Source organism: Desulfosporosinus meridiei DSM 13257, from assembly GCF_000231385.2.
Taxonomy (GTDB): domain Bacteria; phylum Bacillota; class Desulfitobacteriia; order Desulfitobacteriales; family Desulfitobacteriaceae; genus Desulfosporosinus; species Desulfosporosinus meridiei.
In genome coordinates, this window is record NC_018515.1 from 776,886 (window position 1) to 892,228 (window position 115,343).

A 115,343-nucleotide genomic window follows, 5' to 3' on the forward strand; every position below is an offset into this window, starting at 1 on the left:
CCCAACCAGGAAAGTAGGCAAACTTCGCTGGAAGTTAGCTACTAAGAGCCAAGAAAAAATTAGCGATCTTAATCAGATTATTCAAGAGGCTTTCAGTATTAGTGGGGCACTACTCACAAAGCTTTTTACCAACGAAAAGGATGAATTGGAAAGATTTACAAAAATAAATAGTGAGGTTATTAGTTTACAAATCAAAGAGTCCGTTGTAGGACGCTGGTTTAGAATGACAATTACAACTTTTATTGCTGTCGGGCCGATGCTGATTTATTTTTATGGCGGATACCTGTTTATTAAAGGGGAGATATCCATTGGAAGTATTATTGCTTTTGTAGCCTTGCTGGGGAGGCTTTATGCACCTGTTTCGCAACTATCGAATATACACATCGATATCACAAGATCGTTAGCCTTATTCCAGAGAATTTTTGAGTATCTAGATCTTGAACAAGAAATTGAAAATAAGCTCGGAGCCTATGAACTGAAGGTGATTAGCGGTAAAGTACAATTCAAGAATGTATATTTTTCCTATAACAGTAAGGTTAAGGTCCTCGAGGACATTAGTTTTTCTGTAAAGCCAGGTACAATGGTAGCCTTAGTTGGTTCAAGTGGAGTTGGGAAAACCACCATTACAAATCTTATACCAAGGTTGTACGATGTGAATAAAGGAAGTATAGAAATTGACGGACATGATATCAGAGTTGTCACATTAGAGTCGCTTAGGAAGCAGATTGGGATAGTGATCCAGGAACCTTACTTATTCAATGATACTATCGAGGAAAATTTAAGGTATGGTAAGAAAGATGCCACCGAAGTGGAAATAGTCGAGGCTTGTAAAGCAGCATATATTCATGACTTCATTATGACTCTGCCTAATCGTTATAAAACAATCGTCGGAAATAGAGGGGTTAAGTTATCCGGTGGAGAAAAGCAAAGGGTATCTATTGCAAGGGTTATATTAAGAGACCCGAGAATTATTATTCTTGATGAAGCTACATCCTCACTAGATTCCATATCGGAAATGTACATTCAAAAGGCTATGATTCCTTTGCTGAAAGATAGGACAAGCTTTGTCATAGCCCACAGATTATCAACTGTTTTAGCAGCGGATCAGATCTTTGTTATTGAAAATGGAGCTATTGCTGAAAGCGGGAACCATGAAGAATTAATTCGCAAAGAGGGTCTCTATCAACAGATTTATAAGACACAATTCAAAGGGGATAGTTATAACTAACTTCTGCCCAAGTTCGACTCCTTTAGAAGTTAGAAAAGGCTAAACGAGGTGGGTAAAGAAATGATAAATCAACGATTTAATATGGAATTTGAAGTTCACTATCATGAAGTAAATCCAAAGGAGCAGGCCACACCCTTAGCAATACTGCATTATTTAGAAAATGCCGCAATTTCCCATTCGGAATCAATTGGACAGGGAATAAAACAGTTACAGGCTAAAAAGCAAGCCTGGATTTTAAATCAATGGATTCTTCAGATGAACCGTTATCCAGTTTTAGGTGAAAAGGTTATGATTGAAACATGGTCTTCAGGATTTGAAAGGTTTTATGCAAATAGAGATTTTTTAATAAAGGATAACAATCAAGAAATCATTGGGAAGGCAACATCCTTGTGGATTTTCTATAATACTGAAAGTAAGCGCCCGTCCAGAATACCCCAAGAATTTCAAGAAGCCTATGGAATCGATCCAATTCGAGTAATTGAAGACGCTACAAATCAGTTTCAGATTCATGAAGTAGGTGATCAAACTAAGGCTGTCGGTAATGAACAGATATTTACTGTCCGAAGGAGTGACATCGATACCAATGGTCATGTCAATAATGCAAATTATCTTCAGTGGATGCTAGAGGTTGTTCCAGAAGATGTTTATCAAAATGCATATCTTGCTGCTATGAAGATAACTTATCGGAAAGCAGCAACTTATGGTTCGAGTATTCGCTCCAAATGCCATGAAACGGAATCAAAAGCTAATAATCCTATCTATCAGCATATTATCCTTGAGAATGATGGCCTTCAAGAACTTGCTACAGCACTAACAGTCTGGAAAAGTGTATAATATTTTGAAAAGAGGTAAAGAAATGCGGAGAAGTGATAAAGAAATAACTGATCAAAATTCGATGGACGAAATCATAAAGAAGGCACAAGTTTGTAGATTAGCTATATCCTATAAGGACATGCCCTATATTATTCCGATAAACTTCGGTTATCTAGACAAGGTATTGTATTTTCATTCTGCAAAAGATGGACTAAAGCTTTCAATTCTACGTGAAAATCCTCAGGCTTGTTTTGAAGTTGAGATTGACACCCAAATAATTCCCAGTGAAATGGGGTGTGAATGGACTATGCGATATCAAAGTGTCATTGGTTTCGGAGAGGTAGAGTTCATTGATGATATAACCAGTAAGCGAGAAAGTATGAAAATCATTATGGAGCATTATGCAAATGATAAGCCCTTTCCCTCAGATACAATGTTGGAAGGAATCACTCTTTATAAATTAAAGGTAAATACTATGACGGGTAAACAATCAGGATACTAGAAATTAATTAGATCTTATCTTGAAATATTATTTGAATAGATTAAAAAGAAGGAAAATAGGGGATATTTGTCGAACAAAGACGTAACGACAAGTGTGAATTTGCTAAAACAGTTTCCATGGGCTGACCATCAATCTAAATTTAGAAGAGTGGTATGAATAATGTCAAATGACCAAATCATGGAATTGAAACAAAGAGTAGCCCTTTTAGAAGCCTCTTTAACTGATGTTCAACAGGAAAATGAGATATGGAATCGTCTTTTTCTAGAAGTTAATTGGGGAATGGTTGTTGTTGATGCCAAAAGTGGGAAGGCTCTGAAAGTGAATAGAAGTTATGCAGAAATGCATGGATATAGCCCATTGGAGTTAATTGGCAAATCTGTGTATGGATTGGTTTGTGCACCGGGGCATAAGAATGATCTCTTAGAAGTTGACGCCAAGATACATAATGAAGATCGATATTACTACAATTCAGTGCATGTTAAGAAAGACGGAAGTCCTTTTCCGGTACGAATTAATAATCAAGAAGTTACAGTGAAATCTGGGCGTTTTCGGATTATCTCTACCTGGGATATTACAGATAGTGAGCTAAAACAAAGAGAGTTAAGTCAGTATCGTGAAAGTTTAGAGGAATTAGTTAAATTTCGTGCCGATGAATTGGAAAGGATCAATGAGCAACTTCGAAGCGAGATTAGACAGAAGGAAAATGCTGAACACGAATTAGCTAGAGCAAATCAAGAAATGTTTAACATTTTAGAGAGTATCGGCGATTGTTTTAAAGCAGTAAATCGCGATTGGGTTATAACCTATGCTAATCAGGCTATGGTTAAAGCTCGGGAGGACAATGGCCTTGATGGCAATCTTGTCGGTGCTGATTACTGGGAAGTTCATAAAGACTCCAATCCAAGAATTAATGAAGCTTGTTTAAAAGTGATGAATGATGGTGTTCCAACTAGGTTTGAGACTTATGCTTACACAATAGGAAAATGGACAGAAGTCAGTATTTATCCAACAGCAAGCGGAATCTCAATCTTTCTTCGGAATATTGAGGCAAGACGAAAGATGGAAAAGGCTATCGAGGACGAACATCGCCGCCTTTATTCACTATTTAACAGTTTTCCGGGGCTAATCTATCTTCAAGAAGAAAATCATAAAATACGCTATGCTAACCATAGCTTTCAAGCAAAGTTTGGTTCATGTATCGACAAGCATTGCTATGAAGTAATAGTAGGATTGCCGGGTCCCTGCCATGACTGCATTTCTGAGGTGATTTTAAACAATCTTACCCCAATGTGGAGGGAAATGGTCTCTGATAGTCGCATATATGAGGTTTATTCTCAACCTTTTATTGATGCTGATGGATCGAGGTTAGTTTTTAAAGTGCTAATTGATGTTACAGACAGAAGGAGTGCTGATCGAGAGTTAGCACGTTTGGAAAGGCTTAATATGGTCGGTGAAATGGCTGCCGGCATTGCTCATGAGGTTAGAAATCCCCTTACGACTGTGCGCGGGTTTTTACAGTTGCTCCAATCTAAAGAGGAAACCTCAGCTTATCACGATTACTTTCAGCTGATGACCGATGAACTAGATCGGGCAAATTTGATCCTAACTGATTTTTTAAGTTTGGCCAGAGATAAGTCGGTGGAATTCGAGCCTATTAATATTTCCAATATCGTGAGAACCCTGGCACCTCTTTTAAACTCAGATGCATTTAATCAAGATAAAACAATAGTCCTTGAATTAGAAGAGGTTCCCGATCTTCTTGGAAATGGGAACGAACTGAGGCAGTTGATTTTGAACTTGGCCAGAAATGGATTGGAAGCTACTCCGGCAGGCACGACTTTGACCATAAGTTCTTCGGTTCAAGAAAAGTGCATTGTGCTTAAAGTCAGAGATCAGGGTCGTGGAGTTGATCCGGAAATCCTTGATAGATTAGGCACCCCATTCTTAACTACTAAAGAAAGTGGCACCGGACTAGGCCTTGCAATATGCCAAAGCATAGCTGTTCGTCATAAAGCCTCCATTAATTTTGATTCACAGGGTACAGGTACAACTGTTATTGTGAAATTCCCCATAAACTAAGAAAAGCCACCCCAGACGGGGTGGCTTTCAATATAGGCGCGAGGGTTCTGGCATCTGTCCCTACATAATCAGAACAAACATTAAAATGCTGGAACAATAGAACCTTTGTATTTGTCTTCGATGAACTTTTTAACCTCGGGGGAGGTCAGAGCTTTAGCAAGTTTCTGTAAAGCAGGGTCGTCTTTGCGGCTGTCTTTGACAACAAGGATATTTGCATAAGGAGATTCTTTGTCTTCCATAATGATGGAATCATTAAGAGGGTTGAGCCCGCCTTCTAAAGCGTAATTGGTATTAATTACTGCAGCAATAATCTTAGGATCTTGGAGTACTCTAGGAAGCTGTGGGGCATCAAGAGGAGTGACTTTCAGTTGTTTTGGGTTGTCTTGAATATCATTGACGGTTCCCTTAATTCCCACGCCGTCTTTTAGTTTGATAATACCTGCTTTGGAAAGGAGAGCAAGAGCGCGGCCGCCGTTTGAGGGGTCATTAGGAATGGCAATGGTATCTCCGTTTTTCAGCTCATCAAGCTTGGATATTTTTTTAGAGTAGACGCCCATTGGTTCAATGTGAACGTTGGCAATTGAGACATTCTTTAAGGAATGATCGGCATTAAAAGAGTCTAGATAGGGAGTATGTTGAAAGAAGTTTGCGTCGATATCTCCAGAATCTAAATCTAAGTTAGGGCGGACATAATCGGTGTAACTAACAATCTCCAGTTCGACACCTTCTTTGAGCAGTGCGGGCTTAATAAATTCTAGGATTTCAGCATGAGGAATTGGGGTTGCACCAACTTTAAGTACTTTGGCAGAAGGTGTATCAGATCCGGTTTTGGGAGCTTCGGTTTTACTGCCGCAGCCTGAGAGTATGAGAGAAAAGGTGACTAAAACAGTGGCTAAAAGGGTCAAATAGCGGTGGTTCTTAATTCTTGACATTTTTTTCTCCTCCAATTTGTTTAGTTTTTGCCATAGCTGGGAATGACAGATCTTGTTGCTTGAATCCGGATAACTTGGGTAGTCACGAACCTAATTAGTAAGCTTGCGTGCCAGGGTTGTTCCTAGGGATTGTATAATCTGAACAATCACGACGAGAATGATGACAGTGACAATCATGACATCGGTTCGAAAACGGTTATAGCCATATTGAATGGCTAAGTCCCCTAATCCGCCTCCGCCAACGGTACCGGCCATAGCGGTGTAACCGATGACACTAATCGTCGTGATGGCGACGCCTAGAATCAGTGAAGCTTTCGCTTCAGGAAGAAGAACCTTTTGAATAATTTGTTTAGGAGAGGCCCCCATTGACAGTGCTGCCTCGATCACACCGTAGGGAACTTCTTTAAGAGAGGTTTCCACTACACGGGCGACAAATGGAGCGGTGGAGATCACAAGCGGAACGATAGCTGCTGTTGTGCCAACAGAAGTTCCGATTATTGAGCGGGTAAAGGGGATTAAAGCTACCAATAGAATAATGAATGGAGCAGAACGGAGTATGTTGATGACGGTTCCTAAAGTTCGCTCTACCCATGGGTTGGGTAAAATATGGCCTGGCGATGAGACGACCAAAATAATCCCTAAAGGTAGTCCAATCAGGTAAGCGAGTACAGTCGAGGCGAAAACCATATAAAGGGTTTCCCCTGTAGCAGGTATAATCAGCTGTAATAGAAGATCCCCTACTGAACCAGGGAAAAGACTTCCCACATTAAAGCTCACGTTTAATCACCTCCACTTTTAAATCTCTGGATGTCAAATAGTGATGAGCTTCCTTGAGTTGTTCAGGACTTCCTTGAAGCTCAAGGGTTAATGTGCCAAAAAGTGTGGATCTTAAATGATCGATGCTTCCATAGAGGATGTTAGCTCGAACTTCACAGGTTCTAAGCAAATCAGTGATAATTGGATCAGAAGCACGTGTGCCAAGGAATTGAATGCGAACAATTTCTGAGTCTGGGTGAGTTGCCAGTTCCTTCAATAGGTCCGCGGGAAGTTCATTTGGAAAAACTGTCGAGACAAATTGACGAGCGATGTCCGACTGAGGTTTTATAAACACAGACTCGACAGGGCCATTTTCCACGATGTGGGCTGCGTGAATAACTGCTACATGGGTACAGATTTCTTTGACAACTTTCATTTCGTGAGTAATCATAACGATCGTTAAACCAAGTTTTTGATTAATATCACGAAGTAGGTTCAAGATGGAAAGGGTGGTTTGTGGGTCTAAGGCAGAAGTTGCCTCGTCGCACAAAAGAACTTGTGGCTTTGTGGCGAGAGCACGAGCAATACCGACTCGTTGTTTTTGACCACCGCTTAACTGCCCGGGGTAAGCCGTTGCTTTATCTTCCAGACCTACCAGATGAAGAAGCTCTTTAACCCGTATTGAGATCTCAGTTTTAGGTACTCCGGCAATTTCTAAAGGGAAGGCAATATTTTCAGATACTGTTCGAGATTGAAGAAGATAGAAGTGTTGAAAAATCATACCGATATTCTGGCGCGCTTTCCTAAGTTCTTTACTTGAAAGAGCGGTCAATTCTTGCCCGGCAACAATGATTTTGCCGCTTGAAGGTTTCTCAAGTAGATTTAAGCAACGGACAAGGGTGCTTTTTCCGGCGCCGCTCAATCCGATTATGCCATAAATTGTTCCGGGTAATATGTTTAAAGATACATTATCAAGAGCCATGACTTGTCCCTGAGGGGACGAGTATTTCTTAACTAGTTGTTTAATCTGAATCACATGTGCACCTCCTACAATCTTTCTGGACGCTTATTCCCTGGTATTTATACATAACAAAACTCCGCGAAGAAAACCCGCGGAGTACCATTCGGTTTTCCTCTTATCTCCCAGATTTCTCTGCAGGAGTTAGCACCGTGCATCTAAGCCGGTTGCCGGGTTTCATCGGGCCAGTCCCTCCACCTACTCTGAATAAGAGTCTTTTATGAGGTTTTATTACATTAGTGTACTATGGAATGTCTATATATTAGCATAGAGAAGATGAGGTTTGCAATAGGGATATTGGAGGAAATTATTGAAAAGAACTTGACAATATGGCAACGCTTTAATAGATTAAAGGAGAACAGTGATTACTGTTTTACTGAGGAGGGGTATGCCGTGTCAAGTGATGAGCGTTTACAGAATCCCTTAAACGATGCTCTAGTTGAAGCAGTTCTGCTATTAAAAAACAAAGAAGAGTGTTATCGGTTCTTTGAAGATATTGCAACAGTTGCAGAGATTAAAGCCCTGGCCCAACGCCTTGAAGTTGCTAAGATGTTGCAAAAGAACGAGACCTATACTGCAATTACGGAAGTGACGGGAGCAAGTACCGCGACAATAAGCCGGGTAAAACGTTGCTTGAATTTTGGAGCAGACGGATATCAACTTATATTACGACGTTTAAAGGAACAAAGTGAAAAATAGGTGCAGGTGAAGGAGAGTCATAATGCTTAGAACAAATTTAGGTTTACGTATTCCAAAAGGGATGCGGGATTTGCTTCCTGAAGAAATCTCAGTCCAAGAGGGTTTAGAGGAAAGAATTCTAGAGCTATTTAAGCAATGGTCGTATCAAAAGGTATTAACCCCTACCCTAGAGTATTCTGCTTGTGTTCAACCAGATGTTGAACAAGAGGATTCATTATATAAATTCTTTGACCGGGAAGGGCATATACTGACTCTTCGACCAGAGCTAACGATACCTATTGCGCGACTTGTAAGCACACGCATGCGTGGCGGCGAATTTCCATTACGCTTATGTTATGGTGCAGATGTTTATCGGAACTCCAACGTCAGACACAGGGAATTTCGACAAGTAGGAGTTGAACTTGTGGGGTCTGACCAAGAGCTTGCCGATGCAGAAGTGATTGCTCTGGCAGTTGAGGCGATGGCTGGCTTAGGTTTGAAAAATTACCAGTTTAACCTGGGACATATGGGTATCTTTGCTGGGCTTATGCTGGAAACGGGAATTGAAAAAGAGCTGCAAGCTAAGCTGGAAGAGGTGTTAGCTCGTAAAGATATGGTTGGTGTGGAAAGCTGTGTCAGACAAAGTGGTTTACCAGAACGTGTCCAGGAGCTATTACTTCGCCTGCCCCATTTTCGTGGAGGGGAGGAGATTCTCGATGAAGTCCTGGGTTGGAGTGAGCAACCCGCAATTCAGCACGCTGTAGAAAGCTTAAGAAAGATCTACCAATACTTAGAGGATTTTGGAGTTCAAGCAAATGTATCCTTAGATTTAGGTATATTACGAGGCTTCTCATATTACACCGGAGCCGTTTTTGAAGGGTATGTACCAGGAATAGGTTTTCCCGTGGTAGAAGGGGGACGTTACGATGATTTATACGCGGACTTTGGCGTTCCACAACCGGCAACTGGTTTTGCTATACACCTGGGTAATTTGTTAGAACAATTTCCAATTCCGGTGGTAGAGGGTGCAGATATTTTAGTTTATGGATCAGATGCTAAGGAAATCATTCGTAGGTGCCGGGAACTTAGAGCTCAGGGCAAACGAGTGGAGATGTCTCTTGGAGTCTTGGGGGACGAGAAGGCAAAGTCAATGGCTCTCCAAAAGAGTATCAAAGAGATTTTGCGCGTTTAATATTTGTATAAGGCAATTTACCCCAGGCTCTAGAGGGGAATGTCCACCTGACCAAAGAATACTATTATGTAGGTAATGATATATAATAGTTTAATAGGAATACACTAGAAAATGGGGTGTAACAGTGCGAAAACTTGCGGTCCTTACAGGTGGAGGAGACTGCCCTGGACTTAATGCGGTGATTCGGGCAATTGCTAAAAGCGCTCAGGGATACGGAATAGAAGTATTAGGAATTAGAGATGGCTTTCGAGGTGCGGTAGAAGGGGATTTTGTACCCCTTGCGTTGAAGGATGTTTCAGGAATTTTACCTCGAGGAGGTACGATTCTGGGTACTACGAATAGAGACAATCCTTTTGCTTATCAAACCAAACTAAATGGAGTCAATCAAGCTGTAGATCGTTCAGATAATGTGATTCGTAATTTTAAGAAACAAGGGATTGACGCATTGTTAGCCATCGGTGGGGATGGGAGTTTGAATATCGCTTTGAAATTTGTGCATAAGGGCCTTAAAGTGATCGGGATTCCTAAAACCATTGACAACGATTTAATGGCTACTGATCAGACTTTCGGTTTTCAAACAGCGGTGGATACAGCCCAAGAAGCCTTAGATCGCTTACATACTACTGCTGAATCTCATCATAGGGTCATGGTACTCGAAGTAATGGGACGTTACGCCGGCTGGATTGCTCTGTATGCTGGGGTCGCCGGAGGTGCAGATGTGATCCTCATTCCGGAGATCCCCTATAACCTTAATCGAGTTGCCTTAAGCATTCAGAAAAGGGCCAAGCAAGGTAAAAAATTTAGCATTATCGTCGCAGCGGAAGGTGCTAAGCCCTTGGGGGGCGAAATGGTAGTCGAACGCCTGATGGAGGGACGAGTTGACCCGATTAAACTAGGAGGAATTGGTGCCAAAATAGGTCATGATCTTGAAGAACATTATGGAATGGAAACCCGAGTTACCGTTCTTGGACACCTCCAACGTGGAGGCTCCCCCAATGCCTATGACAGAGTTCTTTCGACTCGCTATGGAGCGGCTGCTGTAGACGCCGCCCTGGAAGGGGAATTTGGAATTATGGTTGCGCTTCAAGGAAGGGAGATTGTGCGAGTTCCACTTCAGGAGGCTGTTAACCAAATTAAACTTGTCCCACTTAACGATCCATTATTGTTAGCGGCACGCACTCTTGGAATGGAACTGGGAGATTAACCTTTTCGAAGGGGGAAATGAATATGAGTGATAAATTATCTTTAGATCAGCTTGAAAAGTTCATTGATGAAACCTGCGACTTTTTAAGAGGGGATAAGGATGCTGAGGAATTCGAAGAATATGTACTGGCAATTCTTTTTTTGAAGCGCTTAAATGATCGATTTAATTTAGACCGAGAAATAAGGCGTGAAAAACTTGTGCTAAAAGGATTGTCAGAGAGTCAAATAAGTAAAGATTTAGAGCAACGAGAATCCTATCGTTTATTTGTACCGACTATGGCGCGTTGGGATGTAGTAAAACAAGAAAAGCAGGATTTAGGTTCGTATTTGATGAAAGCTTTTGCCGAGATTGATGATAAGAATCGTGGCTGCCTTGGTCTGTTGAACACTATTGATTTTATGAAGACCACAGAAACAGGTGAAAGATATATGACTAATGCGATTCTAGCTGAACTGATGAGGCGTTTTGAGGAAATTAACTTAGCGGATGATCACTTGGCCTTCTAAATTATTCAGTAAAAATGTAAATTGTCCAGAGGACAGGGGCTCTGTTTTTGAACAGAGCTTCTGTCCTCGTGTTTTCTTAATTGATCTCCAAGATATCTGAGGATTTAAACTATTTTTATTTATGCTGAAGGGGTTGCCAGAGCAAACAGAGATTGATATAATTAATATATTAATACTTTAACTAACTAAAGCGTTAAAACAATACAACGTTTCTTATGCTACAGGATTTTGAGAGGGGATACCTTGGTGGATAAAGATTTTTTAACGATCGCTTTACCAAAAGGAAAGTTGTTAATTGATTCGACTCAATTGTTGAGTAAGGTTGGGATAGAGTGTGGTCATGTTAACGAGGATTCACGAAAGCTCTTCTATGATTTGCCAGACAATAAAGTTAAGATAATAATCTGCCGGCCAACAGATATTCCTACTTATGTTGAATATGGGGCTGCAGACCTTGGATTCGTGGGCAAGGATACTTTACTTGAGGAAAACAAGGACGTAGCGGAATTATTAGACCTAAGATTTGGTTACTGTCGTTTTGTAGTAGCAATGTTGGAGACAAGTGTCCCTCCAAAACTCCCCAGCGGAGAGTATGATTTAAGTCTTTTGAATCATCAAAGGGTAGCAACAAAGTTTCCCCGGGTAACAGAGTCATTTTTTAGTAGTATTGGTATGCAGGTAACTCCAATTAAACTGCATGGCAATATGGAACTAGCGCCTTGTGTCGATTTGTCAGAAATGATTGTTGATATCGTTTCCACCGGAAAAACTCTTCGGGAAAACCACTTGGTTGAAGTAGCTCCGATTCTTGAAGCAACAACTCGCTTAATTGCTAATCGTGTGGCCTATCGAATGAAATACGAGCGAATTAGAGATTTAGTAGAAGCTTTAAGAGGATATCTTCAAGCTGAAGTTTCCGCAAAATAGGGCCATGGTCCATTGATTAAGGGAGGTATAAATATTTAATGAGGATTGAGAATCTAAATGAACTTGATTTAAACCGACTTACCCGAAAATCCTATGGAGATGATGAAACACTTGAGCAACGTGTTGCAGAAATAATCAAGTTGGTTCAGAAGGATGGGGAAGAGGCAATCTATAAACTGACCGAGGAATTTGATCATGTGAACTTGCGTCAAAGTGGTTTGCAGGTCACAGCTGAGGAGATTCAAGAGGCCTATAATAACGTAAGTGAGAATTATTTACGGGCCCTTCGAACTGCTAAAGCAAATATTCTGAGCTATCATGAAAAGCAAAAAAGAACCTCCTGGCTGGAGCCGAATTTAGATGGAAGCGTGCTTGGACAGCTCTTACTCCCGCTCAAGCGAGTGGGTATTTATGTTCCTGGAGGTACAGCTTCCTATCCATCGTCGGTTTTGATGAATGCACTCCCCGCTGTCGTAGCCGGAGTTGAAGAAATCGTGATGGTAAGTCCTCCAAGGACAGACGGAACTCTTCTGCCGGAGGTTTTGGTCGCTGCGGCTGAAGCAGGGGTAACTGAAGTATACAAAGTCGGTGGAGCTCAAGGGATTGCTGCTTTAGCCTATGGTACAGAGACTATCTTTCCGGTTGATAAGATAACAGGACCAGGGAATATCTACGTGACTTTGGCCAAAAAGCAAGTCTTCGGAACAGTGGATATAGACATGCTGGCGGGGCCGAGTGAGATCTTAATTCTAGTGGATGAGACCGGACGTCCGGAAGAATTAGCGGCGGATTTACTCTCGCAGGCGGAGCACGATAGGCTCGCCTCAGCAATCTTAGTTTCATCCAATCAAGAAATACTGGAAAAAACTATCGCTGCTGTGGAGAGGCAGCTCGAAGACCTACCTCGTGCGGAGATTGCCCGAGCGTCTTGGGAGACATACGGAGCCGCGGTTCTGGTCTCCAGTCTCCAAGAGGGAATGGATTTGGCCAATAAAATTGCTCCAGAGCATTTTGAGCTTGTAGTAGAGGAGCCATTTTCTTGGTTAGGCCAGGTTCGTAATGTCGGTGCTGTCTTTCTGGGGAGGTATTCTCCGGAACCTGTCGGAGATTACTTTGCAGGCCCAAACCATGTCCTACCGACTGGAGGTTCGGCGCGTTTTTATTCTCCTTTAAATGTAGATATGTTTATGAAGAAAGTAAGTGTCATTGGCTATTCTGAAACGGCCTTAAAGAGAGATGCTCAGCAGATCGCCTTACTCGCTCGCAGCGAAGGGCTGGAAGCCCACGCCCGTGCTGTAGAAGCTAGGTTTAAGGACTAAGAACCTGAAGGAGATGTTTTCAATGGAATCTCGGTTAAACAACCTTGACATATATGTTCGGCCAGCAGTCCTAGAGCTCGTTCCCTATGAAACGAAATACCTACCGGAGTGTATAAAGCTAGATGCTAATGAAAACCCATTTCCGTGGCCGGCCAAAATGAAGGAAGCACTGCTCTCTGAGAAATTTGATTTTAACCGTTATCCGGATGGAATGGGTCAGGAGCTTAAGACGCATATTGCTCAGTATACGTCATCTGCTCCGGAAAGTATAATGATTGGCAATGGCTCGGATGAGTTAATTCAAATGATACTACTTACATTTGGTGGCGCAGGCAAATCTTTGATTATCCATCCTCCGACCTTTGGCATGTATCAAATATATGCTCGCTTAACAGAGACCGCTGTTGTGCCTGTGCCTTTGTTAAACGGCCTTGATTTAGATACTGAGCAAATGTTAAAAGCAGCAGAGGCTCCGGATGCTCAGGTTATCATTGTTTGCAATCCTAATAACCCAACAGGCTCGCTTTTTCCGAGGGAAGAGATTCTCAGACTGGTCAAAGAAAGCGGTAAAATTGTTGTGGTCGATGAGGCTTACGCAGAGTTTTCTGAGCAAACTCTGATTCCAGAGATTGAAAACTATCCTAACTTAGTAATCATGCGGACATTTTCGAAGGCATTTGGAATGGCTGGTCTGCGTCTAGGATATTTACTTGGGCAACCCAAAACCATTGCTTTAATTGAGAAAGTGAGACCGCCGTTTAATGTTAATTTGTTCAGTCAGAGAGCGGGTATTTTAGCGCTGGATTATTTAAGGGAATATAAACTTCAAATTCAACAGATTAAAGAAGAAACTAAAAAATTGTATGAAGCCTTGGATCAGCTTCCGGGCCTAACGGTTTATCCAACCCTGGCGAATTTTATTCTTTTTAAACCAGGAGATCCCGATAGATGGGCAACAGAATTGCTTAAAAGTGGTTTTCTAATTCGAAATATGGGCTCCCTCCCTATTCTAGGTAAATGTCTGCGGATCAGTGCAGGGCTGCCGGAGGAGAATGAGAGGTTTATACGAGTAATTCGAGAGATTAGCGAGAATCTGAAATAGAATATTATTTGCGAAAGTTGTCGTTGCGGAAAGGAGAGAAAAATGCGAGAAGCTTGTGTTGAACGTAAAACTAAGGAAACAGAAATCCGTGTACGGCTGAATTTAGATGGGACTGGAGAGTCCCATATTAAGACAGGGATTGGGTTTTTCGATCATATGCTGACGGCGTTTGCCAGATTTGCCTATCTAAATTTAAGCATAGAAGCCAAGGGGGATTTAGAGGTGGATGCTCACCATACTATCGAGGATTGCGGGATCGTAATGGGGCAAGCACTCAGAGAGGCCTGCGGCGAAAAAGTGGGGATTGAACGCCTTGGTGAAGCTCTGCTACCTATGGATGAAGCCCTCGTTCAAGTAGCCTTAGACCTCTCCAATCGACCTTTCTTAGTTTGGGAGGTGGATTGTTCCGATGGTATGGTAGGAGAGTTTCCCGTCGAGATGGCAGAAGAGTTTTTCAGAGCACTAGCGGTACATAGCGGCCTTACACTCCATGTCATTAAACTATCAGGGAAAAACCGGCATCATATTCTTGAGGCAGCTTTTAAAGGGGTGGGGAGAGCACTGGGACTAGCTTTGCGTCAGAACAATCGATATAGCGGAATCCTTTCAACCAAAGGAGTTTTATAAATGATTGGAATTGTGGATTATGGTCGGGGAAATTTAAGAAGTGTGGAAAAGGCTTTAGAAAAAGTTGGTTTCGAAGCAGTTATTATGGCTTCGTCAAACGAGCTAAGCAAAGTAAAAGGACTTATCCTGCCGGGAGTCGGAGCATTTGCCGATGCCATGGAGGCATTAAAACATGGTGGGTGGATTGAGCCATTGATCGAGTTCGCTCGCTCTGGGCGTCCGTTCTTAGGGATCTGTTTAGGGATGCAGATTCTGTTTGAGGTTGGGGAGGAGCACGGAGAGTACGCAGGACTTGGACTTTTAGCTGGCCGAGTGGTCAGATTTCCAGCGGGAAGGAAGGTTCCTCACATGGGCTGGAATAGTTTAGAACTGGAACAATCCTCCCGTTTACTAGCTGGGATTCCTAATGAATCCTACTTTTATTTTGTACATTCCTACTATGCTGAGCCTGCCGAAAAGGGGGATATTATTGCCACAAGTGATTATGGAGTTGTTTTTCCGGCAGTTGTGGGTAAGGCTAATGTCTGGGGAGCCCAATTCCACCCGGAAAAATCAAGTCCTTGGGGACTTCAGCTCCTTACGAATTTCGGAGAGTGGGTGAATGAAGATGATACTCTTTCCAGCTATTGATTTGAAAGAGGGCAAAGCGGTGCGCCTCTTACAAGGGAGGATGGAAGATTCAACGGTTTATGCAGATAACCCTGTTGACGTCGCTAAGGAATTTGAACGTCAAGGTGCCGAGTATTTACATATGGTGGATTTGAATGGGGCCTTTTCTGGAAAACCAATGAATGACGAAACTATACGGAACATTGTCAGAAGTGTTTCGATGAGAATACAGGTAGGCGGTGGAATCCGCACTATGGAGCGGATCACAGAACTGTTAGAGCTGGGGGTTGAGCGGGTTATTCTAGGAACCATTGCAGTCAAAAATCCAGAGTTGGTAGCGGAAGCAGCAAAACGCTATGGTAAGAGAGTCATTGTAGGGATCGATGCTAAAGATGGTTTAGTCGCGGTTCAAGGCTGGGCTGAAACAACCGAAATGCGAGCTGTAGATTTAGGAAAGGCTATGAAAGCAGTAGGAATTCAGAGTGTCGTTTTTACAGATATCTCACGAGATGGAATGCTCCAGGGTCCGAATATTGAGAGTACAGTACAAATGGCCATAGAGACCGGATTGTCAGTGATTGCCTCCGGTGGAATTTCTACATTAGCTGATCTGAGCAACTTACAGGTCCAGGTGCTCAAGGGAGTTTCCATCGAGGGGGCCATTACTGGAAAAGCTCTCTACAGTGGTTCTTTTACCTTAAAGGAAGCTTTGGCGGCTGCCGCCGGAAATGCTAATGATGAGAAGATTAAGGATATAGCACAAACTATTGTTGCTAAAGATAGCTAAGGAGGGGAATGGCATGTTAAGTAAGCGTATCATTCCTTGCTTAGATGTCCATGATGGGCGTGTGGTCAAGGGAACAAATTTTGTACAATTGCGTGACGCAGGAGATCCCGTAGAACTAGCAGCTTTGTATGATCGAGAAGGTGCCGATGAGCTAATATTTTTAGATATAACCGCATCTTCAGATAATCGAGAAACCATGGTAGATGTAGTACGTCGTACAGCCGAGGAAGTTTTTATACCCTTTACCATCGGAGGAGGCTTGCGCACTCTTGAGGATATTAGTCGTATGCTCAGGGCAGGAGCAGATAAAATAGCTTTAAACACATCCGCAGTAAAAACTCCCAGACTCATTCAGGAAGGTGCTCATGCTTTCGGAAGTCAGTGTATTGTTGTAGCTATTGACGCACGAAAAAAAGCACAGGGTCAATGGGAGGTGTACATACACGGAGGTAGAACAGCGACAGGTAAGGATGTTTTAGAGTGGGCTGCTGAGGTAGAGGCTCTAGGAGCAGGTGAAATCCTCTTAACCTCCATGGATCGTGACGGGACTAAGATTGGTTACGAATTAGAATTAACTCGTGCTGTTAGCAGAGCCGTATCCCTGCCCGTTATTGCCAGCGGTGGGGTTGGAACCTTAGAACATTTAGCAGAAGGCTTGACTCTAGGGGAAGCTGATGCAGTCTTAGCCGCTTCTATCTTCCATTATAAGGAGTACAGTATTCAGGAGGCTAAACAATATTTGGCGGAACAGGGGATCCTTGTTCGTGGACTTGCCTGACATAGAACTCGATCTTCGAAGACTTGTGTTAATTCTAAAACCCTTAAATACTTCCGTTAAGAAAAGAAGATTAGGCGATCATGATTAAGGAATAAATGATATAATTTGATACTTAGTCAAAACTAACTAACAAGCTTAAGTGGTTAATGGTATGGAGAAAGGAAGATCCCTATGGATAGAAATATAATTCAAGCTTTAGACTTATCGACGATCCGCTGGGATGCTCAGGGCCTTGTGCCTGCGATTGTTCAGGATGTAGAGACTAAAGGAGTCTTAATGCTGGCATATATGAATGAAGAGTCCTTACGGCGAACCCTGCTTGAGAGGAAGGCTTGCTATTATAGTAGAAGCCGACAATCCTTGTGGCTGAAAGGGGAAACCTCTGGGCATTTTCAGGAGATCGTCGACATTAAATTTGACTGTGACAAGGACACATTACTCTTGACTGTGAAGCAGATAGGTATGGCTTGCCATGAAAATTACTTTTCGTGTTTCCACTATGATTTAACTAACGAAGGGTTTAAAGAGATCGGGGAACCGGAGGTAAGACCTGAGCTAACACTGGGCAGGACTCTAGAACTTTTAACGGAAGTTATTCACTCTAGGAACTTAGAACGTCCTGAGGGGGCTTATACCACTTATTTGTTTGAAAAGGGAATTGACAAAATCCTCAAAAAGGTTGGAGAAGAAAGTGCAGAAGTGATTATTGCTGCTAAAAATTCTGATCCGGATGAGATAAGGTGTGAAGTTTCGGATTTGTTCTATCATGTCTTAGTGATGTTGGAAGAGCGAGGGGTCAGCGTAGAAGAAGTTAGCAGAGAACTTCTTAAAAGGCGAAGTAAGGATTAGATATGTCCCAAAAGGGTCTGGAGAGTAATTGCATTAAAGTCTGCAAAATTAGATACAGATGATTCCTTATTCTAAAAGGAGTCATCTGTGTTTGATCGTTGGTATCGGATCCAGAAAGGATATGGGGTTGGACATTAAAGCTCTTGACAATATTCATGTAGCTGGAATATTATAAAACAATATTAGGTTTAATCACATGGATATTGGGAAAAATATTAACAACAATGATGAAAAGGACAGTAACAAAAAAACTGGGCTTTAGAGACATAATCCTAGGCTGAAAGATTATGACGAAGGTTTTTTGTGAAGATCACCTTGGAGTTGGGCGGCTGAAGGAATCTAAGTTGCTCCGTAGGCATGCGTTACATGTTTTAAGCGATTAATGGGTAGGTAACTATTTCTATTAATAAAAAGGGTGGTACCGCGGATAATCCGTCCCTAAGTCATAGACTTAGGGATTTCTTGATGTTATTTATCCAACATGACTAGGTCAACACATTGCTCAAATAAGAAGGGAAGATGATGATGTCTAATTTTAAACCTCTTTCGGATCTGACGGTGGCTAAAAGGGAAAGCGAAATAGCAAATTCTTGGGATGAACAGGAGATACTAAAAAAAAGTATTCAAATTAGGGAAGGAAAAACACCTTTCGTTTTTTACGAAGGTCCTCCTACGGCCAATGGCAAACCAGGGATACACCACGTTATCGCCAGAACGTTAAAGGATTCCGTTTGTAGGTACAAGACCATGCAGGGGTATCAAGTCAAGCGTAAAGCTGGCTGGGATACTCATGGTCTTCCTGTGGAAATAGAGGTTGAAAAGCAGCTCAAGCTTTCTAACAAGCAGGAAATTGAAGATTATGGAATTGCCGATTTCAATCAAAAGTGTCGAGAATCTGTGTTTAGCTATGAGAAGCAATGGCGAGAGATGACCAAGCGCATGGGATATTCCATTGATTTAGATCATCCCTATGTAACCTTGGATAATAATTATATTGAGAGTGTGTGGTGGATCTTAGATCAATTTTTTAAAGCAGGTTTAATTTATGAAGGACATAAGATTTTGCCCTATTGCTCCCGCTGCGGAACGGGATTAGCTTCTCATGAAGTAGCCCAAGGCTATAAAGTAATTAAGAGTAACACAGTTGTGGTTAAATTTAAGCGCAAAGATGTTCAGGAGTATTTTCTGGTCTGGACAACAACGCCCTGGACTCTTCCTTCCAATGTGGCACTAACCGTAAATCCTGAAGAAGTATACCTAAAGGTTAGACAGAATGAGGAAATCTATTATGTTTCTAAGACCCTGTCCCATAAGGTCTTGGGTGAAGAGTTTGAGGTAATAGAAGAGATCAAAGGAAAAGACCTGGAGCATGTGGAATATGAGCAATTGATGCCTTTTGTCAAGGCCGATAAGAAAGCATTTTTTGTCACCGTAGGGGACTATGTAACAACTGAAGACGGTACAGGAATTGTTCATACTGCTCCAGCCTTTGGGGAGGATGATTATAATACCGGACGTCGATATAATTTGCCGGTGCTTCAGCCTGTCGATGAAACTGGAAAGTTTGTGACCACACCTTGGGCAGGGAACTTTGTTATGGAGGCAGATTTAGAAATTATCAAGTGGCTGCATGCTGAAGGAAAACTATTTAAAAAAGAAAAGATGGAGCATAATTATCCACACTGCTGGAGATGTCAGACCCCACTCCTATATTATGCTAAACCCAGCTGGTACATTGAAGTGACTAAATTCAAAGACAAATTGGTAGAAAACAATAACAGTGTTGAGTGGTATCCGGATTACGTCGGTGAAAAAAGATTTGGCAACTGGTTAGAAAACGCTAATGACTGGGCTTTGTCCAGAAGCCGATATTGGGGAACACCCCTTAATATTTGGAGATGTGATTGTGGACACACGACATCAATTGGCTCAAGAAGAGAATTAGTTGATAATGCCGTCGAGGCACTGGATGAAACGACCATCGAATTACATCGGCCCTTTGTAGATGATATTCACCTTAAATGTACAAAATGTGGCGGGACAATGACTAGAGTAACGGATGTTATTGACTGCTGGTTTGACAGTGGCTCAATGCCTTTTGCTCAGCACCATTATCCCTTTGAAAACAGTCAAAACTTTGATCAACTTTTCCCGGCAGATTTTATTTGTGAAGGAATTGATCAGACGAGAGGATGGTTCTATTCTCTGCTCGTTATCTCTACCTTTATTAAGGGAGTAGCTCCCTATAAACGAGTATTGGTCAACGACTTGATTCTAGATAAAGACGGACACAAAATGTCTAAGTCCAAAGGAAATACAGTAAATCCCTTTGAGCTCTTTGATCAATACGGAGCAGATGCTTTAAGGTGGTATCTACTCCATGTTTCCCCAGCTTGGATTCCGACTAAATTTGATATTGAAGGGCTTAAGGAAGTACAAAGTAAATTTTTTGGCACTTTGAGAAACGTTTATGCGTTCTTTTCCTTATACGCTTCGACGGATAAGCTGGATCCCCGGGATTTCTTTATTGCCCACCCAGACAGACCAGAGCTAGACCGCTGGATATTGTCAAAGTATAACAGCCTTCTCCAAGGGGTAGAGTCAGATCTTAGTGTTTTTGATCTGACCAAAGCGGTGAGAAAGATTCAGGAGTTTGTTAATGAAGATCTTTCCAATTGGTACATTAGACGTTCGCGCAGACGTTTCTGGGAGTCAGAGTTAACTGACGATAAGAAAGCTGTCAACAATACAACCTATGAAATACTTGTGGGACTATCTAAATTAGTAGCTCCCTTTGCACCATATATTGCGGAAGAACTCTATCGAACTTTGACAGATGAGCTATCAGTTCATCTAGCAGATTACCCCGTTGCCGATTTAGGGCTAATCGACGAGGAATTGGAATATAGAATGGATTTGGTGAGGAATCTAGTTGGTTTAGGCCGGGCGGCAAGGGAACAGGTGAAAATCAAGGTGCGACAACCTGTCCAAAAGATATTGATTGACGGTAAATATGAACAACTAATAGCCTACATGCTTCCCTTAATTCAAGAGGAATTAAATGTCAAGGAGGTTGTGTTTGCCAAGGATTTGAACCAGTATTTAAACTTTAGCTTAAAGCCTAATTTTAAAGTGGCAGGTTCCATCTTTGGGGCTAAAGTAAAATCATTAGGTAAGGTGCTGGCGTCCCTAGACGCTTCGGCAGTTGTGCCCAAGCTAGAGGCTGGGGAAACAATCTCAGTAGAGGTAGAGGGTGAGCTTCTAGACTTAATTAAGGATTATGTAATCACCACTATCTCGGCTAAAGAAGGCTTTACAATGACAGTAGAGGACAATTTATTTGTAATACTAGACACTACTTTGACCAAGGAACTGATTAATGAAGGCTATGCCAGGGAGTATATCTCCAAGGTACAGCAGATGAGAAAGAACAATGGTTATGAGATGATGGACAGAATTAAGATATACTTTGATGGTGATGAGGAAATAGCTGAGGCAGTCAAATTATTCGAAGACTATATTAAGCAAGAGACGCTGGCCGACAATATTGAGCGAATCGAGGATATGGGCTTAGAAAGGCAGAGTCTTAACGGTCATGAGACAGGTTTGAAGCTGGTCAAATTATAGAATCAACATGAGGATAGGGAATTACAAAAGGGAAGGCTGGAAGCTAATGCTTCCAGCCTTTCCAGTGAAGTGCTCTCTTGATGATATTATGTTTTAAGTTGAAATCTTCAACTATAGTCTTTTTCCCATGAGGGTCAACCAACCACTCTTCCATAACCACACAATAAAAACCTTCAATCCCCATCTCCTCAGGAGTGAGTACTATCGCGCCGGGAATCGGTCTATTAGGGGAATAAACCACTTCCAAAGCTTGATGCCATGTCCAGCCAAGTTTATCTCCAGATAAGTATTCCCACAGCTTGGCCTTTTGCCATGCTCCCGGAGCAGCGGGAGGCTCGCCCTGAATCATGGGATCAAAGCGCTTGTCCCATTTTCGCTCAATAAAAATAACATCTTTTGCTTTCCAATCCACAGGAGTGGGGGGGGCTCCCCTCATAAAAGCTTCCCAATTGTCTAAAGTTCCTTTAAAAGACCGTGCTTGAGGATTGTAACCGTAATCATCGGTTTTAGCAGAGGCAACACTAGGAAAAGAAAACAACATTATTAGAAGCAAGACCAGGAAAACAGATCTTTGTCGGACTTTCATACTCACCCTCCTCTTATAAATTAATTGTAAGAATATTATATAATTATTCCTGGACAACGTCCTAAGTAATAAAGAGAATTCTGTCGATTTAGCTAAAGACAAAACCTAAATAATCTATTAGTGACAAAATTTATTTTAAGCGAGATGGTTATGTGCAGTAAAAGCGGGTTAAAGGTCATCAGAAAATACCCGTGGTTAGATACAAATATCTAACCACGGGTATTATTAAACAATTAGCATAAATAAATTCTGTTACGAAAAACTTGGCGTTCATCTCTAGTAGAACGAGTTCGCTGACAGTTAATCATAAAGATCGACGAAATAAATAAAGGTCACGAAATAAATGGCTACCTAAATAGTTTTACCAACCAAATCCTTAAATCCCTGATAAATAAGGTCATAAAGATCTTTAAGTTCCTCTTCTTCAACACAAGAAAAAGCTACTCGAATATCAGTTTCCCCAAGGGAGATGATCCCAACACCATAGTTCTCCAGTAAATGGAGGCGCAGAGTTTCGGGATCGACTCCTTTAAGTTTTAGGCACATGAAATAACCTGAATTAAAAGGATAGGAGTCCCAAGCGTCCTTATAATCCCCTTGATCCAGTATTTGTTTGACCTTAATGGCACGTTGTCTTAAGACTTCGTATTTTTCTTTTTTCTGAGCTTGAAACTCTGCCGACCGGATGGTCTTTAACACAAAGGTTTGGGCAGGGTGTGAAGCACTGGAAATCGTACCTCGTAGAATTCCCTGAGTCTTTTTTTCCAGGCTGTCTAATACCGCGGGATACTCTGAACCAAAGGTTATAAACCCTACCCGAAAGCCCCACATGTAATCCTCTTTTGTAGCTCCGTCAACTTTGATTGGCAATATTCTAGGATGAATATTGGTGACTCTCCCAAACAGGGATTCCTTAATAGAATCTTCGTAGAATAATCCGAAATAGGCATCATCACTAATTACGACTAAATTCATTCCTTGATCTGCAACTTCTTTTAGAGCAGCAACGATATCTGCTGCTTCTTGTTCTGTAGGGGTATAACCAGTTGGGTTATTCGGGAAGTTAAGTAACAAAATAGCTTTTCCATGCTCTTTCTTGGAAAGCAGTGCTTCCTTCATGCCTTGGGTATTAAACGCCCCTTCCTCTGTAAAGAAAGGAAAAGTAATATTCTTCGCTCCTCTGCGGACTCCGAAAATGAAGTTGTAATTACCCCATAGTTTATCAGGTAATACCAGAGGATCATTTTCATCGATAAATAAATCTGCGATAATACTTAAGCCATGAGTTAAGGCATTCGTTACTATGGGATTACTGAATGATTTATTGATCAAAGAAGGGTTTTCCTGTAACATTTTATCGCGCCAAAGCTGCCTCAGTTCCGGTTTCCCTGCAGGAGGAGCATAAGGATAGAGATCTTTGGGATCATAGTTCGAAAGTGTTTCCTGAATTAATGGTAAGAACATCGGATGATCTTGCTCCGTTGCAATTCCAATAGTAGCATTAAAGCGATGGGCTTTTTGTTTCGCCTCAGCTGTCTGTGTCAGGATGCCCTTAGGATAGTAGAGCTCTTTTCCAAGTGTTGACAATAACTCGTAAACATGGGGATTTTCGCGTTGAATTTTAATATTTAAGTCTTGGGCAATTTCATTCATATTATTACTCCCTTGCTCAATCTAGGTGTCAATTTATAGTGAAATTTGTTATCAATCCTAAGCAACTAAATTGTACACTAAAATGGTTTTTTCCTCTAGTATTTATCCTAAAATGAAAGGATTTTTTGAATTAATGGAGAAAACTAATTACTACATTTTGTGAAAGCGTAAACACTGTTTTACAGGGGTAAGAAGCATTAACTTTCGAAATAGCCTTTTGTGAGAGGATAAGTGTATTTGATCGATGAATAAATCAAACTTAGATGGTTTAATCAAAAGGTGGCCGGCATTACCCGGAATAAATGGCAAAGAAGAATTTTTTAATTCTGCTGTTTTAGCGCTGCTATTGCCTGTCAAAGGAGAGTATCATTTTGTCTTCCAAAAAAGATCAGCATCGATTCGACAAGGTGGGGAGATTTGTTTCCCTGGCGGAAAATTTGATCCCACTAAGGACGCAGATTTTAAGGAGACAGCTTTAAGGGAGACTGTTGAAGAGTTAGGTGTTTCCCCAGATAAAATCAGGGTTATAGGCCCCCTTGACACTATTATATCAGTAATGGGTACTACTGTTGACGCATTTCTAGGGGTGCTTGATATAAGTAGCCTGGATGAGTTGAACATAAATTCTGATGAAGTAGAGAGAATTTTTTCAGTGCCCGTTTCGCATTTTGAAAACAATGAACCCGAGCTTTATCAGGTAAGTATTACTGCCCATCCGTCCTACATTAACCAAGCGGGAGAAGAGATTGTTCTTTTTCCAACCAAAGAATTGGGGTTGCCTGAGCGGTATACAAGGCCATGGGGAAATATAATGAACAATATTTTTGTCTATAGAGTTGCGGGAGAGGTAATATGGGGCATAACTGCCAGACTAATTAGAGATGTCATAGGAAAAATTAAGGCGTAAAGATTAACTCTTATCTATCATCACCGCATATCAGGGGTCGATATTCAGTTGTTATTCTACATAAGTTATCCGCTTCTCCTCTGAGATTTTTACTATTATCAAAAATATCCTTAGAAGTAAATTATTCTAGAACAGTTGCATGCCAAAAACAGACTCTTGAAATCCCCTTGATAGAGTGCTATGATTATATAAACTGTTGAAGGGGAAGTAAAACCGCATGGCCAACCTCAAAGAGAGTCGAGAAGGGTGGGAGCTCGGCAGGTAATGGAGCGGATAAATGGGCCCCAGAGGGTGGAGCGAAAAGGCTTAGGTCTTAGTAGCTGCCAACGCTAAGCCAGCGTTACTGGGCTAAGGGTGTGTTGGCACTCTGCAGGAGAGGATGCATTTTTGCATCAACTAAGGTGGTACCGCAGATTAACGTCTGTCCTTATTTAGGGATAGGCGTTTTGTTTTGTGTCCACACTTCTTATCATTCGGAACCGCGACTCGAATGATACGTGCAGAGAAGGAACCCTCAAATAAATTATATAATTAAAAATGGGGAGGTATCTTCTATGAAAAAACCATTAGCGGTAGTGATCTCAGCCTTTATGACCCTAGCTCTCGTGTTATCCTTAACAGCTTGTGCCCCCAGTAAAACTGAAAATACTGGCAGCACCGATACGAAAAAGAAAATTGGTATTATACAAATTGTTGAACATCCATCCCTCAACACTATCAGAGATTCATTAATTGAAGAATTAAAGGCTCAAGGCTATAAAGATGGTGAATCGATTACTATTGACTATCAAAATGCCCAAGGTGACCAAACAAATTTGAAAACTATCTCTCAAAAATTTGTAAGCAACAAATATGACCTGATTGTTGCTATTGCTACACCCTCAGCGCAAGCAGTCGTTAGTGAGACGAAAGATATACCTATTCTTTTCTCAGCTTGTACGGATCCGCTGGGATCTGGGTTGGTCACCAATATGGAACAACCAGGCGGAAATGTTACTGGCACATCAGATGCTGTATCAGCAGAAAAAATTATGGAGTTAAGTAAGCGCATTACTCCTGATTTTAAAACCATTGGGGCATTATATAATTCAAGTGAAACAAACTCGGTTTCTGTGGTTAATGAGTTAAAAGAATATGCTAAGAAGAACAATATGACGGTTATTGATGCCACTGTGACGAACTCTTCGGAGGTACAGCAAGCAGTCACATCCTTAGTTGATAAGGTTGATGTTCTCTTTTCTCCTATTGATAACACCGTGGCTTCCGCTATGCCTCTAGTTACTCAAATTGCTAACAAGGCTAAAAAACCAGTTTATGTTGGTGCGGATTCTATGGTTAAAGACGGAGGGCTTGCGACCTATGGAATAAACTATCAAGTGTTGGGTAAAGAAACCGGAGCTATGGCTGTTGAGATTTTGAAAGGGAAAAAAGCCGGGGATATTCCGGTAAAAACCATGAAGGATATGGACATTTATCTCAATAATTCAACAGCAAAGGCTATCGGAATTAATCTGCCTGAAGATGTGCTGAAATCTGCCGCTCAGGTATTTGAAAACTAAGAAACAAGGGGATAAAAGAAATGAGTGTCATGGTGTTAATGGGTTCTCTGGAATTAGGATTAATTTATGCAGTAATGGCATTAGGCGTTTTTATATCCTTTAGAACCCTTAATATGCCTGACTTAAGTGTTGACGGAAGTTTTGTCCTTGGGGCGGCAGTGTCTGTGGTCTTGAGTCTAAATGGGCATCCTTTTTTAGGCTTAGGGGCTGCATTTATTGCCGGGTGTGGAGCAGGAGCTATCACAGCTTTGCTTCATACCAAACTAAAGATTCAGCCGCTTTTGGCGGGTATTCTGACCATGTTGGCTCTATACTCCTTGAACCTGAAGGTCATGGGCGGCAGGGCAAATATTCCGTTGATTAATAAGATAACCGTCTTTAGTCCCTTTGAAGAAATTCTTAGGGACTATAATAAATTGGGGTTTTCTTTAGCGGTTTTATTATTAATTCTCTTTTTACTGTTTCTCTTTCTAAAGACCAGGCTGGGGTTTGTTTTAAGAGCGACAGGGGATAATGACGCAATGGTAAGAGCCCTGGGAGTGAATACTGACTCCATAATTTTGGTGGGATTAGCTCTTTCCAATGGATTAGTTGGGGTAGCCGGTGCCCTGATTGCCCAGTCACAATCCTTTGTGGATGTGGGCATGGGGATTGGTATGGTTGTTATTGGTTTGGCTTCAGTAATCATTGGAGAAGTTGTTTTTGGCGTAAGTTCACTCTTAAGAAGGCTCATGGCGGTTATTCTAGGTTCAATTCTCTATCGTTTAATTATCGCCTTTGCTCTAGAACTTGGTATGCCACCTACTGACCTTAAGCTTGTTTCTGCCGTGATTGTGGCAATAGCAATGGCTATGCCAGTTTTTAAAAAGCGCCTTTCAGTTGTGAAACGGAAGATGTCGAAAACACCGCACGAAAGGAGCAAATAACCTCATGCTTAGAGTCGAGTCGTTAAGCAAGACATTTAGCAAAGGAAGCACTAATGAGAAACTTGCTCTTAGGGATGTGAATCTATCCTTGGGGGAAGGAGAATTTGTAACCATTATCGGTGGAAATGGAGCGGGAAAATCAACCCTTATGAATTGTATTTCTGGCGTCTATGAGATTGATAATGGCAGGATCACTCTGGACTCAACAGATATAACATTTGATCCGGAGTATAAACGGTCAAGGCATATTGGCAGAGTATTTCAAGATCCCTTGAGGGGAACTGCCCATGACATGACCATTGAAGAGAACTTATCTATTGCCTTTGCTAAAGGGAAATCTGTAGGACTACAGGCGGGAGTGTCTAAAAAGGATATTAACCTTTTCAAGGAGCGACTACAACTATTGGACCTGGGTCTGGAAAATAGGCTCAAGCACAAAGTGGGGCTTCTATCAGGGGGACAGAGACAAGCCCTTACCCTACTGATGGCCACAATTATTAAACCCCGTCTGCTGCTTCTTGATGAACACACTGCAGCCTTGGATCCAACCATAGCTCGCAAGGTCTTGAGTTTGACCCGTAAAATTGTCTCGGAGGAAAAACTTTGTACTCTGATGATTACCCATAATATGAAAGCTTCCTTAGAATATGGAACAAGGACCATCATGATGCATGAAGGTCAGATTATGATGGATCTTCAAGGACAAGAAAGAAAAGATATGACTGTGGATCGCCTAATTGAACAATTTGAAAAGCGCAGCGGAGCTGAGCTGGATAACGACAGAATGCTTTTAGGTTGAGCCTAGAGCAGAATAAGGAGCATTGAACTATATTAATATTATAAGGACTGTCTTACAATGTGTCCTTAGACATATGTAAGACAGTCCTTTACTGTTCATTACCAAGTGGTGATTATTTACAGTGCCAGAGTCTTGGCTTTTTCTAACATTTTGGCCTGATGAAATCTGAATGTCCTGGGGTAAAGTGGATGTCGACAACCAATATGCCTTTAAATGAATAGATTCTGTAATCAAGAGAAAAAGGAAAAATTGTAGGATTATAATGGCACTAACTTCATCTTAAGCATGTCCCAAATACGAGACCAGTGTCGTATTTGGGACATGCTTAAATGTCAGATGGCTTTTAAATTGCATTTGATATTTAACTATCGCTTCATAGGACATATAATTGAGTTATACAAGAAGAGAAATAAATCCTTGAGATAAATTAAGCAGAATATTTGTCTCAGAGACGTTTAAACAGTCTGGAGTGATGTTGCTTGAAGAAACGAGTAAAACAGCTTTTGATTTCCCTAGTCTTGCTTACCATACTTGGTGGCTCAACAGCTTTAATCATCAATTATTATGTCCAATCTGTAGGTGAAGGCTACATCTTAAGTACTGACGATGTCCCTAGTGCAGACGCTGTTTTGGTTTTAGGTGCCTATGTTTTTCCAAGCGGAACTGTATCCACAATGCTCAAGGATCGTTTGACCGTAGGTTATGAACTTTATGAGCTGGGAAAAGCACCTAAACTATTAGTGAGCGGAGATCATGGTCGAAAAGACTATGACGAAGTAAATTCCATGAAGACGTTCTTAAAAGAAAAGGGTGTTCCGGGGCAAGATGTATTCATGGACCACGCAGGTTTTAGTACATATGAGAGTATGTATAGGGCCAGAGACATCTTTGGCGTCCAAAAGGTAATTATAGTTACTCAGGAATATCATCTGAAACGAGCAGTATTTGTTGCCAGAGCTATGGGATTGGAAGCCTATGGTGTTTCTTCGGACAGACATGATTATGGAGAAGCAATGATTATGTATAATCTGAGAGAAATTGCTGCGCGTAATAAGGACTTTTTATGGGCTAAGGTTATTAAACCAGACCCGACATTTCTAGGAGATTCTATTCCTGTAATCGGTGATGGTAAGGTTACAGATGATAGGTAGGCTAATCTTACGGCTGTCCTTGCCTCAGAAATATTTTGTGTCCAAATAGAGGATTATTGTAAGTTTCGGCGAATTTTGATTTATCAGAATATGAATAGCCATTCATATTCTGAATGTTAGGTCAATCAGAAATTAGCTTTAAGAGGGGTGGAAAGAAGATATGGAGTGGAAGACGGTTAAGCTGGATATAATGGAGACCGGAGTAGCGATTCTCACATTAAATCGACCTGAAACAATGAATTCGGTTAATGACCAGCTTTGTTCAGATGTTCAGGCTGCCTGCAAAGAAGCAGCAGACAATGAGCTGATTAGAGTACTAATAATAACAGGAGCGGGCAAAGGGTGGTCTAGTGGAGGGGATATTACCAAATTGGCCTCTATGAAAGATCCTATCAGCGCTAAGGAGACTTATGACGGGTCAGGTGCCCTAGTAACTGCTATTTATGAACTAAAAAAACCGGTCATAGCTGCACTCAATGGGGTTGTAGCTGGAGCTTCCGTAGCTGCCTGTATGGCCTGCGATTTAATTATTGCTTCCGATCAAGCCCGTATGGGTTTTACATTTATGCAAATAGCATTTTGTCCGGATAGTGGAGCCTCACACTTTTTATTTCAAAAAGTGGGCTATCATAAAGCTTTAGAATTATTGTGGTATGGAAAAATCATTAATGCTGAGGAAGCAGAAAAGTTGGGTCTAATTAATAAGGTTGTTCCCCACGAGGAGTGTCTGCCCGAAGCAATCAGGTGGGCAGAAAGGCTAGCCTTGCAACCACTAATGGCAGTTGGGCTCGATAAAAAGCTCATGCGCGAAGCAGCCAAAAATGACTATTATCAGCAGGCAGAGTTAGAGGCCCTGTATCAAGTCTTGGCCTGGTCGTCTGAAGACTTTAGAGAGGGCTGTACAGCCTTTGCAGAGAAAAGAAAACCTGTTTTTAAGAATCGATAGTGAAATAGTAGTTATAAAAAGTTGGAATCGCTGAACAGTGTTTCCAGCTTTTTTAGATCAAAACTTATTTATAAAAAAATTCTCTTATAATTTTATAATAAGGTTAGGGGATTTACTTTGGGGGAAGGTAAGGGTATATTAGTTCATGAGTTTTTAACCATAAGGACAAGGAGGAAATCATGAAAGTCACTGATTTATCTCATCTTATTCATTCAAGTATGCCTGTTTTCCCCGGGACAGAACAACCAATTTTTCAGAGGGCAAATACTTTAGAAAATGATGGTTTCTTAGAAGCCAAGATCACGATGTACTCACATACCGGTACCCATATAGATGCACCTGCTCACATGCATCTGAATGGGCCGTATTTAGATGAATTTGCAATTGATAAGTTTATAGGAACTGCGATCATTCTTGATTTTTCGAGGTCAAACACCCAGGTACTAGACATTGAAAGTATTATTTCTCATGAGGAAACCATTCAAACGATAGATTTTCTGATCTTAAAAACAGGTTGGAGTAAATATTGGGGGAATCCTAAATACTACAAGGGTTTCCCCTATTTAACAGAGAAATCGGCCAAATGGTTATCCCAATTTGCTTTAAAAGGCATAGGGATTGATGCTATATCTATTGATGATATAGAAAGCAGCTCATTTCCAGTTCACAAAATTCTCTTGGAAAAGAACATCATAATCATAGAAAATCTTACAAATTTAGATTCAATTGATACTAAAGGATCTTTTCTGTTAAGTGTTATGCCACTAAAGACTAAACTAGCAGATGGATCTCCGGTTCGGGCAATTGCAATCGAACTTTAAGACATATTTTAACATAAATACCCATTGAAGGAATGGAAGCACTATTTTACAAGTTGATAATTGAGATAACAAGACTCTTTTCTGGAGATTTTATAGTTAAATTTAACTGTAAGTCAAAGGGGGGAGTTTCATGTTAAACCGTTTTCTGCCTTACCTCATTATTTTAGTTTTGCTGTTTGGTTATTCTGGTCAGGTTCAAGCGACCAAGACCTTTGGATATTCACTTAGCCAAGAAAATAAGTCTAAGTTCGTCGAAGTCCAACAGATCGTTCCGAGTGTGGTATTAGACATCAGGTATGCAACAGCAAATAATTTTACGCACAGCAAACTTTACGAAAGTCCAGCGGCAAAGCTGCGTCTGGGTACCGCTGAAAAACTTAAAAAAGTTGCTGAAGAGATCGAGAAGAAGGGCTACCGTTTGAAGATATGGGATGCCTACAGGAGTCCTGAAGTACAATTTGCTTTGTGGAATTTGATTCCGGATTCTCGTTTTATTGCAAACCCATATAAGGGTTATTCTAGTCATTCGCGGGGTTCAGCAGTGGATTTAACCTTAATAGATAATCAGGGGAATGAGCTAGTTATGCCCACAGGCTTTGACGATTTCACTGAGCATGCAGCTAGGGTCAATGATAACGAAAATGCAAAATATTTAAAAGAAGTAATGACTAAGAACGGGTTTAAGGCCTTAGCAAGTGAATGGTGGCATTTTGATGATCTTGATACTTATGAACCTGTTGCCATTGTACAAAAGTCTTCACAGAAAACTATTAATTATAAGGTTAGAATTTCAGTTAGTGCCATCGGAGATGTAACATTAGGGCAAGATGAACGCTTTTTATATGAAGGCAGTTTTAATCAATACTATACTCTGAAAGGTTCAGAATATTTTTTCTCAGGGGTAAAAAATATTCTTGCTGGGGATGATTTAACCATCGCTAATCTTGAGGGTCCTTTGACTGAAGCTACTGACAAACCAAATAAGAGTTCACAAGGAACCCGGGCCTTTTTCTTTAAGGGGAATCCGCATTACACAGCTATTTTGAAAGATGGAAGTATCGAAGCAGTTAACCTAGCTAATAATCATAGCATGGATTTTTTGAACAAAGGTTATGAGGACACGGTAGCAACATTAGATCATGCAAAAATTTCAAGTTTTGGTGATGAAAAAGTGACAGTTTATGAAAAAGAAGGCGTAAAAGTTGGGTTAATAGGCTTAAATACTTTAGGGCCAATCGAAGAGGGGGTTAATTTAGATAACCTAATTTTACAATTAAAAACTCAAATTGAAACTCTAAAAGAAGAAAAAACTTCAATGATAATTGTTAGTTTTCACTGGGGTCAAGAAAACAAGTATTTTCCAACCCAAGTTCAGCGTAAGCTTGGCCAACTGGCTATTGACCAAGGTGCAGATTTAGTACTCGGACATCACCCTCATGTGATTCAAAAATACGAGAATTATAAAGGAAGATGTATAGTCTATAGTCTTGGAAATTTTGTGTTTGGAGGTAATCCCAATCCATGGTATAAATATACTGAAATTTTTCGACAACAATATGACTTTGTAGATGGCAAACTGGTTGAGTTAAGTTCACCACAAATTATTCCCTGTCAATTATCAGCCAGTTATAGGCCAGAACCGTCAAAATGAATTTGCAGATTAAAATGGGTTGCTGCAAGATTGCTAGTAACTATTGTTGCAGCGCAAAAAACAAAGACCGGTGCCAAATGATTTGGCCCGGACTTTGTTTTCTTTAAGGATAGATTTTAGATTATGCAGATAAACGTGAGTTGGGTAAATTCTTAAGTCTGCCATTATTGGTTGCAATGATATAAATCGCAGCAGCCCAGATTAATCCAACAATAATTGTACCGATATTGAAGAACCCTTTTTGCGCAGTATACAGAAGAGAATATCCAAGTGCTCCTGGGAGTAAAGCATAGTAGGTAAATACTACTAATGTTTTACGGATAACATAGCCTTCTTTTCCGAGCAAACCTACGACGGCTGAAGCTGCAACGACATTGTGTACGCAGATGACGTTTCCTGCAGCACCACCAATAGCTTGAAGAGCAACAATCCAGGTTGGATCAACTCCAATTCGCTCGCCTACACCGAATTGGAACAGGGAAAACATCATGTTAGAAACCGTGTTACTACCAGCAACGAAGGCTCCAAGTCCACCAATCAGAGGTGCGAAGATTGGCCATGCTGAACCAGCTAAGCCTGCAACAGCTTCAGCGAGGACAATAGGCATCTTTTCGAAGCCAGCTGCACCGCCTGCCGAATTCATGAATACTTGAACCATAGGCACGGTGAAAATAAGAGCTGAACCCGCACCAAGCATAGTCTTTGCTGAGCCTTTCCAAGCTCTAGCATAAGCAGCACCACTCATTTTGTGAAGGAAGAAGGTAATAATTGTGACAAAGATAAATGCAGAACCTGGTGAAAAGAGGATTTCCCAACTTGCAGTTATATTTGTTCCAAAAATTGAAGGCCAAACGAATTTTGCTTTTTTCAGAGCAGCAGTAAGAGGAACTATAGTTCTGGTAAGAACAAGGGTTAATCCAATAAGAACATAAGGCATCCAAGCCATTACACTGCTCATTGTGGTCTTAGCAGAAATGTCTTTAATTTCGACTGAGCCTGACCAAGAGGGATCCCAATTTTCTTTCTTCTCAAAATCCCAAGCTTCCCCTTTGGGCATGAGGAAACCTTTTTTAGCGGCAGGAACAACAATTGCAAGACCGATTAATCCACCTATCATTGAAGGGAATTCAGGTCCGAGTAAATTGGCAACGATAAGATAAGGAACTGTCATTGCAAACGCAGCAAACAGAGCAAATTTCCAAACTCTAAGACCTTCACTAAAGGATTTGTTTTTACCGAAGTAGCGGGTCATGAAAGCTACAACGAAGAGAGGAATAAATGCACCGGCAACAAAGTGGAGGAAGGCAACTTTTGTTGCGATGGCAAATCCAATGAATGTATTCCAATCTGTATAGCCAAGTGATTGGGCATACGCCTGTAATTCAGGAGTTTTGAGTCCAGTAGCAACACCGGTGAGCATAGGGGTTCCTACAGCTCCGAAAGATACAGGGGTGCTTTGAATCATCATTCCGGCAACGACGGCAGCCATTGCAGGGAAGCCAAGTCCGACCATCAAAGGAACAGCTACTGCTGCGGGTGTACCGAAGCCTGAGGAGCCTTCTATGAAGGAACCAAAAAGCCAAGCAACGATGATAACCTGAATACGTCGGTCTGTAGTAATTCCGGTAAATCCTCGACGAATGGCTTGAAGTCCACCGCCTTCTTGCAAGGTGTTTAAAAGAAGAATCGAACCAAAAATAATGTACATAAGAGTAACTGCGGTAACAACACCATTAGCTGAAGCGGCGGCCACTTGTGCACCGGGGACTTTCCAAACAAAAAGTGCGAGTATAACTGCTGTAATAAATGAGAGCGGCATAGCTTTACTTGCTGGCCATCGTAATCCTACGAGAAAAATTGCAACAACTGCGATGGGGAGCAAGGAAAGAATGGCTAATATTCCAGTACTCATCTTGAAACCTCCTCATAAATTTTTTTAGATAAGATAATAAGAATAATTCCTTTTTTCACTATCTTTCTAATAATCACCACCTTTCAAGATAGAACCCCTCAGTTCATCAGAACAGTAGAATGGTTTACCTATCATACCACCTGGCCAAAACAAAACTTTGTGAAAGAACGTAGTCTTATATTATACTAAATCAAAAATATTTTCAATAAATTGAGTTTATTTTCACTAATGAATAACTAACAAAAAGTATAAGTGTTTTGAAAATACAATCATATTATGAGTTATAAAACAATTACAAAAAATTCTGATTTGTGTTTTAAATTAAGGCCGATTTCTAAGAGTCAATTATGTTAGTTTGATGTAGATTGAAGTAGATAAAAGGATTTTAGACGGATGGATAAAAATTATAGAGGTGTAAATAGTTTATTCATAACTTAGTGTTTTAAACTTAAGTAATAATAGCATAAATGTGTAAAAAATAACAAATATTGTAAAATATAACATTAAAAACTTGATGTTTCTTGAGAAATTTAAAATTCTAACAAATTAATTAGAATTTATATTTGGGTATAATTAGTCTATCAGGACTGCTCTCATTAAAATATTAGGTTGAAGAGGTATACCTAACATACCTAGATAAAAGAGGGTTAAAACTTTGAGCTAGTAATATAGGTTTTGAGAAGGAGTAAATAAGGGAGGTAATTAATTGAACCGATTAATATTAGTGTTATTTGGAATTGCGCTAGCTTGTATAGGACTAACATTCCTTTTAGCAAAGCTATCATTTAAAAACAAAATTACTAAATACTTGCCAGCTCTGCTATGTCTATTAGCAGGACTCTATTATTTATATATCGCAAATAACGCTAATAACGTAAATGGATTTGAAGATTTGGCAAATTTGATGCTATCGCTGATGCTTTTTGCGGGCTCAGTTGGAGGGGCAGTTACAGGACTAATCTTTGATTTACTCAAGAAGAAATCATAGTTTTTTGAAATTCCACAAAAGGATTTGATTTTGCCTATTTACATTGTCGTTACGTAAAGGTATATAGTGCATTCATCGGGAGGTGATGACATGGAATATACGGTGCAAAAATTAAGTCATCTGGCAGGTGTCAGTACTCGTACTCTGAGATATTATGACGAAATAGGAATTCTTAAGCCGGCAAGAATTAATTCATCAGGGTATCGCATTTATGGATCTGCTGAAGTGAATCGCTTACAACAAATTCTTTTTTATCGAGAGCTGGGTGTGGGTCTGGACAATATTAAAACCATTTTAACAGAACCTGATTTTGACGGACTAAGAGCACTGCAAGTACATCGTGAGAAACTGCTCGAAAAAAAAGAGCAATTAGATGTGTTGATTGCCAATGTTGAAAAAACAATCGCCTTAAACGAAGGGAGAATTATTATGTCGGATAAAGAAAAGTTTGAAGGCTTTAAGCAAAAGTTAGTGGATGATAATGAAGGGAAGTATGGACAGGAAATCCGTGAGAAATATGGAGACGACACAGTTAATAAGTCTAACCAAAAATTCAAAGGGATGACTCAAGAACAATATGATGTAATGACAAAGCTTGCTAAAGAGGTCAATGAAACGCTGTATGCTGCATTCAGAACAGGTGATCCGGCGGGAGAACTTGCCCAAAAAACCGCTGATCTACATCGACAGTGGCTCTGCTATACATGGGATATTTATTCAAAAGAAGCCCATGCGGGACTTGCCCAGATGTATGTAGATGATCCCAGATTTACAGCATACTATGATGAGAAGCAACCAGGCGCGGCGGAGTTCCTTAGAGATGCTATCTTTATCTACACCGGTCAAAAAGTATAGAGTACTGTTCGTTTAAGGCAGCGACATTCTCAATATCAATTATGGGAAGAATGTTTTAGTGATGATCTTGACTAAGTTTCACAAATGTTATAGCCTTAAGTTGGGTTCGTCAAGAAAGGGTGAAGAAAAACATAATGCGCTACTAATTCTTATTTCCAAAAATGAAATTCTTGTTAATATGACGAGTGTTTTTCTAGGATAGGATTAGTATGAGCATTTTTAATTGACAAATGATCGCATCGCTAAAAGGATGTATACCTTGGTGTATATGCGACGTATGTTTTTTTATTGAAATGACTTACCTCCTGTCCAAGAATAATGGGCAGGAGGTTTTTATGCTAGATTTAATTGGCAATCGACTAGTGCGAGCAATCTTAGGGTCTGCGCTATTCTTACAAATTGGAATATGGGTTCGGAATTTTGCAGTTTTACTTTTCGTAATGGAACAGACAAATGGGAATGCACTTGCTATTTCAATGATTTCCGTAGCTGAATATACGCCGATTTTTATTTTCTCTTTTATCGGCGGAACCTTTGCAGACCGTTGGCGTCCAAAGCGAACAATGATCTGGTGTGATATTCTAAGTGCTATTTCAGTATTTGGGGTTTTGGGTACATTGGTATTTGGTACCTGGAAAGCTGTCTTTTTCACAACTATTATATCCGCCATCTTATCCCAATTTTCGCAACCCTCAGGTATGAAGCTGATCAAGGAACATTTACCTCCTGAGAGAATTCAAGCTGTAATGTCAATTTATCAAACGATCTTTACAATCTTTATGATCCTCGGGCCGATTCTGGGCACGTTTGTTTATCATAAGTTTGGGATTATGGTTTCGATTTCTATTATGGGACTGGCGTTTTTGCTCTCAGCAGGTTCCTTAACATTCCTTCCTGTAGACAGTGTAAGCGCTATTCAAAAACCCGTCACAACTCTTGGTCAAGAAATGAAAGCCGGTATTCATTATGTGCTGGCGAAGAAAACTCTTACTCTTTTAGGTTTATGCTTCTTGGCAGCTGGCTTAGGAGGGGGACTTGTTCAACCATTAGGAATTTTTTTGATCACTGAACGGTTGGGTTTACCAAAAGAGAGCTTGCAATGGCTCATGACCTTCAATGGATTAGGGATGCTGGCCGGTGGAATCATAGTAATGATTTTTGCAAAAGCAATTTCACCACAAAAACTATTGGCCTTTGGGATGTTTATCTCGGCAATTGGTTTAGCGATTTGCGGTTTTTCTACCTTTCCGTGGCTAACCTATCTGGTTCATCTATTAATGGGATTAGTCCTTCCTTGTATTATGATCGGCATCAATATGATGATGCTTCAAAACTCAGACAACGAGTTTATTGGAAGAGTCAACGGAATTTTGATGCCTTTGTATACTGGGGCTATGGTTTTAACTATGAGCATGGCAGGAGTACTTAAAGAAATGTTTACATTGGTTGCTATGTATGAAGCGGCGGGAGTTTTGTATATTGTAGGGTTGCTGTTTTTAGTGCCCTTGTTCAATGCTCAAAGTGCTAAGGGAACAATTTTCATAGACTAAATAATTTTGGGCATTCTCAAAGGAATATAAGAGTTTTCAGAGAACTTTAGATATTAACTGCAGTTGTAATTTTTGCTGATCCTATATTCCCTAGACAAATTATTGGAGGTGGCTAGATTGGATTTGAAGGATTTTCCTGTCCAAGTAAAAATACCGATAGCTTGGGGGGAAATGGATTCTTACGGGCATGTTAATAACATTTATTATTTGAGGTACTTTGAAAGCTCACGTATTCAATATTTTCAAGAGATCGGAATGAATGAGCTGAAATCACAGACGGGAATCGGTCCGATCTTGGCCCAAACGACGTGTAAATATCTCAAGCCGTTGAGCTACCCAGATCTAATAACTGTGGGGGCTAAGGTTAAGTCAATAGGTAAATCGAGTTTTGTTATGGAGTATGTAATTGTTAGTGATAAAATGGGAGTAGTAGTGGCCGCAGGAGAAGGCGTTATTGTCATTTACGATTATAATGCTTCAGTAAAAGCGGATATTCCTATGGAGATTAAAGAATCTATTGCAAGAATAGAAAAGATGAATTTGAACTGATAATACCTAACAAATAAGACTCGCAGAATATGCCTAATACTAGCCCATATTCTGCGAGTCTTATTTGTTAATTAGAGAAAGTCTTGTGGCATTACGTGGAAGGGCTATGTAAATATGGTTCATCAGGAAGGTTATGAAGTATACCTTGGTCAACAGTTACATTGATAGTTAAACGAGGTATAATGGATAAAGACAGTTAGGATTTAGATGTCAAGTAGTTTACTAGATCTGGAGGCTTTACAATGGTAAATGAAGTTTACCCCAACATATTTTTGAACGAAATACCTCTCCCTAAAAACCCTTTGAAATCAATTAATAGTTATATCGTAAAATCGGAAAGCAGAAATTTAGTCATTGACACAGGTTTCAATACACCAGAGTGCCAGAATGAGTTGATGAGAGGGCTAGAGGAACTAAACCTTGACTTAAAGAAGACAGAGCTGCTCATAACTCATATGCATACAGATCATTCAGGTTTGGCACATGTTCTTAAAGGGCTGGGAGTGCCAACGGTGTATTTTAGTAAAATCGATGGAGAAATCTCCAATCAAACATCCCAGAGGGATAGTTTTTTTAAATCACTCAATCGACTTCTAGGATTTGAAGGGGAAAATCCCATAAAATTTGGCAAGGAGTTCGGAACTAAAAGGACTGAGCCTCTTGAATACAACCCGTTAAACGAAGGGAATCAACTGATTATTGGAGATTATTGTTTGGAAGTCGTAGAAATACCGGGGCATACGCCTGGACACATTGGCTTATATGAGAAAAAGCATAAGCTGTTTTTCGGTGGGGATCATATACTTGATGAAATAACTCCAAATATAACCTTTTGGGGATTCGAGCAAGATATTTTAGGGACTTATTTCAAGAGTCTTGAAAAAGTACATGAGTATGAAATTGCTTATCTATTCACCGCTCATAGAAAGATCATTAGTGATCACAGAAGAAGAATAAGTGAGCTTTTGCTTCATCACGAAGAACGTCTCAAGGAGATTGGGGCTATATTAAGAGATGGCCGGAAGACACCTGTTGAAATGGCAGCATCTATGCACTGGGATTTAAGTCATAAGAAATGGGCGGACTTTCCTTCTTCTCAAAAGTGGTTTGCTTCCGGAGAGGCTTTATCACATTTAGAGCATTTAGTACATACTGGGGTTGTAGAAAGGTCAATAGAGGGAGAAGTCCTGCTTTATGGGCTTAAATAAAGGAGGCATTTTAGTTTGAGACCGGAGACTATTCAGAGACTAAGTGAAATTGTGGGGAAAGATAATATATACACTGCTCTAGAAGATCTATACTGTTATACCTATGATGCTTCATTTGTGAAGGCAGATCTTAATACAGACTTGGCTGGAGTAGCTGTTTATCCGGGAAGCACTGAAGAAATAGCCCGGATTATTAAGATTGCCAATCAGGAAAAGATTCCGATTGTACCACGAGGTGCAGGAACAAACGTCAGTGGAGGATCCGTTTCTTTAGGAGATTGCATAATCTTGGTTCTTAAGAGAATGAACAAGATATTGGAAATTGATCGCAAAAATTTAATTGCGGTAGTTGAACCGGGTGTAATTACCGCTCAATTACAGGGTGAAGCTGAGAAAATGGGACTTTTTTATCCACCTGACCCGGCCAGTCAAGCTTTCTCAACCATGGGGGGTAATGTAGCGGAATGTGCAGGAGGGCCGCGTGGTGTGAAGTATGGAGTAACTAGAGACTATGTTATTGGTCTAGAGGTAGTGCTTCCCTCGGGAGAAGTTATTAACACTGGCGGAAGAACCATGAAAAATGTAACCGGATATGATATGACGAAATTATTCATAGGTTCAGAAGGAACCTTATGTGTAATAACAAAAATTATTGTTAAACTCATTCCTTTACCGGAAGCCAAGAACACTATGATGGCAGTTTTTCCTGAGATTGCCCAAGCCTGTGAGACGGTCTCTGAAATCATTGCTGCAGGGTTAATTCCTTGTTCCTTGGAATTGTTGGACAACATCTACATCAAGAATATCGAGGAGTATGCGAAGGTCGGGCTGCCTATAGATGCCGGTGCAGTCCTCTTAATAGAAGTAGATGGAGATTCAGAAATATTAGGGAAGCAAATTAGAAAAATAGAGCAAATCTGCAAAGGACTAGGAGCAGTTCAAATACGTATAGCAAGCACACAAATGGAAGCTGAGGAATTATGGCGGGCTCGGCGCTCCGCCTTCGCTGCTGTATCCAGGCTTAGACCTACCATCATTGGAGAAGATGCTACAGTCCCCAGAAGCAGTATTCCTGCCGCTGTGAACCGTATTCAAGCAATCGCCGCTAAATATGACCTTATAATTGCAATCCTGGGACATGCTGGAGATGGAAACTTGCATGCCACAATCCTAACTGATGAGACAAATGTTGAGGAGATGGCAAGGGTCGAAAAGGCGATTAATGAGATCTTTATTGTCACCGTAGAATTGGGAGGATCCTTAAGTGGTGAGCATGGTATTGGCCGGGCAAAATCTAAATTTATAACTATACAAACTGGGGAAGCAGGACTAGCGGTGCAACGTCAAATTAAACAGGCCCTTGATCCACATAATCTTTTGAACCCAGGTGTAATGTTTGGAGCGTGATAGAATGAACCGTTCATTAGAATCTTGGCAGAATGAAGCTATCCGGTGCATTCGGTGCGGTGCTTGCCAAAATGTTTGCCCTGTTTTTAAGGAGTTACAGGTGGAATCTACGGTTGCCAGAGGACGAGTTAAGCTTATACGGGGAGTTATTAATAAAGACTTAGATCTATCTGAAGGTTTAATTGATAAAATGTCTTTATGCCTAATGTGCAAGGCCTGTGTGGCAAACTGTCCTAGTGGGGTGAAAGTGGACAAGCTTGTAGAGGCAGCTCGCAAAGAAATTACCGAAAAGAAAGGACTCTCTCCCCTTAAGAATCTAGTCTTTCGCTTAGTATTAAAAAACCGGTGGTTATTCGATATGGGAATGCGAACGGGTAGATTTTTTCAAGGCCTTGTTTTTCGAAAAGGGCCTGAAGGGCAAGGAATGTTGCCCAGAATGTCCCTGGGACTAGATAAGAGGAGACTTCTTTCTCCTCTGGCTCAGAGAACTTTTAAAAGTTTGTATCCAGAAGTTGTGAATGTCCCTGAAGCAAAAATGAAGGTGGCCTTTTTTACCGGATGCATGATTAACTATATTTACCCAGATACTGGCCGTGCAGTAATCAATGTCCTTAAAAGAAATGGAGTAGAAGTCAGAATTCCGTCCCTTCAAAACTGCTGCGGTACTCCTGTTCGCATTAATGGGGACTATGAAACTGCAAAAACAATGGCTAAGGCCAATATCGATGTTCTTCTGAAAGAAAACTATGACTCGGTAGTCGTGGCCTGTGGAACATGTGGTTTAAGCTTAAAGGAAGAGTATGCTGAATTATTGCAAGATGATCCGATTTATATAGAAAAGGCCAAGAAACTTGGCTCTATGGTCAAGGATTTTACAGAATTAGTAGTAGCTCTAGAGGGATTCCAAGATAAAATGGGACATTTACCGTTAAAGGTGACTTACCATGATCCATGTCACCTTGCTCGAGGGCTAAGAGTAAAAGCTCAACCTAGGAAAATTATTAGAAGTATCCCAGGAGTGGTTTTTCAGGAAATGGACAAAGCGGATACCTGCTGCGGAAGTGGGGGGTCCTTTAGCTTATATCACTACGAACTTTCGACTAAAATCAATGACCATAAAGTCAACACAATCAAACAGACAGGGGCAGAATTATTAGTAACGGGGTGTTCTGCCTGTCGGATGCATATCGCTGACGGTCTTAACCGACAGGGGATTTCGGTACAAGTGATGCATACGGCACAACTAATCGAGATGGCTTATGAATCTAAGTAGCGTAGGATAACGAAAAATTTGGGGGTATAGGGGGAAGGGCCTTGGGTAGTTTTAAACTTAGCTATGGAAAAGAAATACTGTCTTTTGAGTTGCCGGATTCAGTTCAGGTTCGGGAGATTGAAGCTAAAGCTAGTCAGCCAATAGTAGATATTGAAAAAGCTGTTCGGCAGGCGTTAGCGCATCCTGTTGGCACGGCTCCACTGATTGAGGTGGTAAATCCCGGTGACAGAGTAGTAATCATCGTTAGTGATATTACTCGGCTTTGGGTTAGGACAGATGTGCTTTTACCTATTTTGCTTGATGTGCTTAATGAGGCTGGTGTACCAGATGAGGATATTTCCATTGTTACGGCAACAGGAGATCACCGTTTGCAAACACTGGAGGAACACACAGCTATTTGCGGGAAAAAGGTTTTAGAGCGAGTGTCAATACATGATCATGAGTGTAATGCACCTGACTTAGTTGATTTAGGAGTTTCAACGGCAGGTACTCCCATAAAAGTAAATCGACGGGTCTGGGAGGCCGACAAAGTAATTCTGACCGGAGGAATTGCCTATCATTTGTTGGCAGGATTTGGCGGGGGACGTAAGTCAATTGCCCCCGGTGTTTGCGGCTATGAAATGATTCAAAAAAACCATTCTCTGGCACTGAAAGATGCAGGGCCATCAGGACTTAGTCCCAACATTCAGACCGGAAAAATGGAAGGAAATCCGGTTGCCGAAGACATGTTAGAAATTGCTCGCCTCGTTGGTGCAGATTTTATCCTAAATGTTGTCGTTAACGAAAAGAAAGAGTTTGTTTATATTGCGGCGGGTGAGTTACAGCAGGCACATTTAGCAGGCTGTCGTGTAACCGAAGAAATCTTTGGTATAGAAATCGAAGAAAAAGCAGATCTAGTTTTTGTTTCAAGCGGGGGATACCCGAAAGATACCCAACTTTACCAATCTATCAAAGCCTTAGATAATGCTACCTATGCAGTTAAAGAGGGCGGAATCATTATCCTGGTGAGTGAATGCTCAGATGGGATCGGTTCTCGGCCATTTGAGGAGTTTTTTAATCATGGTGACGTTGAGGATATGAGTGCCAGGCTTCATGCTGATTTTACAATGCCTGGTTTTGTAAGCTTGAGAACGGCAAGCATTTGCCGAAAGACCCCGGTCATCTTAGTGAGTTCTCTGACAGATGATGTGGTGAGACGGATGAAGATGCTTCCAGCCTCTTCAATAGAAGAAGCTTGGCAATTAGCGAGGCAAATCCTTGGGAATCAGCCTCAATTCGTTTACATAATGCCTCACGGTGGAAGTACATTTCCGATTATCTCATAGAAAGAAATGAATGCAGGTATGAGAATATTTTTGGCGAGGTATTGAATTATTGGCATATGGGTGTTATTATCATATAAACCGTGGATGGGGAAGTAAAACCGCATGACCAACCTCAAAGAGAGTCGAGTAGGGTGGAAGCTTGACAGGTAACGGAGCGGGTAAATGGGCCTCAGAGGGTGGAACGAAAAAGCGCCTTGCTTTAGTAGTTACCAACGCAAAGCCAGCGTTATCGGGCTGAGGGTGTGTTGGCACTCTGCATGAGAGGATGCATGTATATTTATGCATCAATTAAGGTGGTACCGCAGATTAACGTCTGTCCTTATTTTAGGATAGGCGTTTTATTTTTTCTGTTTCACCGTTTAATTCTTTAAAAAGAATTGAACATGCAGTTGCCGGAGAGTTATCTATTTTGAAGGGGGTATTTTTATGCAAAGAAAATTGGCCAGAATGATGATCTCAGTGTTAATGACCATGACCTTAGTGTTATCCCTAACAGCCTGTTCACCTAGTAAAACAGAAACTCCTGACAAGTCTGCAGCTAAGAAGAATATTGGTATCGTGCAAATTGTTGAACATCCATCCCTGAATACCATTAAGGAGTCAATCGTTACCCAGTTAAGTGAAAAAGGGTTTAAAGATGGGGAAAATATTGCCATTGATTATCAAAATGCCCAAGGGGATCAGTCTACGTTAAAGACAATTGTCAGTAAATTTGTTAACAATAAGTATGATCTGATTATTGCTATTGCCACGCCCTCGGTACAGGCAGCTGTAAGTCAAACAAAGGATATTCCCCTCCTCTTTGCAGCTTGTGCAGACCCCTTAGGGTCTGGAGTAGTTACTAATCTGGAAAAGCCGGGAGGAAACGTGACTGGTACTTCAAATGCCGTTTCAGCTGAAAAGATAATGGAGCTGGCCAAGCGCATTACCCCGAATTTTAAAACAATCGGTGCTTTATATAATTCCAGTGAAACGAACTCCTTGATCGTGATTAAGGGCCTGAAAGAATATGCTAACAAAAATAACCTAACAATTGTTGAGTCCACCGTAACCAGTTCTGCAGATGTTCAACAGGCAGCTACATCTCTAGTTGAAAAAGTTGATATCATTTTCTTGCCCATTGACAATACAGTAGCTACGGCGATGCCACTGGTAGCCCAGATAGCTAATAATGCCAAGATACCAGTTTATGTTGGAGCTGATTCATTGGTGAAAGATGGAGGATTGGCAACATACGGCATAGATTACAGTGTCCTGGGTAAAGAGACCGCCGATATGGGCGTAGAGATATTAAATGGGAAGAATCCTGGGGAGATACCTGTCAGAACCATGTCAGACATGAAGATTTATCTCAATAAAGACACTGCAGCAACTATCGGAGTCAATTTCCCTGAAGATGTTGTGAAGGAAGCTGCTCAAGTATTTAGCAAATAATATCTAAGATAGTATCAGATCAACAAGATCCTTCCAGTACCTCAAAGAGGTGCAGGAAGGATCTTTACTTTCTCGAAATTTTTTTAATGTTAAGCATGTGTTAACAAGTACCTTTTGTTTTCTGTTAGATTTTTAGTTTGATGAATATCGAATTTCAGTAGAGATTCTCTCGACGCTGCTTTAAAATCGGGATTGCCTCTCTGACTTCTTCAATTTCATTAAAATCAAGATCTGCTATGAGAGTCCCCGGTCTTTCATCCAATTTAGCAATTACTTGTCCCCATGGATTAACAGCTATTGAATGACCATAGGCGATATAGGATGCTTGAGGATTACGGGCTGGAGATGTGCCCAGCATGAAGATCTGGTTATCGAGGGCACGGCTGCGGAATAATAATTCCCAGTGAGCCGGACCGGTAGTCAGGTTGAAGGCGGCAGGGACAATGACAAGAAGTGCCCCTTCTTTAGCCATTTTCCTAGTCAATTCCGGAAAACGAATATCATAGCAAATTTCCAGGCCGAATTTGCCCCAAGGAGTTTCAAACAGAGTCACAGAGTCTCCCGGGGAAAGAACCTCGGATTCCATAAATTTGATCCCATTTTTGACGCATACATCAAATAGATGTGCCTTGCGATGCTTGGCAATAATCTCTCCTTGGGGATTAAAGACGATGCTTGTATTATAGAGAAGTTCGTCAACAAGTTCAGGAATTGAACCCCCAACAAGAAAAAGGCCATTGGAACGCGCTAATTTTGAGAGAGCCTTTGTTGTTTCCCCCGCGGGAATGACTTCCGCATAGTCACGGAAACAATGTATGTCATATGGACAATTAAACATTTCAGGCAAAACTGCAAGCTGGGCCCCGGCAGCAGAAGCCTCTTCAAGCATTATAGCGGCTTGTTTTAGATTGTCTTGTTTATTGGGGTTAACGGGAAGTTGACACAAAGCGATCTTTAACACTTATTTGTAAGCCTCCTTTGTCTTTGGTTCAAGACGAAGCATCTACCCATATGACGTTTATATGAGTATTATAACTCTATGACTTAAAAAAATTATAGAGAATGAAAACTTAAATTAATGCAATACTAAACATTAAAAATAAGGAGGGTTAAGACAATGAAAAATGTCACTATGTTTTCTAACAATACCTGACCCTACTGTTCAGTAGCGAAGAAGTTTCTATCGCAAAACAATATCCCCTTTGAAGAGAAGAATATTAGTAATGACGAAGCAGCTTTATTAGAGTTGCAGAAGCGGAACATCAATAGTGTCCCTACATTCTTAGTAGGGGAAGAAGTTGTTGTGGGCTTCAATAAGGACAAGATTCTCGCTCTTGTACATTAAGTAGAATACAGAAAGAAGCCGCTGGGTTGATATTGCCCAGCGGTTTCTTATGAGACTAAGAGCTTACTTACTAGCGGATTTTGCCTAAAGATGTTTCGATGCGCTCCAAAGCTTTTTCGATGTTAGCTACTGAATTTGCGTAGGAAAAACGCAGATACCCCTCACCATAGGAACCAAAGGCAGTACCGCCTAGGCAAGCGACCCCCCCATCATTTAAGAGGTAATCTGCTATTTCCTTTGTATCTTTTCCGAAAGATTTGAGATTTGGGAATACATAGAAAGAACCTTCGGGTAGAAGACAGCTTACTCCAGAAATAGAGTTTAAGCCATTTACCATGATATCACGGCGTTTCTTAAACTCCGCGACCATTTTTTCAACCTCACCTTGGGGCCCTGTGAGTGCCTCTTTACCAGCCATTTGAGTGAAAGCAGAAGTGCAGGAGTTAGAATTAACCATCAGTTGAGCAATTCGAGCGGCTATTTCGGGGTGCATAACCCCATAACCTAATCGCCAGCCAGTCATGGCGTAGGTTTTAGAGAACCCGTCCAATATAATGGTCCAGTCCTTCATACCTGGTAAAGATGCTATAGAAAGCAGAGGAGTATCAGTGTACACAATTCGATCGTAAATTTCATCAGCCAGAACCAGGATATCTTTTCCTCTTACTAAATCGGCGATGGCTTTAATATCATCACTCGTGAGAACTCCACCAGTAGGGTTTCCGGGAGAATTTATGATGAGCATTTTTGTCTTGGGGGTAATTAATTGGGCTAGCTCATTAACATCTAATCTAAATTGATTTTCTTCACGCAAAGGGATAGGGACGGGTGTTCCACCCACAAAGCGAATAACGGATTCATAGATGGGAAAGCCGGGATTGGGATAAATAACTTCATCTCCGGGGTTTACCGTTGCCATAATAGAGAAAAACATAATTGGCTTTCCACCGGGTACGATTACTACATCTTCAGCGGAGGCATCAACTTTTTTTTGCTTCTTGATATATTGGGCAATTGTTTCTCTGACTTCAGGGATGCCGGGAGCAGGTGTATAGTGAGTATATCCACTGGTAAGAGCCTGGCAGGCAGCATCAATAATATTCTGAGGAGTATCAAAATCTGGTTCGCCAATTTCCAGATGAACCACGTCTTTGCCCTGCGTTTCTAATTTTTTGGCTTTTGCCAAAACCTCGAAAGCAGTTTCTGTGCCCAGTAAAGACATTCTATCTGCAAATACATTTTTCATTTCAAACACCTCTTTCGCGGGAAGTTTATTTTAGTTTACTTTACTAATTATTCTTGAATACTTCGGGATTTAAACAAGTCGGTGGAAGTTCTCCCCTCATGGCCGCTAAGATGTTAGTTACGGCAATAATACCCATCTTTGTACGGGTTTCAAACGTAGCACTGGCGATATGGGGGCATACTATAGCATTGTCCAGTTCCAAGAGACCCGGAGCAAATTCCGGCTCAAACTCATAAACGTCAAGTCCTGCGCCCCATATTTCACCAGTTTGCAGAGCTTTGACCAGCTCTGCTTCATTCACTACCGGGCCGCGGGAGGTGTTAATCAGAATTGCAGTGTTCTTCATAAGTTTAAACTCCCGTTCGCCTAACAAATGATGGGTCTCGGGGAGAAGTGGAGTGTGAACTGAAACGAAATCGGATTCTTGGAGAAGAGTCTCCAGACTAACGTATTGACCGTCTGTTTCTTTTTCGAATTCAGGATTAGCCGCAACATCAGAATAGAGTACTTTCATATCAAAGGCCTTTGCTCTTTTGGCAAAGGACAATCCGATTCTGCCGGCACCAATGACGCCAACAGTTTTGTTCATTACTTGTTGCCCTAGAAAAAGCATCGGGCCCCAACCTTCATATTTCCCCATTCTCGAGTATTTATCAGATTCAACGACTCTTCGAGCCGTAGAAAACAATAACGCCCAGGCCATTTCTGCAGTAGTATCAGTAAGCACTCCAGGAGTGTTAGAGACCATAATCCCTCGTTCGGTAGCGGCGGGAATATCTATGTTATTAAAGCCTACCGCATAGTTAGCAAAGATCTTAGCTCCCTTAGCTGCATCCATGACTTCAGCATCTATAGGATCAGTAAGTAAACTTAAAACAGCATCTCTTCCCTTGACCTTTTCTAATAGAACAGATTTTTCTAGAACCTTGCCAGTACGATTGACCTCCATGTCGCAAAATTCTTCTAGCATGTCAAGTGCAGGTTTAGGTATTTCGTTTGTAACATAAACATTCCACCTACTCATGTTTAACCTCCAATTGTTTAATTTAGTAGATTCTATACGAGTATTAATCCCAAATGCAAGAGGTATTATGAGTTTATCCCTAAATATATCCTCGTTATTCAATGTTATTTATCAATATTAGATAAGACTATTTAATTTTCAAGAAGAAGTTAATCTTGATACAAGAAACATCTGTAAGCTAATTGAACCGAATAAATAATTAAATGTTAACCTGAAATAATGTATAATTACTGTATTATGGTTTTGAGGAGAGAGATACTTGGACAAAAATAGCTACTGGTTATTTGCGACATTAGTTTCTATATGTATGTATGTGTTTACTCGTTTGATATTTAATCTGCGTAATAAAAACGAAGAACTTCAGGCCTATATTCAGCAAGTTACAGCGGCTCAAGAAGAATTAAGATATCAATACTATCAAAACCTTGCAAGTGAAAAAAAGTTGAGTATCAGTGAGGAAAAATTCAGGATAATGTATGAACAAGCACCTTTAGGTATTGCTTTAAGCGATACGTTGACAGGGAAGCTTTACGATGTAAATCCAAAGTTTGCAGAAATAGTTGGCAGAAAGGTTGAAGAAATCATTGGTATTGACTGGATGTCCCTAACTCATCCGGAGGATATCAAGGAAAACCTCCATAAATCGGGTCTAATGAATGATAAGACCTTAGAAAACTTTAATATAATTAAACGTTATATTAAGCCTGATGGTTCAAGTGTTTGGGCCAAGATAACAGTTGCTACTTTAAATTTTGAAGATAAGGATAAGCCCAGTGAAATATGTATGGTAGAAGATATTACTGAACAAAAGTTAAATGAGGACGTAATAAAATCCAGTGAATATACCTTTAGAAAATTATTTGAAGGTTCCTCGGATGCAATAATTTTATTAAAAGATTTTCGAATTATTGATTGCAATCTGGCTGCAATTGAGTTATTAGGCTATGACTCAAAGACAAAAATTATTGGCAAAACCGCGTGGGACATTTCTCCTGAAAAACAACCAGATGGAGTTTCCTCTATGGAAAAGGCCTGGGAAATTAGTATGTTAGCCCTAAAACAGGGCAAATATAGATTTGAATGGTGGCACAAAAAAGAAAATGGTACAGTATTTCCCGTTGAAATAATGTTAACGTCTATATTGCTTAGGGGTAAACAAGTTTTACATGCTGTGTGGCGAGATGTCAGTGAACGAAAAATTTTGGAGCAAAAGCTGGAGTATTTGAGCTATAAGGATGTTTTAACAGGCTTATATAATAGAAGATTCTTTGAGGAAGAACTAATGCGTCTGAATGTTCCAAGGAATTTGCCATTAACCATTGTAATGGCAGACGTAAATGGCCTAAAGCTTATTAACGATTCCTTTGGTCATGCCATGGGAGATGAACTCTTGAAAAAAGTTGGCGAGGTGATCGTTAGAGGTTGTCGAGCAGATGATATAATTGCCAGACTTGGTGGAGATGAATTTGTCATACTCCTGCCTAGAACCGCCAGTGCAGAAATTGAACAAATTGTCAAACGTATTAAAAATCAAGCCTTGAATGAAACAGTTGGCTCAATTGAAATTTCTATTTCTTTCGGGTGGGAAACTAAGCTAGATAAAGATGAAGACATTCGAGAAGTGCTTAAGAAAGCTGAAGACTTTATGTATAAGAAAAAGCTTTTTGAAAGTCCAAGTATGAGAGGTAAAACAATTAAGGCGATCATTAATACCCTACATGAAAAAAACAAGCGCGAGGAACAGCATTCTCATAGAGTATCAGCTTTATGCGAAAGTATGGGGAAAGCATTAGGTTTACCAGAGGGAGAGGTTGAAGAACTCAAAACTGTTGGACTTCTTCATGATATTGGTAAGATTGCCATAGAAGAAACAACTCTTAATAAGCCGGGTGCGCTGGCGGAGGAAGAATGGCAAGAAATAAAGCGGCACCCGGAAATCGGCTATAGAATATTAAGCACTGTCAATGACATGTCGGAAATAGCAGATTACGTCTTATGTCACCACGAAAAGTGGAATGGAACCGGTTATCCCAAAGGGCTTAAAGGAGAAGAAATACCTTTTCAATCAAGAATCATTGCTATCATAGATGCTTATGATGCTATGACTAGTGAAAGAAGTTATCGCAAGGCATTATCGGAAGAAGTAGTAATTAAGGAAATTCAGACCAACTCCGGGACTCAATTTGATCCTGAGGTGGTAAATGTATTCCTTGAAAAGGTTCTAAGAGTTAAAGCTTCGTAATTAGGAAACCCTTTGGAGTAATAGGGTTGGAATAAGGAGAGCGACATGGAGAGAATCGCAATTATATCAGATATTCATGGGAATTTGCCTGCTTTAGAAGCTGTATTGGAAGATATTAAATCGAAAAATATTCAGCGTATTTTTTGCTTGGGGGATGTAGCGGGAAAAGGGCCTAGTCCTGCTGAAACAGTCGATCTAATTAAAGCGCGGACTGAAATAGTTATTAAAGGCAATTGGGACTGCTATCTAACAGAACAAAGCGGGCCTGCAGTGCTTAAGTGGCATCAGGATAGATTGGGTATTGAGAGACTGAATTATTTAAGGAGTCTTCCAATCTATAAAGAATTTTATATTAGCGGTAAATTATTGAGACTATGCCATGCGTCTCCCAATGATTTATTCCATAGAGTTTACCTTTCATCGGAAATAAATAAGCGACTGAAATTGTTTGAGGCTACTCCAACCCTTAACGTTGAAGCAGATATTGTTGGATATGGTGATATACATAGTGCCCACATTGATAATTTTTCTGGAAAGACAATTTTTAATGTGGGAAGTGTCGGCAATCCACTTGATATGACCCAAGCTTCTTATGGAATAATTGAAGGAAACCTAGGGAATAGAGATGAAGGATCATTAGCTATATCTCTTGTCAGGGTACCCTATAATGTTGAACTATCCATAGCGCAGGCGGAATTAACTGACATGCCAGAGAAGCAAGAGTATATCGACGAATTAAGAACGGGAATCTACAGAGGGCTAAAATCCTAAGTTAAAGGTCAGAGGGTGAATTCGGATGGAGAGTCGTCCATTGACAGGCGTGTTGAAAAGCCTGTTCCTTTTCAGCAAGCAGCTTTGAATGCGTATCAGAGTCCAGTGGATCAATACATTCTTGATAGAGATCTAAAGCTATAAATTTGTAATCAGCTGACATCTTTTCATCCCTTCCATTCAAAGAATTGTTTAATTAGTGGGTTATTTTTAACGTGTGTAAGTTGCATACAAATTATACTTTATCGTTATAATGATATTTTTTTAAACGAAACTGATTATAAGGGCAAATAGTCACCGCTCTGTATTTTTCTGGAATTACCTATATAATAGAGTTGATTGTTACAGGAGGTCCTTTCCCAATACATACCGATAAATAAGGGGTCTGATATTTTATGATTGACATTATCATATCCAACGAACTAAAAGAACTTTGTCCGGATCTCGTCCTTGGATGTATCCAAGCAAAAGTAAGTGTTGAAAGTAGTCCGAAGGAACTTTGGGAAGAAATAAACTGTTGTTGTGATGTTCTACAGAGAGAGATACATATAGAAGAGTTGGAGGGTTTACCCAGAATAAAGGCGGGTAGGGAAGCCTATAAAAAATTAGGGAAGGCTCCAAGTAGATATAGGTTATCTTCAGAAGCTCTTATAAGAAGGGTCTTGCAGGGTAAGGGAGTTTATAAGATTAACAACGTTGTGGATCTCAATAATCTGATCTCATTAAAATCCACTTTTCCAATTGGCTCATATAATCTTAAAAACTTGAATAGTCCTATAACCTTAAGAATTGGTAAGGCGGGAGAACAATACAAAGGTATTGGTAAAGAACTAATCAATATATCTAGTCTTCCTGTCTTAACTGATGCCCTAGGTAGTTTCGGAAGTCCCACCAGTGATTCTGAAAGAGCCATGATAACCAACGACGTCAGGGAGATTCTAATGTGTCTTTTCTCATTTAATGGGGAAAAAGAAGTGGGAGAATATCTGAAATATTCAGAAGAACTTATCGAAGAATATGCTAACGGCAAAGAAATTAAATTAAAAATCGTTCAGTAGAGTGAAAAACACGTTGAGGGGGTGGTTCTCTTGTCTTAAGACAGAAGAACCACCCCCGTGTCAAAGTTTTAGGTTGAAGCTAATTCCCCTAGGACGGCTTCAGCTTGCTTTGTTTGCCCATCTCGGATGTAAGTTAAGGTTACTTTGTCGCCTACTTTGTTTTTATAGAGTTCACGAACCAGATCGGAAGAATTTTGTATTAGCGTATCATTGATCTTGGTGATGACATCTCCTTGCTGTATACCGGCCTTCGCGGCCGGGCCGTTGAGAGTCACTGCTGAAATGTAGGCGCCTTGAGGTTTGTTGTTGGTTTTGGCGTAAGTGTTGTATTGATCATCGGTGCTTACTAGAAGTGCGGGATGTTTGGCAACACCTGAGGTGATTAATTGTTGTATTGTTGGTAAAGCATCGGAAATTGGAATAGCAAAGCCCATTCCTTCAAATCCGGTTTCGGCATATTTTACAGAGTTAATTCCAATGACTTGGCCTTGATAATTGACTAAAGGCCCTCCGCTATTACCCGGGTTGATAGCTGCGTCTGTTTGTATCAGATTGTAACTTGCTACTCCTTGAAGGTTTAGAGTGCGATTGGTGGCAGAAATAACCCCCGTGGTTACAGACCGAGCGAATTCGTCCCCGCCCGGATTGCCAATAGCAACTACTGACTGACCCACTTCGATTTTAGAGGAATCTCCTAGCTCCACTGCTGTAAGGTTTGTTGTATCCGAAATCTGCAATACTGCAAGATCTGTTCGCGGGTCCGCGCCAATCAATTTTGCTTCAAGAGTACGTCCGTCACTTAAGCTGACGGTAATTTTTTGGGCACCTTCAATTACGTGATTATTAGTTGCGATATACCCTTTTTTTACGTCAATTATAAAACCGGAACCGCTTCCAACCTCTTGAAGAGCTGATTTCCCAGAGAAAGACCTGCCGGTTTGAAAGTTGGCAACCCCCACAACAGCTGGTCCAACATTTTTAGCAATTTGAGCTACCGGATAAATAGTTTGATCAGTTGTATAATTGGCAACCTGGGTAAAGGAGGAATTAGCGGTTTGCAATGGTGCGACAGTACTTGTAGGATAGATATAGGGAATTGCCGCAATAGTAGAAAGGCCTCCGATAGCTGCGCTAATTAAACATAAGCTGGCGTAAGCCAATACCCTGCCCGGAGCTCTTGGTCGAGAAATAGATTGGGTATTGTTTGAATTGCTAAAGTTGTTAATATTGTCATTGAGTGTTGAACGAACATCCTCTTCCATAATGTTTCCCCCTTTTTATGTTGAGTTGGTTCTTTAAACCAACTAATTTACTACATTTAAAGGATATCCTAAAAGTGTTAAAGTAAATGGTGCAAAGTGTGAAATATTATAGTTGTTAAAGTTGAGATTTTGTGAAAAATAGATATTATATGAAGAAGAAACCATTACTTTTTAGTTCGGATTATACTTGGTAATGCTAAAAAAAGAGGAAGTGGATTATGAATACTGAAATGAAGCGGTCAGTGTGCCCATTTGATTGTCCGGATGCCTGTGGGCTTTTAGTCGAAGTTATTGACGGCAAAGCCGTAAAAGTAAAGGGTGATCCTGAGCACCCTTTCACCAAAGGGACTTTGTGCCCTAAGATGAATCATTATGAACGAACAGTGCATTCTCCACAAAGATTAAAGCAGCCTCTTCTACGCATTGGCGAAAAAGGAGCGGGGAATTTCAAACCTATTTCTTGGGCTGAAGGGATTCAATATATTGTGGACCGGTGGAAGGGGATTATCTCTAACTATGGTGCAGAAGCTATATTGCCCTACTCATATGCCGGAACAATGGGAGTTGTTCAACGTAATTGCGGGGAGGCCTTTTTTCACAAACTTGGGGCATCGAGATTAGCTCGAACTATATGTTCCTCAGCCAAAGGCTATGGCTGGTCTTCCGTAATGGGAAATACTCTGGCGCCACATCCAGATGAAGTGAAGAAAAGCGATTTTATCCTTTTATGGGGTACAAATGCTCTGGCCACAAACATCCATCTTCTGCAAAACGTAAAAGAAGCCAAAAAGCGTGGTGCTGTTGTATGGCTCATCGATACTTATGAAAATCCTACTGCCCAAATTGTTGATAAGGTTGTTTTGGTCAAACCCGGAAGAGATGGCGCGTTGGCTCTTGGCTTAATGCACATTCTGGTTCGTGAAGGCTGGATAGATTTACCTTTCGTTACCAAGCATGTGCAAGGCTTTGAACAATTGCAATCACAAATTCTACCGGATTATACTCCTGATAAAGTGAGTCAGATTACTGGAATTGATGTAAAGTTGCTCGAAGAATTGGCACTACACTATGCTAAAGCCAAGGGGCCTTTTATTACTTTGGGATCGGGACTTTGTCGTTATGGGAATGGCGCAATGACCGTACGAGCTATTACCTGTCTTCCTGCCCTAGTCGGTGCTTGGGGCAAGCCTGGAGGAGGGCTGTTGGCAAGCATATCAACAGGTCCAGCCTTTGTTACAAGTAAAGTAACTCGTGAAGATTTCTTGTCTGAGCAACCCCGAATTGTTAATATGAATCAGCTGGGCCAGGCATTAACAGAATTATCTGAGCCGCCGATTATGAGCATGTACGTTTTCCATTCCAATCCAGCAGTTGTTGCTCCTGACCAAACAAAGATAATAAAAGGGTTATCGAGAGAAAATTTATTTACTGTTGTTCATGAACGTTTTATGACGGATACAGCTCGTTATGCTGACATTATCTTACCCGCTACGAGCTCCTTAGAACACTCAGATATCTATAGGGCATACGGACATTATGGTATTCAACGAGCAACTGGGATAATTCCCCCCGTTGGAGAGGCTAAGTCGAACTGGGAAGTATTTCAATTGCTTGCTCAAGCAATGGGCTATAAAGAGTCATTCTTTGCTCAAAGCGCAGATGACTTGATTAATCAATTGCTTGATCCTCCCACACCATGGTTAGAAGGGGTTGATTTTGTAAATCTCCAAGCAGGTCGCCCGGTGGAACTCTCTCTGCCCCAGGACTACAAAACCACCTATCTCACTCCGTCGGGTAAGATTGAAATATACAGCTCCGTCGAAGCCGAACCTTTACCTCGCTATTTTGACCCTTACGAGGATGACGCCCCATTCTACCTGATGAGTGCCCCAAGTCTATATTCTTTGAACTCTTCTTTCAACGAACGGCCTGATTTGTTACAGAAAAAGGAAGAGGCCTATTTGCAAATGAATCCTAAAGATGCCGAAGACAAGAAGTTGCAAGATGGACAGAAAGTAATAGCATATAATGATCGTGGCGAGGTAGTCTTTATACTTAAGCTAGCACCGACTGTTCCTCAGGGAGTCTTGGTCACTGAAGGTCTTTTTTCTAAGGAAAAAATGCAGGGAGCTTATTCGGTAAATGCCCTTACCTCACAGCGTCTAACAGATAGAGCTGAAGGAAGTACCCTTTATGATGTTAAAGTGGATGTCCGATTATACTCATAAGCTTTATGATTTTTTATAGGCGCGAGCATCATTCTCTAAACATACATTAACAGGAAGGATCGCTATGTTTAGAGGAGGATTTATATGCAAATTCATGTGGTGAAACCAGGAGATACTCTTAGCAAGGTTGCCAGAGCTTATGGGATTTCCGCCCAGGAAATTGTTGACGCCAATCAGATTTCAGATCCCAGCAGATTAGTAGTGGGGCAAACATTTGTTATACCAATCAGAGGGCGATATCATTTCCTTCAACCTGGAGAAAGCCTATGGTCAATTAGTCATCAATACAATGTTTCGGTTGAGGAATTAGTCCGCATCAACAATATTCAAAATCCTAATAATCTCCCCGTTGGCCTGCGCCTATATTTGCCTCAAAGGCCTAAGATGATCGTAGAAACGAATGCCTACATTGATCCGAGAATGACCAGAGGAAGTTCCGCTGAGGATGTAGACAAAGTAGGAGAGCATTTGACTTATCTTGCAATTTTTACCTATGCAGTTAATCGCGAGGGAAATCTTACCCCTGTCGATGATCAGCCATCGATAAATGCAGCGTATAAGGATAGAGTCTTACCCCTTTTGGTACTGACTAATTTTGAGGAGGGACAATTCAGCACAGAAATTGCTACTACTATCTTGACCAGTGAAGCAATGCAAGATCGTGTTCTTAATCAAGCTCTTCAGATAATGAATGAGAAGGGATATAGGGGCCTGGATTTTGACTTTGAGTATTTGGGAACTCAAAATCGGGTAAGGTATGTCCGTTTCTTAGAGAAGGCACGTCAATTATTAAAACCTCGGGGGTACTATATTTCTGCAGCCTTAGCCCCAAAGTATAGGGCAGAGCAAAAAGGGGTTTTGTATGAAGGGCATGACTATCAGCTAATCGGTCAAGTAGTTGATTTCATCTTCTTTATGACATACGAATGGGGATGGTCCGGTGGGAAACCGATGGCGGTCTCTCCCTTACCTCAAATGAGAAATGTCATGGAATATGCTGTCTCTGTGGTACCTAAAGAAAAGATTATGATGGGGATGCCTCTGTATGGATATGACTGGACATTGCCCTATGTAGAAGGTGGCAAATTCGCAAGATCTATTAGCCCGCAACGGGCTTTGCAATTGGCTGTTCGTTATGGTGCAAGTATTAACTATGACAGAGTTTCTCAAGCTCCTTGGTTTAGGTATACTGATGAACAGGGTAAACAACATGAAGTTTGGTTTGAGGATGCTCGAAGTATGCAAGCGAAATTCGACTTAGTAAAGGAACTGGGGATTCGAGGATTTTATTATTGGGTATTAGGCAATGATTTTCCGCAAAACTGGCTTCTTATTGAAGAAAATTTCGTGGTGCGTAAATTAATATAGTGAATTGTATATCTCGATAAAATAGTAAGAGCAAGAAGTCTATTCTAGGTTGTTCTCCTTAAAGCTAACAGATTTTTCATAAAAAGCTGTTGCTGGCCGAATACATACCGCTGTAGACTGCTTGCTCTTTTTTGAGAATTACTGCTTTGGTGCAGTACCTTGACCTGCCGCATCAACGGCAGTGCCTGAACCCGGCGTTTTTCCTGCGTCAGGATTAGCAGCACCTGTAACGTTTGCGCCGACCCCGAGGTTAGCTTTTAGTTGTGCCTGACGGGCCAGATCAAGGCCTTCACCAAGTATGCGTAGGGCTTCTTTAGGGCTGTGCCACCCCATACTGTTTTCTGCAGAGATATAATCCCATCTCCACTGGGCTTTACGGTGTAGATTTCTGGCTTCATTCATCATATCAGCTTTGGCAGCAGGATTGTTAGACGCTGTTGTAATAGAATTAATAGCGTCGGTAAGTGCAGTTTCTAAGGCAACCTTTGCTTTATAAACTTGATCCTGGGTGCCAATAACTTGGTTTTTTAAATACTCTTCGCTTTGTTTATGGCAGGTTTGACAGGATTGGGAAATATGATTAAGAGGGCTTTGAAGATGATGCGAGGATATTTTGCTTTGACCTTGTTTTACATAGGGCATATGGCAATCCGCACAGGCCACGCCATTTGCAGCGTGTACACCTGTTGAGAAGAGTTCATAATCTGGGTGCTGAGCCTTAAGCATTGGTGCCTGACTTTCTTTATGATCCCAATCTTTAAAATTTAGCTCAGTATATAGCTTTTCTGCATCATCCATGCGCAATCCATAGTTCCAGGGAAAGGTGACTTTCTTGTTATCGGGTTTGAAATAATACTCGACGTGGCATTGGGCGCAGACCATGGTTCGCATTTCTTGCCGGCTAAATTTTGTAGGGTCGATTCCTCTGGTTTTCAAAGCATCAAGAAGGGGAACGCTCGTAATTTTTAGTTCCATTGTTTGTGAGTCGTGGCAGTTTGCACAGGCAATTGGATGTTTGATTTGATCCTTTAAATCAGCAAAAGGGGTCGCCCAGAAAGAGTCTCCCATTTTGTCAACAAGGGGTTTAACATTAGGGCTTTTGCAATTCCAGCAAGAGCTAACAGTTTTTGGCCCGACCCGAAGCGTTCTGGTGACATCTTCTAAGGCCCAGACGTGACCTCTTTCTTCATTGTAATCTTCAGAGAAAGGATATCCGGCGAATAACTTTACTTGAGCAGGAGATTCTTTGAGATGGGATTCGGGTACGGAACCGCCATACTTGGAGTTGCCTTTTATTTGTTCTTTTTGTTCCAGATAACTGGCATAATGATCAGGGTAGGCCTTTCCCCACACGGCAGGATCTAATTCTCCTTCAGGAATAGTAGCCGTTGTAGGAGGAGTAGGCGATTGTTGCTTGCAACCAAGTGCCAGGAATCCGAACAACATTAGCATTAGACTGAGCAATAGAAAGCTGCGCCAGGTTTTAAACATTTATAGTATACCTCCATTTTTCAGCGAATCGCTGTATGTATTGGTTGACTAGAGAAGGGCATTGTTGGGGGCTCATGGGGTTCTCCACGATGACACTCAAAACATTGTTTTCCGTCACTGGTATTGATTCTGGAAACAACGGTAGAATGACAGCGCAGGCAGTTGCGTTGGAGAATGTTCCTACTCCATTCTTTTGTGTGTAAGACATCCGGTGGAGCAAAGGTGTTTTTATAATAATCTCTGGCCCCTGAATACCCCTTGTAGACAATTTGTTCGAGGATATTATCATGTGGTATGTGGCAATCTTTGCAGCCTACCCCATTTGTTTCCCTGTGGACACTGTGAAAAGAGGTTTCATACGGCGGCTTCATAATATGACAGGTTGTTCCACAATAATAAGTAGTCGATGTGCGTTCGTACTGAGCAACCACAAAGAATCCAAAGAGTACAAGTAATGGCACACCTATCAGGAGCCATTTTTTTGTTTTGCTAGATAGATATTTCATAGGAACCTCCTTTCAAGGTTGATTTTGTCTTAGTATGAAGGTTTTGCAATTCTTTTATGTAAATTATTAATATGTTTTAGGTCGGGCTATATATTCTACTTTGGATGCCATTGATGACATATAAAGGCCCCTATGCGGGAAGATATAACTTCCAGCACAAGGGCCATATTCGGACTTAGTATGCAAAGTGTATCGATGCTCTAAATTTACACGCAGTCACTAGACAAACAAAAATGCTAAGGCCATAATAGAATAAGCTGCCAGCAGTTGTGCACCCTCTAACCAGTTTGAACGTCCATCCATACTTATCATGGCAGTTATTACTGTGCCCATAATAATGACGATAAGTTCATATCCTGTAAACAATAAGTCAAGAGGTTGGCCAATAAAATAACCCAGGAAAACTAATAAAGGAGCGACAAAGAGTGCAATCTGGGTACTTGAACCTATTGCAATTTCTAAGCTGATATCCATTTTATTCTTCATAGCCATCAGGACACTTGTTGAATGTTCAGCGGCATTGCCGATGATTGGTATGACTATAACTCCAATAAACAGCTCACTAATGCCTAAGGTGTTTACCACGGGATCAATTCCTTCTACCAGTAGTTCACTTTCTATCACTACAAAAAAAGTAGCGATAAGTAGAATTAAAAGAGATTTAGGTTTTGACCAACTGGGAGAATCTGAACACTCTTGGCTTGGTCGAAAAACGTCTTTGTGCGTATGTAAAGAAAAAACCAAACTAAGGATATAGACAATCATAAGGATTCCTGCAACTCCCAGGCTTAGGGGCTCGGCAGCAGGATTAGAATGTGTGTTGAGGAAGACTGCCGGGATGATCAGCCCCGTCACTGCCATCAGGAGCATAGCGGTATGCATACCAGCTGCTGCCCTATTGAATTTCTGGATTTTGTACTTAAAACCACCTAGAAGCATGCTCAGCCCTAACACTAAAAGAAGATTTCCTATAATAGAACCTGTAATGGAAGCTTTTACGACTTCAACTAATCCAGCTTTTAGGGCAAAAACGGTGATAATAAGTTCTGCTGCGTTGCCAAAAGTAGCATTCAACAACCCCCCCAATCTTGGCCCAACATAGATGGCGATTTCCTCAGTTGCCTTGCCCATGTATCCGGAAAGTGGAATTATACTCAAACAAGCGGCAACAAACTGTAAGACGGGTGAATGACCGGAAAGATGCAAAAAAATACTGATCGGAATAGCTAACAATAATAGATTGAGATATTTCAAAACTTAACCCCCTAACATCCATATTAAATAGTCTATTTACCATTAAAATCTATTTGAGTAGGAGTGTCAACAACAAGTAATTAGTTATCCTAATTAGTTTTTCGAGCCTTAACTGGATTATTTCTACTCACGTAAGAAAAGTAAGGAGAGAGTATGAAGCAGCTTATGAACACAAGACTGGCAAACTTTAAGCTGAGATATGCTAAAGTAGACGATGTCCCGCTGATATTATCTTTTATTAAAGAATTAGCGGACTATGAGAAAATGCTCGACCAAGTAGTAGCTACAGAAGAAATTCTAAGAGAATCCTTATTCGAGCTGAAAAAAGCAGAGGTTCTTATCGGTGAGTATGAGGAAAGACCGATAGCCTTCGCCTTGTTCTTCCACAATTTTTCGACATTTCTAGGAAGGCCAGGTATATATTTGGAGGATTTATACGTTAAACCAGAAATGCGAGGTGAAGGGATAGGTAAGATCATTTTATCTCAGCTTGCGAAAATCGCGATTGAGAGGAAGTGTGGCCGATTAGAATGGTGGTGTCTCGATTGGAACGAACCTTCTATTGAGTTCTATAAAAGCAAGGGGGCTGTTCCAATGGACGATTGGACTGTTTATAGAGTAACAAATGAAGCTTTAGTTAAACTAGCAAAAGACTAGGAAAAGAATAGAGATAAAAAACAGGGCTAGTAAAGTCTAGCCCTGTTTTTTATAGGTAGTTTTTTAGGATTACATAGTTATTTAACGATCAGCACCGGACAAGGGGATTGAGCCATAACCCGTTGAGTGACACTTCCGATAAGTGCTCCGGTAAGTGCACCGTGACCAACTGTGCCCATAACCACCAGGTCAAATTCTCTTCTTACTTCATCTAAGATGCCACTGGCAGCGTGCCCGGATATATGCTTCTTTGTCAAGTGAACATTTCCGATGTCAATGCCTTTGAGTGTGATTTCCAAGGCTAACTCTCCACTCTTGTCAATTTGCTCCTGATCTATGATGCTAGTAAATCCCATATGATACCCATAATAAGCTTCAGGAGTTGGGGTCACATGAAAAAGCTCAATTTCTGAGTTGAACTTTTTAGCTATTTCTAAAGCTGACTTAAGGGCGCGACGTGATGATTCAGAACCGTCTGTAGGTACTAGAATCCTTTTGAACATTGGCAGCATCCTCCTTTATATATACAAAGGGTGTTGTTTGTTTAGAAACTATAAAAGGCGCTATTTAAGAAAACCGTTTAAGATAGTGTCTTCTGCTTCCTGTTCTGAGAAACCTAGGGACATTAGCTTAATCAGCTGCTCTGATTCTATTCTCCCTATTGCGGCCTCATGCACGAGCTGTGCTTCACTATGATGTGCGGAAATTCTTGGGGTGGAGAGAACCTGTGCGTTATGCATGATTATGGCATCACATTGGATATGGCCACGACCTTTATTGCGTCCTATTAAATCAAAATAGAATGTTTGCTTGGAATCATCTTGTGCTACAGAACGAGATATTATTTGAGCAGATGAATCTACCCCTAATAATTCGACCGTAATGTTTGATTCAGCCTCCTGATCTTGGTAGGTTAGAAGTCGTTCAGTAACGACAAGCTTAGCATTATCCATTAGGCGGATTTCGGTATCTCTTTTTGTTTGGTCAATCCCTTTTATTTGAATTAACTCAAGTTCGACAACTGCACCCTCTTCAACCTCAATAATTGTCTTAGGATTTAAAACACGTTCTCCGTTGCCGTCACCCTGTCCATAATGTTTCTCTACATATTTTAGTTTAGCCCCTTTTCGAACAAAAAAGGTATGAATCCCATCGTGTTGAGATTTATGGTGTCCTGAATTATGTATTCCACATCCAGCCACTATCAAGACGTCTGAGTATTCACCAACTTCAAAGGTATTGTAGACAACATCGTTTATGTTTTCTTCCGTTACGATAACCGGAATATGAACGCTTTCTCCCTTTGTGTAGGGTTTTATGATTACGTCAATTCCAGACTTGTCCTCTTTTGTGACAATATCAATATTGGCCGTTGTATTTCGCTGAACTCCAGCCCCATTTTTCCGGATGTTAAAAGCACCTTGAGGAATCTCATGGAGATCGGCCACTTTCTCCAGCATTAGCTTATCCAACGCATTCAGCATTTTGACCAACCCCTTTCACGCATTTAGCACTACATGCGCAAGAATCATTATTCATAATTCCGGCAAGGATTATATCTCGCTCTGATTGTGCACTGACCGTACCATTGGACATAATTATAATCTCATCAGCAAGTTCCATAATACGCTCTTGATGGGAAATGAGTATGATTGTTGTATCATACTTCGAGTGGATATTCTTAAAGGTCTCAGCGAGTTTTTGAAAACTCCATAAGTCGATTCCTGCTTCGGGTTCATCAAAAACGGCAACCTTTAGATTTCTGGCCAGTACTGTAGCGATCTCGATTCTTTTCATTTCTCCGCCTGAGAGACTTGTATCAACATCACGGTTTAAATAGTCTTGGGCACACAAGCCGACGTCGTAGAGTAGGTCGCAAATATTTACTTTTTCTGGATTATGGGAGGCGGCCATTTTCAAGAGCTCTTTTACTTTGATTCCTTTAAAGCGAGGAGGGCTTTGAAAAGCATATCCAATGCCCAGGCGAGCTCTATCTGTAATATTTTTAGCTGTAATGTCTATTCCGTCTAGTAAGATTTGACCTGAGGTGGGATTGTAAACCCCCATAATAGTTTTAGCTAGAGAGGACTTTCCTCCTCCATTAGGGCCGGTAACAACATATATTTTTTTCTCATGAAACTCTAAATTGATATTCTTTAGAATTTCAAAATCGATATCTCCTTGTATTTCAAGAGATACTTTTTGAAGCTGAAGCATTTATACTCCTCCTTAGTCACAGTCACCTATATTCAACAATAACATAATTCTACAATTTATTATAGCCGTATTATTCAAGTAGTAAATAAAAAGGCTGGAAGCCGGCAGCGCCAAGCAACTTCGTATTTGTGACGTTATGTAGACAGCGGTCAATGACCGCTGCAGATTCTAATCAAACTCTACTCTACCACCGGCTGATTGAACTGCATTAACAATAGAGTCCAAACTCATAGCATTGCCAGATCCGCAATCAAGGAAAGGCAAACGAATAATAAAGCAAATTCCGCTGGGTGAAGCAACCTCAACAAGGTTTAAGAGATTAATAACGGTACCAGGGGGGATGGATATTCGCAAAACGGTTCCAGGAAGGGGGCCGCATTGAGGTGGATTAGGTGTTGGCCGGCAAGATGCATTAGATCGTCGGTAAAACATAACATCACTCCTTACCTTCATATGACTGTTTGCACAGTCCATAAGAATACAAGATCATGAGCAAGCTTAGAAGTGTAAATCCTGTTTTACCTGGTGTATAGTATGACAGATTGTCCGATATGGTTAAAGATATTCCTCGGTCAAGGAAAGTTTTTCTTGATCCAATCAATAAACAATTCGACCTTAGCAAAAGAGTATTCAGGATTTGTTGCCAATACTTTTTGAATCTGAGCAGTTTCAGCCCACAGAGCACTGATTGATAGAACACCAACTTCCTTAGCGGCGTGAACATCATAGGCAATATCACCAACATAAGCTGCTTCTTTAGGTGATAAATGCCAACAATTTAGAATTTGGTAAATATGTTCTGGTTTACTGGCTCGAAGTTCGGAACCAGTGATAATCGTTTCAAAGAAGTGTTCAAGTCCGGAGTGCTGTAAAGATATTTTCATGCTGCCAGCGCCCTTGCCGGATACGAGGGCTAATTTTATTTTGCGCTCTTGCAATAGAGTTAGAGCTTCTGTAATACCCGGAAAGGGTTCCGCATAATCAACATGGAGGTTGTCGTATTCGTCTAGGTAATACTGAAGACTCTCCTCCCAAATATCCGGAAACAGTTTTTTGAAAATGCCTTCTTCAGAAGGGCCAAATAGAGACGATAACTCTTTGTCAGAGTATTCACGACCAGTAAACTTTAATAATGTTCGGCTTAAACTGGTTCGTACTACAGGAAGAGAATTGATTAGTGTACCATCCAGATCAAATATAATGCCCTTGAGATTCATATCTACTCCTTCAAACTCACCTGATTAGTTAACCCTAACAAGGATGATTCCCAGTTTAAATTTTATATCAACTTTAACACAAATACTATAGCTATTCTATACAGGATTTGAATTAGGAACAGGATCTTAATCAGACAAGTTTTTCTCCATCTTTTAGTAAAAACGTCTAATTAAAGATATTGCTGAATAGTATGGATTGTACAACTGTGTAGAAGGATGTGCTTGGTTATGTCTAATTCTAGACTGAAAGCGAACTTGTTCAATTTAGATAAGGGTTATTACCTATCCAAAAATGATCCGCTGTTTTGGAATAAGCTATTTCAGAGACAGACTGACAATCCCGAGGCCATGTTCCATGTTGGAATGGCTGCAGAACGAGAAGCCAAGGACTACTTAGAAAAATACTATACGACAAGAGTTGACAAGTATCTAAACTTATATCGCAAAACAATAGCGCGCTCATGCAATTTGGTAAAAAGTTCATTTCAGAAGGGATTTATACATGCTCGACTGGATTTTCTAAGAATTGAACGAGAAATGCACCTAACTGAATTGAGGATAGCTGAGCTAAATCGACCTACCTCTTATAGTAAGAAACAAATAATCCTAATCTTTATTTCTGCTGTTATTTTAAGTATTCTAGGCGCATACGTTTTTTTACCTCATACGGAATCATTGACTATGAATGAACATAATCACGCCTATATGTTGCCTTATGAAGTCATAGAAGGCATCCCCCCTGAACTAACAATAATCAGCGATAATCAATTAGTGATAAATATTCCTGAAAAAGATTCAACTAAAGAGAAGATAGTAAATGCACTCATTGAGAGACTAAAGATGGAATATGAAATGAGTCCTCTAACTGCAACACAAGTAATCGCTGTAGATGATAAGGATCGTGAAATTGGCAGAGCAATCTGGGAGGGGAAGGGAGAAAATATTCAAGTTTATATTTCCACTATCAAGACTGAAACAGCTCTCGATAACAAAGAAGTTCAACTCTGGGAGACTACAACAGTTATTAGGAGTGCTTTGTACCAATTCGTTAAAAAGAATGGATATTTGCCTAAAGATTTGTCTGGGCTTAATCAAGCCTACCCTAATAATTACCTAACAGAATTCCCTCAAGAACCATATAAAATGAAAAATACTGTCACTACCTCACCGACAAGAGATGGGGGGTGGCTCTTTTCGTATATGGAGTTTTCAGCGGATATGGATCTAGTTTCTATGGTTAAAAAAGCCCTAAAACCAAACCTTTCCTATGATAAGGATATCCCGTTTATGCCCCTACGTATTCTAATTGATAAAGCTAATAATAATTTGTTCGTTTTATCCGAGAATCGGATTATTCGCAACTACCCGGTTGCTCTCGGCAAAGATAATTCAACCCCGGAGGGGAAGCTGTTTATATCTAAAAAAGTTGTGAATCCTGATAAAAATGTTCCTAAAGACAGAAATGTATATGGAACAAGGGCAATGGAGCTGGCCAATATGAACTACGCAATACATGGTACAAATACACCTTCAACTATTGGTCAGAATATCTCTCAGGGCTGTGTTCGGATGAATAATTCTGAGATGGAAGAGTTATATGCGATGATCCCACTTAATACAGAGGTTGAAATATTTTATAATCTATCTGACATAATTCCAATAGAATCTGATGGTTATGTTCCTCCTAGAAACTTATATTCCAATAGTGGCAACTTGAGGGAAGAAGACCCATTTACAGATTATCACTGGGCAGATTAGGATTTTAGCTTTGTTGTTGGATATGGGAAGATCCTAAAGGTTACTGATATGAGTAAGTGCACAAGTACAACTATAGAATTCTTCATTAGAGTCTTACCAGAAAAACAATTAAATGCCGGCAGATTTGCCGGCATTTAATTGTTTTTAAGCATATTAAAGTAGTAAGAAATGATCGGGAGATTACTGATTTTTCTGTGATTGTTTATTAATCGTGTTAAGCAAATATATTGTTCTTCGATTTGCCCAACGCAATTCTGTGGCGACAACAGATACTTCCATTAAAGCTCTTAAATAGAAGACCCCGTTGACTTTTCGATTCCAATTGTCAATGGCTTGGTCAAATAACTCCCAATAGGCGATATCTTCCACGTAGGTGCCGGTGCTTTTCTTCCCTCGGATGCCTAAGGTAAGGGAAATAATTAATTCATCCAGCTTTTCGTATCCCATGGATAAAACACCAAGAATTTCTTGGAATTCTAAGGTTATTTCATGAAGCTCAGCAGGGGTATAGGTTTCTCTTCTGCGCGCAACTCTCTGATCTGTCATTTGATTAATACTTTCTCCGCGTTCGATAAAGCCACGGCATATTTCCAATAAACGTTCTATAAAGTGGGGGTGCTCTTCGGGAGTTATCTCTTCCCTGGCATGTTCATAGAGGCTAGTCACTTCGTCCAGGAGATTTTTTTGTTCTGCGGGATCAGGCTTCTGATAATAGGTTAAATCTCCTGCATGGATAAATGCATAAAGACTCTCTAAAAAATATCTGGAAGTAACGTGGACTAGAGTGTTGAGATCATTCATTAATTTTGACTTATACCTAGGAGGTGCCAAAATTCGGTTAATAAACAGTGCCACTCCGAGACCGACGAAGATACTGAGAGACCGATATAAGGCATGAGTGAGAAATGTTTCCCGAGGAGAATCTAAGATAAAAATAATAGAAACAATCCCCATAACCATTCCACCCGACCAGCCTAACCTGTTGCAAACTAGGATTAAAAATATGACTGTGGATCCAATAATAATGGGATTTGTACCCAAAAGTAATCCCATCACTAATGAAAAAACCACAGCGAGTAGATGGATGCTGATTTGTTCCCAAGCATTATTGAGAGATTTACTAAAAGAAGGCTGCATATTTACAACCGCGGAAATTGCCGCAAAGGAAGCAGGTTCAATGTTAAATGCTCTGCAAATAAAGAGTGCTGTCGCAACAGCAAGTCCTGTTTTGATAGTTCGGGCTCCGATAACCATTTTTAATCTCACCTTCGATTTCTGGATAAAAATAGTTTACCACATAATAAGAGCTTAAGAAAATTTGATCTTTCACCTAGAAGGATATTGATCTATTCAAGCTAGATAAAGAATTATTTTATAAAAGAAGGAGAAAATGTTGCTATAGAGTGCTAAAACAGCTAAGTATCAGAATAAATAAAGGAATTTAGGGATTCTTTGACGAATAGCAGTACGTTATTCCTATAAATTATTATAAGCAATGAGGAGGAGAACAAAAAAATCTATGCATATTGTCATAGTTGGGGCTGGAAAAGTAGGCTTTAGTTTAGCCCAGCGTTTATCTGAAGAGGGGCATGAAATTACGGTAATTGAGAATGATGAGGAACGGCGCCTTATTGTCCAGAACAATTTGGATGTAATGACAATCAGCGGCAATGGAGCAAGTCCACAGGTTCTAGCTGATTTTGGATTATTAAAGGCTGACCTAATGGTTGCCGTGACAGATCGAGATGAAGTTAACATGATTGCCTGTATGGCTGCTAAACAAGCAGGCGTTTCCCGCACTATAGCTCGGGTAAGAAATCAAGAATATGCCGGAAAAAATCAGCTTGAATTCAACAAAGCCTTAGGAATTGACTTAACGATAAATCCAGAAATGGTAACGGCCGTAGAAATTAGTCGCATCCTCCTCACGCCTGCTGCTTTGGATGTTGAAGACTTTGGAGACGGTAAGGTGCGTCTTTTGGAAGTCCGGATTAGAGCAGAGTCTCCCTATGTTAATATTCAGCTGAAAAAACTGACTTTGCCGGATCGAATTTTGGTTGTAGGTATATTACGACAAAATAGAATGATTATTCCTCATGGTACGGATTACTTATTGCCCCAAGACAGTGTTTTCTTCGTTGGAGCACAGTCTGCAATTGAGAAGTTCAGCGAACAATTCTCTGAGACAAAAACAAAGATAGAAAGAGTTATGATTATTGGTGCAGGCCGAATAGGAAGACATCTTGCGAAAATTCTCGATCAGGTTGGGATATCAGTCAAAGTTATAGAAAAAAGTCGCGAACGCTGCAACGAATTGGCGAAAATCATTAATAAAGGGCTTGTGCTCTGTGGCGATGGGACGGATATTGACCTCCTAATCGAAGAGGGCGTTGGAGAAACAGATGCTGTAGTTTGCCTGACCAGTGATGATAAACTCAATTTGTTGCTTGCTCTTTTAGCCAAAGACTTGGGAACGCAAAAGACAATTGTTCGTGTGGGGCGTGCCGAGTATATGTCACTAATGGGTAAGGTTGGGGTCGATGTGATCTTATCTCCTAGACTTCTAACAGCAGGAGTTATTTTACGGCAGGTACGACAAGGGGAAATTGTCTCGGTGTCATTGCTTGAAGGAGCAAAAGCAGAGGCCATAGAAATTGTAGTCTCAGCAAAAGCGTCGCTAATCGGTCGTAAGCTTAAAGATGCTAAGATACCAGACAACATTTTGATTGGCGCTCTTGTTCGCGGAAATGAGTTAATTATTCCTGATGGAAACACTATGCTTCAGCCTGGAGATCGAGTAGTGGTTTTCACGCTTCCGAACTTGGTGAAGAAAGTCAGCAAATTATTTTAAGGCAGGGTAAAGGCAGTGAACTATTCGTTAGTAGAAAATATTCTTGGCCGCCTGATGATCTCATTTTCAGGATTTATGGTTATCCCTTTTTTAGTGGCCTTGATTTGGCAGGAGGGGAGTGTGCTTGCCTTTGTTCTGTCCATAATAATAACTTTGGTTATGGGGCTAATACTTTTAGCGTATGGAAAGAAAGATGGGCGTATGGGAGTTCGGGAAGGGTTTGTTATTGTAGCTGGTGCTTGGCTATTAACAAGTTTAACCGGAGCATTGCCTTATGCCTTGAGTGGAGCTGTTCCTACATATCTGGATGGACTTTTTGAATCTGTCTCAGGCTTAACCACAACAGGAGCGAGCGTAATTGATAATGTTGAAATCCTGCCTAAGAGCATCCTGCTGTGGAGAAGTTTAACCCACTGGCTTGGGGGTATGGGGATAATTGTCTTATTTATTGTCTTCCTGCCAAATATGACAGGGGCTGTTCATTTATTCAATGCTGAAGTCACCGGGCCAACTTCTGAAAGAGTTTTACCAAGAATTCGTGATAATGCTCTAAAGCTTTGGCAAATATACTTTGGCTTAACCGTTGCTCAAATTTTTCTTTTAATCATAGTAGGCATGAACTGGTTTGATGCTATTAATCATTCCTTTGCTACCATGGCTACAGGAGGGTTCTCTACAAAAAATACAAGTATAGCGTATTACGACAATCTGTGGATCGAACTTATTATTATTGTTTTTATGATCATCGCTGGAGTTAATTTTAGTTTATATTATCAAGCCTGGCGCTCCGGGTTAAACAAAATATTTAAAGATATAGAATTTCAATTTTACCTATTGATCATTATAGTTTCAACTCTGCTCATTGCCCTGAGCCTATGGTGGACAATGGGGATTGACGGCGGTAATTCCCTGCGGCAGGCTTTATTTCAGGTGGCCTCTATCATAACCACTACGGGGTTCGCGACAGCTAACTTCGATCAGTGGCCTTCTGCAACAAAGATTATCTTGCTCTGTCTGATGTTTATAGGAGGGAGTGCGGGATCTACTGCTGGTGGGATGAAGGTTTCACGGATTGTTCTGCTTTTTAAACTCGGTTGGGTAGAGTTGAGAAGAGCAATTCATCCTAAGGCAGTTATTAATGTGCGCTTTGCCAAGAAAACTGTTGATCCAGTCATATTTAATACAGTGGCTGTTTTTTTCTTTCTCTTTTTATCAATTTTTGCCGTTGCTACTCTCCTACTTGCTGCAATAGGGTTGGAGCCCCTTGATGCCATGAGTGCAGTAGTTGCGACATTGGGCAATGTCGGGCCGGGTTTTGGGGTAATTGGTCCTACTACGACGTTTTCTTCAATTAACGCTTTTGGAGAGAGTGTCCTTATTCTATGCATGCTGCTGGGACGGCTAGAACTCTTTACCTTGTTAGTACTCGTTCAACCCGAATTTTGGCGTAGTCGTAAAGGTTGGTAGATTCCAATTATTAATCAAAAATAATTGACCATTGGAAAAAGGGGTCTGCTGTGAAGTGTAAGTTTCCAGCAGATTCTTTCTTTTTACTCTGCTGTGTTGGAAGTTTGGGTATTAACGTAAATTTAAGCAATTATAGGTTTTTATACAAAAACTCCCATTGTGAGTTTAGTCGCATTATGTTAGATTATCGTAGAAAGAGTAATTAATTGTCATTTTGCACATGACTTTTTTTTATGTCTTTTATGTCTAATGTGTTATTGATTGTGAAAGGAGCTGTAAAGGGATGTCGCCTAATAAACGAGTTTCTCTATCCCGCCGTAATTTAATAAAAGGTGGAATATTGCTTGGAACAGTCGCTGCAATAGGTATTATGCCAATTAAAGTTCTAAAAGCTGAAGAAACAGTTAAAGAAAACACGACTGCGAAAACAAAAAAGCAAATTGGTTTTAGTTACGACGAAGGAAAGTGTATTAAATGCGAGTCATGTGTAAGGATCTGCCAAGAGACTTACCAATGGGAGTCTGATTCTCCTTGGAGACGGCTTCTTAAAAATGACAAGGGAAATTCTTTGTCGATGAGTTGCAATCACTGCGCTGACCCCGCTTGTGCTAAAGTGTGTCCGGTAAAAGCTTATACAAAAAGGGATAGTGACGGCATTGTCATTCATGATTCTACTAAGTGTGTAGGGTGTGGTTATTGTCTCTATGCCTGCCCTTATCATGCTCCTCATATTCAGAAAAAAACAGGTGCAGTTTCTAAATGTCATTTCTGTTATAATTTGCAGGACACAGGCTCAGGACCTCGTTGTGTAGGGGTTTGTCCGACTAAGGCCTTGACCATGGGTGATATGAAGGAACTGTCTCAAAAAGGGAGTCTTGAATATAAAGGGCTGCCTAGCTCGAAAATTACGAATCCATCAATGATAATAATTCCAAAAGAAAAATAGAAAAAGTAGACGAGAGGAGGATTCAAAATGGGACATTGGGGTTGGCTTATTGCTATCTACCTTTTCTTAGGCGGACTTGGTGCAGGAGCTTATCTAGCTTCTTTTGCAGCAGAAAAAGGTCTTCTAGGTGAAAAAACGAATTTGAATCGTGTGGGTTATGTTGTTTCAGCACCGATAGTTGCTTTTGGAGCCTTTTTATTGATTTTTGATTTGGGACAAGGTCTAAAAAAACCCTGGTTGATTATAAATATGTTTCTCAATTTTAGTTCGGTTATGACTTGGGGTATTTATATTCTTTCTGCCTTTATCTTCGTAGCTTTTATCAAGGCATTTTTTGTCTGGAAGAAGAGAAACGCTCCGGATGTCATATCGTACGTTGGTGCAATATTAGCCGTAGCGACTGCCGCCTATACAGGAATGCTTTTAGCGGTTGTTGAAGGAATACCTTTTTGGAACTCTTACTTGATGCCGGTGGTTTTTGTAGTATCTGCTCTTTCAACGGGTTTGTCCTTAACATCGCTATTAGCACATTTCTTTGAGAAATACCAAATTCATGAGATGCGTGTCTCTCAAATCCATTTAGGATTGGTAGCTACAGAAATCGTTGCGCTTGCTGCTTTTTTTGCACTAATATATTCCGGAAATCAAGGAACAATTGCCAAGATTTCAGCAAACATGTTGTTGACAGAATCTCTCTCAATTCCCTTCTGGCTGTTTCTGGTCATTATTGGTTTGGTTGGACCATTAGCGTTTTACCTGCTACAGGCTCGTAGCAATAAAAAGGCTCTTTTGACATCGAACTATCAGAATTCGGCTCTGAACTCTGTAAGAAGCGGAATCGTATCATTAATTTGTGATGGAGCTGTATTGGTCGGCGGACTTACTTTACGTTGCTTGATTATTTTTGCGGCGCTTCCGGTTTGGAACGGCATATTAAGTTAGTGTAAACGCTCAGGATCGCATAGGAGGTTTATAAATACTTTAGGTTTAGGGGGGGATAACTACCCCTCTTCTTATTTGATTTCACATTTATTATAAAACAATTATGCTGGAAGCCTGTGATATTAGATAGCAGGTAAATTGCTAGGTTTAGAGCAGGAGGGATTGTTTAGATTGGTATTTCTAGTTAAACTAGGATAAGACTCATACATAATATTTAAACGTGTATTTTCTTTAATGTTTCGAAGGAGGGATTTTCTATGTCAAGAAAAGCTTATACTGCAAAAGGGGCAGTTGCCATTGGCCCCTATTCCCATGCCGTAGAATCTAGGGAACTTATTTATCTATCTGGGCAAACCCCAATAGATTCTGCCAGCGGAAAACTTGTTTCAGGTGATATCATTGCCCAAACTGAACAATGCTTTAAGAATTTATTCAATGTCTTGGAAGCCTCGGGACTAACTTCCGAGGATGTAATTAAGGTGAATGTTTTTCTGACAGATATGTGCAACTTTAACGCTATGAATTCAGTTTATCAAGGAATGTTCACTGCACCTTATCCTGCCAGAACAACAATTGGTGTAGCTTCACTCCCGCTAGAGGCTGAAGTTGAGATAGAGATGATTGCGAGTAGAAGTCATACCTAAATCTTTATTTTGCTTGAAGGGACATTAAATATGCTTGAACGTCATGTCATAAAATACTTTGCACCTGGGTGGTTTGCGGTAGTCATGGGTACAGGGGGACTTGCTAATGTTTTATATCAATGGCAAGCTACCTTTCCTGTAGGAAAAGTTCTAGGCTTAGGCACAGCAATTCTCGCTGAAATTCTATATTTTTTAGTACTTGTTCTATGGGTGATTCGTTGGATTTCTTTTTTTGAGTATGCGTGTAGAGATCTTCATCACCCTGTGGCAAGCAATTTCTTTGTTACCATGCCGGTAGCAACTGTCATTGTTGGAACTAATATTTATAATTATTGGAGGCCCTTTATTGGCGAATCAATAACCTTTGTCATTACGAGTAGTGCCTGGACGATAGGATTATTAGGAGTCACCTTTTTCTCCTTCTATACAACCTTTAGAATTATTCAGCTTGAAGTGGCGCCTAAGCCAGAAATGACCAATTTTTCTTGGATTATGGCGCCAATCGCCAATATGGCTACTTTATTATTGGGAAATACTATATTAATACAAAGTCTTAATCATAAACCAAGCTGGAGCGTGTCTATTTTAATTTTAAACGCAATTATGTTTGGGATAGGGTTTTTTCTTTTTATATTTATTAGTGCTGTGATCTTTGTTCGGCTTATTCAACATTCTCTTCCACCAGCCGAGTTGACACCGTCTTTTGGAATTTTATTAAGCGCAGTTGGGTTGGCAACGATTGCAATTATAGATATGTCAAAGAGTGCTGCTACCCTGGGAGTAATAAATTCCGTTGGCCTAGCCAACTTAGGGGCAATAATCATTTGGGGATTTGGATTTTGGGTGATTGGAATTATTTGTCTTATTTGCATTTATCACCTTCGTCGAGGTGGTATTCCATTTGGATTAGGCTGGTGGGCATTTATCTTTCCGTTAGCTGCTTATACAATAGCGACTCAGAAAATCTCAGGTTTGTTTGTCTCGCCACTAACTTTCTGGGTTAGTGTAGTCCTAACAATATTACTTTTGCTACTTTGGGGCTATGTTTTGTTAAGAACCATTGTGGGTATTTTTAAAGGTAATCTTTTTATGGGTAGCCCGATATTCCAAGAGCCCAAAAAAACTATTATAGTTAAGTCGTAGAGTTACTATAAAGATGTTAAGTTGGAGATTGTAAATAAATATTGTATCATGGTACATATTGAGGTAATTAAAAAGTAACTGCGGAGAAATCAAGCAAGTTATTGAAAGGTGTGAGCACAGGATGGTGGTTAAAGCACAGCGTATTTATGCTGAGAATTGGGATCCCTCTGATGATGACATTAATAGTCTTTTTCCGATTGAAGACCTAACGTCTGAAATTGGAAAAGACCCTGGAATAAAGGTGCTTCGAGATGATGAAATAAGGCTTCAGTATCCTAGCCAATATAATATTTCTATCCAGGCTAGAGCATATAATCAAAGGCTTGTTCAACTCTTACAGGAATATTACACTACTTACTGTAACAGTCCCGAGCTGTCAGATTTACTTGGAGTAAAACTACCACAGATTATGTGGATGGATACATTAGGCTATGAAGAACCCTTAATCAGTATCCATATTACAAAGCTCAATAAACAAGAAATCTTCATTAATGACATGGTCTTAGTTAAGAATGAGGACTTTGATTTACTTAATGAAGATGTTATTAAGAAAATCTTGAATAATTTACGCATATTTGCAAGAGCCCAAGGGGCAAAATATTTGTCAGGCTACGCTGCTAACAGGAGCACTTTCAATCTGTTAAAAGGTAAAGGGTTTACTGAGGATAAACGAGAAGGCATGGGTAATGACTATCTGTGGAGATTAGCTGCAATTAGGGGCGAGCAATTGCCCTATTATGAAGAGTTGTAATAATCATGACGAATAAAATTACTGTCTTCTCGGACTTTTTATGACCCTTTTGTATGATAGGGAAGATCCCCCTTGACCAGTTGGCCAGGGATAAAAACTTGATTGTAGAATGGAAGGCTTTTGAACTTAGACCTGAAGGTGTTGAGCTGCCAGAGAAGTCACCAGCTGATATTGCCAATGCTAAGGCCAGACTTGAGGCTTTGGGGCAAAAATATGGAATTTATATGACTTTTAACGAAAAAAGCAAGCATTCTAGATTAGCCTTAGAAGGCTCTAAGTATGCTGAAGAACATGGGCTCGGCAATGAATATCATGATGAAGCTTTTAAAGCTCAGTTTCAAGAAAGCAAAGATATTAATGACTTAAGTGTATTGTGTGAGATTGCCGCTCAAATTGGGCTAGATCAGGAAGAATTTCGTGATTCCCTTGTTACAAAAACATACGAACAAGCTGTATTAAAGGATTTAGCCGAAGCTAAGGGTTTGGGAATTCAAACTGTTCCCTGTTTTATAATTGATAATCGTGCTCTTCATGGCGCTCAAAGTTATAGTTCCCTGGAAAAGTTCCTTCAGGGAACAAGAAGTGGTTTTCCGCTCGATATAAACGTAATTAAGTAATTTTTAAGAGAGTGTAGGTATTAATAATGGAGTTAACCGCAGAACAGAAAAAGGTATTAAAAGGACAAGGCTATATTGCTTATAAAGATGGGGTTCATTTTTCCTGTAGGGTCTTAATAGAGGCTGGAAGCATAAGTGCTGAAGAATCACAAAAGATCAGTGAAGTCTGTAAGAACTATGGCCGAGGGTATTTTACCTTAACTCAACGGTTAAATGTTGAAATTCCTTGGATTAAATATGAGGATCTGGAAAAGGTTGCAAAGGAACTTAAAGAAGTTGGTTTATCCATTGGCAGCACGGGAATGAGGGCCAGACCTGCTCATACTTGTAAAGGGGATGTTTGTCAAGTAAGTTTATTTGATACTGCGGAAGCTTCAAGGCTGATTAATGAAAGGTTCTATAAAGGGAAATATGATATAGCCCTCCCTAATAAATTTCGAGTGACAATCGGCGGGTGCAGAAATGGATGTTCAAAGCCAGCACTTGGTTGTATAGGCTTGCAAGGTCGAAAACCCGGCCAAGTATCTATAACTATTGGCGGAATGTTTGGGAAAGAACACTATATTGGAAGAGAAATTCCCGGTTTGTATTCAATAAATGAGGCTCTTGATATTGTAGAAAAGGCTATGGTTTATTATCGGGAAAATGGCCAAAATGGGGAGCGATTTGCAAAAATGGTGGAAAGAATCGGTTTTGAGACAGTTGCACAAGCCCTTGCAATCTGATGGTTTTCGCCAATTTAATGGACTCTTTATAAACTTCAGGTGTTAAGTATTGAAACTAGGGGTTGAAATTCTAAAGAAAAGGATTTTCATCTCTAGTTTTAATGCTATGAATCCCATAATTGAAAAGTATTTAAATAAAAGGAGTTTTTTAAATGCCAACTCCGACTGAAATTTTAATAGTTACAGCTGTCGATGGTGAGAAAGAGGCAGTATTGAATGGCCTTGAAAACGATTCGAGGTTTAACGTCATAGTAGGAGGAGTCGGTGCGGTTGCGGTTGCTGTTAATACAAGTAGAGCGTTAACTGCTGACAACTATCGTTTAGTTATTAGTGCGGGTATTGGAGGGGGGTTCCCGGGGAATGCTGCAGTAGGATCACTTGTGGTAGCTACAGAATGTGTTGCTGCGGATCTAGGCGCTGAGACTCCGACAGGTTTCTGCAGTTTGGATGACTTGGGCTTTGGTTTTACCAGTATTAAGACTGATCCTGGCATTGTAGAGCATATGATGAATGCCTTACAAAAGACTGAGTTAACGGTTTACTCCGGGCCGGTACTCACAGTTTCTACCATTACAGGCACTAGCGGAACAGCCAAGGCATTGTCTCATCGGACAAAGGGGGCATCCGCTGAGGCAATGGAGGGATTTGGTGTAGGATTTGCTGCGCTTAGTCATGGTGTACCTTTTTTTGAGATTCGAGCAATCTCAAACGTGGTAGGCCCACGTGATCGGACATCTTGGAAAGTTAAAGAGGCACTGGATAATTTAGAGGTGGCTTGTAAGGTGCTAAGGGAGGTATTAGTATGAAAATTGCATTCTCTCCTTGTCCAAATGATACATTTGTTTTTCATGCTTGGGTACATGGGTTAATACCAGGCGCACCAGGGATCGACGTAAAGTATGCCGATATTGATATTACAAACAATCTGGCGGCTGCATCTGGGGATTTGGATGTTGTTAAAATCTCTTATGCCGCACTGCCCTGGGTTCTATCTGATTATGCTCTTTTGCCTTGTGGAGGGGCATTAGGTAAAGGGTGCGGACCGTTGCTATTGATGAGGAACCCAAACAAGCTTTATAAGCTGGCAGGTATACATAATTGTCGAGTAGCTGTTCCTAGCGAACGATCAACTGCCTATTTATTATTTCGATTATGGGCAGCTCAAAATGTGCCAGGTGGAGTTGGTGAAATTATTGTTCTTCCCTTTCATGAGATTATGCCGGCGGTGCGCGATGGGTTAGTAGATATAGGTCTAGTAATTCACGAGGCCAGATTCACCTACCCCTCATATGGCCTTGCCCTTATGGTAGACTTAGGGGGGTGGTGGGAGCAGGAAACTAACCTGCCGATTCCTCTGGGAGCTATAGTAGCTCGGCGGTCTCTGGATCTGTCGGCAATTGCAGCTTGGATCAGGGAATCCGTTAGATATGCATGGGCTCACCCTAAGGAATCTAAAGAATACATACTATACCATAGTCGAGAGCTATCTGAGGAAGTGACTCAAGCTCATATTAAACTTTATGTTAACGAATTTACGGAAAACATTGGGGAGATGGGATATAAAGCGGTGGCTACCTTGCTAGGGAAAGCAGCCCAAGAAGGGTTAGTGCCAAAAATCGATTGGGAAGCTTTAAAATACTAGGTCGTTATTAGGTTAATAAAAATGTGATAAAATTGCCCCAGCAAATTACAAACTTTGCTAGGGCAATTTTATTGGGCGCTTACGAATCTATGTCCGAAGGAGGAAAGGAAAAAAGTACAAGTAAATTAAATGGAATGTTATTCCATTAACTACAATAGTTGCATATATTGAGGTTAAGGAGGTGAGTTTTCAATGAATGGTAGTGGTTGTAAGCCGATTTGCTGTCCCCCACAATACTGTGTCAGAGATTTTTATGCTCAAAGAACGATACCTGTTATTCAACCGATTGTGACTATTAACCGTCAAAATATCGTCGATGTTCCACAATACTTCTATCAACCAATTACTAGAAACGTCGTTGTTAACCAAGGTTTTCAAGGTCAAGGAGTTCAAGGTCAGGGTTTTCTAGGTCAAGGAGTTCAAGGTCAAGGGTATACCAATCGCCTCTTCTTTTAAGTAGTGGAATAGTAAACAACAAACCGCGCTCATCTAAAGCGTGGTTTGTTGTTTAGTTCTAGTAAAAATGAGACGTAGAGTTTATAATGTCAAGGAGTGAGCTAAGTGCATATTTAATAAACCGTAGAACCAGAATTAAGGTTAAGAAGGAAGTATGTGAAATGTCAAAAATCAACCGAATTTTGGCAGCCACCCGATTTGAAAAAGTAGATCGTATTCCTAAAGGGGAGTTTAATCTTGAGGATGGCTTGATTATTGAATTGCTGGGACTAAAGAAAAGAGTAACATTTAATGATAGAATCGAGGCCTGTGAACGTTGCAAACTTGATGCCCTAGCATTTTCTCCTTCATTGTCCCTGAATGCAGAGAACCGGGTGTGGGAAGGGATTAAGCAATGGCGAAAAGAGACAGACTTTTTTATTTTTGCAATAATTGATGGCCCTTTTCAAGGGGCGGCTAAACTTGTCACTTCGTTTACCGATTATTTGCTTGCCATTGCTAAAGGTGACTCCATGATCCCTGAACTAGTCTCGAAAGCTATAGCTGCTAACGTTGAGCTAGGATTGCAGGCCTTAGCTTCAGGTGCGAATGGAATAATTATTGCGGATGATATTGCATATCAAAATGGAACGTTTATATCCCCCTCGGCTCTCCGTAAATACTTTTTCCCTGGTCTAGCTGAGCAAGTGATGGTTTTAAGGAGAGAAAAAGTTCCGGTTTTCTTTCATGCTGATGGGAATTTATTATCCGTATTAGAAGATATTCTTTATTGTGGTTTCGATGGCTTACATTCTCTCGATTTTTCTTCATTATCTGACATTAAAAAAGTCAGAATGGCTACAGCTAATAAACTTTGCTTAATGGGCGGATATGATTTGGGTTGGTTTGAAGCGGAAAATAGGGCAGAGAAAGCTTTGCAATTATTGGAAGCAACTTCCCCAGGGGAATGGGGAACAGGGTATATCTTCGGTAGTAGTGCAGGGATTTTGGGAAGTACTCTAAAGGCTAATCAGGTACTCGATGTATATCAGTACGTAGATAACCTACTAGTTAAAGAATTAGGGTCAAAATACTGAGGAGAAAAAACTCTAGACAATTAGATAGTAGTTCGTTAGAATATATAACGTAGAGAGCTTGTGAGTTGTTTCGCAGGTTGTAGTAAGGTAGACTAATTATTTCTGGAAACAAAGTGTTAATCCATTAGAATGGAAGGATGGGAGAATATGACGCATTTTGCGATTATGTGTAATAGCTATCCTTATTCGTGGTAGCTATTTTTGTTTTTCAAAATATAATTAAATCCCAAAAAGTGAGGTTAGTATTGTGATTTGGAACTCTGAGCAAGAATGTATGAACCGTAATCGATTAGAAGAACTTCAATTGGAACGTTTAAAGTGGACAGTTAACAGGGTGTACAATAAGGTGCCTCATTATCGAGATAGATTTGAGAAATTAGGGATATTTCCTGAGAATATTAAATCATTGGACGATCTCAAGCACTTACCATTTACAACAAAGGATGATTTGCGGAGCAATTATCCCTTCGGTCTCTTTGCTGTACCTCAGAGAGAATTGGTTCGGGTTCATGCTTCATCGGGCACCACTGGGCGTCCTGTGGTAGTGGGATATACAGCTAATGATTTGAATACTTGGACTGACCTGACAGCCCGGATGGTTAGCTTAGCAGGAGTTACATCTGAAGATGTTGCCCAAATTGCGTTTAATTATGGTCTGTTTACCGGCGGTTTTGGTTTACACTATGGACTAGAGAGGGCTGGAGCGTTAGTAGTCCCTGTTTCGGGAGGGAATACAGAGCGGCAGCTTATGTTAATGCAGGATTTTGGAACAACGGTGCTGATATCCACACCGAGTTATTCGTTGTATATTGCGGAAGTTGCGGAAAAGATGGGCATTGATATTTCGTCTTTAAAGTTAAAAATTGGTCTTTTTGGTGGAGAGCCTTGGACTGAAGAAATGCGCATAGAAATTGAATCCAGGCTTCAAATTACTGCTACAGATAACTATGGCCTCAGCGAAGTCATGGGTCCTGGGGTTGCTGGGGAATGCACTTGCAAATGCGGTCATCATATTGCAGAGGATCATTTTATCGTTGAAACAATAGATCCGGAGACAGGGGAAGTTCTTAAACCGGGAGAGGAAGGAGAGCTGGTCTTTACATCCTTGACTAAAGAGGCCTTTCCGGTAATACGTTTTCGGACAAAAGATATTTCACGCATTAATCAAGAGCCATGTCAGTGTGGGCGAACTACGGCACGTATGCGGAAAATTATCGGGCGAACTGATGACATGCTTATTATCCGGGGCGTAAATGTTTTTCCTTCGCAAATCGAAAGTGTTCTCATGACAATAGAGGGGATTGGCCCACACTATCTGATTAATGTGCACAGACGCAATTTCCTTGACGAGCTGGAGGTAGTAGTGGAGCTTACCCGTGAGGATTTGCTTGAACCCTATTCAAAGCTAGAAGACTTCTCAAGCTACATTCGTCAGAAGCTACACAGTGTGCTTTCAATTAATGTTCGCTTGAAGATTGTTCAGCCCGGAACCTTGGAAAGGGGAGCCGGTAAAGCAAAGCGGGTCTTCGATTATCGCAATCAGTCTGCTAAATAAGTGTACGGAAATCTGTAACTAGAAGTAAGGGGTTTGGCTTCGGTTATTGGGGGTTAATCCTAGGAAAATACAAATTTACAAATGAAGTGGAGTGTTAATTGTGGTGCCCGTTAGTTCACTTTTGCTAACATTAACCCCTATTGTAGTCATCATAGCAATGCTTGTAATCTGGAAAAAGCCTGCAGATATAAGTGGTATTGTTGGTTGGGTTGTTGTTTCGATTATTGCCTTCTTTTTTTTCCAAACGAACTTAGAAGTCTTGATTAGGTCAACCATAACCGGGGTAATTAGATCCTTCGCTGTTTCTTTAGTTGTGGCTGCTTCTTTATTGCAAATGGCTTATATGGAAAAGACCGGGGCCCTCAAAAGAATAATAATATTTATTAAAACAATTGCTTGCGAAAATAAAGCGGTACAAATAATGATGATTAACATTGGCTTTGGAACTTTAATGGTTTCAGTGGGAGCAACACCTGTCTCACTGCTTCCGCCTATTATGTTGGCTCTGGGTTATTCCACCTATGTTTCGATTGCTCTTCCCTGCATAGGATATGATGCTCTATGCACTTACGCCTTATTAGGTGCTCCTATTGTCGTCTTTGTCGACGTAGCCAATTCATTTTTAGGGCAGGGCCATGAAATAAGTTTATCTCAGGCGGGCAGTGTCTTTTTTATGTTTTTGCCGGTTATTTCAACTTTAATAGGATTTTGTATGCTTTGGATTGTCGGACGTTGGCAAGGAATAAAAGATGGTTGGTTGCCAGTGGTTATTACTGGAGCGGTAATTGCAGTTGTGTCATTTTTCACAAATAAAGTAGACCGATTAGTGGTTCTGACTGGAATTATGTGTGGTGCTGCAGTCATTATTGTAATGTCATTATATCTCTTGTCCACGGGGAAAAAGATAATTGATAAAAGTCGATTAACCAAGGAAGAAATAGACTATGAGAAAAGCTATCCCTTTTGGAAGGCATTGACACCTTGGGGACTTCTAGTGATTTTAATATTAGGATTGAACCTTCCCACTGATATGTTTAATCTTTTATATAGAGAAATAACTCTTCCCTTATCGGGGTTATCGGCAGATGGCAAGCCCATTGTGACACGAGCTTTATGGAACGCTTATACCTGGATTTTTGTAAGCACCTTCCTCTCCATGATCTTCATTAAACCTACAAAGACACAATTGAGAGAAACCTTTAGCTTATGGTGGAAGAGAGCTCCTAGACCGGTATTTGCGGCAATTATCTTCTTCGTTATTGGAGAGATTATGAATATGTCTGGCTTTGATATGACTTCTAAGAAATATGCAGTAGCAAGTATGGTTCAAATTTTGGCCAATTTCTCTTCTCAAATTTTCAGTGATGCTTATGGGTCGGTTGTAGCCTTTATTGGTTTGTTGGGGGGATTTATTACCGGCAGTGAAGCATCCACTATAGCCATGTTTGCAACTTATACTCTTAAGACTTCAAATATGCTTCATATGGAATTACTTGAAATGTTGATTATTACTGCAGGCTTAGCCTTTGGAGGAGGCTTGGCAAGTGTTATTTCACCGGCAAAGCTTCAGAATGCTTCTGCAGCTATCGATAAATTGGGGGAAGAGACTGCGGTTATTCGAATTGCTTTTGTATTTGCCATTTTATTGACTGCTGTAACTGCGGCATTAGTTATGGTGTTTCTGGCTGTTTTCGTCTGAAGCAATTTAGTAGTAGTATTTCTTAACATTGGTTAATAAAACGAATTAGAGTCCATATCCTTATGTTAGATAAGGAGTGGACTTTTCTTTGTTTCTAAGAAGTTCCCATATGGAAAAAATTATATAATTAATATTGAGTGATCTACCTAAACCCTGTTCGAAGTTATATAATCAAATTATAATATTAATAGCTTTTGAAAGAGATTAATCTCAGGGGGCCGCATTGTGGGGTGTGTTTGTGCAAAAGTGTCAATTGGAGACGACGATGTCGATCAAGTCATGTTCAAGTCTAAGTAAAAGGGCTATTGAAGATGTGCTCAACTTAGAAAGTGTTTGTATGGATCACGATAATCTTCAAGGAAGCTTTTTTTTAGATCCGTCTTTAAACTTCAATCACCGGATTAAGAGCTTTTTTTTACTCTATGACAAAAGTAATCTAATAAGTATGTTATCTATGTTCATTCCAACAGAACATGAAGCAGAGATTACAGCTTACACTCTACCTAAGTTCAGAGGGAAAGGTTTTTTTAAATCATTACTAGCAAAAGCACTTAAAGAATTAGGCGAATTTAATATCCCGGAAATATTATTTGTATTTGAAAGCTCTTCAGTTGCCGGTAAACGAGTTGTTGATTCTTTCGAAGCAGGTTATGATCATACTGAGTACTATATGAGCTTAGATAATGTAAGTTATACTAGCTTAAATGAGTATCATCTACGACTTTTGAAGGTAGAGAAAAAAGATCTGGAAAAGGCGATAATCACTAATATGAAGGTTTTTAGTGATAGCTATGAAGAATCTGAGAATCTAATTATTAATCGCTTCAAATTAAAGCATAGAGAACAATTTCTCGCGATTCTTGGTGAAGTAATTATTGGTATAGTTTCAGTAAACCTAGAGGGTGAAGGTGCGTCGATATTTGGACTTGGTATTGAACCTGAATACCGTTGTAAAGGCTATGGAAAAGAACTTTTGCATCTTATCATCGATAATTTATTGCAAAGAGGCAGATCCGAGATCAATATTGAAGTAAATAGTGAGAATGCGGAGGCGTTAAAGCTTTATAAAAGCACGGGTTTTTATACAGAAGTAGCTTACGAGTACTACCGCTTAAAACTTATAAAAGAAGTGATAGAGAAACTCAGTAGCCAGAGCAGTTAAAAAGAGAGAATAGTTTGGTAAGGCATATCTTGCGAAGGAGAGGGAGGTTAGATCCGATGTGCTTGATTGTTTTTGCCTATGACTGCCACCCAAACTATCGATTAATTCTTGTGGCCAATAGAGATGAATACTTCCGACGACCAACTGAAAAGGCTCATTTTTGGGAGACTCATCCCTGGGTTTTGGCTGGCAGAGATTTAGAGATGCTTGGAACTTGGATGGGGATAACTCGTTCAGGACGTTTAGCTGCCCTAACAAATTTTAGAGATCCATCGTTGCTGCTTACTGATCCTAAGTCTAGGGGCGCTTTGGTCAGCAACTTCTTATGCCTGAATGAACCACCAATCGGCTATTTGCGGAATGTAAATAGTTATCAAGGAAGTTATAATCCGTTTAACCTTATAGTTGGAGATCCCTCGTGTTTGCTATATTATTCCCAACAAACAGCGGAGACGCTAGAACTCAAACCGGGAATATATGGTCTCAGTAATCATCTCTTAGATACTTCTTGGCCTAAAGTTTCAGAAAGTAAACAAAAACTAGCAAGATACATAGAAAGTAGACCTACCATCGAAACTGACCCTCTTTTTGATATCTTACTTGATGAGGAAAAGGCCAATGATCGCGACCTACCTAATACTGGAATCGATTACGAACTGGAAAAGCTACTATCTTCGATCTTTATTAGAGGTACGGTTTATGGAACAAGATCTTCAACGGTCTTACTAATTGCTCGAAACAATCTGGTAACCTTCAGGGAAAAAAGTTTCTCACCAGGTCAGAAATCATTTGTTGAGGTAGTCCATGAATTTGAAGTGGCGGACTTGGGTTGTAAGTAAGGTTTACCAACTTAGTCTATTGAGTAGAGTTCATTGACTTTAATATAATATTTTTTAAAGAGGTACTACTAATGACTTACAATACGCAAAAACCAGTTATTCTCTCGGATCAGGTTAAATCCACTCTCCATAGTCTGGAGCCCCTTACCAGAAAAGTACTCTTGACACTCAGCCAGCCCAGCCCCCAGGATAATCGAGGGGATATTGACCGAATACGTCAATTGTTAGAGCGTAGTTATGGGTCGGTTAGGATTCCTTTGTCACTTATGCCGAAGATCCCTCAGGTATGCCGGAGCTCTAACTGGAAGTTCACGGCTGTTTTATCGGAAACCTGTCAGGGTTGGACGCTTATTGATATAGAGTCCGGTGATACCACTCAAGAACATTTCGGACTGGCCATAGACATTGGAACCACAACGGTGGTTGTTTATTTGATCGATCTCACTGATGGAAAAGTACTTAAGTATGCGGCAGATTATAATGATCAAATTGCTATGGGTGAGGATATACTGACTAGAATACGTTACGCATCCTCGCCAGATGGTTTAGCCAGTCTCCAAGAAGCAGTTTTAGCGACCCTTAATCGTTTGATAAAACGTCTTTACCCGTTACCGTCAGAAGCAAGCATGATTTCTGCAGCAGCCATAGGTGCCAATACAACGATGATTCATTTGCTATTAGGTCTGGATCCTGCTTCCATTTGCCGTGCTCCTTATATTCCCGTTGTCAATAATCCGGGCTTAATCACGGCTGCGGAAATCGGTCTGGATATTTCTCCACTAGCACCAGTTTATTGTCTCCCAAGTATAGGGAGTTTTCTGGGAGGAGATGTCATAGGCGGAATACTTGTCAGTGGTATGCACCAAGAGTCGGATATTTCCCTTTTTGTGGATATTGGCACCAATGGGGAGATAGTTTTGGGTAATAAAGACTGGCTTGTTGCTTGCGCCGGAGCAGCAGGGCCAGCGCTAGAGGGCGGGGTTACAACTTATGGAATGCGAGCAGAACAAGGAGCAGTTGATCATGTTTCCATAAATCAGAAAACTGGTTGGGTTGATTATTCGACAATTGGTAATATGCCTGCTCTGGGCATCTGTGGCTCAGGCTTAGTAGACACGCTTGCCGGACTTTTCCTGAGTGGGATCATTGATCGCAGTGCCCGGTTTCAAAATGGCCAGCAGGAATTTGTCGTAGTACCTGCTCATGAAACAGCATCTGGGGAGGACATTGTCGTTTCCCAAGTCGATATAAAGAACTTTATGGCAACTAAGGGGGCGGTCAATGCTGCTACTGATTTACTAATGGAGAATGTTGGGTGTGATTGGCGTGAAATTAGTCATTTCTACGCAGCAGGGGCTTTTGGCCAGTATTTGCCAATCGAGTCTGCTGTTACAATAGGTCTTTACCCTGATCTTCCCCGGACTGCAATTGTTCGCTTAGGCAATAGTTCAGGAGAAGCTGCCCGTCAAGTGCTCTTATCCAGAACAAAGCGTTTAGAGGCTGAAGAGATTGCCAGGAAGGTCACCTATTTTGAGCTGAATGCTAATGCTGCGTTTATGGACAAGTTTGTCAGCAGCAAGTTTCTTCCCCATACAGATCTCGATCGTTATCCCAGCGTTCGTGAGAGACTGCAAAATCGGATATAAATAGTCAATCCCTCCTCTTCAAATTCGAAAAGGAGGGATTGATGTCTTTTCTGTGTAATAATTACAGTGTTTCGCTTACAAGTGCAGACCAGTTTTTCCCTCTATAAGCATTATATCCTCGTGTATGAGCATAACCATAGATTTTAGTGCCCATTGTGTCGTTTTCAAAAAGATAACCGTAGGTTTCTCCATTAATAGCTAATTGAGCAGCCTTTAAATGTCTTAAATTTTCCGTAAGGATGCCCTTTCTGGTTCGGCAGGCTATAACATAGCCGGCGCTGTTAATAATGAATATATCGCCATTTTTGCCTATGCGAGCAGAATCAATAATGTCATAGATGAAATTCCAGTTAAATCGAGTAGAAAAGTATCCTAAGATTTGAGTATCGTCACCGCGAATAGGGCATGTGTAGGCAACAGTATGAGATTTGCCAATCGAAGAATAGTATAAGTCACTGACGGATATGGCATTCTCAGCCTTGGCAGCCTTGAACCAGTCTCTATCCGCCATACTTTGTCCGATGAGTTCGTGGTGAACACCGGCAGCTAGGATTATGCCTTCTGCATCTAAAACATAGAGGTCATTGTAAACTTCATAAATATCTACCAGTTTTTTTAGTAAGGTATTGGCGACTGAAGTACGGTCGGCAATTGTCGGGCAGAAGCAGTTCTTAACCTTATCAAAGCCAGCCCAAGCTTGTGCATCACAATTGCGTTCGAAAAGATTTCGGTCAATCTTATCAATGGTATCGTAGGCGACATCCGCCATCCGCACGGCCATAACCTCGTTTGCTTTACTTTGAATATTCTCGATAATTGTTGTACTTTCTTTGGTTGAAGTTAGACTCCGGGTAGCAAGTTTTTTAATTTCATCGGCTACGACGCTAAAGCCACGACCTGCTTCGCCTGCTCTTGCTGCTTCAATGGCGGAATTTAAAGATAAGAGATTTGTGTGTTGGGCTATTTGGCGGATAGATTCAATGACCTGACTCATTTCTTGATTAGCTTCTTTGAGCTCGCTTAAAAGGATTGATGTATCAATAACTAAGTTCTCGTTAGCCATTCGCTCACCTCAAAATAAAAATAGCCTACCTATACATAGGTAGGCGTCGTTGCCAACTCTTTTACATAATTATACGATAGCCAGAGGAAATTGCAAGTGTTTCTTTATATCTCGTGTATCCGACAGCTTACTGCTTAATTAGAGTTAGTAAAGGAGTCAGAATCAGTATCAGTATCGGAATCAGTATCAGAATCAGTATCAGGTACAAACACTAAATTACAAAAGGTAAGTACATCATTGAATTCGATAAAGCTAAAGTTGTTAGCTTGAGCTCTTTCCATAAGTTGAGATATGGGAGTTGTGGTAAGGATAATATCCTTTGGCTCAAGTAGTTGATAAATGAGTCTAAAGTGTTGGGTATTAAAGCGAATAGAAATATGTATTTCATTTTCCCAAGTTACTTGAAGGACATAGGCATCTTTATGTTCAGTTGAAAACCAATGATAAGTATATTTGGAAAGGCCGGACTGATTAATAGCTTTGACTTGTTCATTGAATTCTTTAACATAAAGGATAAGAACATCACGCCCATTTTCAAGTTTTCCAAAGGCGGACTGTTCAGGTGTGTATGCTTGAGTAAACATCTTAACTCCTCCAATTTAATAAATCGTGAAGGCTCTCCCAAAAGTAGTGGCTATATCAGCTTGCCTTACTCGAGTTGAATTTAATGAGATTCTTAATATGCTGTCATTATAGACTATTTGGATGCTTAAGTGAAGTAATAACAAGAGGAAAGGAGGGAAATCAAATGGGTAACCCATGTGGAACGACAAACGCCAAAATCTATATGACAATGGAGGTTAAAGGGGTTCCAATTTATTGTGGTTCGGGAGTTAATCCCGTCAATTCTCCAGCTCAACATTTTGTTGCGTGGGGTAAAGGAGTAATATCTTCAGGTTTGATCCATACTTTTAACATTGAATCCTTAGAACAGGGAATATTGTGGTTTGTTGATGAAGAAGAGGCAGAGGCACAATATGCTAAATTGCAAGAAGTCTTAAGTAAGAGATGAAAAAGACATTCACACATGTGCAAATGTCTTTTAGTAGCAGTATTATTCTACCAACGCCGGCGGCCCCAACGAGGAACCGGAATTATAACTATCCAAGGATTCCGGCGCCAAAACCGCCTGCGTTGTCTGCGCTGTCTACGATGCCATCTGTCCACGATGATCACTCCTTACCTAGGAAATTCGTTCATAATTTGAAATGACTGGGGCTGAAAGTTTTTGATTGTTGATCCATTATATGGAATATATAATTTGTCAGGTTCCAATATTTCCAGCATCTGCTTGTAAATAGCAGATGCTTTTTTAGGCTCATTAAATATTCTGGTTATCGGAAGTAAAGGTTATTATTTGAAAAGAAAATCATTCAAAAAAGGTATTGACATAGTATTCAAATGGCAGTAAATTTAATCGTGCCCAAAATGTACGTATGCGAACTATTCTTACACAAACAAAGGGGGATTGGAATGAAAAGGGTGTTCAGTATTTTATTAATGATGAGTGTCTTACTTACAGGATGCAACAGTTCAAGTCTAAAGGTTGAAGCGGATAGTGTGGCTGAAGCAAGTAAACCTGTTTTCGTAATGGCTGGAATTATTGATGCAAACGAAAAAGCACAAATTACCAGCAAACTATCTGCTAAGGTTCTTGAAAGTCCAGTTGAAGTTGGAACGGTAGTTCAGAAGGGTGATTTGCTTATTACTCTCGACACAAAAGATATTGAAGCGCAGGTGGCTCAGGCGCAGGCAGGTGTTAATACCGCCCAGGCAAATCTGCTTAAAATGGAGGCTGGTGCGCGCCCGGAACAAATTGCCCAAGCTGAGGCAACGTTAGAAAGTGCAAAGATAAGTTATTCCAATTCTAAAAATAATTTTGATCGGAATCAACAGCTTCTTGCGGCTGGAGCAATATCTCAAGCCCAGTTTGAATCTGCTCAAACTCAGCTTGCTGCGGCTCAAGCACAATACGATGCGGCTCAAAACCAACTAAGCCTATTAGTAAAAGGCGAATCACCGGAATCTTTAAATGTCTTAAGGGCACAGGTAGCCCAATCCCAGGCAGCCTTAGAACTTGCTCAGACACAGTTAACAAATGGAAGAATTGTATCCCCCATCTCAGGAGTTGTAAGTGCCAAAAATATTAATCTAGGTGAACTGGCGACTCCCGGGACAGCCTTGATTTCGGTAGTTAACCTTGATTCCTTGTTTGTTAAGGCTTCTTTGCCGGATGGATTTATAGGAGATGTTAAAGTTGGGGACGAAGTTGCAGTAAAAGTACCGGATATTAAAGATCAACAATTTAACGGGAAAATATCGATGATAGATCCTGTCATCGATTCGCGCAGTAAAAGCGTTTTAGCAAGGATAAGTCTGGATAACCACGATTCTGTGTTGAAACCAGGAATGATGGCTGAAATCGGTTTAATTAAATAAGGGTAGGTGGAGAAAATGGCTGACAAACGGAAAAAACTCATCTCTATAATAGTTGGAGTGATGGTAGTTGCTTTAGCTAGCGTTGGTAGCTATTATTGGTATAAAAATGCATACTACGTTTCAACAGAGGATGCCAGAGTCGCAGGTGATCTGGTAAGTGTAAGCCCCCAGATCTCAGGTAAGCTCTTAGAACTAAATATTGAAGAGGGCGATACTGTTGTTAAGGATCAAATCTTAGGTCGTCAAGGAATGAGCGGGCCGCAAGAGACTAATATTGATCAATCTGTTTTTAGAGCGCCTATTGGTGGACTTATTATTAAGAAGCAAGGAACTGTCGGGGAGTATATTTCTGCCGGTCAAACAGTTGCAATTATCATTGACCCTGAAAAGCTTTATATTAGCGCAAATATTGAAGAAACAAAGTTGACAAAGATAAGAGAAGGGCAGAATGTCGACATAACAATTGATCAGTATTCTGATAAGCCTTTTACCGGAAAAATAATGCATGTTGGCCAGGCCTCAAACTCAACCTTTGCTTTGCTGCCCTCATCAACAAGTGGTACTTTTACAAAAGTCATCCAAAAGGTACCTGTAAAAATTGAATTTGATAAAAGCGATGTCACGTTACTGCCCGGCACTAATGCTGTTGTTAAGATCCATATAAAGTAATGGGGTGTGTAAAATATGGCGGAAAATGACATTCCTGAAAAAGCGGGTGACGGTTTATATAAATGGTCTGCATTGCTTGTCGTTGTAATCGGTACGTTTATGGTAATGCTGGATAGTAGCATAGTTAATATTGCGATTCCTAAAATGATGAATGTTTTTGGTTCGGATCTGGAAACCATTAAGTGGATATTAACAGGATATACTTTGGCTATGGGTGCGGTGGTACCTATTACGGGCTTTATCAGTGATACCTTTGGGATAAAAAAGCTCTTTATTGGAGCCTTGGGCGTTTTTACAATAGGATCATTTCTATGTGGCCTTGCTTGGAGTACCAATACCATGATTGCTTTTCGTGTAATCCAAGCTATCGGCGGCGGCGCGATCATGCCTGTGGGAATGTCCTACATTATGCAAATTTTTGCTGTTCATGAACGTGGTAAGGCTTTAGGCTTTTGGGGTATCGCGTCAATGTCCGCCCCCGCAATCGGGCCTACTTTGGGGGGCTATATCATCGAGCATATGGATTGGCGCTTTATTTTTTATGTTAATGTCCCAGTTGGTGTGATCGGGGTTATGGTTGCGGCGCTGTTGCTAAGAGAAACTGCTTTAAAACCTTATAAAGGAAATTTTGATTACATCGGTTTCATTTCTTCAATTTCGGGTATAGTTAGCGTTCTTTATGTCTTCGGTGAAGGTAATTCAATCGATTGGGGAAACGTAAAATTTCCTCTTATTCTTACATTCGGTATATTTAGTCTTTTGATTTTCATCGTAAACGAATTAACTCACCCAGATCCCTTACTTGATTTGCGAGTCTTTAAAGTCTATAATTTTACGTTGAGTCAAGTTATAACGGGTATAACGACTCTTGCTTTGATGAGTGGAATGTATGTTCTACCACTGTTTTTACAAAATATAAGAGGTTATACGGCAATGGAAACAGGTTTAATCTTATTTCCATCAGCTATTGCCTCGGGATTAATGATGCCGATTAGTGGTGCATTATTCGATAAATTTGGGGCTAAGGTTGTCACGATTCCAGGGCTAATTATAGTTGCCTTTGCTACTTATGAAATGTCTATGTTTAATATGAATACACCAATGTCAACAATTACTTTAGTAGCTGCGCTAAGAGGGGTCGGACTTGGATTTGCAATGATGCCGGTCAATACTGCAGGTATGAATGATGTTCCAAAGCATCTCTTCGGGAAAGCAACTGCTTTGTCAACAACAGTCAGGAGTATATTAAATGCCTTAGCCGTTACATTTATGACGACTATGATTTCTTCAAGGTCAACTGAAAACTACGCACGGCTTACAGAGCAAATTACCCCATTTAATCAAACTGCTGGCTCTGTGTTAAAAGGTTTGCAAGGAATTTATATGAAAAATGGATTATCTCAAGCAGATGCTCATGGCTCGGCACTATCGACTCTCGGAAAAATGGTCTATGCACAGGCCTATCTGGATGGGATGAACTATGTAGTGTCTTTAACAGTCTTTGCCGTAGTACTTGCGATCTTCATGGTACTCATGATGAAAAACAGCAAGAAACCAAAGAGTGATCAATCTAGTAAAGGTATTGCAAAAAGGGAGGTACTAAATGGAACAGAATCAGACGCCCGAATTGCAACAGTCCTGGAGTAAAGATTCTGAGCGAATAGTATTTCTGTTTAAATCTATCCATAAAATATATCGAGATCATCTCTATAAAAAATCTAGACAGTATGGTTTTACAGGACCTCAAATTGGACTGATTATGGGTCTGCATAAGAATCCGTTTTCAACCTTGAACGAGCTAAGTGAGTGTTTAGGTCTTTCGAAAAGTACCGTATCAGGTATTGTAGATCGCTTGGTCAATCAAGGCGTAGTTATTAGGGAAATACCAGAAAACAATCGGAGGATTGTTCGTCTCTCATTATCACCTGATTGGCAGAAAAACAATGCACTTCATGATCTGATGCATAAATATATTAATGACACCCTTGCGAATGCCAGTAAGAATGAGTTGGAAAAGATCATTTTGGGGTTAGAGACCTTATATTCATTACTCGCTAAGGATGAAAATTAGTTTTCGAACGTTCCTTCAATCAAAGCAGGAAACGTTCGAAAAAAGGTTTGACCTATGTCCAATTATCTTGTAAAATATATGATAACAAGTGAATTATAGTTCATATAATAGCAGAGATAAGGTCTGCAAGTTTCTACCGGACTGCCGTAAATCGTCCGACTATGAGCGAAGTGTCGAGGTATCACGTCCAAGATAACAGATATAATGACCAGACAATGGGGTTATCTGTATTTGGAGGATTCCTTTGGGTAAATTGCGACTCTGCAATCCCAAGGTGACAGGTTCTCTCACTAAGTTTGAGCAGAATCTGTCATTTTGGGTTATTCTTTTTTGAGGTAATCCTTAATTAAGAACCAGTGTATTTAAGTTTACCAACCTTTGCTTAGATTCTATATGGATGGCCTATGCAGTTAAGGGAGGACATTAGAAGTTGATAATCTATCGCTTTGGGCTTGTGAATTCATTTGCGATCTCATGTTATTCGATTAATCTTTTAAACACGAATTAGTTGCTTCTATGAGTTCCCTTGAAAGATGCTTAAGCTTATTCGCCAAATGCAAAATGATTAATATTAAATGTTTAAATTAAAGGAGATGGAAACTTTGCGTAATAAAGAAATGTTGCTTGTACCAGGACCTACACCCGTTATGGATGAAATATATGACGCTTTGTCTAGTGAGACAATGGGGCATACGGATCCGAGATTTGCCAGGATCTTCAAGAACAGTTTGGATTTGACCAAGCGATTGTATAATACTGATGGCGAAGTCTTTGTTATTGCCGGTTCAGGAACTTTGGCCATGGAAATGGCCATTATTAACACGGTTGCGCCGGGTGAAAAGCTACTGGTTGTAAGCCATGGCTATTTTGGCGATCGCTTTATCCCAATGGCAAAGGTATTTGGTATTCAAGTTGAAACCCTTCAAGCCGAGTGGGGTCAACAGATCAGTAAGGAATCAGTTGCAGAAAAATTGGCCGAGGGTGGTTTTAAGGCTGTAACGGTGACTCATGTCGATACATCCACGGGTGTCATGGCTAATGTTGAAGAGTTAGTTCCGGTGGTTAAGAAAGCTGGTGCGCTCTTTATATTGGATGGGGTCTGTGCTTCTGCTGCTTTAGAAGAGGATATGCAAAAAACTTATGGCCATCCCGATTATAAGATAGATGTTGTCTTAACCGGATCCCAAAAGGCAATAGGGGTTCCACCCGGACTTGGAATTGTAGCTTTTGGGCCGGCAGCGCTGGCAGCTCGTGAAGAGATGGGTTCAGTTATGGGATACTATACCGATATTAAAAACTGGCTCCCAGTTATGAACGAGCCAGTAAAGTATTTTGCTACCCCTCCGGTTAATATGATTTATGCGTTTAATCAGGGTATGGAAATGGTTATGGCAGAAGGTTTAGAGACTCGTTATCGTCGTCACTCAGCCCTTGGACGAGCAATGAGAACCGCACTGAAAGTTTATGGAATGAAGCCTTTAGCAGAGGAAGCTGTAGCTGCTCCGACTTTAAGCTGTATCATATATCCTGAAGGCTTAAATGATGCAGAGTTTCGCTCGAAGTTAGGAGCAAAAGGTGTAGTTGTTGCCGGGGCTTTAGCAGCCTTAGCAGGGAAGGCATTCCGAATTGGGCATATGGGAAATGCCACCGAAGAAATGTTTATTAAAGCGCTTCAAATCATTGGGGAGACTCTCCAAGAGATGGGATATGAAGCGAACGTGGACGCTGCAATCGATGAATTCAAAGGGATTTATCGTTTGGTATAAAGAACTTCAAAGGAATTTGATATGCTCCCCTTGTGCGTCCAGAGGTTACAGTGGCGGCACCCTTAAATTTTCAGCTAATTTTATTATCCTTGCTGGGGGTTAGGGGGAAATAAGCAAATGGCCTTATACCAACCATAATTAAATGATTGGTGTAAGGCCATTTTTAACCCATGATTAGACTTTACATGGGGAAAGCAAATGCTATCCTTGAACTATTGAAGCATCCGATGTAGGGTTCCATGTCAAGCCAACCCAGATACACTGAAATTCTTCTTCATTTCCACTGCTACTTGACAGGGGAAAGTTTAAATTAAACTGACTGCCTTGGGTCATATTCATGGAGAGATCACGAACCACATGACCTTAAGATTTTAACAATTTCTTATATTTTAGAAGCGAAACTTGTTAACTGCTTCTTGAAGATTCTGGGCCAGCGTAGCAAGGCTCTGGCTAGAAGAAGAGATTTCTTCCATGGACGCTGATTGCTCTTCAGTCGCAGCAGACACTGTCTGTGCCTCTCCAGATACCATTTTGCTTAAGTCATCAATCTTATTCACGGATTCTACAATTTGTTGACTACCAATCGCCATCTGATCTATAGTGGTTGCTATTTCCTTCATTTCTCCGGATGTGTTGGTTACTAACTCGGCAATTTCCTGAAATATTTGCCCTGCGGTATTAACCACTTCTGCTCCCAAGGCAACTTCCCGGGTGCCGTTATCCATAACAAAGACGGCTTTATCAGTGTCCTCTTGAATTTCGCTAATCAGTGAGGAGATCTGTTGGGTTGCTTCCTGAGACTGTTCAGCCAGTTTGCGAACTTCGTCAGCTACTACCGCAAAACCACGTCCCTGTTCTCCAGCCCGTGCGGCTTCTATAGCAGCGTTAAGTGCCAACAAATTGGTTTGCTCGGCAATACCAGAGATGGTTACAATAATTTGTCCGATTTCCTTCGAGCGCTCCCCTAATTCAGTGACTGCCTTGGCAGAGTCATTGACAGTTTGTTCAATCTTTGCCATTTGAGAGACAGCTTTATTTACCGATATGTTCCCTTCATTTGCTTTGTTGGCGGCCTGTACGGACTGACCGGCTACATTGCTCGTTGTCGCCGAAACCTGTTGGATGCTAGCTGACATCTCTTCAACAACAGAGGCTGTATCATTGACTGAGCTCAATTGATCTTCTGCACCAGTTGCAACTTCAGTGATTGAAGTAGCAACTAAGTTGGCGGCCTGAGCCGATTGTTCAACACTGGCAGTTAGCTCTTCACTTGCAGCAGCTAATTGCTCGGCTTGAGCGCTAACCATTGAGACCATATCTCGCAAATTAGTCCCCATTTTCAGGAAGCCATTGGCCAGTTGACCGATTTCATCTTCAGCAAAATTCCCCGTCTCACGCACACGAAAGTCTCCTTGCGCCAAGAGCTGACATTCCTCTCGAATCAACAATATGGGTTTCGTGAATCTATTAGCAATCATTACAATTGATAGTCCAGTAGCAAGTAAACTTACGAGGGCAATCATTAGCAGGGTCCGAGTTAGGCTTGCGGTTTCTCGTGTAGACTCACCTTCAGGCGCAGCCACCGTCATGATCCAGCGTTGCCCACCCGGCAATTCAACGGGAGTGAAAACCGCAATTCTTGCCACACCGTCAACAAAGGTATAACCTCCGCTTATTTGTGTCCCTGAGTCTGCTGCTGACTCAAACATTTCAACCAAATGGTCGTCCAATTCGTTTTTCTGCAATTTAAGTTCTGGATTTATAGTCTTCTCACGAAGGTTTAGTTTGCCAATTACTTCAGGAAGGTGAGGATGAGCTATGATTGTGCCTGAATCATCTGCAATTTGGCCATAGCCAGTGTCTAAAAACTTTAGATCTTTAATCAGGGCGGAGAGCCTTTCCACTGAAAAAGTCCCTACCAACACCCCCGACAATTGTTCATTATTTAGGACTGGTACAGCTAAGACAACAGCTAATTTCCCAGTTGACTTAGAAACTAGAGGGTCTGATACAACGGTTTGTTTAGTCTCGATAACTTTCTTGAAATAGTCGCGGTCACCATAGGGAGCCGTCGAGCCAGTACTGGTAAGTCCGGATCCGTCGGGAGCTACGAAAACGACAGCATCAAAGGTACCAAATCGTTCTTTGGCGTCTGCCATAGCTCGAACCATCTGCTCCTTGTTAGTGCCAGTGCGAATCTCTGCAAGATTAGCCAAATCTATAAGCCGAGAAATCATCAGTTCAATGTCGGCTTTGACGCGATAGCTATAATCAGTTCCTACCGACCTGGCTGTTTGATCGACACTCTTGGTCAAGGATTGCTTAGAAAGGTGGTAGCTGACCCCAGTTAGGACGCCTAAAGCCACTATAACAAGGGGAAGCAAAAGTAGTAGCAACTTGGTTTGAATGCTTTTAATGTTCATAAATTGACTCCTTTAGATTAAAAATACTAAAATTCGACTAATTTATATATAATAAAAAGCTGCGGCCTCTACAAGAACCACAGCTCAAAAACTAATAAAGTGTTTTAACCTTTGGCAACCTGACAATCATAGTATCTTCATACCTTAGACTCATGGCTTTGTGTCCTTACCTTTCAGTAAGTTTACTTTTCTCATTATTCAATTCATATATCAGTTTAAAGACATCTAAACATACATATTAATATTGTCAATAACATTATGTTGTTGGCGCGTAATTAAGCGATGCAACATACTAAACAAACAATAGAAGTATACAACAATTACATTAAAGGTATCAAATAGTTTACCATTTAATTTTCAAATATTAATACCGATAATGGGGATGCCTAGAAAAATGTACTTATTGTTCGAACGATATACATTATTACTCATCTAATGTTCGGAAATGTATTGACCTAGGCTTAAGTTTCTTGTAGAATAATCTCTAGGTCAGTAAATAAATAGTGTTCATATAGTGGCAGAGATATGGTCTGCAAGTTTCTACCGGACTGCCGTAAATGGTCCGACTATGAGCGAAAGAATGTACGACGGGCTTATGCCCAAAATTGTACAAATCCAAAAACTTTAGAGGTACTATTCAGAAAGCATAACTTTACGTTGCATTTTCTGAAGCATAAGTGCAACTAAGGCTATCGCCTGCGCCTAATGCTTGCCGCTGGCCGAGTTTTCTAATGGTTAACTTTGTTTTTGGATTATACCGCAGGGTCAGATCCCAGGCGGGCAGATTTCTCTCATCAATTTGAGTTGAAAGCTGTTCGCTTGGGTTTGTTTTTTTATGGTAATGACTTAGAGACACATGAGGAGGGGTAAGCGTGTTTACCATGCTTAATTTGGTTCAACCAAAAGAACTTGAAGAAGCGTATCAGATCTTGTCTGAGAAACGAAATAATACTATTCTTGGAGGCTGTGCCTTTCTAAAAATGGGCAAAAAGCGAATAACGACAGGGATAGATCTGTCGAACCTTAAGTTGAACTATATTCAGGAGCGGGATGGATTTATTGAGATTGGAGCTATGACAAGTCTGCGAGATATTGAAATTAATCCCCTGCTAAAAGATAATTATAATGGGGTACTTGCGCAATCTGTGCGTGATATTATCGGAGTGCAATTTAGAAACGGTGTGACAGTAGGTGCTTCAGTATATTCTAAGTATGGCTTTTCTGATCTAATCACGGCGTTATTGTCCTTAGACACAGAGGTGGAGTTATTTAAGGCAGGGAGAATGCCTTTAGAAGAGTTTCTTACTCAGCCAAAGGAAAAGGATATCCTTGTTAGATTATGGATAGGGAAAACCAGCCGTCAAGCAGTCTACATGAGTTTTCGGAATTCAGCCAGCGATTATTCGGTTTTAAATGTAGCAGTATCTAAGCTTAATGATCAATGGAGGATTGCAGTGGGGGCCAGACCTAGTAAAGCAGCACTTGCAGTCAGTGCTTCAGAAATGCTAGTTGGAGAGATTCCGTCGTCGGAAAGGATTGAAGCGGCGGTGCAAAAAGTTACAGAGGAATTGTCTTTTGGAACGAATACGAGGGGTACATCTGTTTATCGAAAAGCCCTTTGCAAAGCTCTCGTCAGACGGGGAATACTGGAGGTAATGGCATGCAAATCGAACTAACAGTTAATGATAAAGTGGTTCAGTGGGAAGTTGGGAACGATGAGTTCTTAGCGGATACGTTAAGATCCCATGGGTATTTGAGTGTTAAAAAGGCTTGCGACACAAGTTGCTGCGGACTTTGTACTGTCTGGATAGATGGAAAATCAATGCTTTCATGTTCGATTCTTTCTTTGCGTGCCCATGGCAAAAAAGTCACAACTATTGAAGGGCTGCCTAAGGAAGCAGAAGAATTTGCTCAGATACTCAGCGCAGAGGGGGCTGAACAATGTGGTTTTTGCAGCCCTGGCTTTATTATGAGCGTGTTAGCAATGAAAAATGAATTGGTTAACCCCACTGAAGAAGAAATCATTCACTACTTAACGGGTAATTTGTGTCGCTGTACCGGCTACATGGGCCAGCTTAGAGCAATTAAGACCTATTTGGGGGTGGCTTAGGATGAAGAATGTAGGCCATAGTATCCGGAAAATCGACGGGATGGCAATTGCCACAGGTAAGCCTGTGTATACCGAAGATTTAGCCATGCCTAATGCTTTAGTTATAAAAATTCTTAGAAGCCCACATGCGTATGCTAAGATTACTTCGATTGATGTATCTAGAGCAGAGAGTATAGAGGGTGTAGAATGCGTCCTCACCTATAGGGATGTGCCAAACCAACGATTTACATTGGCTGGTCAATCTTACCCGGAGCCTTCGCCCTATGATCGTTTGATTCTGGATCAAGTCCTTCGCTACGTTGGAGATGAAGTTGCGATTATTGCGGCTGTGGATGAAAAGACAGCGAACCGAGCAATGAAGAACATCAAAGTTGAGTATGAAGTACTAAATCCGGTTCTGGACTTTGAAGAGGCCATAGGGCATCCATCAGTTGTTCATCCTGAAGAGGATTTGAGCGTTAACTTCGATATTGGCTTACTGAAGGAAATGAATATAACTTCTTCCAGTCATGAAGAAGTCGGAGATGTGGAAGAAGAGTTTAAGCATTGTGCGGTAATTGTTGAAGATGTCTATTATCCCCAAGCTCAAGCCCATACCATGATGGAGACCTATCGTTCTTTTACCTATCTGGATCACGCGGGCAGGTTAGTTGTACTCAGTTCTACACAGGTACCCTTTCATATTCGAAGACAGTTAGCCCGGGCTTTGCAAATTCCGGCAAGTAAAATCCGTGTGATAAAGCCCAGAATTGGCGGCGGATTTGGTGGAAAGCAGACCGGAGCAGGGGATATTTTTGCAGCCATTGTTACTATAAAGACCGGAAAACCGGCGCTGATCATTTATGATCGCAAAGAAACCTTTAGCGCCACGACTAGCCGTCATGCTATGAGATTAAAGGTTAAATTGGGTGCTGACTCAGATGGGATTATTAAGGCGATCGATATGGAAGTTTTATCGGATACGGGAGCCTATGGAGAACATGCCCCGACGGTTTTAAGCTGTGTAGGGCACTATACTTTGCCCCTCTATAATAAAACGAGAGCTGTACGATTTGATGGGAAAGCTGTCTATACCAATAAAATGCCTGCGGGGGCCTTTAGAGGATATGGAGCGACTCAGGGAACATTTGCCTTAGAATCCACCGTAAATAAATTAGCTGAACAGCTAAATATGGATCCGACAGAAATTCGTTTAAAGAATATCAGCAAAGTCGGGGAAACCTTTCTTACGGGTCAGGGAGTTGCTCTTGGCAGTACGTTCTTAGATCGATGTATTGCTAAGGGGAAAGAGTTGATCAGTTGGGAGGAAAAGTTCCCGCGTCAAGAAATTGGAGACAATAAAGTGAGAGCGGTGGGAATGGCTATTACGATGCAAGGTTCTGGAATCGCCAATATTGGGACGGCATCCGTTGAAATTCGCTTAAATGATGATGGTAACTTCACTCTGCTTACGGGAGCAACCGATATGGGAACCGGATGTGACACAATTTTAACCCAAATAGCGGCAGATGCTTTAGAGGTTCCTATGGAAATGATTATTATTAATGCTGGAGATACGGATACCTCTCCGTATGACCCCGGTTCATATGCCTCTAGTACAACTTATTTAGCAGGTAGTGCAGTTATCAAGGCCGCAGAAGAGTTAAGAGGAAAAATACTTGAACAGGGTGCATTATTTTTAGGGGTTTCTGTCGAGGATGTTGAACTTGATGGCTTAGCAGTTCGATCTTTACGGGAAGAAAAGGATATAAGCTTTGCCAAGCTTGCTGAGCTAACTGTTCTGGGTAATGGAAAGCTACAGTTAGTAGGCTATGCAACTCATGGCAGTGAAGTATCCCCGCCTCCCTATGTTGCTGGTTTTGCTGAGGTAGAAGTTGACCAAGAGACGGGTAAAGTGGATTTAATTGATTATGTAGCGGTTATTGACTGTGGAACAGTTATCAATCCAGCTTTAGCGCGGATTCAAGCGGAAGGCGGAATTGCTCAAGGGATCGGGATGGCACTATACGAACAGGTCAGATATGATGAAATAGGAAAGATGGCTACCAACAGCTTTATGCAATATAAAATCCCCACTCGTAAGGATGTTGGCAAGGTTCGTATAGCATTTGAAGAAAGTTTTGAACCTACAGGTCCATTCGGAGCAAAATCGATTGGAGAAGTAGTAGCTAATACCCCGCCGCCAGCTATTGCGCATGCGATTTATAATGCTGTTGGAGTCAGAGAGAACCATTTGCCAATAACCCCGGAAAAAGTTTTTCTAGGAATGTTAAAATAATTCTCTAAGGGAAGGGTACTTCTGTCTGACTTGTTGGTTTGATCCTCACTAGGGTAAGCAAAACCCAGTGAGGATCAAATTTTTGATGTGAGTAAGCATTAGCCCTCTTTACTTCACAGTGCCCTTGTCTAAATTGTGCTATAATGGATAAAGACTATCCGGAGGTGTGGCTAAATGACTTTAAATAATCTAACAGCTCAGAAAAGGTGCGTTTCGAAAACAGTCACGTTGCCTCGCTTGAACCGATTGAGCCCTTCGTTAGAAAGTACAGCACTTAAAATCATGGAGGAATCGGGTGAATTAGCCCAAGCTATTGGGAAACTCCGTGGGCTTAATGGGGAGCAACAGCGCTTAGTAGAGGAAGAGGCCATGCTGAAAGTTGCTAAGGAGCTGGTAGATGTGGCTCAAACAGCTGTGACAATGATGTTTGTTCTTGAAGAGCAATATGGAATAGATTTAGATGTAATTCTAAAAGAACATATAGAGAAGCTGCGTACCAAAGGATATTGTGATTAATTCCTTTTAGAGCATTTAGCTTTGCTTAAAATAGTTTATCTTTTTGGGAATTTCCTTTTTTAGTTAGAGGAATTTGTTAGGATTCTAACGAATGTTTGGACTAGAGGATTGCTAAAGCTTTAAACGGAGGTTGTGAAATGAAAAAAATTGCCCTGGTAACTGATAGTACGGCTGACTTAACAGAAGAAATAATAAAGGATTGTAATGTCCATATAATTCCTCTTAAAGTGAGGTTCGGGGAGCAAGAATTTATTGACGGTGAGCTTACGAGTGAGGACTTCTATCGACGTCTGATGGAAGAGAAAACACTCCCCCAGACATCTCAACCTACTCCAGAGGAGTTTAGTCGGCTATACAGTAAGTTGCTAGAGGAGTATCAGGAAGTAATCTCCGTGCATATTTCTTCAGCACTTAGCGGGACGTTCAATGCTGCAAATATCGCTAAGGAAAAGTTTAAGGAGAAAATTCACCTCGTAGATTCCAAAACGATTAGTTTAGGGGCAGGGCTAATGGTGATGGAGGTTGCTAGGAATATTAAAGAAGGTCATGATACTCAGTGGATTCTAGAAAATGTTAAGAAGGCCAGAAAAAATATTGAAACCCTTTTTACTTTAAATACTATGGAGTATCTGCAAAAGGGAGGACGTATCGGTAAGGTTCAAGGCTTTATGGGTTCATTGTTAAATATTAAACCAATCATTAGAGTAGGAGATGACGGGATATACCATTCATACGGAAAGGCGCATAGTCAAAAAAAGGCACTGGATAACGTAGTCCAAGCATGTCAAGATTTAGCAAAAGGGCGAAAAGCAATCCGATTGGTGGTAGTTCACGGTGCTGCACAAAAAGCCGGAGTATATCTAAAGGAAGCTTTAGAATATGCTTTTCAACTTCCGACAACAGCCTTTACCCAAGTGGGACCAGTTATAGGGGTGCACACTGGGCCGGGAACTGTTGGGGCTGGGATTGAGTTTGAATAAAAAAACAAGAACCCGTGGGATTTTTATCCTAGGGGTTCTTTTCATAATACTATTTAGAAGACCTTTACATAATTATTAATAGATTAAAGAATAATTGGCATAACAATCAGCAGTGTGATTAGAAAACATTGGCTCATAAACGAGGGTGGGGGGGAGTGCATATGAGTTATATGACGTTAACAATTGCTATGGGGTTAGTCTTAATCTTCGCTTATTGGTCTAGAAGCCGTCAGATCAAGAACGAAAAGAGGCGAAAATCTAAAACGACTGATGTTTATCCATTATCAAGAACAAAAAGTCAAGCTAAATTACGAAGAATTAAATAAGAAGCATTTACTGCTTATTGATAGATGCCAATTAAAGGTTTAACTTCATTGTTCCAAAGTTTACGTGTTATTTCCGAATCTAGGTGAGGCTTCTTCAGCATAGCTTTTAGAAAATACTCCTGCTGTGTAGTATTGTTATAATTGGAGATCTGGGTTAATGCGAATTGGGCAAAATCACGAACTATAAAGCTAAAGATTTCACTGAGTAATTCTGAAGATATTGGGTTGAGCTTAGAGTTTTCTAAAATTAGTTGGGCGTAGACAATCAAAGTGAACATTTCACCTAAGGCCAACATATAGTCAATATTCTTCAACTGTTCGTGATTGGGGCCGGCCTGTTCTAGGAAAGTTCGGAAGAGCTCGATTTGTTCTAGGAAAATTATCACATTAGGTATCTGTATTCCTTCGTAGGGTAAGTGGTAATTAGGAAAACGTACCGAAGCCAGCTTTCCAGCCTTCTGACGGAAAAGATAAGAGTCATCTGCAGGGTCATCCCGTTTGGGAATTGCCGGATATTCGACTGGATTAAAGAAATAGTTGTTGATGAATTTAATAACTAAGGCAATATTTACGTGAGTAGTTCCTTCCAAACGAGGAATCATACCAATGTCTCTAATGGCAGTTTCAAAATAAGTATCTTGTTCAAAACCCTTGGCGGCAATTGCATCAAGAAGCATCTCAATTATTTTCATGCCTTGAGTAGTAACTTTCATTTTTTGAATAGGATTAAATAGTAAATAGCGCCGATCATCATCGGAAGCAGAGCGGAAATAATCTAAACTTCTCAAGGCATAGAGCTTCATAGCAATCAGGCGAGCGTAAGATTCAGTAAAAATCTTCTGAATATGTGGGAAGTCTGTTACTTTTTTACCATATAATTCACGGTAAGACGCATGATTTAGAGCTTCATAATAAGCATGGGTGCAAATTCCAATTGAGGCAAACCCTAATTGAAATTTACCGATATTTATAGTAGATAGAGCAGAATCCCATGCCAAGGTTCCGCTCGATAGGATCTCATCCTTAGTAATCGGATAATCAATAAGTTCATAATCTCCAACGTAGGCGGAACGGACGCCTGAGGTGGAGATCTTTTTGTTTAATTTATAGTTCCGATGCTGGCTGTCAACGACAAAAAACACATAGTCATTATTCTCACTATATTTCGCAAATGTTGATACTAGTGCAGCTTCATTTGCATTACCAATATAGTACTTGCCACCATTTGCAAGATAGCTCTCCTCGCCATTTAAAGTTAAGGACATTTCGTTACTATAGAGATCCGCTCCATGGGTCTTTTCGGATAATCCGAAGGCAAAAATTGCCCCTTCCCTTAACTTCTGGGCGGTAAAGTGTTTAGCTTTTTCATTATCCCCCATCCAAATAGGTCCAAGTCCGAGAATAGAAACCTGATAAGCATATTGATAAGATAATGAATAAAAGGCACTGATTTCGTTGAATTCGCAGACACGAAACAAATCAAATCGAGAATCTGATGCTCCATAGCCTGCTGGAGTTAACAGGGTTGAGAATATTTGTTCTTTTTTTATTAGTTTTAGAAAATCTGTATACCAGCGGCTGGCCTGATCATCTTCCTTGATACTTTTGAGTCCTTTGTCCTCAAAAAAATGGATAGTTTTCTCCATTATTTCCTTAGATAACAAATCATTTTGCGGACTTTGATAGTTTTGGGGATTAAGTAAGAGGGACAAAAACCTCACACCTTTCTTTCATGTAGTACACTGAACCAGTATTCATTAATTGTCTTAATTATCTCACAAATGCAAAGAATGTAAAGTTAAACATTGCCTATGACTATAAATTATTCTTAGGGTAAGCGAAAACTCTCATTCAAAGTTTAAGAATGAATAATTGAGACATCCTTCTTTTCTACATAGAGAAACAAGGAAGCATTATTTATTCAGTTTTGGCAGAGAATAACTGTGAATTACATTATCTTACAGAGATAAAAGGTTTGAGAAGTTAACATTTTACTTGTGTATTAGATAAGGAAGAAGTGAGGTATAACTTATGAATAGCGACGGATTGCAACTTGCTACCTTTGCTGGAGGTTGTTTTTGGTGCATGGTTAAACCCTTTGAAGAATTGGCTGGTGTTGCTAAGGTAGAGGCGGGGTATACCGGTGGAAGTGTAGAGAATCCGACTTATGAAGATGTATGCTCTAAGAAGACTGGACATTTTGAAGCGGTACAGATTACCTTTGATCCACTCCTAGTATCTTATTATCGATTGTTAGATACTTACTGGAAACAGATTGATCCGACAAACCCTATGGGTCAGTTTGTTGATCTGGGACATGCATATCGATCTGCAATTTTTTATCATAATGAGGAACAAAAAAACCTTGCCGAAAGATCCAAGATGGATATTGAAGAAAGTAAGCGATTTAATAAACCTATTGTGACAGAAATCTTACCGGCGGTTAATTTTTATCCTGCTGAAGAATATCACCAGTCCTATTATAAAAAGTTTCCATTGAGGTATGGAGCCTATCGTCAAGGATCTGGCAGGGATGATTTTCTTAATGAGTATTGGGGGGAGCATAGAGACAAAGAACTCTTGAAATCAAAACTGACAACTATGCAGTATAAAGTGACTCAAGAAAAAGCAACCGAGCCTCCTTTTCAAAATAATTACTGGAATAATTTCGAAGAAGGAATTTATGTAGATGTAATTTCTGGAGAACCGCTTTTCAGTTCTCAGGATAAATTCGAGTCTGGTTGTGGGTGGCCCAGCTTTTCAAAACCAATTCAAACAGGAGCAATTTCAGAAAAACCAGATTTCAGTCTTTTAATGAGGCGTACCGAAGTTCTTAGTGCTAACACGGAAGCCCATCTGGGACATGTCTTTGAAGATGGCCCTGAGCAGACTGGTGGGTTGCGTTATTGTATTAACTCTGCAGCCTTGCGCTTTATACCTAAAGAAGCATTAATTAAAGAGGGTTACGGTAATTACTTAAGCATGTTCGATCATGATCGTAAATGAAATCACCTCACCGCAGACAAATTAATCATCGCAAAAACATCTAGAGTACATTCTGAGGCGGAATTTACACATGATATTTGTTCGGACTGTTCTAAAGAATTATATAAAAGCATGAAAGCAAAGGTTAGAACACGAAAAAAAGCCTCCTCGGTTCTAACCGAAGAGGCTGATTGGTAAAGGAAACTACCAATTATTCCGAGGGGTGGGGTGGAAGCAGTCACGGCAATACACAGGTTTCTCGCCAGAGGGGCGAAAAGGAACGGTTGTTTCCTTGCCACAGGTGGCACAGACGGCGGGAAACATTTCCCGTTCTTGACGGTTATTATATCCACCGGAAGATCGAGTCTGTGCCTTTTTAGCGGCGCGGCACTGAGGGCATCTTCCAGGATCATTCGTAAACCCTTTTTCTGCAAAAAATTCCTGTTCGGATGCAGAGAAAATAAATTCTTGACCACAGTCTCGACAAGTCAAAATCTTGTCATTAAACATTAAAAACACCTCTTTAGTTTGTAGTGGATATCGTCGCCATTTCAGGGGTCTGCTCCTGATATAAACTCGATAATAATAAAGTATACCCAGAGGGTACTGTTTTTATTTATTAGTTATTTTTTTATTTGATAATCTTTACAATATTATCGATTTATATCAAAAACGTGTACCCTAACAATTGACTGCACCTTTGGTGATTTATGGTAACCTTTTATACTGAAATTAGGTTTGTTTAAGTTAGACGTAGGGTTACTCTTTATCGAAAACTTTTGGGATATCAGATGTTAAATCCAACATTTTTTGTGGGCGTGAGGTTCTGAGAATTAGGTAAATACCTCCTAAGATCAGCATTAATGGGACTATACTTCCTCTTAGCAAATTATACAAATCCCAATTGCCTATTAGATTTCTTATAAATGAATATCTGTCTAATTGGTGGATAAAGCTGAGAAGACCTAAGATAATTATAGTAGCTCCTATTAAACGATGATTCTTCAAAAGAGGAGTGTAGTCAAATAATTGACGGTCGAAGAGATCCTGATCAACGATAGTCTGCCCTTTTTCAACTCGTCTTCTTAGATGATGGCTTTCAAAGAAGCTGAAAAACCAAGCAGGAATTACTATAAATGGAATAATAAAATTCAGGCCAATAAAATTAATTAGCGCTAGTCCTCCAAAGGTAATAATCAATAATTGTGTTCCTCGACGAAATAGTCCCAGATGCATATGAGCTGCTCCTGGAATTAGACTGTAGCACAGAAATAGAAATTTCTCAATGAACGTATTTTTTGGAATTATTTCTGGTGCCAGGTTAGGTCCTGAATTGAAGCTAAGACTTCGTTCTAGGCAATGACGACAGATTGTTTTATCTTCTACCTTAATTGTGCATTCTTGGCAGATTGGATTTTTGCATTTTACACAAAGGGCTTCGGCCTCTTGGTTAGGATGATAGTTACAATTCATGATTAGTCCTCCTTGAAATTTTTAATCTAATTTGTTCGAGAATTAGGAATTAAGTGGTTTAAAAAAGAAGAAGCAGCCTGACTTACTTTGTCTAAGGGAATAGATATTTGTTTGCTAAGTGAAGAGCCCAGTTCTGTCACCTGATCTGTTTTAATTATCGAGCTAAATGAGGTTAGATTAAAGGCAAACAGGAAAACACCGGCAGCGATCATGCTAAAGCCCCAATTTCTCAACTCGAAAAGACGAAAAGTATTAACACTCACTAAGTTCTGCTTATATCTGCTCTTGTCAATTGAATCCATAACATTGACTTTGATACCTAACTGAGGCATAGGGATATCTGGGTTTGAGATTATCTCTAACGTTTTCTTGATATCAGAAACAATTTCTCGGCATTCGGGGCAATGCCCTAGATGAGAGGCCATTTCGTTTCGCTCTGAATCGCTCAAACACTGTTTAACGTAACTGTGCCAACTGTCCTGGCTTCGATAACAAGTCATGACCTTCACCTCCAGAGGACTTTGAGTGCAGTTTAGCCCGTAATATTTTTCGGCCTCGAAATAAGCGGGTTTCAACGGTTCGCTTGGACGTATTTGTTATGTCAGCGATTTCCTGAGGGCTAAAATCTTCAAAATAGTATAAGATTAAGACTGTACTATAAATTGCTGGCAAGTTCCCAACAGCTGCTTGGATTTCAGAGGCAACCTCCTGTCGAAGAAATATGTCTTCGGGGCCTTCTTCCTCAGCGGCAAAAATATCCAAACAACTTACTTCTGCATATTGGGGCTTTTTCTTCCTACACCAATCAAGACAATGGTTGACGGCAATTCTGTAGAGCCAAGTTGAAAAGGCCGAACCCTGTTTAAAGCTGGAAAGATTGTTGTAGGCTTTTATAAAAATATCCTGAACCAGATCCCGAGCATCCTCGATGTTTTGGGTATAATAATAAGACACCCGATATAATTTCGTCTGATAGCGATCTATGATATCGCCGTATCGCTCGCCATTTCCAATTAGGACAGCCTGAATTATTTCCTCATCCTCTTTAAGGATGGTTTGAGCATGATAATGCAAATATCGTTCACCGCCTTGCATCCTTTTAGACGAATAGTATGTTGAATATACGTCAAATGGAATTGAAAATTATTTACCATTGTTTTAAAGAAGACAAAGTGTTATTGATGAGTTAAGAAACATAATACCAATAGAAATATTTCGATGAGACAAATTCAATTGGCTAAAAGGAGGTAATACCAGTGCGTAGACAATTTGTAGTTATAGGATTAGGCAGATTTGGAACGAGTGTAGCGAAAACTTTAAGTGATTTAGGCCATGACGTCCTAGCAATGGATAAAAATGAGCATGCAGTTCATGCTCTAATGAATGATGTAACTCAGGCAGTAAGAGCTGACGGAAGAGAAGAGGAAACACTTCGTGCTTTAGGGGTTAGGAACTTTGATGTGGCAATTGTTGCAATGGGTGATGACCTGGAAGCTAATATTTTAATTACACTTATGTTAAAAGAAATGGGAATTCCAATGGTTGTAGCAAAAGCTCAATCTACACAACACGGAAAAGTGTTAGAGAAAATTGGGGCTGACCAAATAATTTATCCTGAACAAGATATGGGGATACGTCTGGCAAATAATTTGATTCGTTCAAACGTGCTGGACTTTATAGAATTATCACAGGATTATAGTATCTTTGAGGTTGCCGCGTCTACACGCTTTCTTAAGAAAAGTATTGGAGAATTAGATTTGAGAGCCGCCTATGGAATTAATGTTATGGCAGTCAAGAAAAAGGGGGGCGAAATTGTGGTTGCCCCCGGCCCTGCTTATATAATAGGAGAAAAGGATGTATTAGTCATTGTCAGCAGCAAAAAAGCTCTTTCCAAATTGCCTGATTGATAGCCATCAAGTGTTATATCAATATAGAAACAACTGTAAATAAGACAGTAGTTATAATAGCTGCAATTAATGATGGTATTAACTTCGACCTGGCATATTCCATAACGGGTAGGTCAAGAATTGTACATAAAGTTATAGAATTGTCACTTAAAGGAGAAGCGAAGGCACCGAAGGTACCACTAGCGAAAACAGCTCCAATTACAAGGATGATACTTGAGCCGGTCTCTTGAGCTAATGTTACTGCCAGGGGCATCAATAAACCCCAGGTTCCCCAAGATGAACCGATGAAGTAAGCAATAGAACTTCCTAAAATAAAAACAATTGGCGCAATAAAGCTTTTAGGGATCCAACCTACTAAATTTGAAGCAATATAGGTTGAGAATCCCAAATCTTCGGAAACAGCCGATAAGGCCCAAACTAATGCAAGCATTAGGATAACAGAAACCAGTTCATTGCCACCCTCAACGAAATGAGTTACGATTTTAGCGACACTAATACCCTGTAAAAGAAAGAAAAGCAATGACAAAAGCAATGTTACAAAAAGAGCCTCAAGCATAACCCCTAGTGAATCAGCTTTTAAAAAGGTCTCAAAGAAGTTGTTGGTTTGAGACCGGCCGTCTCTCCAACTTAAAAAGAGAGTCATAATTAAGATCACACAGAGAGGGAGAATGAGATTTATTGGTTTGCTGGGGGTTTCTTTCTGATAGTTTTCAATACACTTTTTAAGTGCTTCCTCCTCGTGCTGCGCTTCGTTGGTATCAACCAAATTCTCCTGAGTTTCACTGCTCATTTCTCTAAAAAAGCTATAGTAAAGTCCTATGCCTATTATGGAGAGTGAAAAGAAATTAAAAGGTATGCTTTTTATAAACACACTGTAGGGGGATTCGTTAATTCCCACTTGTTGTAGAGATGTTCCAATTAAAGATACCATATATCCAACAAATGCAGTTGCTATGGGAACAAGTGCAACTACCGGATTAGCTGTTACTTCAATCATAAAGCCTATTTTCTGCAAAGAGATTGGCAGCCTCCTTTTCAATAACTTCATGATGGGAGCTACAGTCACAATTCTAAAATTCGGGTTATTAAAAGTTCCAATTGTTGAAAGCCAGATTAGCAGCATTGCTGAGCGTTTGGTTTTAACCCTGCGGCCCACAAGGTTAACAAATCCCTTCATTCCTCCCATTATTTTGGTCAAGTTTATAAGGCCGGCAAAAACATAAAGAAATATAATAATTCGAATATTATTAGGTTTTACTAAATTGTTAATTAGATAGGATATGAGTGTTTTGATGCCTCCAAAGAGATCCGGCTGAATAAGATAGCTGCCTAAGATTAAACCTGCAAACAGGCCTGGTTGAACCTGTTTGGACAAAACTGATATGGGGATAACCACTAAAAAAGGCAAAAGGGAGACCCATGAATTTTCCATAACAACCTACTTTCATGTTTTAGTTTAAATACTAATCTCTTCTTAACTAAAAATTACTGGGCTGGGCATTACTTATATATTATCCCCAGATAGGCAATCATATATTAGATGAATCATAATGATAGATGTTCTTAACTTAAGCAAAGAAGGAATATGTTATTATTTAGCGAAGTTACATAGTGTGACATTTCTATCAGACTTTAATGAAGATAAGGGGACTTTATTTTGGAAAGACAGCAAAGCAATCCAAGTCGCATGGTTGTTATTGAAGACAAACGGAGTGGTGAACGCTTTTTGGTAGATTTATTAAGAGGGCAGACATATGATAAAGAACAATATACAAAGATTACTTATGAAGTTCCATTAAAAAAGGAATTTTGGGATTTACCACGCCTAACTAAATCTAAATAGAAATTTCAAGTCTGTAGGTTCATGCATAGTACCAGAAAAGACACCCTGGTGGGTGTCTTTTCTGGTACTATGAGTGGACTTAAAATTAGCATAGTAGCTATAAAATATAAAACGCGTGCCCACTCAAAGATATTCTTTATGAGCGCCATAATAAGAACTAGTAATAAGCCTAGAAAGTTAGGTCGATTTGTTAAAAACTTCGCTTAGAGAAGGAATTCACTCATTAAGTTAATTAAAATTTTCTTAATAAGTAAAAAACTTAACTCTAAGACCCCAGCCCCCTTTCTTTGTTGCCGATATCCAGTTAATAAAGATTACTGACGAATTGGTTAAGCTCCATAAATATATAACTTCAGCTCCATAATTTTTGAAATATTCAAAAATAAATGAGCATCTATTTATAATACAAGTTTTATCTAGACAGTTTAACATTGGCACAAGTCATTGGGTAAGGATTGGTGTGGATTGCGAGGTTTATGTTCCTAGAAATTAGAAACAGATACAGAGGCCTTAGAAAGGGGTGCTTTTGACCTAAATTGTTTCATTTGTACACACTATGTATGCAATATATACATTTTTTATTATAGATAGTTTTATAGCTTAAACTTATTAACAATGCCTAAATTGATAGCATTGTTAATTGCAAAATGTTCAGGTTACCATTAACTTTTGGAGTTTTAAGGGAGGAGTATTATAGATGCCATAATGAACAATTGCTTTGAATATGTAAAGGCTGCAAAGTCAAATGGGGCTAGCTTATCGAGTTCAGCGGACTTTAGCTAAGGAAAAGTCATGTTGCGCTTTGACTGATGTTCACTAAAAGCTAAACAAGTTGATTAGAATTCTCTTAAAACCAGAAAGGAGTGACTGGATTGTGAAAATGTTTGAGTATATGGGGAAAGAAATATTTTCAAAATACGGACTTAAAGTGCCGAAGGGGAGAATGGTGAACAACCCGAAAGATGCTGCTCTTATAGCGAAGGATATCGGCGGAGCTGTAGTAATAAAATCTCAGGTGTTATCTGGAAAACGTGGCAAGGCTGGTGGAATTAAGTTTGCGGATAATCCTGAACAGGCCAAAGCTGCAGCACAAGAGATATTTGAAATGACCGTTCAAGGACATGCAGTTGAGATTTTACTTGTAGAGGAAAAGCTGAAAATTGACAAGGAATTTTATTTGGCTATCACTATAGATTTAGCAGCAAAGAGACCTGTCATCATTGCCTCGATCAAGGGTGGCATGGATATTGAAGAAGTCGCTGAAGATTACATTATTAAAGAACAAATCGATGTAGAATTAGGTATGCAGAGTTTTATTGCCAGTGATATTGTTAGACGAATGGGTGTAACTCTTAATAGCCCTCTAGGTAAAGAACTTGTAAGAACAATACGAACTTTGTATAGGATTTTTGTGGAGATAGATGCTGAGTTGGTGGAGATAAACCCGTTAGTTATTAGTGGTGATAAAGTCATCGCAGCGGATTCAAAAATTACTATTGATGACGCTGCACTTTATAGACAAAGAGAACTACCACGGGTAGAAGAGCGTACAGTAGTGGAGAAAACTGCTCATGATTTAGGACTATCTTTTGTTGAGCTCGATGGTGATATTGGGGTTATGGCTAATGGTGCCGGGATTACTATGGGTACACTTGATACTATAACTTATTATGGAGGAAAACCTGCTAATTTCCTTGACGCTGGAGGAGGAACAGGTGAGGAAGGTACTGCAAAAGCGTTAGAATTAATATTATCTAGGAATCCTAAGGCAATAGTTATTAACATATTTGGTGGAATTACTCGTTGCGATGATGTCGCAAGAGCCTTAGCTTCTGTGAAAAAAAATATTGGTATTCCAGTTCCTGTGGTCGTACGGTTAGTAGGTACCAACCAAGAAGCTGGGCGGGCAATACTTAAAGAAGTTGGCATTGAAGCCTATGATTTTATGCAGGATGCGATTAAGAAAGTGGTAGAGCTTTCTAAGTAATTAGAAGGGGAGGGCTTAGAATTGGCCATTATTATTGATGAAATGACGAATGTGCTGGTCCAGGGAATATCTGGTAAACAAGGTCTTTTCCATACAAAGCAAATGTTAAGCTATGGAAGCAAAGTTGTAGCAGGAACTTCCCCCGGTAAAGGTGGAACCACTGTCGAGGGAATACCAGTATATGATAGCGTTCGAGCTGTAATTGAGAAGCATCGGATTGATGCGTCGGTAGTTTTTGTTCCTGCGACTATGGCCAAAGATGCGGCTTTGGAAGCTTTGGAGGCGGGAATAAAAGTAGTTGTAGTTGTTACTGAACATATCCCTGTTCATGACGAAATGGCAATCGTTGCTTACGCAAAGCGGGTTAATTCGATTGTTATAGGACCAAACACATTTGGAATTGTATCTTCGGGTAAATGTAAGATCGGTATCCCGCCTAATCAATTCTTTATTCCTGGCCCCGTGGGTATTGTAGCTCGCTCAGGTACGCTCACTTACGAAATCGTTGGGAATCTCACAGCCCAAAACATTGGACAATCAACAGTTGTCGGGATGGGCGGTGATCGAGTAGTTGGGCTTACATTTGTCGATGTCCTTAAGAAATTTGAGCAAGATCCGGAAACTAAAGTAGTTGTATTAATTGGAGAAATTGGAGGTTTTGCTGAGGAAGAAGCTTCTCAATATATTAAAGAAATGACCAAACCGATAGTGGCTTACATTGCTGGAAAGAGTGCTCCCCAGGGTAAACAAATGGGTCATGCAGGAGCTATCATCGAGCGAGGTAAGGGAACTTACGAAGGTAAGGTAAAGGCATTAACAGAGGCTGGAGCAAAGATTGTTGAACTTCCTTTTGAGGTGCCGGGAATAATCAAGGAACTACTGCTTAAGCTATAAATAATTTTTGGTTTAAGACACCCACTTCATGGTAAGTGGGTGTTTTTATGTATTCATTAAGCTGTATGGTTTATATACTGGAAAATATAAAATGCCTAATCTGATTGTTTCAATTCCATACAAGTCTAACTACCTAATCCTCGAGGAACAAATCCACCATTGAAAAAAATTTCCATCAATAGTATCAAAATAAGTTGCAGGGCCCTAGGCCAATAAAGAATAATGAAAATTGTCTGAGTATTTCAAAGTATATTTCTTCTGTTGTGCCAGTTGGCATGCTTTTTGTAATGAAGAAATGGTAGCCTTTACAAAATCTCTATGCAAAAGGCGAATTGAGAGCTTGTGCTTGAGTGAGGTGAGAAAATACCCATTTGTAATTTGTACTTAAAATAATAGAAGAAGGACTCGTTTTTTTGGTTAGTAAATATATTTGCAAAAACCGTGATAACGGATAACGGTCGAGCTCTATGTTGCTTACTTGTTAATGCAACAAGCACTGGTCTGCAGTGCAAAAATCAAAGAAGGAGCTACAGATATTTTCTATCCTGGGAAAGACCAAACTGTTAAATTCTACGTGCTGAAGAGCTAGACTGTTTCTAGCATAGCCTGAGCTAATTTTTTAATAAATAGTCTAGTATTCAGAGAACTGTGAGAATAAAAAATGAGTAAAGATACGCTTATAGAGCTTATGCCGAAGTTCTTTTTTATCCCCGGGGAATGTAAGGGGCGATTTCCTTATAGCAATGGTTTGTTGATCGATTCCAGCTTAAGAGTG

106 protein-coding genes, 4 riboswitches and 3 other annotated features (2 of these 113 cut by a window edge) are annotated in these 115,343 nt (G+C 40.4%); of the genes, 77 read left to right on the forward strand and 29 right to left on the reverse strand.

Annotation, left to right across the window (positions count from 1 at the left end; translation table 11 throughout):
* From DESMER_RS03605 to DESMER_RS03620, 4 genes are all read left to right on the forward strand, one after another.
* Positions 1-1,228: the 3' portion of an ABC transporter ATP-binding protein gene (locus DESMER_RS03605; protein ID WP_014901703.1), read on the forward strand. 575 nt of this gene lie to the left of the window's left edge; the window shows 1,228 of its 1,803 coding nt (coding positions 576-1,803); its start codon lies off the left edge, out of view; it ends in the stop codon at positions 1,226-1,228.
* Positions 1,229-1,288: 60 nt separating this feature from the next.
* Positions 1,289-2,062, forward strand: a complete 774-nt coding sequence (locus tag DESMER_RS03610; RefSeq protein ID WP_014901704.1) for an acyl-[acyl-carrier-protein] thioesterase — start codon at positions 1,289-1,291, stop codon at positions 2,060-2,062.
* A gap of 22 nt (positions 2,063-2,084) precedes the next feature.
* Positions 2,085-2,543, forward strand: coding sequence for a pyridoxamine 5'-phosphate oxidase family protein (locus tag DESMER_RS03615; RefSeq protein WP_014901705.1), 459 nt, complete (start codon positions 2,085-2,087; stop codon positions 2,541-2,543).
* 159 nt (positions 2,544-2,702) lie between these two features.
* Positions 2,703-4,622 carry an ATP-binding protein gene (locus DESMER_RS03620; protein WP_014901706.1) on the forward strand — a complete coding sequence of 640 codons (1,920 nt, stop codon included), beginning with the start codon at positions 2,703-2,705 and terminating at the stop codon, positions 4,620-4,622.
* Positions 4,623-4,702: 80 nt separating this feature from the next.
* On the opposite strand, the gene DESMER_RS03625 is transcribed toward DESMER_RS03620, so the two are convergent.
* The 3 genes from DESMER_RS03625 to DESMER_RS03635 all read right to left on the reverse strand — a co-directional run bounded on the left by DESMER_RS03625 (position 4,703) and on the right by DESMER_RS03635 (position 7,346).
* Positions 4,703-5,554, reverse strand: coding sequence for a MetQ/NlpA family ABC transporter substrate-binding protein (locus tag DESMER_RS03625; RefSeq protein WP_014901707.1), 852 nt, complete (start codon positions 5,552-5,554; stop codon positions 4,703-4,705).
* Between the two features lie 90 nt (positions 5,555-5,644).
* Entirely contained in the window at positions 5,645-6,331 is a 687-nt protein-coding gene (locus DESMER_RS03630) for a methionine ABC transporter permease (protein WP_014901708.1), read from the reverse strand.
* A complete protein-coding gene (locus tag DESMER_RS03635) occupies positions 6,321-7,346 on the reverse strand; it encodes a methionine ABC transporter ATP-binding protein (protein ID WP_014901709.1) in 1,026 nt (341 codons plus the stop codon). The genes DESMER_RS03630 and DESMER_RS03635 overlap by 11 nt, the downstream gene beginning before the upstream one ends.
* Positions 7,347-7,443: 97 nt before the next feature.
* Positions 7,444-7,542: riboswitch (SAM riboswitch) on the reverse strand.
* Between the two features lie 179 nt (positions 7,543-7,721).
* Between DESMER_RS03635 and DESMER_RS03640 the strand changes: the two genes are divergently transcribed.
* The 13 genes from DESMER_RS03640 to ileS all read left to right on the forward strand — a co-directional run bounded on the left by DESMER_RS03640 (position 7,722) and on the right by ileS (position 21,533).
* Positions 7,722-8,027: a YerC/YecD family TrpR-related protein gene (locus tag DESMER_RS03640; protein ID WP_014901710.1), complete on the forward strand. Its 306-nt coding sequence runs from the start codon at positions 7,722-7,724 to the stop codon at positions 8,025-8,027.
* A gap of 22 nt (positions 8,028-8,049) precedes the next feature.
* Positions 8,050-9,198: an ATP phosphoribosyltransferase regulatory subunit gene (hisZ, locus tag DESMER_RS03645; RefSeq protein ID WP_014901711.1), complete on the forward strand. Its 1,149-nt coding sequence runs from the start codon at positions 8,050-8,052 to the stop codon at positions 9,196-9,198.
* Positions 9,199-9,322: 124 nt separating this feature from the next.
* Positions 9,323-10,402: a 6-phosphofructokinase gene (locus tag DESMER_RS03650; RefSeq protein WP_014901712.1), complete on the forward strand. Its 1,080-nt coding sequence runs from the start codon at positions 9,323-9,325 to the stop codon at positions 10,400-10,402.
* A gap of 23 nt (positions 10,403-10,425) precedes the next feature.
* Complete coding sequence (locus DESMER_RS03655) at positions 10,426-10,908, forward strand: type I restriction-modification system subunit M N-terminal domain-containing protein (protein ID WP_014901713.1); 483 nt, start codon at positions 10,426-10,428, stop codon at positions 10,906-10,908.
* Positions 10,909-11,154: 246 nt separating this feature from the next.
* Complete coding sequence (gene hisG / locus DESMER_RS03660) at positions 11,155-11,835, forward strand: ATP phosphoribosyltransferase (RefSeq protein ID WP_014901714.1); 681 nt, start codon at positions 11,155-11,157, stop codon at positions 11,833-11,835.
* Between the two features lie 38 nt (positions 11,836-11,873).
* Positions 11,874-13,154 carry a histidinol dehydrogenase gene (hisD, locus tag DESMER_RS03665; RefSeq protein WP_014901715.1) on the forward strand — a complete coding sequence of 427 codons (1,281 nt, stop codon included), beginning with the start codon at positions 11,874-11,876 and terminating at the stop codon, positions 13,152-13,154.
* Positions 13,155-13,176: 22 nt separating this feature from the next.
* Positions 13,177-14,256 carry a histidinol-phosphate transaminase gene (gene hisC, locus DESMER_RS03670; protein WP_014901716.1) on the forward strand — a complete coding sequence of 360 codons (1,080 nt, stop codon included), beginning with the start codon at positions 13,177-13,179 and terminating at the stop codon, positions 14,254-14,256.
* Between the two features lie 42 nt (positions 14,257-14,298).
* Positions 14,299-14,883 carry an imidazoleglycerol-phosphate dehydratase HisB gene (hisB, locus tag DESMER_RS03675; RefSeq protein ID WP_014901717.1) on the forward strand — a complete coding sequence of 195 codons (585 nt, stop codon included), beginning with the start codon at positions 14,299-14,301 and terminating at the stop codon, positions 14,881-14,883.
* On the forward strand, positions 14,884-15,513 hold the full coding sequence (gene hisH / locus DESMER_RS03680) for an imidazole glycerol phosphate synthase subunit HisH (RefSeq protein WP_014901718.1): 630 nt from the start codon (positions 14,884-14,886) through the stop codon (positions 15,511-15,513).
* Positions 15,491-16,279, forward strand: coding sequence for a 1-(5-phosphoribosyl)-5-[(5-phosphoribosylamino)methylideneamino]imidazole-4-carboxamide isomerase (hisA, locus tag DESMER_RS03685; protein ID WP_042334255.1), 789 nt, complete (start codon positions 15,491-15,493; stop codon positions 16,277-16,279). Before hisH ends, hisA begins: the two co-directional genes overlap by 23 nt.
* A 13-nt stretch (positions 16,280-16,292) precedes the next feature.
* Positions 16,293-17,057, forward strand: coding sequence for an imidazole glycerol phosphate synthase subunit HisF (gene hisF / locus DESMER_RS03690; RefSeq protein WP_014901720.1), 765 nt, complete (start codon positions 16,293-16,295; stop codon positions 17,055-17,057).
* Positions 17,058-17,228: 171 nt separating this feature from the next.
* Complete coding sequence (gene hisIE, locus DESMER_RS03695; protein WP_014901721.1) at positions 17,229-17,906, forward strand: bifunctional phosphoribosyl-AMP cyclohydrolase/phosphoribosyl-ATP diphosphatase HisIE; 678 nt, start codon at positions 17,229-17,231, stop codon at positions 17,904-17,906.
* 218 nt (positions 17,907-18,124) lie between these two features.
* Positions 18,125-18,349, forward strand: a binding site (T-box leader).
* Between the two features lie 82 nt (positions 18,350-18,431).
* Positions 18,432-21,533 carry an isoleucine--tRNA ligase gene (gene ileS, locus DESMER_RS03700; RefSeq protein ID WP_014901722.1) on the forward strand — a complete coding sequence of 1,034 codons (3,102 nt, stop codon included), beginning with the start codon at positions 18,432-18,434 and terminating at the stop codon, positions 21,531-21,533.
* A gap of 43 nt (positions 21,534-21,576) precedes the next feature.
* On the opposite strand, the gene DESMER_RS03705 is transcribed toward ileS, so the two are convergent.
* A complete protein-coding gene (locus DESMER_RS03705) occupies positions 21,577-22,119 on the reverse strand; it encodes a hypothetical protein (protein WP_014901723.1) in 543 nt (180 codons plus the stop codon).
* A 351-nt stretch (positions 22,120-22,470) separates the two neighbouring features.
* A complete protein-coding gene (locus tag DESMER_RS03710; RefSeq protein ID WP_014901724.1) occupies positions 22,471-23,772 on the reverse strand; it encodes an aminotransferase class I/II-fold pyridoxal phosphate-dependent enzyme in 1,302 nt (433 codons plus the stop codon).
* 244 nt (positions 23,773-24,016) lie between these two features.
* Here DESMER_RS03710 and DESMER_RS03715 point away from each other — a divergent pair, with 244 nt between their 5' ends.
* From DESMER_RS03715 to DESMER_RS03750, 8 genes are all read left to right on the forward strand, one after another.
* On the forward strand, positions 24,017-24,679 hold the full coding sequence (locus tag DESMER_RS03715; protein WP_014901725.1) for an NUDIX hydrolase: 663 nt from the start codon (positions 24,017-24,019) through the stop codon (positions 24,677-24,679).
* A gap of 187 nt (positions 24,680-24,866) precedes the next feature.
* Positions 24,867-25,111 (forward strand) — a binding site (T-box leader).
* 122 nt (positions 25,112-25,233) lie between these two features.
* Positions 25,234-26,238 (forward strand): ABC transporter substrate-binding protein, encoded by a 1,005-nt coding sequence (locus DESMER_RS03720; protein ID WP_014901726.1) that lies wholly within the window; start codon positions 25,234-25,236, stop codon positions 26,236-26,238.
* Between the two features lie 20 nt (positions 26,239-26,258).
* Positions 26,259-27,164 carry an ABC transporter permease gene (locus tag DESMER_RS03725; protein WP_014901727.1) on the forward strand — a complete coding sequence of 302 codons (906 nt, stop codon included), beginning with the start codon at positions 26,259-26,261 and terminating at the stop codon, positions 27,162-27,164.
* A gap of 4 nt (positions 27,165-27,168) precedes the next feature.
* Positions 27,169-27,963 carry an ABC transporter ATP-binding protein gene (locus DESMER_RS03730; protein ID WP_014901728.1) on the forward strand — a complete coding sequence of 265 codons (795 nt, stop codon included), beginning with the start codon at positions 27,169-27,171 and terminating at the stop codon, positions 27,961-27,963.
* Between the two features lie 479 nt (positions 27,964-28,442).
* On the forward strand, positions 28,443-29,114 hold the full coding sequence (locus DESMER_RS03735; protein WP_014901729.1) for a SanA/YdcF family protein: 672 nt from the start codon (positions 28,443-28,445) through the stop codon (positions 29,112-29,114).
* A 160-nt stretch (positions 29,115-29,274) separates the two neighbouring features.
* On the forward strand, positions 29,275-30,060 hold the full coding sequence (locus DESMER_RS03740) for an enoyl-CoA hydratase/isomerase family protein (RefSeq protein WP_014901730.1): 786 nt from the start codon (positions 29,275-29,277) through the stop codon (positions 30,058-30,060).
* A 179-nt stretch (positions 30,061-30,239) separates the two neighbouring features.
* Positions 30,240-30,881, forward strand: coding sequence for a cyclase family protein (locus tag DESMER_RS03745; RefSeq protein ID WP_014901731.1), 642 nt, complete (start codon positions 30,240-30,242; stop codon positions 30,879-30,881).
* Positions 30,882-31,011: 130 nt separating this feature from the next.
* A complete protein-coding gene (locus DESMER_RS03750) occupies positions 31,012-32,532 on the forward strand; it encodes a CapA family protein (protein ID WP_014901732.1) in 1,521 nt (506 codons plus the stop codon).
* Positions 32,533-32,653: 121 nt separating this feature from the next.
* Here the strand turns inward: DESMER_RS03750 and DESMER_RS03755 are convergent, their stop codons facing one another.
* Positions 32,654-34,444: an L-lactate permease gene (locus tag DESMER_RS03755; protein ID WP_014901733.1), complete on the reverse strand. Its 1,791-nt coding sequence runs from the start codon at positions 34,442-34,444 to the stop codon at positions 32,654-32,656.
* A 706-nt stretch (positions 34,445-35,150) separates the two neighbouring features.
* Between DESMER_RS03755 and DESMER_RS03760 the strand changes: the two genes are divergently transcribed.
* From DESMER_RS03760 to DESMER_RS03800, 9 genes are all read left to right on the forward strand, one after another.
* A complete protein-coding gene (locus DESMER_RS03760; protein WP_014901734.1) occupies positions 35,151-35,432 on the forward strand; it encodes a hypothetical protein in 282 nt (93 codons plus the stop codon).
* A 90-nt stretch (positions 35,433-35,522) separates the two neighbouring features.
* A complete protein-coding gene (locus tag DESMER_RS03765) occupies positions 35,523-36,287 on the forward strand; it encodes a MerR family transcriptional regulator (RefSeq protein ID WP_014901735.1) in 765 nt (254 codons plus the stop codon).
* Positions 36,288-36,622: 335 nt separating this feature from the next.
* Positions 36,623-37,837 carry an MFS transporter gene (locus DESMER_RS03770; RefSeq protein WP_014901736.1) on the forward strand — a complete coding sequence of 405 codons (1,215 nt, stop codon included), beginning with the start codon at positions 36,623-36,625 and terminating at the stop codon, positions 37,835-37,837.
* A 108-nt stretch (positions 37,838-37,945) separates the two neighbouring features.
* Positions 37,946-38,386 carry an acyl-CoA thioesterase gene (locus tag DESMER_RS03775; RefSeq protein WP_427854280.1) on the forward strand — a complete coding sequence of 147 codons (441 nt, stop codon included), beginning with the start codon at positions 37,946-37,948 and terminating at the stop codon, positions 38,384-38,386.
* 242 nt (positions 38,387-38,628) lie between these two features.
* On the forward strand, positions 38,629-39,594 hold the full coding sequence (locus DESMER_RS03780; protein ID WP_014901738.1) for an MBL fold metallo-hydrolase: 966 nt from the start codon (positions 38,629-38,631) through the stop codon (positions 39,592-39,594).
* Between the two features lie 15 nt (positions 39,595-39,609).
* Complete coding sequence (locus DESMER_RS03785) at positions 39,610-41,001, forward strand: FAD-binding oxidoreductase (RefSeq protein WP_014901739.1); 1,392 nt, start codon at positions 39,610-39,612, stop codon at positions 40,999-41,001.
* Between the two features lie 4 nt (positions 41,002-41,005).
* Complete coding sequence (locus DESMER_RS03790; protein ID WP_014901740.1) at positions 41,006-42,274, forward strand: (Fe-S)-binding protein; 1,269 nt, start codon at positions 41,006-41,008, stop codon at positions 42,272-42,274.
* A 41-nt stretch (positions 42,275-42,315) separates the two neighbouring features.
* On the forward strand, positions 42,316-43,599 hold the full coding sequence (gene larAH10 / locus DESMER_RS03795; RefSeq protein WP_014901741.1) for an NPN-dependent 2-hydroxyacid racemase, LarAH10 family: 1,284 nt from the start codon (positions 42,316-42,318) through the stop codon (positions 43,597-43,599).
* A gap of 72 nt (positions 43,600-43,671) precedes the next feature.
* Positions 43,672-43,923: a binding site (T-box leader), on the forward strand.
* Between the two features lie 102 nt (positions 43,924-44,025).
* Positions 44,026-45,033 (forward strand): ABC transporter substrate-binding protein, encoded by a 1,008-nt coding sequence (locus tag DESMER_RS03800; protein ID WP_014901742.1) that lies wholly within the window; start codon positions 44,026-44,028, stop codon positions 45,031-45,033.
* A gap of 154 nt (positions 45,034-45,187) precedes the next feature.
* On the opposite strand, the gene DESMER_RS03805 is transcribed toward DESMER_RS03800, so the two are convergent.
* Positions 45,188-45,994, reverse strand: coding sequence for a carbon-nitrogen hydrolase family protein (locus DESMER_RS03805; protein WP_014901743.1), 807 nt, complete (start codon positions 45,992-45,994; stop codon positions 45,188-45,190).
* A gap of 156 nt (positions 45,995-46,150) precedes the next feature.
* Here DESMER_RS03805 and DESMER_RS22825 point away from each other — a divergent pair, with 156 nt between their 5' ends.
* Positions 46,151-46,378: a glutaredoxin family protein gene (locus tag DESMER_RS22825; protein ID WP_014901744.1), complete on the forward strand. Its 228-nt coding sequence runs from the start codon at positions 46,151-46,153 to the stop codon at positions 46,376-46,378.
* Between the two features lie 70 nt (positions 46,379-46,448).
* Here the strand turns inward: DESMER_RS22825 and DESMER_RS03810 are convergent, their stop codons facing one another.
* Entirely contained in the window at positions 46,449-47,624 is a 1,176-nt protein-coding gene (locus tag DESMER_RS03810) for a pyridoxal phosphate-dependent aminotransferase (protein ID WP_014901745.1), read from the reverse strand.
* Between the two features lie 43 nt (positions 47,625-47,667).
* Positions 47,668-48,648 (reverse strand): 2-hydroxyacid dehydrogenase, encoded by a 981-nt coding sequence (locus DESMER_RS03815; protein ID WP_014901746.1) that lies wholly within the window; start codon positions 48,646-48,648, stop codon positions 47,668-47,670.
* A 259-nt stretch (positions 48,649-48,907) separates the two neighbouring features.
* Between DESMER_RS03815 and DESMER_RS03820 the strand changes: the two genes are divergently transcribed.
* Both DESMER_RS03820 and DESMER_RS03825 read left to right on the forward strand, forming a co-directional pair.
* The gene (locus DESMER_RS03820; protein WP_014901747.1) at positions 48,908-50,890 is read left to right on the forward strand and encodes an HD domain-containing phosphohydrolase; all 1,983 of its coding nucleotides are present in this window, start codon (positions 48,908-48,910) and stop codon (positions 50,888-50,890) included.
* A gap of 45 nt (positions 50,891-50,935) precedes the next feature.
* Positions 50,936-51,661, forward strand: coding sequence for a metallophosphoesterase family protein (locus DESMER_RS03825; RefSeq protein WP_014901748.1), 726 nt, complete (start codon positions 50,936-50,938; stop codon positions 51,659-51,661).
* Between the two features lies 1 nt (position 51,662).
* On the opposite strand, the gene DESMER_RS23900 is transcribed toward DESMER_RS03825, so the two are convergent.
* The gene (locus DESMER_RS23900) at positions 51,663-51,824 is read right to left on the reverse strand and encodes a hypothetical protein (RefSeq protein ID WP_169315533.1); all 162 of its coding nucleotides are present in this window, start codon (positions 51,822-51,824) and stop codon (positions 51,663-51,665) included.
* Positions 51,825-52,056: 232 nt separating this feature from the next.
* On the opposite strand from DESMER_RS23900, the gene DESMER_RS03830 reads away from it, so the two are divergent.
* Positions 52,057-52,719: a B3/B4 domain-containing protein gene (locus DESMER_RS03830; RefSeq protein ID WP_014901749.1), complete on the forward strand. Its 663-nt coding sequence runs from the start codon at positions 52,057-52,059 to the stop codon at positions 52,717-52,719.
* Positions 52,720-52,787: 68 nt separating this feature from the next.
* On the opposite strand, the gene DESMER_RS03835 is transcribed toward DESMER_RS03830, so the two are convergent.
* A complete protein-coding gene (locus DESMER_RS03835) occupies positions 52,788-53,981 on the reverse strand; it encodes a S1C family serine protease (RefSeq protein WP_014901750.1) in 1,194 nt (397 codons plus the stop codon).
* 218 nt (positions 53,982-54,199) lie between these two features.
* On the opposite strand from DESMER_RS03835, the gene DESMER_RS03840 reads away from it, so the two are divergent.
* Entirely contained in the window at positions 54,200-56,209 is a 2,010-nt protein-coding gene (locus DESMER_RS03840) for a molybdopterin-dependent oxidoreductase (RefSeq protein WP_014901751.1), read from the forward strand.
* 84 nt (positions 56,210-56,293) lie between these two features.
* Entirely contained in the window at positions 56,294-57,577 is a 1,284-nt protein-coding gene (locus tag DESMER_RS03845) for a glycoside hydrolase family 18 protein (RefSeq protein WP_014901752.1), read from the forward strand.
* Positions 57,578-57,715: 138 nt separating this feature from the next.
* Here DESMER_RS03845 and DESMER_RS03850 read toward each other — a convergent pair whose 3' ends face one another.
* From DESMER_RS03850 to cax, 3 genes are all read right to left on the reverse strand, one after another.
* The gene (locus tag DESMER_RS03850; protein WP_014901753.1) at positions 57,716-59,068 is read right to left on the reverse strand and encodes an ammonia-forming cytochrome c nitrite reductase subunit c552; all 1,353 of its coding nucleotides are present in this window, start codon (positions 59,066-59,068) and stop codon (positions 57,716-57,718) included.
* A gap of 20 nt (positions 59,069-59,088) precedes the next feature.
* Positions 59,089-59,574: a cytochrome c3 family protein gene (locus tag DESMER_RS03855; RefSeq protein WP_014901754.1), complete on the reverse strand. Its 486-nt coding sequence runs from the start codon at positions 59,572-59,574 to the stop codon at positions 59,089-59,091.
* Positions 59,575-59,793: 219 nt separating this feature from the next.
* Entirely contained in the window at positions 59,794-60,828 is a 1,035-nt protein-coding gene (gene cax / locus DESMER_RS03860; protein WP_014901755.1) for a calcium/proton exchanger, read from the reverse strand.
* Between the two features lie 153 nt (positions 60,829-60,981).
* On the opposite strand from cax, the gene DESMER_RS03865 reads away from it, so the two are divergent.
* Complete coding sequence (locus DESMER_RS03865; protein WP_014901756.1) at positions 60,982-61,485, forward strand: GNAT family N-acetyltransferase; 504 nt, start codon at positions 60,982-60,984, stop codon at positions 61,483-61,485.
* A gap of 77 nt (positions 61,486-61,562) precedes the next feature.
* Here the strand turns inward: DESMER_RS03865 and DESMER_RS03870 are convergent, their stop codons facing one another.
* The 5 genes from DESMER_RS03870 to DESMER_RS03890 form a co-directional block, all read right to left on the reverse strand.
* On the reverse strand, positions 61,563-61,988 hold the full coding sequence (locus DESMER_RS03870; protein WP_014901757.1) for a universal stress protein: 426 nt from the start codon (positions 61,986-61,988) through the stop codon (positions 61,563-61,565).
* A gap of 60 nt (positions 61,989-62,048) precedes the next feature.
* The gene (locus DESMER_RS03875) at positions 62,049-62,969 is read right to left on the reverse strand and encodes a SufB/SufD family protein (RefSeq protein ID WP_014901758.1); all 921 of its coding nucleotides are present in this window, start codon (positions 62,967-62,969) and stop codon (positions 62,049-62,051) included.
* The gene (locus DESMER_RS03880; protein ID WP_014901759.1) at positions 62,950-63,702 is read right to left on the reverse strand and encodes an ABC transporter ATP-binding protein; all 753 of its coding nucleotides are present in this window, start codon (positions 63,700-63,702) and stop codon (positions 62,950-62,952) included. Before DESMER_RS03880 ends, DESMER_RS03875 begins: the two co-directional genes overlap by 20 nt.
* Before the next feature lie 168 nt (positions 63,703-63,870).
* Positions 63,871-64,134, reverse strand: a complete 264-nt coding sequence (locus DESMER_RS03885) for a hypothetical protein (protein WP_014901760.1) — start codon at positions 64,132-64,134, stop codon at positions 63,871-63,873.
* A 140-nt stretch (positions 64,135-64,274) separates the two neighbouring features.
* Positions 64,275-64,919, reverse strand: coding sequence for an HAD family hydrolase (locus tag DESMER_RS03890; RefSeq protein ID WP_014901761.1), 645 nt, complete (start codon positions 64,917-64,919; stop codon positions 64,275-64,277).
* A gap of 228 nt (positions 64,920-65,147) precedes the next feature.
* Between DESMER_RS03890 and DESMER_RS03895 the strand changes: the two genes are divergently transcribed.
* On the forward strand, positions 65,148-66,677 hold the full coding sequence (locus tag DESMER_RS03895) for a L,D-transpeptidase (RefSeq protein ID WP_014901762.1): 1,530 nt from the start codon (positions 65,148-65,150) through the stop codon (positions 66,675-66,677).
* A 180-nt stretch (positions 66,678-66,857) separates the two neighbouring features.
* Here the strand turns inward: DESMER_RS03895 and DESMER_RS03900 are convergent, their stop codons facing one another.
* Entirely contained in the window at positions 66,858-67,931 is a 1,074-nt protein-coding gene (locus DESMER_RS03900) for an FUSC family protein (protein WP_014901763.1), read from the reverse strand.
* Between the two features lie 265 nt (positions 67,932-68,196).
* On the opposite strand from DESMER_RS03900, the gene trkA reads away from it, so the two are divergent.
* From trkA to DESMER_RS03990, 18 genes are all read left to right on the forward strand, one after another.
* The gene (gene trkA / locus DESMER_RS03905; protein WP_014901764.1) at positions 68,197-69,528 is read left to right on the forward strand and encodes a Trk system potassium transporter TrkA; all 1,332 of its coding nucleotides are present in this window, start codon (positions 68,197-68,199) and stop codon (positions 69,526-69,528) included.
* A gap of 15 nt (positions 69,529-69,543) precedes the next feature.
* Positions 69,544-70,995 carry a TrkH family potassium uptake protein gene (locus DESMER_RS03910; protein WP_014901765.1) on the forward strand — a complete coding sequence of 484 codons (1,452 nt, stop codon included), beginning with the start codon at positions 69,544-69,546 and terminating at the stop codon, positions 70,993-70,995.
* Positions 70,996-71,278: 283 nt separating this feature from the next.
* Positions 71,279-71,941: a 4Fe-4S dicluster domain-containing protein gene (locus DESMER_RS03915; RefSeq protein WP_014901766.1), complete on the forward strand. Its 663-nt coding sequence runs from the start codon at positions 71,279-71,281 to the stop codon at positions 71,939-71,941.
* A 27-nt stretch (positions 71,942-71,968) separates the two neighbouring features.
* Positions 71,969-72,883, forward strand: coding sequence for an NrfD/PsrC family molybdoenzyme membrane anchor subunit (nrfD, locus tag DESMER_RS03920; protein ID WP_014901767.1), 915 nt, complete (start codon positions 71,969-71,971; stop codon positions 72,881-72,883).
* 257 nt (positions 72,884-73,140) lie between these two features.
* Positions 73,141-73,527 (forward strand): RidA family protein, encoded by a 387-nt coding sequence (locus DESMER_RS03925; protein WP_014901768.1) that lies wholly within the window; start codon positions 73,141-73,143, stop codon positions 73,525-73,527.
* 30 nt (positions 73,528-73,557) lie between these two features.
* Positions 73,558-74,670: an SLAC1 family transporter gene (locus DESMER_RS03930; protein ID WP_014901769.1), complete on the forward strand. Its 1,113-nt coding sequence runs from the start codon at positions 73,558-73,560 to the stop codon at positions 74,668-74,670.
* A gap of 121 nt (positions 74,671-74,791) precedes the next feature.
* On the forward strand, positions 74,792-75,421 hold the full coding sequence (locus DESMER_RS03935) for a hypothetical protein (protein ID WP_014901770.1): 630 nt from the start codon (positions 74,792-74,794) through the stop codon (positions 75,419-75,421).
* 5 nt (positions 75,422-75,426) lie between these two features.
* Positions 75,427-76,038, forward strand: coding sequence for a DsbA family oxidoreductase (locus tag DESMER_RS03940; RefSeq protein WP_014901771.1), 612 nt, complete (start codon positions 75,427-75,429; stop codon positions 76,036-76,038).
* 26 nt (positions 76,039-76,064) lie between these two features.
* The gene (locus DESMER_RS03945) at positions 76,065-76,763 is read left to right on the forward strand and encodes a sulfite reductase subunit beta (RefSeq protein WP_014901772.1); all 699 of its coding nucleotides are present in this window, start codon (positions 76,065-76,067) and stop codon (positions 76,761-76,763) included.
* Between the two features lie 152 nt (positions 76,764-76,915).
* Positions 76,916-77,569: a futalosine hydrolase gene (locus DESMER_RS03950; RefSeq protein WP_014901773.1), complete on the forward strand. Its 654-nt coding sequence runs from the start codon at positions 76,916-76,918 to the stop codon at positions 77,567-77,569.
* Positions 77,566-78,405, forward strand: a complete 840-nt coding sequence (locus DESMER_RS03955) for a 1,4-dihydroxy-6-naphtoate synthase (RefSeq protein ID WP_014901774.1) — start codon at positions 77,566-77,568, stop codon at positions 78,403-78,405. Before DESMER_RS03950 ends, DESMER_RS03955 begins: the two co-directional genes overlap by 4 nt.
* A gap of 192 nt (positions 78,406-78,597) precedes the next feature.
* Positions 78,598-78,861 carry a hypothetical protein gene (locus DESMER_RS03960; protein ID WP_014901775.1) on the forward strand — a complete coding sequence of 88 codons (264 nt, stop codon included), beginning with the start codon at positions 78,598-78,600 and terminating at the stop codon, positions 78,859-78,861.
* A 161-nt stretch (positions 78,862-79,022) separates the two neighbouring features.
* Entirely contained in the window at positions 79,023-79,937 is a 915-nt protein-coding gene (locus DESMER_RS03965; RefSeq protein ID WP_014901776.1) for a uroporphyrinogen decarboxylase family protein, read from the forward strand.
* 247 nt (positions 79,938-80,184) lie between these two features.
* Entirely contained in the window at positions 80,185-81,492 is a 1,308-nt protein-coding gene (locus tag DESMER_RS03970; RefSeq protein ID WP_014901777.1) for a phenylacetate--CoA ligase family protein, read from the forward strand.
* A gap of 103 nt (positions 81,493-81,595) precedes the next feature.
* Positions 81,596-83,191, forward strand: coding sequence for an L-lactate permease (locus tag DESMER_RS03975; RefSeq protein WP_083856530.1), 1,596 nt, complete (start codon positions 81,596-81,598; stop codon positions 83,189-83,191).
* Positions 83,192-83,456: 265 nt separating this feature from the next.
* Positions 83,457-84,353 carry a GNAT family N-acetyltransferase gene (locus DESMER_RS03980; RefSeq protein ID WP_042333349.1) on the forward strand — a complete coding sequence of 299 codons (897 nt, stop codon included), beginning with the start codon at positions 83,457-83,459 and terminating at the stop codon, positions 84,351-84,353.
* Between the two features lie 56 nt (positions 84,354-84,409).
* Entirely contained in the window at positions 84,410-85,192 is a 783-nt protein-coding gene (locus DESMER_RS03985) for an NRDE family protein (RefSeq protein WP_014901780.1), read from the forward strand.
* Between the two features lie 71 nt (positions 85,193-85,263).
* A complete protein-coding gene (locus DESMER_RS03990; protein ID WP_014901781.1) occupies positions 85,264-86,838 on the forward strand; it encodes an ASKHA domain-containing protein in 1,575 nt (524 codons plus the stop codon).
* Positions 86,839-86,899: 61 nt separating this feature from the next.
* On the opposite strand, the gene DESMER_RS03995 is transcribed toward DESMER_RS03990, so the two are convergent.
* Both DESMER_RS03995 and DESMER_RS04000 read right to left on the reverse strand, forming a co-directional pair.
* Positions 86,900-87,901: a methyl-accepting chemotaxis protein gene (locus DESMER_RS03995; protein ID WP_014901782.1), complete on the reverse strand. Its 1,002-nt coding sequence runs from the start codon at positions 87,899-87,901 to the stop codon at positions 86,900-86,902.
* 134 nt (positions 87,902-88,035) lie between these two features.
* Positions 88,036-88,485: a hypothetical protein gene (locus DESMER_RS04000; RefSeq protein ID WP_014901783.1), complete on the reverse strand. Its 450-nt coding sequence runs from the start codon at positions 88,483-88,485 to the stop codon at positions 88,036-88,038.
* A gap of 164 nt (positions 88,486-88,649) precedes the next feature.
* Between DESMER_RS04000 and DESMER_RS04005 the strand changes: the two genes are divergently transcribed.
* From DESMER_RS04005 to DESMER_RS04030, 6 genes are all read left to right on the forward strand, one after another.
* Positions 88,650-88,913 (forward strand): hypothetical protein, encoded by a 264-nt coding sequence (locus DESMER_RS04005; RefSeq protein WP_014901784.1) that lies wholly within the window; start codon positions 88,650-88,652, stop codon positions 88,911-88,913.
* Positions 88,914-89,374: 461 nt separating this feature from the next.
* Positions 89,375-90,340, forward strand: a complete 966-nt coding sequence (locus DESMER_RS04010; protein ID WP_014901785.1) for an HlyD family secretion protein — start codon at positions 89,375-89,377, stop codon at positions 90,338-90,340.
* 15 nt (positions 90,341-90,355) lie between these two features.
* Positions 90,356-91,009, forward strand: coding sequence for an HlyD family secretion protein (locus tag DESMER_RS04015; protein WP_014901786.1), 654 nt, complete (start codon positions 90,356-90,358; stop codon positions 91,007-91,009).
* A gap of 15 nt (positions 91,010-91,024) precedes the next feature.
* Entirely contained in the window at positions 91,025-92,656 is a 1,632-nt protein-coding gene (locus DESMER_RS04020) for a DHA2 family efflux MFS transporter permease subunit (protein ID WP_014901787.1), read from the forward strand.
* Positions 92,613-93,080: a MarR family winged helix-turn-helix transcriptional regulator gene (locus DESMER_RS04025; protein ID WP_014901788.1), complete on the forward strand. Its 468-nt coding sequence runs from the start codon at positions 92,613-92,615 to the stop codon at positions 93,078-93,080. The genes DESMER_RS04020 and DESMER_RS04025 overlap by 44 nt, the downstream gene beginning before the upstream one ends.
* Positions 93,081-93,160: 80 nt before the next feature.
* Positions 93,161-93,262: riboswitch (purine riboswitch) on the forward strand.
* 420 nt (positions 93,263-93,682) lie between these two features.
* Positions 93,683-94,846: a pyridoxal-phosphate-dependent aminotransferase family protein gene (locus DESMER_RS04030; RefSeq protein ID WP_014901789.1), complete on the forward strand. Its 1,164-nt coding sequence runs from the start codon at positions 93,683-93,685 to the stop codon at positions 94,844-94,846.
* A gap of 389 nt (positions 94,847-95,235) precedes the next feature.
* Here DESMER_RS04030 and DESMER_RS04035 read toward each other — a convergent pair whose 3' ends face one another.
* The gene (locus DESMER_RS04035) at positions 95,236-97,269 is read right to left on the reverse strand and encodes a methyl-accepting chemotaxis protein (protein WP_014901790.1); all 2,034 of its coding nucleotides are present in this window, start codon (positions 97,267-97,269) and stop codon (positions 95,236-95,238) included.
* Positions 97,270-97,379: 110 nt separating this feature from the next.
* A riboswitch (cyclic di-GMP riboswitch) is annotated at positions 97,380-97,466 on the reverse strand.
* 290 nt (positions 97,467-97,756) lie between these two features.
* Positions 97,757-97,858: riboswitch (purine riboswitch) on the forward strand.
* Positions 97,859-98,141: 283 nt separating this feature from the next.
* Between DESMER_RS04035 and DESMER_RS04040 the strand changes: the two genes are divergently transcribed.
* The 5 genes from DESMER_RS04040 (at position 98,142) to DESMER_RS04060 (ending at position 103,153) form a co-directional block, all read left to right on the forward strand.
* Complete coding sequence (locus tag DESMER_RS04040; protein WP_014901791.1) at positions 98,142-98,945, forward strand: FAD binding domain-containing protein; 804 nt, start codon at positions 98,142-98,144, stop codon at positions 98,943-98,945.
* Positions 98,930-99,379, forward strand: coding sequence for a (2Fe-2S)-binding protein (locus DESMER_RS04045; RefSeq protein WP_014901792.1), 450 nt, complete (start codon positions 98,930-98,932; stop codon positions 99,377-99,379). Before DESMER_RS04040 ends, DESMER_RS04045 begins: the two co-directional genes overlap by 16 nt.
* A 1-nt stretch (position 99,380) precedes the next feature.
* Complete coding sequence (locus DESMER_RS04050) at positions 99,381-101,657, forward strand: xanthine dehydrogenase family protein molybdopterin-binding subunit (RefSeq protein WP_014901793.1); 2,277 nt, start codon at positions 99,381-99,383, stop codon at positions 101,655-101,657.
* A 174-nt stretch (positions 101,658-101,831) separates the two neighbouring features.
* The gene (locus DESMER_RS04055; RefSeq protein WP_014901794.1) at positions 101,832-102,173 is read left to right on the forward strand and encodes a MazG-like family protein; all 342 of its coding nucleotides are present in this window, start codon (positions 101,832-101,834) and stop codon (positions 102,171-102,173) included.
* A 137-nt stretch (positions 102,174-102,310) separates the two neighbouring features.
* Positions 102,311-103,153 (forward strand): DegV family protein, encoded by an 843-nt coding sequence (locus DESMER_RS04060; protein ID WP_014901795.1) that lies wholly within the window; start codon positions 102,311-102,313, stop codon positions 103,151-103,153.
* 340 nt (positions 103,154-103,493) lie between these two features.
* Here the strand turns inward: DESMER_RS04060 and DESMER_RS04065 are convergent, their stop codons facing one another.
* Positions 103,494-105,200, reverse strand: coding sequence for an acyl-CoA dehydrogenase family protein (locus DESMER_RS04065; RefSeq protein WP_242831047.1), 1,707 nt, complete (start codon positions 105,198-105,200; stop codon positions 103,494-103,496).
* 310 nt (positions 105,201-105,510) lie between these two features.
* Here DESMER_RS04065 and msrB point away from each other — a divergent pair, with 310 nt between their 5' ends.
* The gene (gene msrB / locus DESMER_RS04070) at positions 105,511-106,485 is read left to right on the forward strand and encodes a peptide-methionine (R)-S-oxide reductase MsrB (protein WP_014901798.1); all 975 of its coding nucleotides are present in this window, start codon (positions 105,511-105,513) and stop codon (positions 106,483-106,485) included.
* A 183-nt stretch (positions 106,486-106,668) separates the two neighbouring features.
* Here msrB and DESMER_RS22830 read toward each other — a convergent pair whose 3' ends face one another.
* From DESMER_RS22830 to DESMER_RS04090, 4 genes are all read right to left on the reverse strand, one after another.
* A complete protein-coding gene (locus DESMER_RS22830) occupies positions 106,669-106,974 on the reverse strand; it encodes a zinc-ribbon domain containing protein (protein ID WP_014901799.1) in 306 nt (101 codons plus the stop codon).
* A gap of 249 nt (positions 106,975-107,223) precedes the next feature.
* The gene (locus DESMER_RS04080; RefSeq protein WP_014901800.1) at positions 107,224-107,937 is read right to left on the reverse strand and encodes a B-box zinc finger protein; all 714 of its coding nucleotides are present in this window, start codon (positions 107,935-107,937) and stop codon (positions 107,224-107,226) included.
* Between the two features lie 26 nt (positions 107,938-107,963).
* The gene (locus tag DESMER_RS04085; protein WP_014901801.1) at positions 107,964-108,437 is read right to left on the reverse strand and encodes an anti-sigma factor family protein; all 474 of its coding nucleotides are present in this window, start codon (positions 108,435-108,437) and stop codon (positions 107,964-107,966) included.
* A complete protein-coding gene (locus DESMER_RS04090; RefSeq protein WP_014901802.1) occupies positions 108,394-109,011 on the reverse strand; it encodes an RNA polymerase sigma factor in 618 nt (205 codons plus the stop codon). The genes DESMER_RS04085 and DESMER_RS04090 overlap by 44 nt, the downstream gene beginning before the upstream one ends.
* A 182-nt stretch (positions 109,012-109,193) precedes the next feature.
* On the opposite strand from DESMER_RS04090, the gene DESMER_RS04095 reads away from it, so the two are divergent.
* Positions 109,194-109,844, forward strand: coding sequence for a potassium channel family protein (locus tag DESMER_RS04095; RefSeq protein ID WP_014901803.1), 651 nt, complete (start codon positions 109,194-109,196; stop codon positions 109,842-109,844).
* Positions 109,845-109,857: 13 nt separating this feature from the next.
* Here the strand turns inward: DESMER_RS04095 and DESMER_RS04100 are convergent, their stop codons facing one another.
* Positions 109,858-111,276: a Na+/H+ antiporter NhaC family protein gene (locus DESMER_RS04100; protein WP_014901804.1), complete on the reverse strand. Its 1,419-nt coding sequence runs from the start codon at positions 111,274-111,276 to the stop codon at positions 109,858-109,860.
* A 225-nt stretch (positions 111,277-111,501) separates the two neighbouring features.
* Between DESMER_RS04100 and DESMER_RS04105 the strand changes: the two genes are divergently transcribed.
* The 4 genes from DESMER_RS04105 to DESMER_RS04120 form a co-directional block, all read left to right on the forward strand.
* Complete coding sequence (locus DESMER_RS04105; protein ID WP_034600576.1) at positions 111,502-111,687, forward strand: hypothetical protein; 186 nt, start codon at positions 111,502-111,504, stop codon at positions 111,685-111,687.
* Between the two features lie 874 nt (positions 111,688-112,561).
* A complete protein-coding gene (sucC, locus tag DESMER_RS04110; RefSeq protein ID WP_014901805.1) occupies positions 112,562-113,674 on the forward strand; it encodes an ADP-forming succinate--CoA ligase subunit beta in 1,113 nt (370 codons plus the stop codon).
* Between the two features lie 21 nt (positions 113,675-113,695).
* Complete coding sequence (gene sucD / locus DESMER_RS04115; protein WP_014901806.1) at positions 113,696-114,568, forward strand: succinate--CoA ligase subunit alpha; 873 nt, start codon at positions 113,696-113,698, stop codon at positions 114,566-114,568.
* Between the two features lie 661 nt (positions 114,569-115,229).
* A protein-coding gene (locus DESMER_RS04120; RefSeq protein ID WP_014901807.1) for an MBL fold metallo-hydrolase crosses the window boundary here: on the forward strand, positions 115,230-115,343 show its beginning. Its footprint extends 780 nt past the window's final position; only the first 114 of its 894 coding nucleotides appear in the window; it begins with the start codon at positions 115,230-115,232; its stop codon lies beyond the right edge, outside the window.

Excerpts from the sequence above, each read along its gene's own strand:
- nrfD (WP_014901767.1), top strand. The coding sequence starts at position 71,969 with ATGGGACATTGGGGTTGGCTTATTGCTATCTACCTTTTCTTAGGCGGA.
- DESMER_RS03885 (WP_014901760.1), bottom strand. The coding sequence starts at position 64,134 with ATGTTTTACCGACGATCTAATGCATCTTGCCGGCCAACACCTAATCCA.
- DESMER_RS03835 (WP_014901750.1), bottom strand. The coding sequence starts at position 53,981 with ATGGAAGAGGATGTTCGTTCAACACTCAATGACAATATTAACAACTTT.
- DESMER_RS04045 (WP_014901792.1), top strand. The coding sequence starts at position 98,930 with ATGCAAATCGAACTAACAGTTAATGATAAAGTGGTTCAGTGGGAAGTT.
- DESMER_RS03900 (WP_014901763.1), bottom strand. The coding sequence starts at position 67,931 with ATGGTTATCGGAGCCCGAACTATCAAAACAGGACTTGCTGTTGCGACA.
- DESMER_RS03950 (WP_014901773.1), top strand. The coding sequence starts at position 76,916 with ATGCCAACTCCGACTGAAATTTTAATAGTTACAGCTGTCGATGGTGAG.
- DESMER_RS23900 (WP_169315533.1), bottom strand. The coding sequence starts at position 51,824 with ATGTCAGCTGATTACAAATTTATAGCTTTAGATCTCTATCAAGAATGT.
- DESMER_RS03870 (WP_014901757.1), bottom strand. The coding sequence starts at position 61,988 with ATGTTCAAAAGGATTCTAGTACCTACAGACGGTTCTGAATCATCACGT.
- DESMER_RS04005 (WP_014901784.1), top strand. The coding sequence starts at position 88,650 with ATGGGTAACCCATGTGGAACGACAAACGCCAAAATCTATATGACAATG.
- DESMER_RS04050 (WP_014901793.1), top strand. The coding sequence starts at position 99,381 with ATGAAGAATGTAGGCCATAGTATCCGGAAAATCGACGGGATGGCAATT.
- DESMER_RS04035 (WP_014901790.1), bottom strand. The coding sequence starts at position 97,269 with ATGAACATTAAAAGCATTCAAACCAAGTTGCTACTACTTTTGCTTCCC.
- DESMER_RS03845 (WP_014901752.1), top strand. The coding sequence starts at position 56,294 with ATGCAAATTCATGTGGTGAAACCAGGAGATACTCTTAGCAAGGTTGCC.
- DESMER_RS04100 (WP_014901804.1), bottom strand. The coding sequence starts at position 111,276 with ATGGAAAATTCATGGGTCTCCCTTTTGCCTTTTTTAGTGGTTATCCCC.
- DESMER_RS03780 (WP_014901738.1), top strand. The coding sequence starts at position 38,629 with ATGGTAAATGAAGTTTACCCCAACATATTTTTGAACGAAATACCTCTC.
- DESMER_RS03840 (WP_014901751.1), top strand. The coding sequence starts at position 54,200 with ATGAATACTGAAATGAAGCGGTCAGTGTGCCCATTTGATTGTCCGGAT.
- DESMER_RS03715 (WP_014901725.1), top strand. The coding sequence starts at position 24,017 with ATGAATAAATCAAACTTAGATGGTTTAATCAAAAGGTGGCCGGCATTA.
- DESMER_RS03895 (WP_014901762.1), top strand. The coding sequence starts at position 65,148 with ATGTCTAATTCTAGACTGAAAGCGAACTTGTTCAATTTAGATAAGGGT.
- DESMER_RS03915 (WP_014901766.1), top strand. The coding sequence starts at position 71,279 with ATGTCGCCTAATAAACGAGTTTCTCTATCCCGCCGTAATTTAATAAAA.
- DESMER_RS03985 (WP_014901780.1), top strand. The coding sequence starts at position 84,410 with ATGTGCTTGATTGTTTTTGCCTATGACTGCCACCCAAACTATCGATTA.
- DESMER_RS03865 (WP_014901756.1), top strand. The coding sequence starts at position 60,982 with ATGAAGCAGCTTATGAACACAAGACTGGCAAACTTTAAGCTGAGATAT.
- DESMER_RS03925 (WP_014901768.1), top strand. The coding sequence starts at position 73,141 with ATGTCAAGAAAAGCTTATACTGCAAAAGGGGCAGTTGCCATTGGCCCC.
- DESMER_RS03745 (WP_014901731.1), top strand. The coding sequence starts at position 30,240 with ATGAAAGTCACTGATTTATCTCATCTTATTCATTCAAGTATGCCTGTT.
- DESMER_RS03825 (WP_014901748.1), top strand. The coding sequence starts at position 50,936 with ATGGAGAGAATCGCAATTATATCAGATATTCATGGGAATTTGCCTGCT.
- DESMER_RS22830 (WP_014901799.1), bottom strand. The coding sequence starts at position 106,974 with ATGTTTAATGACAAGATTTTGACTTGTCGAGACTGTGGTCAAGAATTT.
- DESMER_RS03730 (WP_014901728.1), top strand. The coding sequence starts at position 27,169 with ATGCTTAGAGTCGAGTCGTTAAGCAAGACATTTAGCAAAGGAAGCACT.
- DESMER_RS03815 (WP_014901746.1), bottom strand. The coding sequence starts at position 48,648 with ATGAGTAGGTGGAATGTTTATGTTACAAACGAAATACCTAAACCTGCA.
- DESMER_RS03965 (WP_014901776.1), top strand. The coding sequence starts at position 79,023 with ATGTCAAAAATCAACCGAATTTTGGCAGCCACCCGATTTGAAAAAGTA.
- DESMER_RS04000 (WP_014901783.1), bottom strand. The coding sequence starts at position 88,485 with ATGTTTACTCAAGCATACACACCTGAACAGTCCGCCTTTGGAAAACTT.
- trkA (WP_014901764.1), top strand. The coding sequence starts at position 68,197 with ATGCATATTGTCATAGTTGGGGCTGGAAAAGTAGGCTTTAGTTTAGCC.
- DESMER_RS03800 (WP_014901742.1), top strand. The coding sequence starts at position 44,026 with ATGCAAAGAAAATTGGCCAGAATGATGATCTCAGTGTTAATGACCATG.
- DESMER_RS03770 (WP_014901736.1), top strand. The coding sequence starts at position 36,623 with ATGCTAGATTTAATTGGCAATCGACTAGTGCGAGCAATCTTAGGGTCT.
- DESMER_RS04015 (WP_014901786.1), top strand. The coding sequence starts at position 90,356 with ATGGCTGACAAACGGAAAAAACTCATCTCTATAATAGTTGGAGTGATG.
- DESMER_RS03620 (WP_014901706.1), top strand. The coding sequence starts at position 2,703 with ATGTCAAATGACCAAATCATGGAATTGAAACAAAGAGTAGCCCTTTTA.
- DESMER_RS04025 (WP_014901788.1), top strand. The coding sequence starts at position 92,613 with ATGGAACAGAATCAGACGCCCGAATTGCAACAGTCCTGGAGTAAAGAT.
- DESMER_RS03980 (WP_042333349.1), top strand. The coding sequence starts at position 83,457 with ATGTCGATCAAGTCATGTTCAAGTCTAAGTAAAAGGGCTATTGAAGAT.
- DESMER_RS04080 (WP_014901800.1), bottom strand. The coding sequence starts at position 107,937 with ATGAATTGTAACTATCATCCTAACCAAGAGGCCGAAGCCCTTTGTGTA.
- DESMER_RS04055 (WP_014901794.1), top strand. The coding sequence starts at position 101,832 with ATGACTTTAAATAATCTAACAGCTCAGAAAAGGTGCGTTTCGAAAACA.
- hisZ (WP_014901711.1), top strand. The coding sequence starts at position 8,050 with ATGCTTAGAACAAATTTAGGTTTACGTATTCCAAAAGGGATGCGGGAT.
- DESMER_RS03705 (WP_014901723.1), bottom strand. The coding sequence starts at position 22,119 with ATGAAAGTCCGACAAAGATCTGTTTTCCTGGTCTTGCTTCTAATAATG.
- hisA (WP_042334255.1), top strand. The coding sequence starts at position 15,491 with ATGATACTCTTTCCAGCTATTGATTTGAAAGAGGGCAAAGCGGTGCGC.
- DESMER_RS03995 (WP_014901782.1), bottom strand. The coding sequence starts at position 87,901 with ATGGCTAACGAGAACTTAGTTATTGATACATCAATCCTTTTAAGCGAG.
- DESMER_RS03960 (WP_014901775.1), top strand. The coding sequence starts at position 78,598 with ATGAATGGTAGTGGTTGTAAGCCGATTTGCTGTCCCCCACAATACTGT.
- msrB (WP_014901798.1), top strand. The coding sequence starts at position 105,511 with ATGAATAGCGACGGATTGCAACTTGCTACCTTTGCTGGAGGTTGTTTT.
- DESMER_RS03655 (WP_014901713.1), top strand. The coding sequence starts at position 10,426 with ATGAGTGATAAATTATCTTTAGATCAGCTTGAAAAGTTCATTGATGAA.
- DESMER_RS03850 (WP_014901753.1), bottom strand. The coding sequence starts at position 59,068 with ATGTTTAAAACCTGGCGCAGCTTTCTATTGCTCAGTCTAATGCTAATG.
- DESMER_RS03945 (WP_014901772.1), top strand. The coding sequence starts at position 76,065 with ATGGAGTTAACCGCAGAACAGAAAAAGGTATTAAAAGGACAAGGCTAT.
- DESMER_RS03790 (WP_014901740.1), top strand. The coding sequence starts at position 41,006 with ATGAACCGTTCATTAGAATCTTGGCAGAATGAAGCTATCCGGTGCATT.
- DESMER_RS03855 (WP_014901754.1), bottom strand. The coding sequence starts at position 59,574 with ATGAAATATCTATCTAGCAAAACAAAAAAATGGCTCCTGATAGGTGTG.
- DESMER_RS03625 (WP_014901707.1), bottom strand. The coding sequence starts at position 5,554 with ATGTCAAGAATTAAGAACCACCGCTATTTGACCCTTTTAGCCACTGTT.
- DESMER_RS03710 (WP_014901724.1), bottom strand. The coding sequence starts at position 23,772 with ATGAATGAAATTGCCCAAGACTTAAATATTAAAATTCAACGCGAAAAT.
- DESMER_RS03990 (WP_014901781.1), top strand. The coding sequence starts at position 85,264 with ATGACTTACAATACGCAAAAACCAGTTATTCTCTCGGATCAGGTTAAA.
- DESMER_RS03880 (WP_014901759.1), bottom strand. The coding sequence starts at position 63,702 with ATGCTTCAGCTTCAAAAAGTATCTCTTGAAATACAAGGAGATATCGAT.
- DESMER_RS04085 (WP_014901801.1), bottom strand. The coding sequence starts at position 108,437 with ATGACTTGTTATCGAAGCCAGGACAGTTGGCACAGTTACGTTAAACAG.
- ileS (WP_014901722.1), top strand. The coding sequence starts at position 18,432 with ATGTCTAATTTTAAACCTCTTTCGGATCTGACGGTGGCTAAAAGGGAA.
- DESMER_RS03720 (WP_014901726.1), top strand. The coding sequence starts at position 25,234 with ATGAAAAAACCATTAGCGGTAGTGATCTCAGCCTTTATGACCCTAGCT.
- DESMER_RS03930 (WP_014901769.1), top strand. The coding sequence starts at position 73,558 with ATGCTTGAACGTCATGTCATAAAATACTTTGCACCTGGGTGGTTTGCG.
- hisD (WP_014901715.1), top strand. The coding sequence starts at position 11,874 with ATGAGGATTGAGAATCTAAATGAACTTGATTTAAACCGACTTACCCGA.
- DESMER_RS03765 (WP_014901735.1), top strand. The coding sequence starts at position 35,523 with ATGGAATATACGGTGCAAAAATTAAGTCATCTGGCAGGTGTCAGTACT.
- hisH (WP_014901718.1), top strand. The coding sequence starts at position 14,884 with ATGATTGGAATTGTGGATTATGGTCGGGGAAATTTAAGAAGTGTGGAA.
- DESMER_RS03935 (WP_014901770.1), top strand. The coding sequence starts at position 74,792 with ATGGTGGTTAAAGCACAGCGTATTTATGCTGAGAATTGGGATCCCTCT.
- DESMER_RS03615 (WP_014901705.1), top strand. The coding sequence starts at position 2,085 with ATGCGGAGAAGTGATAAAGAAATAACTGATCAAAATTCGATGGACGAA.
- DESMER_RS04020 (WP_014901787.1), top strand. The coding sequence starts at position 91,025 with ATGGCGGAAAATGACATTCCTGAAAAAGCGGGTGACGGTTTATATAAA.
- DESMER_RS03875 (WP_014901758.1), bottom strand. The coding sequence starts at position 62,969 with ATGCTGAATGCGTTGGATAAGCTAATGCTGGAGAAAGTGGCCGATCTC.
- DESMER_RS03755 (WP_014901733.1), bottom strand. The coding sequence starts at position 34,444 with ATGAGTACTGGAATATTAGCCATTCTTTCCTTGCTCCCCATCGCAGTT.
- DESMER_RS03610 (WP_014901704.1), top strand. The coding sequence starts at position 1,289 with ATGATAAATCAACGATTTAATATGGAATTTGAAGTTCACTATCATGAA.
- hisB (WP_014901717.1), top strand. The coding sequence starts at position 14,299 with ATGCGAGAAGCTTGTGTTGAACGTAAAACTAAGGAAACAGAAATCCGT.
- DESMER_RS03750 (WP_014901732.1), top strand. The coding sequence starts at position 31,012 with ATGTTAAACCGTTTTCTGCCTTACCTCATTATTTTAGTTTTGCTGTTT.
- hisF (WP_014901720.1), top strand. The coding sequence starts at position 16,293 with ATGTTAAGTAAGCGTATCATTCCTTGCTTAGATGTCCATGATGGGCGT.
- DESMER_RS03740 (WP_014901730.1), top strand. The coding sequence starts at position 29,275 with ATGGAGTGGAAGACGGTTAAGCTGGATATAATGGAGACCGGAGTAGCG.
- DESMER_RS03810 (WP_014901745.1), bottom strand. The coding sequence starts at position 47,624 with ATGAAAAATGTATTTGCAGATAGAATGTCTTTACTGGGCACAGAAACT.
- DESMER_RS03725 (WP_014901727.1), top strand. The coding sequence starts at position 26,259 with ATGAGTGTCATGGTGTTAATGGGTTCTCTGGAATTAGGATTAATTTAT.
- hisIE (WP_014901721.1), top strand. The coding sequence starts at position 17,229 with ATGGATAGAAATATAATTCAAGCTTTAGACTTATCGACGATCCGCTGG.
- DESMER_RS03830 (WP_014901749.1), top strand. The coding sequence starts at position 52,057 with ATGATTGACATTATCATATCCAACGAACTAAAAGAACTTTGTCCGGAT.
- DESMER_RS03890 (WP_014901761.1), bottom strand. The coding sequence starts at position 64,919 with ATGAATCTCAAGGGCATTATATTTGATCTGGATGGTACACTAATCAAT.
- DESMER_RS04060 (WP_014901795.1), top strand. The coding sequence starts at position 102,311 with ATGAAAAAAATTGCCCTGGTAACTGATAGTACGGCTGACTTAACAGAA.
- DESMER_RS03955 (WP_014901774.1), top strand. The coding sequence starts at position 77,566 with ATGAAAATTGCATTCTCTCCTTGTCCAAATGATACATTTGTTTTTCAT.
- hisC (WP_014901716.1), top strand. The coding sequence starts at position 13,177 with ATGGAATCTCGGTTAAACAACCTTGACATATATGTTCGGCCAGCAGTC.
- DESMER_RS04010 (WP_014901785.1), top strand. The coding sequence starts at position 89,375 with ATGAAAAGGGTGTTCAGTATTTTATTAATGATGAGTGTCTTACTTACA.